We start from the raw sequence: 93,151 nt of genomic DNA, 5'->3' as shown, positions 1-93,151 counted from the left end.
GCTCAGCCGAAGGCCGCCTGCACGTACGGCAGTTACCAGTCCGAGTGATCAAGTACGACGAGTCGTTCGACCTCCGAGGTTAAAGATCAAGCTAGCTAAGCTAGTGCCGCATCAGGCAACGTTCGCCCTGTCGACCGCGGCACGTAGGCGTTCGTCGTCCCTGGCAATGACTGCCCTCACCGCAGTCGGGCGAAGGCGGCCACGCAACCGGGCGCAGGAAGGGGAAGACAGAGAAAGCAGCAGCGGCAGCGCAGTGGAGAGGTTCGGGGTTGACCAGACGGGGTGCCTTCCTGACTCGCGACGGAGAATCGTGCGGTTTTCCGGGAACTCCCACGGAGTAGCCAGCGTCTCCAGTGATCATGAGGGAACGTCTTGAAGCACTGAGTGGTACCGGGGTGGCCCTGGCCGGTGGATTCATAGGGCTGCTGGGATGGGCCGCGGATGCCGAACTCCGGGCGCGCGCCGGATTCGAAGCAGGGCCGGACTGGAGCGTGCTGTACGCGGAGCTTCCGCTGACCGTTCTCGTCGGAGTGGTAGCCGCTTTGTCAGCGTGGTTGCTGCCCCGGCGATGGATGATCGGGCCGTCCGTTGCCGGGTACGCAGGCCGCGCCGCGCTCGTCGCCATAGTGCTGGCCGGATTCTGGCTGGCTGTCCAGGGCTGGTACGCAGCACTGCCCGAGTCAGTGCCGGACCACAAGCCCTAGTTCCCTCGGGGGCGCTTGGCCGCGATCACGGCACCTCGTCCGCCTTCCTAATGCCGTATCAGGCAATGTTTGCCCTGTTGTGATGTGACGTGCCGTCTCGGTGCTTTGCCAGGCGGTGCGTGACCGTCACCCTGTCCGGGTGGCAGAACGAGTACGCGTACGCGAGATCGACGATGACGAAGGCAGACGGCTGCTGCGGATCATCCGCCGGGGCACCGGGTCGGTGGTGACCTGGCGGCGGGCCCAGATGGTCCTGCTGTCCGCCCAGGGCATGCCGGTGGCGAAGATCGCCGAAGTGACGTTCACCAGCGATGACCGGGTCCGGGACGTGATCCACAACTTCAACATCGACGGCTTCGGCTCCCTGTATCCCAAGTACAAGGGCGGCCGGCCGAGAACCTTCACCCTCCCGGGACGCCGGGAGATCAAGAAGATCGCGAAGTCCAAGCCGGCCGAGCACGGCCTGCCGTTCTCCACCTGGAGTCTGACCAAGCTGGCCGACTTCCTGGTCGCCGAGGGGGTGGTCTACGACATCAGCCACGAGGGCCTGCGCATCCTGCTCCGCGAGGAAGGCGTCTCGTTTCAACGCCTGAAGACATGGAAGACCTCCCGCGACCCGGACTACGCGGCCAAGAAGGCCCGCGTCGAGCACCTCTACGCGATCGCCGACGGCGAGGTCATACCCGAGGACGGCGAGCCCGAAGTCGTCTTCTGTATGGACGAGTTCGGGCCGCTCAACCTGATGCCCCACCCGGGCCGGCAGTGGGCCGAACGCGGCGGAAGGCACAAGGACCCCGACCGCGAACCACGCCGCAGGCGGCGGGCGACCTACACCCGCCCGCACGGAGTCCGGCATCTGTTCGCCGCCCTGGACACGGCAAAGGACAAGCTCTACGGCCACATCAAGCTGGTCAAGAAGCGCACCCAGTTCCTGGCGTTCTGCCGTTACCTGCGCAGCCTCTACCCGCCCGAGGTCCGTATCGCGATCGTCTGTGACAACTTCTCCCCGCACCTGACTACGAAGAAGTGCCAGCGGGTCGGCACCTGGGTGGCGGCGAACAACGTCGAGATCGCCTACACCCCCACCAATAGCTCCTGGCTCAACCGCATCGAAGCCCAGTTCACCGCCCTGCGCTACTTCACCCTCGACGGCACCGACCACGCCAGCCACAAGGAGCAGGGCAGCATGATCCGCCGCTACATCATTTGGCGAAACCGCCATGCCAACGACGAACGCCTACGTGCCGTGGTCGACAGGGCGAACGTTGCCTGATGCGGCACTAGTAACCGGCTCGTCCGCGAGTCGCCGAACGGGGTTGCAAGCACGTGTGGTCTCCCCATCGTGTCCGGACCGGCCCGAGCCGGCGAGGACGACCACCAGCCCGCATGACCCAATGGCAGAGGTGCGCGGTACCCAATCGGCAGAGATCCCCGGTTCGAGTCCGGGGGCGGGCACGCAACGACGAGCGACCACATTCCCTTCGACACCGTTCCTATGAGCCGAAGCATGTTGCCTTTCAGGTCGCTCGCGCAGACAGACCAGGACGACCAGGGGGTGACCATGCGCTGTATCGACTGCTCGGAGACCGCAACGCACCGCGGACGCTGCGAGACGCACCACGGGGTGTACGAGGGACGGGCCAGTGTCCGCACCCGACGTGCACGGAGCCGGCGACGGGCGAACCGTCGTGATGCTGCGGCACGGCTTCGCAGACGGGTGCAGGAACGGGGCTCGGCGTGGTGTGACTGGTGCTTGGACGACTTCCCCGCGTCCGGGGTGGACGTGGACCATGTGCGCCCGTTGTCGCTTGGTGGTGAGGACGTGGACAGCAACGTTCAGGTGTTGTGCCGCGAGTGCCACGGGATCAAGACGACCACCGAGTTCGGTTCGTCTAGCGAGTCGTGAGCCATGCGGCGAACGCGCTGCCTGCACCCGTGGCCAGTGCCGCGATGAGCCACCTAGGGACACGGCATCGAGGGATGCGTTCAACCGTCAAGTGCAGTACGCCGCAGCGGAGTTCGAACCATGGACGATGTCGGCCTTTAGCCGTGCTTGCTGTCATGCCGGTAGTGCACCACAGGAAACGGCTAATAGGGTTCACCACAGTGAACCTTGTTTTTAGGCCACCCCTAACAGGCCACGAAATGGGTAGAACCCACTGCCGTTGGAGGTGATCTCCCATGCCCCGCAGACCCCGCCCCCTTGCAGTACCCCCGGGTGCCCCGAGCTGACGGCTCATGGTGGGCGCTGTGAGCGGCATGAGCGTGAGGCGAACAAGGATCGTGCCTCGCGTGGTGGCGCTGTCTATACGACACGGTGGCAGCGCATTCGACGTGCCTATCTGTACCGCAATCCGTGGTGTCTGCTGTGCGGTGGTGCCGCGAACGTTGCGGACCACTTCCCTTTGTCTCGCCGTGAGTTGATCGCGCGGGGCGAGGCGAATCCGGATGCTGCGAAGCATCTGCGTCCGCTGTGCGTGACGTGTCACAACGGCGAGACGGCGCGCAATCAGCCGGGCGGCTTCGCTGCTGAGGCTCGTTCTCGGCGTGAAGCGTCCGAGCGTCCGCCGTTCTGACCAGGGGGTGACCCCCTTCCCCTCTCGCTGCTGAGCGGCAGGGAGGCAAAAGAGTCTCGCCGCAGCTAAAGCCATTTACGCGAGCCGCATTCCGCGTCCGCATCACCGAAAGGGAGCAACCTTGGCCGACCCACGGCGCATGAAACCCGCTCTGCAAGTGATCCGAGAGGGTAACCCGGGAAAGCGCCCTATACCGCAAAGCGCTGCCGTACCACCCTCGGAGCTGGCCGAGCCTGATTGGCGGGCGACCTTCCGAATCGTGGACGATCCAAAACAGGAAGCCGTCAACTCCCGCTGTCGTGCGGTCGCCTCGCGCGAATGGCAACGTGTCGATCCCGTCCCGAAAATCGCGGTCGGGCTCGGCGAGGTAGATGCCACGGCCCTTAAGGACTACTGCATATCTGCCGCGCGTATCGACCAATGCGAGCGGGAGCTATCCGAAAACGGCTTGCTCGTTCGGGGTGAGCGAGGATGGCAGAAGAACGGCGCAACCACCATCGCAGGTCAATACTGCGCCCAACTCGCCCGCTACATCAGAGCGTTGGGTCTCTCGCCGAGCGCCCGAACCGCCATTACGGCCCCCAAGCCCGACTTTGACGACTCGGACGTGTGGGACTAAGCCGCGCCGCTGCGGAACCCCCGTGCCTGTCACCCACTACCAGGGTGGCGGGTGCGGGGGTCCCTTCATTTGTTAATTTCCTTTCGGGATCGCCTTCAATCCTTGATAAGCCTCTCGCAAGTCGGTGGCTTCCGGGAGTTGCCGATGCTCTACGGCCTTTACGACTTCTAATGCTCGCCAGTGGTTCGATGGAACGATGCGGCCTGAGAGTATGGCTCGCTGCGCGGCATCGCACGCCTCGTCCAGCCGGTCACCACCGAGCAATGCCAGCGCCAAATCAATGTTCGCGGACGCCACCCGGCGCGGCCACTTTTCCACATCGTCAGCGGGAGCAAGCCGCGCGATTACCTGTCGCGCGTAGTCCTCCGCTGCAGGGTCTCCCACCCATGCAAGTGTCGTTGCTGTGTAAGCCAGCGCTTTACCGGGGTCGTATTGGTAGTGGTGCTCCGTGCCCTTGCGCGGGACCATTGCGCCGGACATTTGCTGAACGCGGTCTATCGCAGCGTATGTAGCGGGCCCCTCCCCTAGGCGCGCCCTTGCCCGCCCTTCTTGTGCTGTTGCCTGAATGGCAGCCGACGTTCCGGCAGGTGCCAAGTGCTGTGCGATCTGTGACAGTTCCAGCGCGTGGGTGTAGTCGCCATCCGTAAGCACTCGCCACGCGTCGGTCTCGTAACACCACGCTTCGATTTCCCGGTGGTCTGCGTGCTGCGCAAGGGTGGCGGCTGTCTGCAAACGGGCTGTCGCCGCGTGTTCCTGGTTCAGGTCGATATGCAGCGTAGCCCCCAATAGTTGGAACACCCCCCGACCACGTAAAGGCGGCGCTCTTCCGCAAGGGTCATTCGCGCATCCATGAGATGAGCGACATAAGCGGAATGCTTTCTTACTCTTTCGAGCAAGTCCTGCGGCGGGGATACCGGATATTTCATTGCCAATTCATCGAATGCATGCTCCAGACGACTGAGTGTCTCTTTGCCCACGTCACTAGCGGATACGCGCCGGGCCAATTCGAGCGCATCGAACTCGTCATCACTATCCGGAGGTGCGACAGCGAGCCAACCGGTACGAGACTGCGGCGGTGCGTAGACGTCCGGCACTAGCAGTGCATCGAGTTCGCTCGCCGTGATCGATAGAACCTTTGCGATCTTCAGACGCTGCCAAGGTTGAGGGTCAGTCTTTCCGCTCTCCCAGCGCTGGACTGTCGACCGATCAGCGCCGACCGCTTCCGCAAATCCCTCTTGACTGAATCCGCGTGCTTTCCGGAGATCCGCGAACCTCCGCCGCCTGCTGGTCATCGTGGCCGGTCCCCTCTCGTGAATGCGTCCGCCCTGGTCAGCGTATCCAGTGCGGCCAGGGTGCGGCAGGACTGCGGCCCTTCTGCTGTGGCCGCCGCCTCCCCTGGGCGCTTCTCTAGGCCAACACCTAGCAACAGCAGCGGACATGACGGGATGGCGACCATGGTGAGCGCGACCACGGCAGACACCGACGCACGACAGTGGGAGTACACGACGTTCGCCCCCTCGGGTGAGACGTGCCCGGCTTGCATGAAGCCGATCAAGACCCTTGAGCGCTGCCGGCGTGGGGAGATCGAGCGGCAGTCCGGAACCCCCGTCACGATCTACCGGCACATCGACTGCGCCGACCCCCAGGGGATCAAACGGCGGGCGAGGCGGTGACGGCCCCGGCGAGGCGACAGGACCGCCTTATGCAGCCTCTTCCCGAGCCTGAGCTAGTCAGCCTCATAGATGACCCCACAGGCCCGTACACAGCATCACCGGCCGGTTGGTGGGCCGAGGACGGCGGAGCGCTGCACGTGCGTTCTGGCGTCATCTACTTCCCGCCCGGTTCCAACCCTCCCCCGAACCCGTTCACGTGGCGCAACTGCGGTGACGGGCGGTGAAGTTCGTTCGCCGCTTCGGCTGGTCCGCTTTCGTGTTCGTGGTCGCAGCGCTTAGTACCGCGCTGCCCATCCTGGCCGTAACCGGCCGCTTATGAACTCCCGCCCCTGCCGGACGTAACCGAACTCGTTTTCCCACGCAGTTCGGAATCTCGGCAGGGGCGGGGCATCAAACACCAACGGTCGCAAGGAGATGCAATGAGCGCTGCCGGAAACCGTCTCTTATTCGCATGGCTTGAGGTCACGGGACTTTGCAACGAGTTCTGTGATCACTGCTACGCAGACAGCGGGCCCAAGGGAACGCACGGCTCCATGACCTTGCAGGACTGGTTGAACGTGATTGACCAGCTTGCCGACATGGGCACCCTGGACGTTCAGTTCATCGGGGGAGAGCCGACGCTCTACCCGAGCCTGCCCGCCCTGATCAAGCACGCCCACGGGCGGGGCCTCGGTATCGAAGTGTTCTCGAACATGACCCACATCCGCCCGGAGTTGTGGGATGCGTTCAGGGAATACGGCGTCAAGCTCGCCACCTCGTACTACTCGGACACTGCCGAGGAACACGACCAGGTGACGCAACTCCGAGGGTCGCACAAGAAGACGCGCGCCAACGTCCAAAGGGCGCTGGCACTCGGTATCCCGCTGCGGGGTGGAGTCGTTGCCGTGCGGGACGGGCAGCGTGTGCAGGAAGCGGCGCAGGACCTTACGGGGCTCGGTGTCGGAACGGTCGGCGGTGACCGGACCCGCACATTTGGGCGGGCGAGTCAGGGAGCCACGCCGACCATCGCTGATCTGTGCGGGCACTGCGCCCATGAGAAATGCGCCATCGGCCCGACCGGCGATGTGTGGCCGTGCGTCCTCGGTCGGTTCCTGACCATCGGCAACGTGCTGGAAAAGCCGATCTCCGATATCTGGGGCGGCGCGCAGATGACCGACGTTGCGGCCGATATCGAGGCGGTACACGGGGAAGGCGTCCAGTCGTGCACTCCTCCGCAGTTCCTCCCGATGTGCGGCCCCTGTGGTCCGTGCGTTCCCTCGGTCGGGCACTGCGACCCCAGGGAAGCCGACAGCGCCGCTACCATCGCCGCACCGGCCTAATCCGCTGATCATGAAGGAGCGCACAGATGGACGATCACGGGGACGACTTCGGCCCTTGGGGGTGGGAGGAGCAAGGCAACACCATTCGGCGGACCGAGGACGAATGGCTCACCATCGCTCGGTACGTCCGGCACGCAGCCAACAAGCTCGGGCCGGAACTCCCGCTGTGCCTCCCTGGTGAACCGCAGGAATGCGGGCGGACGGCGCAACAGCACGTGATCGCTTGGGCCGCTCACCTCAAGGCCGTGTCCCATCACCTGATCGAACAGGCCACCCCGAGCGAGGCCAGGGGCGCGCACGCCATCGGGCCGATGTATCAGCGGCGTCTCTCTGATCTGCGCGCGTCCACCGCCGCGCCGCACTGATCGACAGCGCCCCCGTTCGGCCCCGTCCGCGCGCTGCCCCCGTGGCGCATGGGCGGGGCTACTCCGCGTCCTGGCGCTCGTCCTCGCTGCGGTCGCGCACGTACGTACCCCGCTGCGGCACGGTGTAGACGTACCCGAGTTCTCGAAGGTGCCGCACCGCACGGCGGGCAGTGTCCCGAGCCACGCCCCATCGCTGGATCAACGAGGACTCCGAGGGAATCGGACGGTCCACGGCCAGAGTGCCCGATTCAATATCCCGGATGATCTCCGCCGCGATCTGCTGATAGGGCGGCGTCGGGGCTTCGTAGTCAATGCTCGGGCTCATAGGGGGAGCGTAGACAACCGGACACGGCGGGGCCCGTTTCCATACGTGGGTAGAGGAGTTGGTTGGCGTCGGACACGAAAGCGCCCCGAGGGACCGATTAGGCCCGGTCCATCGGGGCTTGCCGAAACAGCTAACAGGAGCTGAAACGACATGCGCGACTCTATCGCCCGTGCATTGCTTTGGGTGCTGGGGCTACTGCTGCCCGCCCGTGGAAAGCGCCGAGCCGTTCCCGTGCTCGCCCCTGAGCCGACGACCCCGCCCCGCGTCATCTGCGCCCCGACCACGCCAATTCCCGCCCACGTCCTCGCCCGCTCGATCCCGTCCCCGTGGCATCACCGCATCGGCCCGTGGCTGCTCGTGCGCGAGGCCGAGCAAACGCTAGAGCTGCACGTGATCCGGGAACGTCGGCGCGCTGCGGTACTCGCTACGCAAGGGGTGGACTACCCCTACACGTACGAGGGTGCCCCGTTCCCCGCCTCCGCGTTCGCCGCTGCGGGGGTGTCGGCATGACCCCGGACGAGCTGTTCCCGGTCGTCCTCGCGGGACGCGTCGCGCTCTGCGTCGAGTGCCACGAGGTGACGCGCGCCCCGATCCCCGTCCGCTGGATGCAGAGCAACAGCGGCCCCGGAACGACCATCTACGCGTGCCCCGAGCACGCTGTGAAGCTCGGAGCGGGACCGACCCCGGAGGACGAGCTAAGCGCCCCGTAGGCGAGCACTCAGACAGCAAAACGCCCCGTTCGGCCAAGTGCCGGGCGGGGCTCTGTCGTTGGCGCTGACGTGCGCGTATGCTCAGAACTGGTTGTTGGATGTGTTGGGGTCCTGCATGATCCACCAGTGCCCGGCAGGTCCCTTGTCGACCTCGCGTACGCGGGCTGCCCCCAGGTCTTCCAGCCTGGCCGCCAGGTCGTCGAGGCCGCCGGGCTCGCTGTGGACGTCGAGGTGCAAGCGGTTCTTGCCGGACTTGCCCTCGGGTACGTCCCGGAAGAGCAGTCGTCGGCCGCGGCCGACGCCGCTGGACGGCTGCGCGGACGCCCACCCGGAACGCCGCCGCGAACTCACTCGCCCTCCTCACCTGTTGAGGAACTCCGCACACCGGTAGGGGCCCAGCGCGGCGCCTTCGGACGGCCGCAGGGTGACTTCGACGTCGTCGGTCCTGACCTTCGGGTCGAGTACGGACTGGGCGCGGGCCAGTGTGCACACCAGCTGCCCCGTGCCTTGGTCGCGTCCCGACTCCGCATAGGGGCCGTCGAGGTGCACCGTGACGCGGGTGCCCGTTCCGGTCACCGAGTAGGCGAGGAGCCGCTCAACGAGAGAGGTGAGCCCGTCGCGCTGCTCGGCGGGCGAAGGCCCCGTGGTGAGCAGCTTCACCACCGCGTCGAGGCTCTTGACCTCCTTGTCGGGCAGGGGCACTCCGCGCAGTCCGTTGGCGGACGCGTAGTACAGCCGCATGCCGCGCGTCAGCCCGGACGCGGGCTCGCCTGCGCCTATCACTCCGGTCGGCTGGACGCCGCAGCCCACGAGAGCGATCGCCAGAGCGGCGATCACGACCCCTTGTCCGACCTTCATTCCGTGCCCTCTCCTGTGCGTCGCAGGGGCAGCCGCAGCGTGAACACCGCGCCGCGGTGCGGTCCATCGGCCACGTCCGCCACGTCGATCGTGCCGCCGTGCAGCCGTGCGTTCTCCTGGGACCGATTATGAGCACGCCGGGACCGTTCCCGCCTACCCCGCTCGGATGGTAGACGCGCAGGTCGGGGGCATTGTTACGTTCCCATCATGTGACCATGGACGGGCCATCATCTGCGGCGGCAAACGTGAAGCGCATGAGCTTCCTCAAAACGAACCCCCGAACCCCCGCCCGGCTGCGCATGGCCACCCTCGTGGCCGTGCCCGTACTCGCCTTCTCCGTCGCCTGCGGCGGCGGTGACGACAGCACCGGCGGAGCGAAGAAGGACGACGCGATCGCCGATGTACCGGACGCTCCGGCCGCGAGCACCGCGAAGGGCGGGAACAAGGCGAGCACCCAGCCTGCGGGCAAGAGCGCCTTCTACGACGCCCAGATGAAGTACGTCCAGTGCATGCGTACCAAGGCCGGCTACAAGGACTTCCCCGACCCCAAGCTCAGCGGGTATCTCGACACGACGAAGATCGACGAGCTCGCCTCCCGGCTCGGCCGCAACATAGGCACCAAGGACGGCAAGGACAGTCTCTGCATTCCCGCGCAACAGGCCGCCATGATGGCCGAGCCCAAGCGCGACCAGCAGAAGGACTACGAGTCGATGCTCGCGCACGCCAAGTGCATGCGGGACAACGGCGTCTCCAAGTTCACCAACCCGACCATGAGCAGCGGCAACGCCCAGCCGGGCGGCGACCCGAACCCGGCGTCCCCGTCCATCGACCCGAAGTCGCCGGCGTACAAGCAGGCCCGCGAGGCGTGCAAGTCGAAGCTGCTCGACGGTCTGGAAGGCAGGCAGTGAAGCGCCGCACCTCCGCAAGGGTTCCGTCCTCGAACGCCGGACAGGCCGGAGAACGGCTGTGGCCCCCGCCCCCGAACTCTCGGGGGCGGGGGCCACGGGCGGGCCGGCAGACCGTCAGGACGTTGCGAGCGGGCGGATCGCGGTCGGTGCGTGGGACGGATCCGTCGCGATGTCCTCGAACTCGTTGACGGACGCGATATCCGTACCGCTCATCGCGATGTTCGTCACGCGCTCCAGGATCGCCTCGACCACCACCGGGACCCGGAGCTCCGCAGCCAGCTTCTTCGCCTCCTCGAAGGCCGGCAGCAGCTGTTCCGGCTCGGTGACGCGGATCGCCTTGCAGCCCAGGCCCTCGACGACCTTGACGTGATCGACGCCGTAGACGCCGATCTCCGGCGAGTTGAGGTTCTCGAACTCCAGGTTGACCTGGAAGTCGATGTCGAAGTTGCGCTGCGCCTGACGGATCAGCCCCAGGTAGGAGTTGTTCACCAGGACATGAACGTACGGGATGCGGTGCTGCGCACCGACGGCCAGCTCCTCCAGCATGAACTGGAAGTCGTAGTCGCCGGAGAGCGCGACGACGGAGCCGTCCGGGTCGGCCGTGGCGACGCCCAGCGCGGCCGGGATGGTCCAGCCGAGCGGGCCCGCCTGACCGCAGTTGATCCAGTGGCGCGGCCGGTAGACGTGCAGCATCTGCGCACCGGCGATCTGGGAGAGGCCGATCGTGGTGACGTACCGGGTCTCGGGGCCGAATGCCCGGTTCATCTCCTCGTACACCCGCTGCGGCTTCAGCGGCACGTTGTCGAAGTGCGTACGACGCTGCAGCTCGGCCCGGCGTTCCTGGGTGGACGCGGCCCACTCCGAGCGGTCCTTGAGCCTTCCGGCCGCCTTCAGTTCGCGCGCCACCTCGACGAACAGTTCCAGCGCGGCCTTGGCGTCGGAGGCGATGCCGAGGTCGGGGGCGAAGATCTTGCCGAGCTGGGTGGGCTCGATGTCCACGTGGACGAAGGTGCGGCCCCGGGTGTAGACGTCCAGCTTGCCGGTGTGGCGGTTGGCCCAGCGGTTGCCGATGCCGAGGACGAAGTCGGACTCCAGGAAGTTCGCGTTGCCGTAGCGGTGGGAGGTCTGCAGGCCGACCATGCCCGCGTTCAGCGCGTGGTCGTCGGCGACGATGCCCCAGCCCATCAGGGTCGGAACGACCGGGACGCCCGTCAACTCGGCGAATTCCACCAGGAGTTCGCATGCGTCGGCGTTGATGACGCCGCCGCCGGCGACGAGCAGCGGGCGCTCGGAGGCGTTCAGCATCTCCAGGGCTCGCTCGATCTGCTTGCGGGTCGCGGCGGGCTTGTGCACCGGCAGCGGCTCGTACAGATCCGGGTCGAACTCGATCTCGGTGAGCTGGACATCGATGGGCAGGTCGATGAGGACCGGGCCGGGGCGGCCGGTGCGCATCAGGTGGAAGGCCTGCTGGAAGACACCCGGGACCTGGGCGGCTTCCAGGACGGTCGTCGCGGCCTTGGTGACGGGCACCGCGATCGAGGCGATGTCGACCGCCTGGAAGTCCTCCTTGTGGAGCACGGCGGTCGGGGCCTGCCCGGTGATGCAGAGGATCGGGATGGAGTCGGCGATGGCGGAGTAGAGGCCGGTGATCATGTCGGTGCCGGCCGGTCCCGACGTACCGATGCAGACGCCGATGTTGCCCGGGCGCGCCCGGGTGTAGCCCTCTGCCATGTGGGAGGCGCCCTCGACATGGCGGGCGAGCGTGTGATGAACCCCGCCGGAGGCCTTGAGGGCCGCATAGAAGGGGTTGATCGCCGCGCCCGGCACACCGAACGCGTTGCTGACGCCTTCGCGCTTGAGGATCTCAACTGCCGCTCGGGCAGCGGTCATTCGAGGCATTGAGTGCTCCTGCTCGGACCTGGTGGAGTCGGGCTCTGTCGCGCCACCTGAGAGCACCAATTCCGCATTAATTCCGCACTAATTCCACATTGCGGAAACTTGATTCTGTTATACGGAAGTCAATCTAAAGTGCGGCCGGACGGCCGTCAAGAGAGCCGGCGTGGGGCGGCCGATGCGCGCACCGGTCCACGAAATACGCCAAGTCACTCCCCAGGACCTCGCTCTTGGTGGACCATGGGGATACGGAGCGGAGTCGGCCCGCATCCGTCGGCGCCGGCGCGCTTCGGTGCGCCGAAGTGGCCCCGTCGCCGGGGCACGCAACCGGGGCCGGAGGGAGTTCATGGTGGAGTCGGTGCCGGTACGCTGCCCGGCCTGCCGCCGCGACCACATGTACAGCACGCCGGTCTATCCCTGCCCGTGCGGTGCGCCGAGCGCCCCGCCCGTGCTGCGCGGCGCCCCGGTCGTACCGATCACGCACCGCACCTGGAACGACGACTGGGTGACGGTGCGCTGTCGCGCCTGCGGGCGCCACGACCAGTGGCCGCAGCCGGAGCTGTGCTGCCCGTGCGGGACGGTGCTGCGGATACCGGTCCGGCCGATGACGGAAACCGACAGCATCCCCGGACCCGCCGACGGGGCCCGGCCCGACCGGCCGTCCCACATTCCGCCGCCGCGTACGGCGCCGCCGCCCCGGCCGGCGTTCCAGCCCCTGCCGATCCGTACCGCACACGATGCGGTCGCGAGCGCCGCCCTGTATCTGAAGTGGCTGGGCTACCAGGATGTCGTACAGTCGGCGGAGCGCTCCCGCGCGCGGATCGATCTGCGGGCCACCGGGCTGATCGCCCAGGTCGACGCGGTCTCCCGGCCGACCGTCCTGCGCGACGTCGAGTGCCTCTGGCTGAACGCGCTGAGCGCATCGGTCACGAGCGTGTTCTTCTCGCTCACGGGGTACGCGCAGGACGCCGAAGCGCGCGCGGACGGCCTCGGCATCCCGCTGTTCGTCATGGACCGCACGGGAACGCCGCAGCCGGTCAACAGCCCCGCGGACGAGCTGGTCAGCACCGGCGTCTGAGCCCGGCCGGCACATGGGGAGCGCCCCCATGTGCCGGTCGGTCCGCACGTGCCCGGGGCGCCATACTGGCCGTATGCGTATCCGTACCGCCCGCCGCTCCGATCTTCCGCTGCTTCAGGACATCGAGCGCGCCGCCGGCGAACCGTTCCGCGCGCTCGGTATGTCCGCCATCGCGGACGACGATCCCCCGCCGCTCGGACTGCTGGACGACTACCGCCGGGCAGGCCGCGCCTGGGTGGCCGCCGACCCCGACGACCACCCGGTCGGCTACTTGATCGCCGACCCGGTCGACGGCGCGGCCCACATCGAACAGGTCTCCGTCCATCCGTCCGCCGCACGACGCGGTCTGGGCAGCACGCTCATCGACCACCTCACCGGGTGGGCGCACGAGCGGCAGCTGGGCGCGCTGACGCTGACGACCTTCTCCCACGTCCCGTGGAACGCGCCGTACTACGCCCGCCTCGGCTTCCGCACGCTGAGCGAGGCCGAACTCACCGACGGGCTGCGGAAGATCAGGGCGGAGGAGGCGGAACACGGCCTGGACCGCTGGCCGAGGGTCTGCATGCGGCGCGAGATCCCGCGCGCCGGGCACGACCCGCGCCTCAGCGGAACCGACCGACAACAGTGAGTGCAATCGGTCACGTTCGGGCCGAGGGCCACAAATGTTCGGCCGGTTGTCAGTGTCGGGCCTTAAGGTAGGGAACATGGCTTTAACTCCACGGCACACACCACTTGTCGACCCGTTGCGCACGACCCGACCGACGTCCCCGTCCGCCGCCGAGGCGAACGAGGCGATACGGGCCCTGGTCGACGCGCGCGCCGGACAGGACTGGTCCTCCGTGGAGTCCGCCGCCTACGAAGTGCTGCTGATCGAATGGGCGGCCGCGACCCGGGGCGTTGCCGGCGACATCATCGAGGCCGCCTGACAACGCCCGGGGCGATCCGGTCCTACTGCCCGTAGCCCTCCCGCAGTTCGATCTTCCGGACCTTCCCGCTGACCGTCATCGGGAAGGTCTCCAGGATCTGCAGCCGCCGCGGGATCTTGTAGTGCGCCAGCTGTCCACGGCAGTAGCCCGTCACCTCCTCCAGGGTCGGCGGGCTCGCCGGGTCCCTCGGGATGACGCAGGCGAGGACCTCTTCGCCGTAGGTGTCGTCCGGTATGCCCACCACCTGCACATCCGCGATCTTCGGGTGGCCGTAGAGGAACTCCTCGATCTCCCGCGGATATACGTTCTCCCCACCGCGGATGATCATGTCCTTGATCCGGCCGACGATCTGTACGTAGCCGTCCTCCCGCATCACCGCGAGGTCCCCGGTGTGCATCCAGCGGCCCGCGTCGATCGCCTCCGCGGTGCGCTCGGGCTGTTCCCAGTAACCGAGCATCACGCTGTAGCCGCGGGTGCGGAGTTCGCCCGCCGCACCGCGCTCCAGGGTCACGCCGGTCACCGGGTCGACGACCTTGACCTCGATGTGCGGCATGACGCGGCCGACGGTGCCGGTGCGGCGCTCCAGGTCGTCGTCGCGGCGGGTCTGGGTGGAGACCGGAGAGGTCTCCGTCATGCCGTAGCAGATGGACACCTCGTCCATGTGCATCTCGGCGACGACCCGCTTCATCACCTCGACCGGGCAGGGCGATCCGGCCATGATGCCGGTACGCAGCGAGGAGAGGTCGTACGAGGCGAAGTCGGGGAGGTTCAGCTCCGCGATGAACATGGTGGGGACGCCGTAGAGCGAGGTGCAGCGCTCCTGTTGAACGGCGGCGAGCACGGCGGCCGCCTCGAAGGCGGGGGCCGGGATCACGATGCAGGCACCGTGCGAGGTGATGCCGAGGTTGCCCATGACCATGCCGAAGCAGTGGTAGAAGGGGACGGGCAGACAGACCCGGTCCTCTTCGGTGTAGGCAACCAGCTCCCCCACGAAGTAGCCGTTGTTGAGGATGTTGTGGTGGGAGAGGGTGGCGCCCTTGGGGAAGCCGGTGGTGCCGGAGGTGTACTGGATGTTGATCGGGTCGTCGCAGGACAACCCGGCTTCCCGGGCCGCGAGTTGCCCGGCAGTCACGGATCCGGACGCAGCCAGCAGCCTGTCCCAGGACGGGTCACCGATGTAGTGCACGGCGCGCAGGTCGGGGCAGCCCGCGCGGACCTGGTCGACCAGGGCGCGGAAGTCGCTGGTGCGGTGCGAGAGCGAGGAGACCAGCAGCGAGATCCCGGCCTGCTTCAGCACGTACTCCAGCTCGTGCGCCCGGTAGGCCGGGTTGATGTTGACCATGACGGCGCCGATGCGGGCGGTGGCGTACTGCACGAGCACCCACTCGGGGCAGTTGATCGCCCAGATCCCGACCCGGTCCCCCTTGGCCACCCCCGACGCCATCAGCGCACGCGCCAGCTCGTCGACCGCCGCGCCGAATTCGGCGTACGTCCAGCGTCGCCCCGATACGACGTCGACGAGCGCCTCGCGCTCACCGAACGCCTCGATGGCGCGGTCGAGATTGCGCCCGACGGTGTCGCCGAGCAGCGCCGTGGTGCCGGTGCCGTGCGCGTAGGACAGCTCGCTCATCGCAGATCCCCCTCGTCGTACTCGGTGCCGGTGCCCTGGGCCGTGCGCTCGCGCAGCTCGATGCGACGGATCTTGCCGGAGACGGTCTTGGGCAGCTCGGCGAACTCCAGCCGCCGGACCCGCTTGTACGGGGCGAGGACCGCCCGGGAGTGCTCGAACAGCACCTTTGCCGTGTCCGGACCGGGCTCCCAGCCCTCCGCGAGGACGATGTACGCCTTCGGCACCGCGAGCCGTACCGGATCGGGGGCCGGGACGACGGCGGCCTCGGCGACCGCCTCGTGCTCCAGCAGGGCGCTCTCCAGCTCGAACGGCGAGATCTTGTAGTCGGATGCCTTGAAGACGTCGTCGGCGCGGCCGACATAGGTGATGTAGCCGTCCTCGTCGCGGGAGCCGATGTCACCGGTGCGGTAGTAACCGCCCGCCATGGCCTCGGCGGTCCGGTCCGGGTCGCCGTGATAGCCGGTCATCAGACCCACCGGACGGTCCGACAGATCGAGGGAGATCTCGCCCTCGGCCGCGCCGGGCTCACCGGTGACCGGGTCGAGGAGCTCGACCTTGAAGCCGGGGCTCGGCCGGCCCATCGACCCGGCCTTCAGCAGCTGGCCCGGGGTGTTGGCGACCTGGACGGCGGTCTCTGTCTGGCCGAAGCCGTCCCGGATGGTGACGCCCCAGGTGCGCCGCACCGTCTCGATGACCTCCGGGTTCAGCGGCTCACCGGCCGCGACGACCTCGCGCGGCGGGGTCTTCAGCTGGGAGAGGTCGGCCTGGATCAGCATCCGCCAGACGGTCGGCGGGGCGCAGAAGCTGGTGACGCCCGAGCGGTCCATCTCGGCCATCAGCCGGCCCGCGTCGAAGCGGGTGTAGTTGAAGATGAAGACGGTCGCCTCGGCGCTCCAGGGCGCGAAGAGATTCGACCAGGCGTGCTTGGCCCAGCCGGGCGAGGAGATGTTGAGGTGGACATCTCCGGGCTTGAGGCCGATCCAGTACATCGTCGACAAGTGGCCCACGGGGTAGGAGACATGGGTGTGCTCGACGAGCTTGGGGCTGGCGGTCGTACCGGAGGTGAAGTAGAGCATCAGCGGCTCGTCGGCGTCGGTCTCCCGGTCCGCCCCGAAGGTCTCCGGCCGGTCGTCGGCGCCGGTGTACGACAGCCAGCCGGGCACGTCGGCGCCGACCGAGATCCGGGTGTAGTCGCCGGGCACCTCGTCGAACTTGGCGGTGTCGGTGTCCCGTACCAGGACGTGCCGGACCCGGCCGCGCTCCACCCGGTCGCGCAGATCGACCGGGCCCAGGAGCGGGGTGGCGGGGATGACGACGGCGCGCAGCTTCATCGCGGCCAGCGCCGTCTCCCACAGCTCGACCTGGTTGCCGAGCATCACGAGGATGCGGTCCCCGGCCCGTACCCCCTGGGCGCGAAGCCAGTTCGCGGCCTGGTTGGAGCGGGCGGACATCCGGGCGAAGGACACCTCGGTGCGGCCGCCGTCCTCCTCCACGATGTACAGGGCGGTGCGGTCGTTGTTCTCGGCGATGGCGTCGAACCAGTCGAGCGCCCAGTTGAAATGGTCGGTCCGGGGCCAGCGGAAGCCCTCGTAGGCCGCGTGGTAGTCCTCGCGGTGCTGCAGCAGAAAGTCCCGGGCGGCCCGGAACGTCTCCGTCGCGCTGATTGCCGACATGTGCCCTCCTCATTGCGGACCGGACCGGTCACTTAGACCGACCGGCAAATGGGGGGCGTCGCGGGGCTGGGCACGCACATCTGCGGCGTTGTCGTCAATCACCAACGCTCCGCGTTGGCTCAATCCTCCGCCTTGCAGCTGCATGCACCCAGCCCCGCTCCTTCTCCCACCCCCCATTTGCCGGTCGGTCTTAACATCATGTAAACAGTGACCCAGGTCTCACCACCCCCGAACGGGGGTGCAGCAGGCGGAGGCCGCCGAGCCTCCGGAGCCGGGCAGAGAGGCGTCAACGTGCCGGAATCCGTCGATGCGGTCGAGATGCAGGCAGCGCTGCTGCGGCTGCGCCGGACCAGTGGGCTGCCCGTAGCCTTCGGCGGGCTGCTCTCGGATGCCCGGCACGCCCGGATCGCCGAGCTGAACGGGGCGCAGACCGCCGCCCTGCGCGGTCTTGTCATCTCGGCGGGCAGCGGGCTCGGCGGCAAGTCGATCGCCCTGTCCCGGCCGTGCGCGGTGACCGACTACCGCTCCTCGCGCCACATCAGCCACGAGTACGACATGGCGGTGGCGGCGGAGGGCCTGCGCTCGGTGGTCGCGGTGCCCGTCGTCGTACGGCGCAAGGTACGCGGTGTGCTGTACGGGGCGCTGCGCGAGCCGGTCTCGCTCGGGGACCGTACGTTCGACGCGGCGGTCGCCGCTGCCCGCGATGTGGAACAGGCCCTGGTCGTACGGGACGAGGTGCAGCAGCTTCTGGCCGTGACCCGGGAACAGGTCACGGACCCGAGGGCCGCGCCGGAGGCGTGGGAGGACGTCCGCGAGGCCCATCGTGAACTGCGTGCCCTGGTGCCGAAGGTCGTGGACCCGGCGCTGCGCGACGAGTTGCTCTCGGTGTGCGGACGGCTCGCCTCGGCGGCCGGTGCCCGCCTGCCGAAGCCCTGCGGAGTGCACCTGGCGCCGCGCGAGGTGGATGTGCTGGCCTGTGTGGCGGCGGGGACGACGAATGCCGGGGCGGCAGAACGGCTGGGGCTGCGGCCGGAGACGGTGAAGGGGTATCTGCGTTCGGCGATGCGCAAGCTGGGTGCGCACACACGTCTGGAGGCGGTGGTGGCGGCGCGGCGGGCGGGGCTGCTGCCGTAGCGTGACGGCGGGAGCTCACCGTTCGAAGTCGACGAACGTCGTGAACCGGATGTCGTATCCGTTCGCGTCGGTACCCGCCGTCGCCATGGTGCGGAGCATCCGTACGGCCTCTTCCGTGACGGCGTCGCGCTCGGCCCGGCTCAGCCTGCCGAGCGGCTGCACGGTGAGGATCCTCGTACCGGAGGCGGCGGTACCGGTACCGCCGCCGTGCCGCCAGATCGCCGCGAGGAATCCGTCGACCAGCACCGTGCCGTACGCCTGGTTGCCGTTCCCGTTGCGCCCCCTGTACCGAGGCGGGATGACGCGCGTACGGTCCGCATGGCCGAGCAGCACATTGTCGAACTCGGGCAGGAAGCGCGGCGGGGCGGGGGTGTCCGCGTCGGGGCGTGGGGCGTCCGGCAGGTCGAAGAGCTCGACGCCGTTCTCGTCCCGGAAGGTGATGAGCTGTGGCCGCAGCCGTTCGAAGACCTCTCGCAGCCGGGTCAGTCCGGCCCACGTCTGCATGTCCTGCACGGAGGCGGGCCCGAAGGCTCCGAGATAGCGCAGCACGGTGGCGTCCGGTGCGGGGACCGGCTCCGACCGGCGGCCGAGCCAGTGTTCGGCGGTGGTCAGCGTGACCCCGCCGCTTTTTCCCCACACCCCGCGCGGGGTGACCTGGACCAGCGGGAGCAGGCAGCGGGCGGCCACACCCAGTGCCTGCGGGTCGGCGTGGGGCCACTCGGTGAGCAGCGCCTCGCGGATCTCCTTGGGGGTGCGGGGCCGCTCCTCGACGAGTTGCCTGCCGACCGCCCCGAGCCGGTCCAGGTCCACCCCGGCGAGCCCCTTGCGGAACGTCCTGAGCTCCCGGTCGCGCGCCGCCTGGACGAGCGGGCGCAGGGTGAGCGCGTCGGCGGCCGTGTGCAGGTGGATGGTGGAGCGCATGGTGACGATACGGACCACCTCGCGGGACTCCATCAGCCCGGCGAGCTCGGCCGGGTCGAACCCGTCGAGGCGCGCGAGGAGCTGGTAGTACGGCGGCTTGGTGTTCTGCGCCTGGAGGCCGACCAGATGCCCGACGGCCTCCTTCGCGGACATCGCGGTCCGGCGCAGCAACAACTGACGCTCCAGCGTGGCGCGGCCCAGCGTGCGCGGGGAGAGCACGGCGGGTGCTGTGGGGTTCTTCGTCGCGGCCATGGACGGCACGCTACGCGGACTTGCGGACATCTTCGGTCCTCATCCGGTGATGTGCTCCGATCCGCACGTCCGCCATGCCGCCGCCCCGCAGGACCCCGGATCGTGGGCCCGACACCCGCATCATGGGTTGGTGATCAGTGTTCTGTTCGCCATCCTGACCGCGATCAGCAACGGCGCGGCCTCCGTTCTCCAGCGTCGCGCCGCCCGCACCGTGCCCGACAGCGAGGCGATGCGTCTGGCGCTGATCGGGCATCTGCTGCGCCGGAGGGTGTGGCTCGCCGGGATCGGCCTGGTGATCGTCGCGGCCGTCTGTCAGGCCGTGGCGCTGGCCACCGGGCCGATCGCCCTGGTCCAGCCGATCTTTGTGATCGAGCTGCCGGCCACACTGCTGATGGCCGGGTTCGTTCTGCGGGTCCGTATCCCCCGGCGGATCTGGTACGCGGTGGCGGCCGTGACGCTGGGGCTGGCCCTCGGCATGGCCTCCGCGGCCCCGGGGGGCGGCAGCACGTCCGTACGGGGAGCTACCTGGATCACGGCGCTGATCGTGACCGGAATCTTCGAGGCCGCACTGATCGGCGCGGCCCTGAGCACGCGAGGCAACCCCCGGGGCGCACTGCTCGGCCTCGCCGCCGCATGCGGGTATGCCCTCACGGCCGCACTCATGAAGGACGCCATGGCACGGCTCGAAGGGGGCGGCGGAGCGGTGGCGCTCTTCACGTCCTGGCAGCTGTACGCCACCGCCGCGGCCGGAGTGGGCGCGCTGTTCCTCCTCCAGAACGCCCTCCAGGCGGGCATGCTGGTCGCCGTCCAGCCGCCGCTGACCCTCGGTGACGCGCTGATCAGCGTCCTGTACGGGGTGACGTTGTTCGGCGAGCGACTGCGCACCGGGTGGTGGGTGCTGCCCGAACTGGTCGCGCTCACCCTGATCACGGTGGGCTGCATCGAGCTGGCCCGCTCCCCGCTGGCGTCCGGAACCGCGCCCCCGCCCGCACGCAAGCTCAGGTGAGCCCGCCGCCGCCCCGCCAACGACCCTCGCCCCGGTCCGGGCAATTCCCCGCCACAGGGTCGCGCCGCCCGGCCGCACAGGGCTATTCTCCGGACGAGCCATGTGTGGCAAACGGGCAAGGGGCCCGGTTCTTTCTTGGGGGTTGGTGTGGTTTCTGGTCGCGTGGTGCGGTTCGACGGCGCACGGGGATATGGCTTCATCTCACCCGATCACGGCGGTGAGGATGTGTTTCTCCATGTGAATGACATGTTGATCCCCGAGTCCTATGTGCACACGGGCACGGCGGTCGAGTTCGAGATCGAGGACGGTGACCGCGGGCTGAAGGCCTCGTCCGTCCAGCTCGCCAAGAGTCCCGACGGAAAGCCGCTGACCCCTCCGAGGCTCGCCCCGGTCAGTGTTTCCGGGTCGGCGGACGACGACACCTTGTGCGATGTGCTCAGTGCGGTCGAGTTCACCAAGGAGGTGACCGACGTGCTGCTGGAGTCGGCACCGTCGCTGACGGGGGCTCAGATCCTGCAGGTCCGGAGCGGGTTGCTGCAGTTCGCCAAGAACCACGGCTGGACCGAGGGCTGACGTGGCGGCGCAGCACCGGCCCGCCTTCCTGTAGTGCCGGGGCCTGTCCGGTCATGATCCGCCGGACGGGCCCCGGCTCATTCAGGCGCTCGGCTCCCGCACGACCAGCGGGGTGCCGAGCACCTGGTGTCCACCGCTGGCCAGCATGCGCACCTCTCCCCGGTCGCTGATCTCCGCGCGCACGATTCCGGTCTCGTCCTCGTAGATCGGGTATCCACCCGCCCCCGACTGCGCCGTACGTCGGACGATCACCGTGTCGTCCTCCACGGCGGACGACTGAAATACCAACTGGTAGCTCTCCGGGTAATCCATGACGGATGTCCCCAATCACGCCCTGAGCCGGGAAACAGACGGCCCAGCTCGCCGGGATTTTGGAATCCTTCCGCTCGCCGCAGAGGATTCCGCCTCACCCCCAGTTTCCTCCGGCACTCCCCACGCCGCATCCAGTACATCCCGCGTCCGCTCTTCCGCCTCAGCAAAGAGATGCGCGTACGTCCGCAGCGTGGTCATGACGTCCTTGTGCCCCAGACGCTTCTGCACCGCTTTCGGGTTCTCCCCGCCCGCAATCAGCACCGACGCGTAGTGGTGGCGCAGCTCGTGCCAACGCCGCGGCTCGACGCCGGCCTTCTTGCAGATGGTCTTGATCGCACTGTCGATCAGCGACTTACGGACCGGCTCCTGGAACATCCATGACGGTTCTCCCGGTACGGCTGGGCCGGGACATGCTCCGCCTGCACCTTCCGCCGCCCCTCGGACCGGCCTGCCGCGCCCGGGCAGCGGCCCACGGCTGCGGGCTCATACCCGGGCCACTTATCCTGAACCCATACGGGCGGTTCGACGGCACTCGGGCGCTTACCGAATACACGCCCCCCTTTCTCCCGAGTCGCGTGCGCGGCAGGTACGACCGGGACCCCGAAACCGGGAAGGGACACACCATGAAGGATGCCGACATGGGAGACGATGTCTACCAGCCCCAACAGCCTGAGGCCTCCGACCCCGCCGAGCAGCTCGACATCGAGGACACCCTGGACAACCGGGGGCTGACCGACCTTCTCGATGAGGGCTACTCCCCGCCCGAGCGACCGTGGGCGGTGGAGGATCTGGGCACCACGGCCGCCGAACAGCACAGTGGCGAGCCGTTGGAGGGCCGCCTGGCACGGGAACTGCCCGATGTCACCGAAACCGACGGCGACGACCTGGGAGATCTGTCCGACGGTGACGGCGAACTCTGGGACGCGGAGGTCGGTACGGTACGCGCCGGCCGACTGACCCGGCAGCTGGACATCAACGAGCCGGACAGCCTGGCGGCCGAGGACGTCGGGATCGACGGAGCGGCAGCATCGGCCGAGGAAGCCGCCATGCATGTCATCCCGGACAGCGTGGGGTGAGGAGGCGCTTCTTCCCCTTGCACCGACGCCAGGAACGCATCAGCGGGAATACATTGACGCCAGGAATTCTTTACTTCCGCTTTACTGCGATGTGACATCTCACCGGCGGCGCTCGGACCATGACCTCGGAGGTAATCGACGCCTTCCGCGCCATCGGACATCGTGTTCCTCACGAGCACACGGGAGCCCGGCCCCAGGGGCCGGGACGCGAGAGAGGACAGCACGATGACCGCATACGAGGACGCCGTTCAGCGCTACTTCGTCGCCTGGAACGCGGCCACCCCCGAGGACCTGGAGAAGGCCGTGGCGGCCGCCTTCGCCGAGAGCGCCACCTACACCGACCCGCTGGTCGACGTGCGTGGCCACGAAGAGTTCGCGGCCACGATCAACGGGGCCCATCAGCAGTTCCCCGGTTTCGAGTTCCGGCTGACCGGCACCCCGGACGGGCACCACGACATCGTGCGCTTCAGCTGGGAACTGGTCTCCACCGCCGACGGCTCCGCGCCTGTCGCCGGGTCGGACGTACTCACACTCGCCGACGACGGACGCATCACTTCGGTCAGCGGCTTCCTCGACCGGGTACCCGGAGCCTGAGCCGAGGGCAGGAGACAGCCGTCACGTGAGCTCCGCCAGTCCGGCGCCGAGATGACCGTCGTCGCGGTCGACGGTCTCGAACAGCCGGCTGGCGGGGCGCGGGTGCCGCGGAGTGTTCCGCCGTACCGGCGAAAGGTGCGGTGACCGCGGCCGCCGACGAGCCGGCCGATCGATTGACGCACAGTATCGATTGACGCACGGTCAGGTACTCGCGCCTGCGCCTGCCGTGTGCTGCCCGCGCATTGCGCTGCCGCGGCAGGCGTCCGGCGCTGCCCCGAAGCCGACGCCGGACCGCCTGGTCGTCATGCCGGCTCGTCGAGGAACTTCCCGCCCTCCAGAAGGGTCTTGAGCGACGAGAGGATCACGACCCAGCCGCCGCTGACGCCCTCCAGCATCTTGCTGTCCGGGCTGTCGAACCCGTCGTGGGTGATGGTGAGTTTGATGCCCATCTCGGGCTCCTCGGCCGGTTCGATGCCGAAGGCGACCTTGGACCGCTCCTGGACGGCCCGGTCCCACTCCTCGTCCGAGGCGAAGTCGAACATCTGGCGGTGCATGGGCTGCAGGGTGTGCCAGGTGTACGAGAGCCGCTTGCCGGGCTCCGCCTCCAGGACCCGCTGGCCGACCTCCTCGAACTCGCCGTCCGGGTCCATCTTCCAGCGGACCGGCGCGCCGACCTCCCAGGTCGACTCGGGACCGTAACCGCCCATGTAGATCTTGATGAACTCGGGGTCGGTCAGCGCCTGGTAGAGCTTCTCGGCGGTGGTCTGGATGTAGATGACGTAGACGAACTCGGGCTTGTCCATGGCCGTTCCTTCCAGGGGCTGTTCGAGTGGGGACAGCGTGGCCGGACGGTGGCGTTCGTACCGGCCGATCCAGCGGTCGGCGAGCTCCTGGATCGGCACCGGGTCGAGGTAGTGGAGCTTCTCCCGGCCCTGGCGCACGGCGGTGACCAGCAGCGCCGATTCGAGCACCGCCAGGTGTTTGCCCACCGCCTGCCGGCTCATGTCCAGGCCCTCGCCCAGCTCGCGCAGGGTCTGGCCGCCCCGCGCGTTGAGCCGGTCCAGGAGCTCCCGGCGGCTCGGATCGGCGAGTGCCTTGAATATCGGGTCCATCGCCGCCATCACGGTCACCATCGTCTATTCGTTTTCTCAGCCCGTTTGCAGCATAGGCAACCTATTGGTTGCATGCCGAGCCGGGGCCGGCTCGACGACACCCCCACACCTCCACACTGCTCGCCCCATCGCTTCCGGGCCGCCGGAACGATTTCTGGAATTAACTTCTGATGTCTTGTCACGGCTGGTTCTACGCGCATAGCTTTTGCCCTCCACACACTTCGGGAGAAGCCCACCGTGCACATATCCAGACCCCGTTCCGTCCTGCTGGCCGGCGCCGTCGCCGTGACGCTGTCGGCCACCGCGCTGCCCGCCGCCTTCGCGGCCCCGTCCTCGACCGCCGTGATCTCCGAGGTGTACGGCGGCGGGGGCAACTCGGGTGCGACACTGGCCCGCGACTTCATCGAACTGGCCAATGCCGGTTCCGCATCGTACGACCTGTCCGGTTTCAGCGTGCAGTATCTGCCGGCCTCTCCTTCCGCCGGTTCGCTGTGGCAGGTCTCCGCACTGAACGGGTCCGTCGCCCCCGGCGGCCGCTACCTCGTCGCCGAGGCCGCGGGCACCGGCGGCACCGTTGCCCTGCCGACGCCGGACGCCACCGGCACGGTCGCGATGGCGGCCGGCGGCGGAACCGTCGCGCTGGTCTCCGGTACGACTCCGCTGACCTGCAAGACGGCGGCCGACTGCGCGGCCGACACGCGGATCGTGGATCTCGTCGGCTACGGCTCCGCGGTCGTACGGGAGGGCAGCGGCCCGGCGACGGGGGCATCGAACACCTTCTCGGTGGCGCGCGGCACGTCCCTCGCCGACACCGACGACAACGCCGCCGACTTCACCGCGGGCGCCCCTACGCCGGTCAACTCGGCGGGTCAGACCCCCGGCGGCTCCGACCCGGGTGACCCCGGCGGCCCGACCGAGCCCGGCACCGTCCGGATCCACGACATCCAGGGCACCACCCGTGTGTCGCCGCTGAAGGGTCGGCAGGTGACCGGGGTCCCCGGCATCGTCACCGGCGTACGGACCACCGGTTCGCGCGGCTTCTGGATCCAGGACACCGCGCCGGACGCGGACGCCCGGACCAGCGAGGGCGTGTTCGTCTTCACCGGCTCCACCGCCCCGGCGGTCGCCGTGGGCGACTCGGTGCTGGTCAGCGGCAAGGTGGACGAGTACTACCCGTCGACGACCACCCAGTCGATCACCGAGATCACCGCCCCGAAGACGACGGTCCTGTCCTCGGGCAACGCGCTGCCGGCCCCGGTCGTACTCGACGCGGCCTCGGTGCCGGACGCGTACGCTCCGTCGGCGGACGGCGGTTCGATCGACGCGCTGACCCTCGACCCGTCCGCGTACGCCCTCGACCTCTACGAATCGCTCGAAGGCGCCCGGGTCCGGATCTCCGACACCCGGGTGACGGGTGCGACGACCGCGTACGACGAAGTCTGGGTGACCGTCAAGCCGGACGAGAACCGGACCGGGCGGGGCGGCACGCTGTACTCCTCGTACAACGACCAGAACACCGGCCGCATCAAGGTGATGTCGCTCGACCCGGCCAAGCCGGTCCCCGTCGCCGACGTCGGCGACGTGCTGTCCGGCGCGACCACCGGTGTCGTGGACTACGCGTCGTTCGGCGGCTACAACCTCCAGGCCACCGAGCTCGGCACGCTCACCGACAACCGCCTGCAGCGCGAGGTCACCCGGAAGCAGAAGGGCAAGGAGCTCGCCGTCGCCACGTACAACGTGGAGAACCTGGACGCGCTGGACGAGCAGGCCAAGTTCGACACCCTCGCCGAGGGTGTTGCGGCCAACCTCTCCTCCCCGGACATCGTGTCGCTGGAGGAGATCCAGGACGACAACGGTGCGGTGAACGACGGCACGGTCGGCTCCGAGGCGACGCTGAAGCGGTTCACCGACGCGATCGTCGCCGCGGGCGGTCCGCAGTACGCATGGCGGTACGTCGCCCCCGAGAACGGCAAGGACGGCGGCGAACCCGGCGGCAACATCCGCAACGTCTTCCTCTTCAATCCCGAGAGGGTCGACTTCGTGGACCGTGCGGGCGGCGACGCGACCACCGCCGTGACCGCGGTGAAGACGAAGAAGGGGGTGACGCTCTCGGCGTCGCCCGGCCGGATCGCCCCGACCAGTGACGCGTGGGCCGACAGCCGCAAGCCGCTCGTCGGCGAATTCCGCTTCCATGGGAAGCCGGTCTTCGTCATCGGCAACCACTTCACGTCCAAGGGCGGCGACCAGCCCCTGCACGGCCGCTACCAGGAGCCGAAGCGCAGCTCGGAGACCAAGCGGGTGAAGCAGGCGGCGGAGGTGAACACCTTCGTCAAGTCGCTGCTGGCCGCGGACGATTCGGCCCGGATCATCACGCTCGGCGACCTCAACGACTTCGCCTTCTCCCCGACGATGGACGCGCTGACCAGCGGCGGGGTACTCAAGCCGCTGATCACCACGCTGCCTGCGAGCGAGCAGTACAGCTATGTGTACGAGGGCAACTCGCAGACGCTGGACCACATCCTGACCAGCCCCGGCGTCCGCCGTTTCGACTACGACGTGGTGCACATCAACGCGGAGTTCGCCGACCAGGCGAGCGACCACGACCCGCAGATCGTGCGGGTGGACGTCAACGCCCCGGGTCACGGCGGGCACTGACCTCCGGAGTCTGCGCGAACGCGCGAGTCGCGGGTGGGGACGACCGGTCGCCGGGCGCCCCCACCCGCGTCGAGAAGTGGATCAGGGCCGGCCCGCTGCGACTGTTCGGGCCCGCCTCTCACGCCCTGCACACCGCGTACAGGTGTACGGATCCGCCGGTCCGAGCCGATCGGCGCGACTGCGGGGGCGGATCGTGCGGGCCGCCGCCCGGAGGCCGGTCAACATGCCCCCCGCTGCCGGGGCTTCGCCCGTAATCTCCGCGATCACGCACACCTTCGCCGCCATTCCGGTCGGGTGGCCGCAAGGCAGCTTCGGTCCGGTCCGGCGCCGTCCGGTGGCGGACGTCATCCACCGCGACCGCTGGTAGGACGGCGCCCCGGCCGACACACAGCTGCACCGGATGCCGGCTCACCGGGCAGGCCCGGAGAATACTCATGCACACTGGTCAGGAACGGTACGTCGGCGGTCAGGAGGACATGATCACCGATGTGGCGCTGCAACTCGTCGCCGAACGGGAGCGGGGTGCGGTGCGCGTCCGACGTTCGCCTCTCGGCCCTGCCCGTGACCGCCGAACAGGTCACCTGGCAGGGCTTCGACCTGCGCCTCGACTGCGTTGGAGTGAAAGGGAGTTCGACACACAGTCAAATGATTGTCATGCCCTGGACACGCCGATACTCTGAGCGGGCTTCGGCCCCTCGGCCCACCCCACTCGGGCCCGGGGGCCGTTCTTCTCCCCCACAGAGCAGGAGCAGGTATGCCCAGACGAGCCGCCGCCCACACAAAGCGCCGCGCATCCGTCCTAGCGACCCTCATCGCCACGGCCCTGGCCGCGACCGGAAGCCCGGCCTTCGCCGCTCCGGCCGACGGTCACTCCATGAACCAGGCATTCGCACGGGCGGCCGCGAAGTTCGACGTACCACGTGATCTGCTCGCCGCCGTCGGGTACGGCGAGACCCATCTCGACGGCCACTCGGGGCGCCCCAGCCAGGCGAACGGCTACGGCGTGATGCACCTGGTGAGCAACCCCACGAACCCGACACTGGAGCGGGCGGCCGCCCTCACCGGCGAACCCCTCGTCGACCTCCGCACCGACACCGAGGCCAACATCCTGGGCGGCGCGGCGGTGCTGCGCAGTTACGCGGACAAGCTCGGCCTCGACGACCGGGAGCGCGACGACGTCAACGCCTGGTACCCGGCCGTCGCCCGGTACAGCGGCTCGACGGGACCCGCCGCCACCCTCTACGCCGACGCCGTGTACACCTTCCTGGCCCATGGGCTCTACGCCACCGCCCCCGGCGGTGAGCACATCTCGGTGACGGCCCGTCCGGTCTCACCGCACAAGGGCTCGCTCGATGCCACCGACGTACCGACGCAGAGCACCGACTACCCGTCCGCACTGTGGGTTCCTGCCAATGCGAACAACTTCACCGCGGGCCGGACGGCCAAGATCGACAAGGTGATCATCCATGTCACGCAGGGCTCGTACGCGGGCTCGATCAGCTGGTTCCAGAACCCGACGGCGGAGGTGAGCGCCCACTATGTGGTGCGTTCCTCCGACGGCCAGATCACCCAGATGGTGCGCGACGGCGACACCGCGTACCACGCACGGGGCCAGAACGCCTCGGCGCTCGGCATCGAGCACGAGGGGTTCATCGACGACCCCTCCTGGTTCACGGACACGATGTACCGCTCCTCGGCGGCCCTGACCCGCCACCTGTGCGACCGGTACGGCATCCCGAAGGACCGGGCGCACATCATCGGGCACAGCGAGGCACCGGGCAACGACCACACGGACCCGGGGCCGTACTGGGACTGGAATCGCTATATGCAGTTGGTGGGCGGGGACACCGGCGGCGGCAACAGCGGTGACGCGCTGAGTTTCACCGCGTACGCGACCCAGCGGAGCGGCTCGACGGGCCCCCAGGTCACAGCGGTTCAGCAGCTGCTGAGCGAGCAGGGCTACGTGGTGGGCGCGGTGGACGGCAGCTTCGGCCCGGCCACGAAGAACGCGGTGATGGCGTATCAGGCGAACCACGGACTGACGGCCGACGGCGTCGTGGGAGACAGGACCTGGACCGTGCTGCTGTCGGCCGGCCCGACGACGCCCCTCAAGCAGGGCGACTCGGGCGACGGAGTGAAGCGGCTCCAGCGCTCGCTGACCGCGGCGCTCGGCTCGACGGTCGGCATCGACGGGAGCTTCGGCCAGGCGACGGCGACGGCGGTGCGCAGCTACCAGGCGAGCCGGAGCCTGACGACCGACGGCGTCGTGGGGGCGAACACCTGGGCGGCGCTGCAGGCGGGGCACTGACGAAAACCTCACGGGCGCGGGGCGGGGTGGTGCGGATCGCGCACCACCCCGCCTTTCGCATGCCGCTCGCGCTCCCCCGTCTCGTGCCGTGCGTCGCCCACCCGCCCTCACGACCCCTGACAGGCCACCATGACGCTCCGACTGTGTTCGTTGGAGTCGCGTTGCCGAGCTTTGTCGGCAGCACCATCGAGTTCTATGACTCCCTGCTCCACGGAGCGGCAGCCTCGCAGGTCTTCAACGAACTGTTCTTCTCCGGCCTCGACCCGATGACCGGCACCGTCTCCCTGTTCCTGGCAGGCGTCTGCGTGGTCAGCGCCGTCAAGGCCCGCGTCACATTTGAATAACCTGCCGGAAACCCTTGACGTTTCTCCTGACTCGTTCTTAACCTCACTGCGTAGTTCGTACTTCTTGCAGTTCACGTGCTGCGGCGCTTTCCGCAGTGTTTTGACAGGCACAGACATAGACCACCTGTCGGTGGTTTCGTCATGCCTGTTTTTTTGTGCTCCCCGTGCCGCCGATGGGTCTTCCTCGAAGGCGGATTCATGGCACAACGTCCGAGCGTCAAAGGCGTCGCCGACGTCGTTGCGCTCATCGATGGGCTGGGAAAGATCACCGGCCGGGCGCAAGTCATCTGGTTTCTCGTGTTCGGCGGGCTGTTTCTCGACGCCTATTCGAATGCCGCACTGAGCGCCGGTCTGGGACCGATGACGTCCCAGATGGAGCTGACCAGCACCCAGGTCTCGATCCTCACGGCCACCGCTCCGGCCCTGGCGATCATCTTCAACCCGGTCGGCGGCTGGCTCGCCACCCGGATCGGCCGCGTCCCCCCGCTGCTCATCGCCAAGGTGTTCGCCATCGCGGGCGCCCTGCTCGCCGCCTTCGCCGGTGACTTCACCGTCGTCTGGCTCGGCCGGGTCCTGGTGGGTGTCGCGTACGGCATCGACTTCGCGGTCGCCATGGCGCTGCTCGCCGAGTACACCCCCGCGAAGCTGGGCGGCCGACTGAACCTGTGGCAGGCGGTCTGGTACGTCGCCACCACCAGCAATCTCGCGCTCGCCCTGCTCTTCTTCAACCTGGACGTCGGCTCGGACATCTGGCGCTGGTCGGTCGGCTCGGCCGCGGTCGTCGCCGCCGCGCTGCTCGTGGGCCAGTGGCTGATGCTCAAGGAGAGCCCCACCTGGCTGGCGAGCAAGGGCCGTCTGGACGAGGCGGTCGTCAATCTGGACAGGATCTACGAGATCAAGGCCGTCGCCGGCAATCCCGACGAGGCGACCCGCGCCGCCACGCAGGCTCCCGCCATCGGGTTCCGCCAGGCCGGACTGCTCTTCAAGGGCGAGTACCTGCCGCGCACGGTCCTCTCCTCGGTGATCTCGCTCGGGCAGTCGATGCAGTACTTCGCGGTCGGGTGGTACCTCCCGCTGATCAGCCTGACGATCTTCGGTGAGAGCTTCGAGAAGGCCACCATCGGCTCGATGGTCTTCAACGCCTTCGGTATCGCGGGCGGGCTCCTGTCCGCGTACTTCGGCCGCCGGCTCGGACTGCGGCTCAGCTCCGCCGCCGGATTCGCCGGAGTCTTCGTCGCCCTGCTCGCGATGGGGCTGACCTTCGAGAAGGTGCCCACCGCCGTGGCGTTCCTGCTGCCGGTCCTGTTCATCCTCTGCCACTCCTCGGGCCCCGGCGCCAACGGCAAGTCCATCGCCGCGCTCTCGTACAGCAGTGATGTCCGTGCGCTCGGCACGGGTGTCACCGGGATGGTCGGCAGCTTCGGCAGTGTCGTCGGGCTGTATGTCTTCCCGCAGATCAAGGACTCGCTCGGGCTGGCCGACACGTTCCTGGTGCTCTCCGTCGTACCGCTGCTCGGCCTGATCACCTGTCTGGCGATCAAGTGGGATCCGACGAAGGCCGCTTCGCCCGACGAGGCAGCCGGACAGGACCGTGCCGCGGCCGGGGCCCGGGCCGCCTCGACAGAATCCGCGGAGTCCGTGACCGCGCGCTGACCGGCCGCCGGACCTGTCGCATCACACGATGGTCCCCTCTCCCGTACCGCCTCCGTATCCCCCCGCACAGCTCGCGATGCTCGCAATGAAAGGGCTGCAATGACGCAGACGTTCCCCGGCGCCGCCCCACGGCGCGGTGTGCTGTCCATCGACGAGGGCACCACGGGCACCAGGGCCGGAGTCGTCCTCGACTCGGGCGCCGCCCACGAGGTGTTCTACCGGTCGATCAAGGTCAGCCATCCGGACGACCTCTCGGTCGAGCAGGACCCGATGGAGATCTGGAGCGCCACCGTCGAGGTGGCGCGCCGGGCCGTCGGACGGGCCCGCGAGGAGGGCATCGAGATCACCGCGGTGGCGCTCTCCACCCAGCGGGCCACCGCGATGCTGTGGGACCGGGTCAGCGGGCGGCCGTTGCTCCCCGCGGTGGTGTGGCAGGACCGGCGGTACGCGACCGAGCTCACCACGTACGAGGCGGAATGGGACGCCGCCCTGCTGGCCCGCCAGGGCCGGCCGGTCGGCGCCCGCGCCCCGTTCCTCTGGGCCGCCCGGCAGATCGCCGCGCACCCGGAGGTGGCCGCCGCCCACCGCGAGAGCCGGCTGCTCTTCGGCACCGTCGACACGTGGCTGATCTGGCGCCTCACCGGCGGCGCCGTGCACGCCACCACCCCGACCAACGCCGCATCCACCGGCGGCTATCTGCTGGAGCGGCACGCCTGGGACGAGGAGTGGATCAGCCACCTCGGCTTCCCCCTCGACCTGCTGCCGGAACTCCGCTCCGACGACGCCGGATTCGGTACGACCGACCCGGCCGCCCTCGGGATCGCCGTCCCGCTGGCCGCCTCCATGGGCGACCAGCACGCCGCACTCGTCGCGCTCGGCGGCCTCGCCGCCGGGCAGGGCATGTGCGTGTACGGGACCGGCGCCTTCGTCGACGCGGCGACCGGCACCGCGCCCGCCCTGCCCCGGCCGGACATCTCCGGGGTGCTCGCCCAGCCCGGCCGGCGGCAGGGCGACATCAGCCACTACAGCCTGGAGGCCTACACCTCCACGGCGGGTTCGGCGCTGCGCTGGCTCTGCGACGACCTGGGCCTGTTCGCATCGCCGAAGGAGCTCGGTGAGGAGGCGGGCCGGGTCCCCACCCGGCCGGGCCGCACCCCGCGTTTCGTCCCGGCACTCGCCGGGGTCCGTACGCCGGTCTGGCACCCGGAGGCCACCGCATCCCTCACCGGGCTCACCCTCGCCACCACCCGCGCCGATCTCGCGCGCGCCGTGCTGGACGGGATCGCGCACTCGGTGTGCGACCTGATCGACGGGGTCGCCGACACCATGGGCACGCCGTTCACCCGGCTCCGGGTCGGCGGCGGCGTCTCCGGCAGCGACCCGCTCATGCAGATCCAGGCCGACCTGACCGGCCTGCCGCTGGAGCGGGTCTCCGACTCCGCGACCGCCAGCCTGCGCGGCACCGCCTATCTGGCCGGTGTGGCCCAGGGCCTGTGGTCCTCGCTGGAAGAGGTCGTCGAGGCGCAGCCGCACGGCCGGACCTTCGAGCCCGCGGTCACCGGGGCCGAGCGCACCGCACAGCGGTCCGCCTGGCGCGACGTGCTGATCGCCCACCTCGACGACCCCGCGCTGCTCCCTCTGCAGGATCCCGCACCCACACCTCACACCCCCCGTTGACGGCCCCTCACCGTCGCACTGGCGCCCCGTACCCGACCACGCGGCCGCCGCACCGAAACACCAGGAGTTGATGTTGTGATCACCATGCCCGCCCGGAAACCGCGGCGCAGCGCCGCGGCGACCCGCCGAACGCCACTGCTGCTCGACCGGGCAGCCCTCAAGCGCCGGCTGGCCGACGACACGTACGACGTGCTCGTCATCGGCGGCGGCATCACCGGGGCGTACGCCGTGCTCGACGCGGCCTCGCGCGGGCTGCGCGCGGCGCTGATCGAGAAGGACGACTTCGCATCCGGCACGTCGTCGAAGTCCTCGAAGATGGTGCACGGCGGCCTGCGCTACATCGAGCAGGGCAACGTCAACCTGGTCCGGCACTCGCTCCTGGAGCGTCACCGCTTCCGCAAGAACGCCCCGCATCTGGTGCACCGGCTGCCGTTCCTCTTCCCGATCCTGGAGAAGGAGGGCATCTTCGACGCCCGCCTCGCCAAGGGCTTCGAGGGTCTGCTGTGGACGTACGACCTGGTCGGCGGCTGGCGGATCGGCAAGCTCCACCAGCGGCTCACCGTCCCCGAGGTCCTCGCGCAGGCGCCGACGCTGCGCGCGGAGAACCTCAAGGGCGGGCTGATGTACTTCGATGCCCGTACCGATGACGCCCGGCTCGTCCTCACCATCGTCCGCACCGCCGCCGCGCTCGGCGCGACGGTCCTCAACGGTGCCAGGGCCGAGGGTCTGCTGATGCAGATGGGCAGGGTGGCCGGTGCCCGGGTCTCGGCGGACGGCGACACCATCGACATCCGTGCGCGGGCCGTCGTCAACGCCACCGGGGTGTGGACCGACGAGCTCGACGCGAAGGCGGACGACGGTCACGAGCCGCAGGTGCGGCCCGCCAAGGGCGTCCACATCGTGGTGCCGTGGGACAAGGTGCGGATCAACTGCACGGTCACCGTGCCGATCCCCGGCCGGGCCCGCCGCGCGACCTGCACCCGCTGGGGCAACAGTGTCGTGCTCGGCACCACGGACGAGGACTACCGGGGCTCCCCGGACGATGTGCACTGCACCCGTGAGGAGATGGACTTCCTGCTGGAGGGCGCCAACACCGCCTTCGAGGGGAAGCTCACCCCGGACGACGTGGTCGGTTCCATCGGCGGTCTTCGTCCGCTGGTCGGCGGCAAGGAGGGCGCGACGCTCGACATGCGTCGCGACCACCACATCACCGTCGGCCGCACCGGCATGGTGACGGTGACCGGTGGCAAGCTCACCACCAGTCGGCACATGGGCGAACTCGTCATCGACAAGGTGATGACGGTCCTCGGCCGCAAGGGGAAGAGCCGCACCACCGATCTTCCGCTGCTCGGCGGCGCCGGTTACGACGCGGAGGCCGTCGCCGCATCCGGTGGCATCGCCGCCCATCTCGGCGAACGCTTCGGCACCGAGGCCCGGTTCGTCGGCGACCTGATCCAGGACGACCCCGCACTGGCCGAGCCGATCGTCGCGGGGCTTCCGTACACCAAGGCGGAGGTCGTGTACGCGGCCCGTGCCGAACTGGCCCGCTCGGTCGACGACGTGCTCTCCCGGCGGATGCGCGCCCGTCTGTTCGCCCGGGACGCCTCCGTCGACGCAGCCGAGGCCGTCGGCGCGATCCTCGGCCAGGAACTGAACCTCTCCCAGGCCGAGGTGGAGCGTTCGGTCGCCGAGTACCTCGCAGCCGTCCGTCACGAAAAGTCCGTACTCCTCGAAGGGGCAGCAGCATGATCAGCCGTCAGACCATCACCCACCCGTTCAACCGGGGCAACTACACGATCGGCGCACCCAGCTTCGCCAAGTGGGCGCAGAACACCCCGGTCGGGGAAGGCGAGGCCGCCCTCCAGACCGACCCGGTCGAAGTCCCCGAGGCCGTGGTCGAGGCGCTGCGCGGGGCCGCGCACGCGGTGCACACCTCCCGCGACGAAGTCGTCACCCGGACCCGTGACTGGTGGGCCGGCTCGATGATCGGCGAGACCGAGGGCCGTCCGGCGACGCCGAACGCCGTGATCGTCGAGGCGGCCGACGCCGACCAGGTCGCGGCCGTGCTGCGGATCTGCCACGAGGCCGGCATCCCGGTCACCCCGTCCGCGGGCCGCTCCAACGTCACGGGCGCGGCGCTCCCCGTCTTCGGCGGCGTCGTCCTGGATGTCTGCGGGCTGAACCGGATCACCGGCTTCGACGCCGAGTCGAACATCGTGGACGTCCAGGCCGGCATGTTCGGCGACCTCTTCGAGAAGCAGCTCCAGGAGGAGTACGGCGTCACCACCGGCCACTGGCCGTCCGCGTTCGCCGTCTCCACGGTCGGCGGCTGGATCGCCTGCCGCGGCGCCGGCCAGCTCTCCACCCGTTACGGCAAGATCGAGGACATGGTCGTCGGCGTCGACGTCGTGCACGCGGACGGTACGCGTGCCACGTACGGCGACTATGCCCGTGCCGCGGTGGGCCCGGACCTGCGCCAGCTGTTCGTCGGCTCGGAGGGCACGCTCGGGGTCATCGTCTCGGCGCGGCTGCGGGTCCACCCGCTGCCCGAGTACGCGAACGCCGTCGCGTTCGGCTTCAAGACCTTCGCCGAGGGCCTGGACGCCTGCCGCAGGATCATGCAGCGCGGTGCGACCCCGGCCGTCCTGCGGCTGTACGACACCCTTGAGTCGGGCACCCACTTCGGCCACCCGGAGACCAACCTCCTGCTGATCGCCGACGAGGGCGACCCGGCCATCGTCGACGCCTCGATCGAGGTGGCGCGGGAGGTCTGCGGGGCATACGGCCCCGAGCTGGACAGCCAGGCGGTCTTCGAGCGCTGGCTGGACGAGCGGATGCTGGTCGGCAAGTCCGCCGACGGCTTCGAGCCGGGTCCGGGCTTCGTCGCCGACACCCTGGAGATGGCCGCGTCCTGGACCGGCCTCCCGGTCATCTACGACGAGGTGGTCGCCGCGATCCAGTCGGTGCCCGGCACCCTGGCCGCCTCGGCCCACCAGTCCCACGCGTACACCGACGGCGCCTGCGTCTACTTCTCACTGCGCGGCGATGTGGCGCCCGAGTCGCGGCGCGACTGGTACCGCTCGGTGTGGGACGCGGCCAACGCCGTACTCATCAAGCACGCGGCGGCGCTCAGCCACCATCACGGCTGCGGTCTGCTGCGCGGCCCCTACCTGGAGGAATCCCTCGGGGCGGGCTTCGCGACGTTCGTCGCGGTGAAGAAGGCCCTGGACCCCGCCGGCATTCTCAACCCTGGCAAACTGGGCCTTCCCAGCCGATTCGGTACGTCCCCGCTGAACTGATCTCAGCAGCCACGAACCCTCCTTCTCCAGGCAGGCCCTTGCCATGACGCCTTCCCCCTCCCGGTCCGGTGCCGCACTCGACCCCCGGCTCACCGCGGCGTTCGCCGAGGTGCCCGTCGTCGCGTCGGTCGTCGGCACCCAGCCGCTGCGGCAGTTCCTGACCGCACCGGCCAAGGTGTGCATCCTCGCCTCGTTCGCGGTGGGGCAGCTGCCCCAGGTCGTGCCGGCGCTGGGCCGGGCGGGGAAGACCGTGTTCGTGAACGTGGACAGCAGCCCCGGTCTGGCTCAGGACCGGGGCGCGCTGGAGTTCATCAAGAACATGGGCGCGCACGGCGTGGTCAGCACCCGGCTCTCCCTCATAGAGAAGGGCCGCCCGCTCGGCCTGCTGACGATGATGAAGGTGTTCGTCACCGACCGGTCCAATCTTCGCCGCTCCACGGACGCCATCTCGCGCGGGGCACCGGACCTGGTCGAGATCATGCCCGCCCCGATCGTCGCCCGGATGAGCGCGCAGGCACAGCGCGCGATGTCCCCGTCGATCGCCGCCGGCTTCGTGGAAACCGCTGCGGACGTGGCGCTCGCGCTGGCCCTCGGGTCGGCCGCGGCCGCCACGTCCGACCCCCGCCTCTGGCACCTGCGCCGGGACCAGTTGCCACCGGTCCCTCCCGCCGCCCTGAAGAGGCCCGCCGCACCCCAGGAGTAATCCCCCCATGACATATGTGGTCGTAGCCCGCTACCGCACCAAGGCCGGTGAGGAAGACACCGTTCTTCCCCTGCTCGACACGATGGCCGCCGCCTCCCGCGAGGAGCCGGGCAATCTCGCCTACCGGGTCCACCAGGGCATCGAGGCCCCGCAGGAGATCGTGCTGTACGAGGAGTACTCCTCCGAGGCCGACTTCACCGCGCACTGCGCAACCCCGCACTTCCAGGAGATCGTGCTCGGCAAGGTCGTCCCGCTGCTGGAGAGCCGCGACGTGCTGCGCTGCGCTCCGCGTGCACAGGTGCAGTCGTGAAAACCCGTGCCGTGGTCCTGCGCGGGATATCGACGGCCCGCCCCTATTCCGGGACCCGCCCGGTCGAGGTGGAGGAGCTGGAGCTGGGCGCCCCGCGCGAGGGCGAGGTGCTGGTCCGTATCGCGGCCGCCTCGCTCTGCCACTCGGACCTCTCGGTGGTCAACGGCGACCGGGTCCGCCCGCTGCCGATGGCCCTGGGCCACGAGGCGGTGGGCATCGTCCAGGAGACCGGACCGGGCGTCGGCCGTGTCTCCCCCGGTGACCATGTGGCCCTCGTCTTCGTGCCCAGTTGCGGTTTCTGCGGCGACTGCGCGGCGGGCCGCCCGGCCCTGTGCGCGCAGGCGGCGGCGGCGAACGGTTCGGGCGCGCTGCTGCACGGCCCGTCGCTGCTGACCGACGCCTCCGGCGCGACGGTCCACCACCAGCTGGGTGTCTCCGCGTTCTCCGAACACGCGGTGCTGGCCCAGGAGTCGGTGGTGCCGATCCCCCAGGACATCCCGTTCACCGTCGCGTCGATGTTCGGCTGCGCGGTCCTCACGGGCGCGGGCGCGGTCATCAACACGGCGGCGCTGCGCCCCGGCCAGTCGACGGTGGTCTACGGCCTGGGCGGCGTGGGGCTCTCGGCGGTCCTGGGCGCCCGCGCGGCGGGGGCGTACCCGATCATCGCGGTCGACCCGGTCCAGGAGAAGCGCGAGCTGGCCGTCCGGCTGGGTGCGACGCATGCGTACGCCCCCGGCGACGCGATCGAGGCGATCCGCGAACTCACTTCGGGTGGCGCCGAATTGGCAGTGGAGGCGGTGGGCAGCCCCAAAGTCATGGCCGAGTGCCTGACGGTCGTGGCCCGGGGCGGCAGGGTCGTCTCGGTGGGCCTCCCCGCACCCGACCGGGTGCTGGAGGTCCCGGCGCTGGCGTTCGCGGGCGAGGGCAAGTCCTTGCTGGGCTCGTACATGGGCGACGCGGTCCCGCGCCGTGACATTCCGAGGTTCCTGGACCTGTGGCGGGCGGGCCTGATGCCGGTGGAGCAGATGCACACGGGCACGCTGCCGCTGGCCGACATCAACGCGGCGATGGAGGAGCTGGCTTCGGGCCGGGCAATCCGCCAGATCATCGACACGTCGGGGATGCTGAACGCCTGACGCATCGCCCGGAATCCGTTGACGGCGCCCCTGCCGGCTGCAGGGGCGCCGTCAGTATGCGCCTGCGGTATCCGGGGACATGCGACATGTCATTCGGGCCGCTTGTTCGCGTCATTCGCACCGGTGGGCGCATGCCGTACGGCGACCTTGCGGCGGTTGATGCGCCACCCCCTCTCGCCACGCACGATCACGTCCTCGTACGTCACACTTCCGCTCGTACCGTCCGCCTTGATTCCGATCCCTTTGGACCGGGCGTGCACCTGATCGTCACCGGCCGCGGTGAGGACGACGTTGGTGACGTGATGACTGACGAGGCCGCGTTGCCCCATCGCCCTGGCCGCGTCCCGGAAGGCTTCCAGCCCGTGCATCGATCCGTGGCCCAGGTCGGAGGCGTCGTAGACGACGTCGGCGGTGAACAGCTCGTCCAGTCGGTCGAGTTCACCGTCATCGACCAGGTGCCATTGCAGGGCGATCAGTTCATTGATGGCCAGGCGGTCCTCGGCTCCGAGTGTCATTATCCGGTCCTTTCGTGAGATCTCGCGACGGTTCGGCAGTTATACGGGGAGAGCTCCCGTATAGCCCGACAATGCAGCGGTCCTGCCACCGTGGGCTCGGGGAGTTCATCCCGGTGGAGCAGCCGCCGGGCGTTCGTAGCGCAGGAGCACGACCCCGTTGCCGAAGGTGCGGGTCTCGGCCAGTTGAAGCTGCGTCCGGGCATCCGAGGCCGGGGACAGGGGCTTGCCTCGTCCGATGAGGACCGGATGCACGTAGATGCGGTACTCGTCGATCAGGTCGTGCCGCATGAAGGACGCGGCGAGATCGGCACCGCCGAGCGACAGATCTCCGCCGGGCCGCGCTTTGAGAGCCGTGATCTCGTCGACGTCGACCTCCCTCATGATGGTGGTGTTCCAGTCGGCCCGCTCCAGGGTCCGGGAGAACACGATCTTTGGCATGTCCCGCCAGATGGCGGCAAACTCCGCCATGGGTCCGGTACTTGAGGGGTCGGAATCGGCGGTCGGCCAGAAATCAGCCATGAGTTGATAGGTCACACGGCCGTCCAGGAAGCCGCCCATGGTCCTGAGCTGCTCGTTGAAGTGAGTGTGCAGTTCGTCGTCGACCAGGTGCCAGTCGATCTCACGGTCCGGTCCCTCGACGAAGCCGTCGAGGGACATCGACATCATCAGGATGATCTTTCTCATCGCAGTCCTCTCTCATTTCTCATCGCAGTCCCCTCTCGCCGGAGCCGTCGCGCCATACGAGTGTGTAGCGCCAGAACAGTCGACGCCTGAGCCGCACGCCCGGCAACACCTGACGCGCCTCGCGAACAATGTCGGAGAAGGACATCTCCGCCGCCCGGGTCCTGGCGGTCATCGAGTCGGGGCGGGGCGCCCTGAGCCCCTTGTTCTTGATCCAGCCCATGGCGGCATTCAGTGGAATCGAGGTGCAGCTCAGCAGGTGATCACCGAGGGTCGTCTCCCGGGAGAGGCCGACCACCACCAGTGTTCCCCCTGGTGCCAGATGCTCACGGAAATGGGTGAGAGCATCGGTGAACGGCAGATGGTGGACGGTGGCGACGCAGGTGATGATGTCGTACGGGCCGGGCGGTATCCCAGCGGGCGCGTCCGCGACGGTGAAGGTCACCGGAGCGGCCTGGGCGGTCAGTTCACGGGCCCGGGACACGATATCGGGGTCGGAGTCGATTCCGTGCACCGCCTTGGCCCGTGTCGCCAGGAGCCGGGCCAGTTCTCCGCTGCCGGAGCCGACGTCCAGGGCCCTGTCGCATCTGCCGGGGAGCCGGCGCAGGATCCACGGGTGGTAGTGGGTGTTGTGGTCCCAGGGGTGGGCGGCGTTGAAGCGATCGAGGACCTGGAAGACTCGGTGCAGCAGGTTCTTCATGCCCTGATTCCAGCAGACCGGTATGCCGATCGGTTGGTGTCCGGGCCCGCCGAGAGGGACTTCGTGTGAGAGTCGGTACAGCCCGAGCAGCCGCGGTGCAGTGGGTCAAAGAGCACGCCCGGCCCGGTTCCGGCTTCCGCGGCGCCTACTTCAGCGGCTCGACGGTCGGTCTGCCGGACGACGCCGAACTGTCCCCCTTCTCCGACGTGGACATCGTCGTCGTCACCGCCGAGCCCGACCCGCCCGCCAAGCCGGGCAAGCTCCGCTTCCGCGGTGCGCTGCTGGAAGTCTCGTATCTGCCGTGGGACGACCTCTCCTCGGCCGAAGCGGTGCTCGCCTCGTACCACCTGGCAGGGAGCTTCCGCTGCGACACGGTCATCGACGACCCGACGGGCCGTCTGCGCGGGCTGCGGGCCGACGTGTCGCGCCGGTTCGCCGAGCGGTCCTGGGTGCGGCGCAGATGCCTGGACGCGGAGCGCCGGATCGAGACCCGCCTCGCCGCGTTCGACGCCTCGGCGCCGTTCCACGAACAGGTGACGGCGTGGCTGTTCCCGACCGGGGTGACCACCCACGTCCTGCTGGTCGCCGCCCTGCGCAACCCCACCGTCCGACTGCGCTACCCGGCGGCGCGCCAAGTCCTCACCGACTACGGACAGGCACACCTGTACCCGGAGCTGCTGGAACTCCTGGGGTGCGCGCGGTTGTCCGCCCGCAGGATCGGACATCATCTGGACGAGCTGGCCCGCACCTTCGGCGTCGCCGCGCAGGTCGCCCGCACCCCGTTCTTCTTCAGCAGCGACATCACCGCCGAGGCACGGCCGATCGCCATCGGCGGAAGCCGGCACCTCATCGAGCGCGGCGACCACCGCGAAGCCGTCTTCTGGATCACCGCGACGTTCGCCCGATGTCACACCGTCCTGGCCGCGGACGCCCCCGACCAGCACCTCGCCCGCCTCCCGGCGTTCCGGGAGGCCGTCGCCGACCTCGGCGTCACCTCCACCGGTGACCTTCTCCACCGTGCCGAGGAAGTCATCGGCTTCCTCCCGCGGCTGAGGCAGACCGCCGAGGAGATCCTGGCGGCCAATGCCGACATCATCGGATGAGGCGGACGAGGCGACGGGAGCCGGGTCAGTAATAGCCCGTCTCGCCGTCCAGGATCTCCCTGATGGCGTCCAGATGGCCCGCGTGCCGGGCGGTCTCCTCGATCATGTGGAACATGATCCAGCGCACGCTCGCGGCCGAGGCGTCGAAGTCCGGGTGCCGGCCCACGTCGTCGAGCGACTTCGATGCAACGATCTCGTTCGAGACCGCGATCTGCCGGTCGTAGTTGTCGAGGAGCTCTGCGAGCGGGACGCCTTCGACCATCATGTCGGCATCCTCGGGCCCGTCGAACATGGGCCCCACGGCCGGCCGGCCCAGCAGAACGACCTCGTACCAGAGGTGCTCGGCCCATCGAAGGTGTGACATGACACCCGCCACCGTCATATGGGGCGAGGACGGCAGGACGGACCGATGGGCGTCCGCCTCGGAAAGTCCTTCACACTTCCAGCGGGCAACCGCCCGCTGCATGTCGAGCCAGCCGACGAGCTGAGTCCGCTCGTCCGCGTCGTAGGGAGGGCGATTACGCGAAGGGGAAAGTGACATGGGCGCCGAGGCTACTCGATGCACGGTCACACCTCACAGCAATTTTCGGCCGCTGCGCCCCTGAAGCGACCCTCCACAACACGCCTCTCGTCCTGCTAAGTTGGCCGGCATGTTCCTCTCCCGTGCGTAGGACCCCGTACTGACCGCGCCCCGTCCCACCGGGTGCGGCACTTCGGTGTCCCCGCATGCCCGCAGCGCCGCATGCCGCGCTGCCCTCACGAGGAACGTCCTCATGCTCTCGCCTTCACCCGCGCCCTCGCGCGCCCCTTCGTATGCCACCGTCCTGCGCACTCCTCACGCCTCCCGCACCTTCGGTGCCGCCCTGCTGGGGCGGCTCTCGTACGGGATGGTCTCCCTCTCCCTGATGCTGGCGGTGAAGGACGCCACCGGCTCGTACTCCGTCGCGGGCGCCGTCATGGCTCTGTTCGGGGCGACCAGTGTCCTCCTCTCCCCCGCCCGTGCCGCACTGATCGACCGGTACGGGCCGCGACGGGCACTGCCGCCGATGGCCGGCCTCTACGCGGCACTGCTCGCCGCCCTGGCGTATGCCACCTGGCGGCCGGGCGCCTGGGCGTTCCTGCTGGGGGCCCTGGCCTCCGCGGCGGGGGCCTGCTCACCGCCGCTGGGGCCGGTGATGCGGACCCTGTGGAGCAGCCTCGTCACCGACCGGGAACTGCTGCGGCGCGCCTACGGCCTGGACGGTGTCGCCGAGGAACTCCTCTACGTCAGTGGTCCGTTGCTGGTGGGTGTGGTGGTGAAGTTCGCCTCGCCCGCGGCCGGTGTAGCGATCAGCGCCGCGCTGGTGTTCGTCGGCACGCTGGCGCTGGTGTCCTCGCCGGCGGTGCGCGGTACGGGCGCGGCAGCGTCCGACGGCACGGCGGCCGGGCCGGACCACCCACCGGCCGGGCGGCGGCTGCTGGGCATCGTCGCACTGCGGCACGCGGTGCTGGTGACGGCGGCCGTGGGGTTGTGTCTGGGGGGTCTGGATCTGCTGGTGGTGGCGTTCACCGAGCAGCGTCACCAGGGCGCGGCGGTGTCGTGGGTGCTGGCCGCGCTGTCGGCCGGGAGCGCGGTCGGCGGGATCGCCTACGGCGCCGTCTCCTGGCGGGCGTCGAACCGGGTGCGGCTGCCGCTGCTGGCCGCCGGACTGGGCGCCGCCATGGTCGGTGCGGGGCTGTCGCCCGATGTGTATGTCCTGGCCGCGGTCGCGGCGGTGGCCGGGCTGTTCGTCGCGCCCGCCCTGACCACCGCCTACCTCATCGCGGACGAGTCCGTGGGCGCGGGCAGCCGTACGCAGGCGGGTGCGTGGGTGAACACCGCGGTCAACGCCGGGTCGTCGGTGGGCACCGCGGCAGTGGGTCTGCTGGTGGACCGTCTGCCGCCGGCCGTCTGCTTCGCGGTCGCGGCGGTACCTGCGCTGCTGTGTGCGGCTGCGGTGGCGCGCGGCGCGATCAGCCGTTCCTGACCGTGATGGAGCCGTTGGTGGTGGCCAGATCGATCTTGTGGTCGCCCGCCGGGTCATTGGCGATGCCGATGTCCTTGTGACCGTGGTGGGTGCTGACGGCGACCACGTACCGGCCCGTCGGCGCAGTGACGACGATGGCCCCGTTGGATGTCCTGGCCCGGACATCCTGCGGGTTCACCGGGGTCAGTTCGATCCTGCCGTTGGAGGTCTTGGCCCGGACGGGACCAGCCAGTCCACGCCCCTCGATCCGGCCGTTGGAGGTGTGCACATCGGCCGGTCCGGTCACTCCGTCCAGCTCGATCCGTCCGGAGTGTGTGGTCACGTTCACCGGCCCCACTCGGGCCAGGACCACGGATCCGGACGAGGTCCGGCCGGAGACCGGGAGGCCCTCGGGCACCTCGACGGTGTAGGACACCGAGCACTGACTGCCGCAGCCGCTCAGCACCAGGACGCCGTTCTCGACCCGGTGCGATGCGCCTTCGGGCTTGTCCCCCCGATAGCGGACCGAGCGGTGCAGGGACACGTCGGCGGTTTTCGCCACGCCCCGCACATTCACCCGGCCGGAGCCGAGATCCAGTCGGACGGAGGTGATCTTCTGCGACACGTGGGCGTCGTCCTCGAAGGTGTTCCAGTCGATGAGACCGCATGCGCCGAGCCCGATCAGACCGCTTCCCGCCATCGTTGCCGCCATGAACGCCCTGAGCCGGTGACGCATAAATCTCCCCCTGGATCCCGATCAGCCTGGTCTCCGGCCCGCTCGGGGCCGGTGCTCAGCGCAGGCTATCCAGGCGTGTCCGGGGGCGACCATGGGGCAGACCCCCGGCTCAGGCGGGGGAAACCCCGCCGTTCCACGACATGGTGATGGACCGTCACTTTCGTTTCCGGGAGCCGCGCCAGTCGGCAGAAGGGGCGACCGCACACCCCAATCAAGGGTGTACGGCCGCCTCAAGTACGCACCTCAGAAGGTCACTTCAGGCCGAACGCCCGGATGATCTCCTGATCGATGCCGAGCCCGTCCCCGGCCTCGGAGTGCGCCTTGATCGAGACGAAGCCACCGGCCTTCTTGGGCGTCTTGAACCGGGCGGTCCAGTTGCCCTCGGAGGTCTTGCGCAGCTCCACCGCGTCCCAGGTCTCGCCGTCGTCGTAGCTGACCGACAGCGACGCCTTCTTCGCCTTCACCGCACCGTCCAGCCACTCCTGCGTACCGGAGGTGAGACCGATCTCGGTCCACTGGCCGGCCTTGACGTCACCGGCGAGGTCGGTGTGGACCTTGTAGTCCAGCTGCAGCAGCGGAAGGTCGGCCCGGTACGGGCCGTTCTCGTCCATGGCACCCGAGACGAAGTCCCACTCGGTGTGCGTGCGGGTGGAGGTCTTCCACACGTCACCGTCCCGGGTGGAGTCGAGCACGAAGCGGTACGGCAGCTTCTCCGGCGACAGGCCTCCGAAGTAGCCGGCCCGGCCCGCGACCTTCTTGATCAGGGTGTCGCCCTGGTAGACGGCGGTGGTGGTCGTGTCGTACTCGTCCTCCGGCATGGAGCCCGAGTGGCCCGCGCCCGAGTCCGTCCACGCGGTCAGGTTGAACTGCATGTCGTTGTTGACGGTACGGAACGGACCCCAGTAGCCGGTGCCCAGACGTGGACGGGTGATCGGCGCGAACCACTCGGCGGGGTAGGTGCGCCCCGCTGTGTAGTCCAGGTCGCCGCTGCGCATCTCCTGCGCGAAGTCCGTCTCGGTGGCGTTGAAGACCGAGTGGTTCTCGTACCAGAAGGAGGCGCCCGGAAGCGGGTTGACCCACTCCTCGCGGGTGCCGGGGAACTTCTCGTACTCCTCGAAGCCGAGACCCGGGCCGTAGTCCGGGATGTCGTAGCGGAAGCCCGCGCCGAGCACGTTCTTGTGACCGTAGAAGGTGTTCTCCACCTTTGCCAGCTGGCTGGTCGACGGAGCGAACGCCAGCGAACGGTCCGGGACGACGCCGTCGTGGCGGTCGACCAGGTCGTACATGTAACGGGCGTACTTGTGCTGATCGATCGTCAGTTTCGCTCCGCGCTGGACGGACTTGATCAGGTCCTCGCCCGCCAGGCGCTGGACCGAGGCGACCGGGATGGTGCCCTTGGTCCCGTAGGGGGTGTAGCTCTCCATCAAAACGCCGTCGCCGTCGTTGACGACGAACAGTGCCCCGGCGCCCGCGGCCACCGCGTTGGCGAGCCGGTCGGCGGGAGCGACCGCATCACTGCTGCGGATGACGACGGCCTTGCCCTTGACGTTCAGACCCTCGTAGTCGGCCACGGCGCCGTTGCCCGCGAAGACGCCGGCCAGCTTCTTCTCGCCGTCCTCGGCGATGGCCGCACCGCCCTGCGGGTAGACCGGCACATCGCGGCCCTCGGCCGACACGTCCAGCTGCTTCTCGCCCTGCCGCCAGCGCGTCAGGAAGGAGAAGCTGCCCCGTGTGACCTTCTTGGTGGGGCTGGCCCACAGCTGGTCGTAGGTCAACGGGATCTGGTACGCGTCGCGCTGGACCGTGCCGTCCGGTGCGGTACGTGCCATGTCATAGCGCAGCTGTCGGGTCTCGGTCTCCTTCGGCGTGCGCACACTGACCTTGCGGGCCTTGGACGCGTCGAGGGTGACCGTGGTCGCCTTGTCGAGGATCGTCTCGGGGGCGGCGAGGAAGGCCACGGCCTTCGAGTCGGGGCGGTCACCGGCGATGTCGACGGAACTCCAGGCGGTGTAGTTGCCCGGCGGCAGCCGCAGCGTGGACTCGCCCGACACCTGGACGACGCTCAGGTTCGGGTCGCCGAGCTCGCCGATGACGACCAGGCCGTCCATCGGCTTGCCGTCGCGGTCGCGGAGCCTGAGCGTCAGGTCGTACAGCTCCCGTTCCTTGTTCAGGGCGAAGCCGGTGTGCGCGACGACGGTGCCCGCCGCGTCCTTGGCGATGACCTGACCGGAGAACTGGGTGCCGCTGGCGACCTTCGACGGGTCCAGCGAGAGCACGGCCTCGGCGGTGGAACCGGCCGGGACGGTCAGCTGCTTCGTCGACAGGGTGTAGGCGTCGGCGTCCGTGTCGGTGGCCAGGTCGAGGGTGACATCCTTCGTACCGGTGTTGCGGTACGTGATGGTCCGCTGGGCGACCGGGTCGGACGCGGAGTGCGGCCAGTCGTAGGAGGCGACGGCGACGGAGCCGGTGGCCTCGATGGTGGTGTCGACGGCCGCCTTCACATCGAGCCGGCCGGTGCCCTGCTCGTACGGGGTGTACGCGTCGAGCTTCTTCGACGAGCTCATCAGCGCGTCCTTGATCCGCTGGCCGGACCAGTCGGGGTGACGCTGCTTCAGGATGGCTGCGGCGCCCGCGACATGCGGGGTCGCCATCGACGTACCGGACATCGACCGGTACATCCCGCTGACGCCCGGCACCGCCTGCGAGGCGGCCGCGTTGATGTCCACACCCGGTGCGGACAGGTCGGGCTTCAGGCCGTAGGACCTGACGAGCGGGCCCATCGAGGAGAAGTCCGCGCGGTTGTCCTTCTTGTCGACGGCGGCGACGGTGAGTGCCTTCTCCGCCGAGCCGGGCGAGCCGATGGTGCCCGCGCCGTACGCGTTGCCCGCGGCGATCACGAACAGCGGCCCGCCGTCGGCGGAGAGCGCGTCGACGGCCTGGGACATCGGGTCGGAGCCGTCGTCCGGGATGCTGGAACCGAGGCTCATGGAGACGACGTCGGCGCCTTCGGCCTTCGCCCACTCCATGGCTTCGATGATCCCGGAGTCCGCGCCGGAACCCTCGTTGCTGAGCACCTTGCCGACGATCAGGTCGGCGCCCGGGGCGACGCCCTTGTTGAGGCCCTCCGAGGCGGCGCCGGAGCCCGCGATCGTGGAGGCGACGTGCGTGCCGTGGCCGTGCTTGTCGAGGACCTCCTCGCCCGGCACGAAGCTCTTGGTTTCGAGAATGCGGTCCTTGACGTCCGGGTGGGTCGCGTCGATTCCGGTGTCCAGGACTGCGACCTTGGAGCCCTTGCCGTCGTAGCCCTCGGCCCACGCCTGCGGGGCGTTGACCTGCGGCACGGAGTCCTTGAGGGCGGCCTCCACCCGGCCGTCGAGCCAGAGCTTGGCGATGCCGTTGTCCAGCGAACGGGCCGTGGCGGTACGGGCGATGTCGTTCCAGAAGGCCCGGGTGGTGTCCTTCCCGGCCTTCAGCGCGGCGCCGTGGATGCTCTCCAGAGTGCGGGTCTTCTTCGCGCCACGAGGGGCGGCGGGCAGTGAACGGCCGTGGCTCGCCGAGTAGGTGGCGATCAGCGGAATGCCGCCCGACTTCTTGTCGTCGTACCCCATCTTGGCCAGAGCCGAGACATTGAACAGCCGGCGGTCCAACTTGCCTGCTGCGAGAAGGGAGTTGGCCTCGTCGGGCAGGACGTACAGATCGTCACCGGCCTGCTGGACATGCACGCCGCCGACCGCTCCGTCGGGGCGGTCCACGGTGACGGTGTCCTGCTTGCCGACGCCGTCAGAGTAGTGCACGACATCACCCGTGAGCAGGGTGATGTCGTACTCCTTGACGGGGGCGGCGGCCTGGCGGTCGGCGGGCCCGGACTTACCTGCGGCGGCGGAAGCGGAGCCCGCTGCGGGCAACAGTGCGCCACTCACCAGGGCGACCGAAGTCGCTATGAGCAGAGCCCTGCGTCCTGCACGAGCGGATCTCGCCCGGCCGGAAGCGGAGGAGGGTGTGAATGTCATGCAGCAGATCTAAAGGCAAAAACGAAGCTACGGTTGAGTTCACACCTGGCGTGAAGCCGCCGTGGCGGCAACCCGCCCACGGTCAATCATGGTTGACGGGACGGTTCAGGCCACGGATGTGATCAATCCCGTCGACGGCCGGCCGCCCTCGTGGTGGATCGGGGTGTGTGCGCCCTTGAGCGGTACGCCGCTGCCGCCGCGCCGGTCTGCGACGATTTCGGCGGCGATCGACAGCGCGGTCTCCTCAGGGGTACGGGCACCGAGGTCGAGGCCGATCGGCGAGTGCAGCCTGGCCAGTTCCAGCTCCGTGACGCCGACGTCACGCAGCCTGTCGTTGCGCTCCAGATGGGTACGGCGCGAGCCCATCGCTCCGACGTACGCCACCGGCAGCCTCAACGCCAGTTCCAGCAGCGGAACATCGAACTTGGCGTCGTGGGTGAGCACGCACAGGACGGTGCGCGCGTCGACGTCGGTCGTCGCGAGATAGCGGTGCGGCCAGTCGACGATCAGCTCGTCGGCCTGCGGGAAGCGGGCCTTCGTGGCGAAGACGGGGCGAGCGTCGCACAATGTGACGTGGTACCCGAGGAACTTTCCCGCCCGGACCAGTGCCGAGGCGAAGTCGATGGCCCCGAAGACGATCATCCGGGGCGGCGGGACGCTCGATTCGACGAGCAGGGTGAGCGGTTGTCCGCAGCGCGAGCCCTCGGCACCGATGGTGACGGAGCCGGTGCGGCCCGCGTCCAGCATCGCGCGGGCGTCGGCCGCAGCGGTGCGGTCCAGCTCCGGATGTCCGCCGAGCCCGCCCTCGTACGAGCCGTCGGGGTGGACGAGCAGGGGGCGGCCGAGGAGTTCCGCGGGCCCGTCGGTGATCCTGGCGACCGCCGCCGCCCGACCCCGTGCGGCGGCGGCGAGCGCGGCGGCGAACACCGACCGTGCGGGGTCGTCCGCACGGACCGGTGTCACCAGGATGTCGATGACGCCGCCGCAGGTCAGTCCGACCGCGAAAGCGTCCTCGTCGCTGTAGCCGAACTGTTCGCGCACGGTGATGCCGTCGTCCAGCGCCTGACCGCACAGTTCGTACACGGCGCCCTCCACACACCCGCCGGAGACCGATCCGATCGCCGTGCCGTCGCGGTCGACGGCGAGGGCGGCTCCCGGCTGCCGGGGCGCGCTGCCGCCGACCGCCACAACAGTGGCCACGGCGAAGTCGCGCCCCTGCTCGACCCACCGGTTGAGCTCTTCGGCGATGTCCAGCATGGCGTTTCTCCTTCTACGGGTGTGCGGAGGGGCAAAGGAGCCTTGCGGGCCGGTCCTACTTGGCGCCGACCCAGCTCTCGATCGGGCTGAGCGCGAAGTAGACGACGAACACGCCGGTCAGCACCCACATGAAGGCACCGACTTCCCGGAACTTGCCCTGTGCCGCCTTGATCGCGGCGAAGGAGATCACTCCGGCGCCGACTCCGGCGGTGATGGAGTACGTGAACGGCATCAGGGCCACGGTCAGGAAGACCGGCACCGCGACGGAGCGGTCGCTCCAGTCGACGTGGCGGGCGTTCTGCATCATCATCGCGCCGATGACGACCAGCGCGGCGGCGGCGATCGGCCCCGGCACGATCTGGGCGAGCGGGGTGAAGAACAGTCCGGCGGCGAAGAGCACACCGGTGACGACCGAGGACAGACCCGTGCGGGCCCCCTCGCCGACGCCGGTCGCCGACTCGATGAAGACGGTCTGGCCGGAGGCTCCGGAGACACCGCCGATCGCGCCGCCCGCGCCGTCGATGAACAGCGCCTTGGACAGGCCCGGCATCCGGCCCTTGCTGTCGGCGAGCCCGGCCTCCGTACCGACGCCGATGATGGTCGCCATCGCGTCGAAGAAGCCGGCCAGTACCAGGGTGAAGACGATCATGCCGACGGTCATGACGCCGATGTCGCCCCAGCCGCCGAACTCGACATGGCCGAAGAGCCCGAAGTCGGGCATCGAGACGGCGCTGCCCTGAAGTTCGGGTGCGCTGCCGCCCCACGCCTTGGGGCTGATGTCACCGACCGCGTTGACGATGACGGCGAGGATCGTGCCGACGACGATGCCGATCAGGATCGCGCCGGGCACATTGCGGGCCTGGAGCATGAAGATGAGCAGCAGGGTGACGCAGAAGAGCAGTACGGGCCAGCCGGAGAGCTGCCCGCCCACGCCGAGCGTGACCGGGGCGCCCTTGCCGACGAAGCCGGCGTTGACCAGGCCGATCAACGCGATGAACAGGCCGATGCCCATGGTGATGCCGTGCTTCAGGGCCAGCGGTATCGCGTTCATGATGATCTCGCGCAGCCCGGTGACGACCAGCAGCACGATCACCGCGCCGTACATCACGCACATGCCCATGGCCTGCGGCCAGGTCATATGGGGTGCCACCTGGGTGGCGAGCACGCCGGAGACGGAGAGCCCCGCGGCGAGAGCGAGCGGCACCTTGCCGATGAAACCCATCAGCAGAGTGGAGACGGCTGCGGCGAGCGCGGTCGCCGTGATCAGCCCGGCGTGGCTGAGCCGGTGGCCCGCCACATCCGGGCCGGACAGCAGGAGCGGGTTGAGCAGAAGGATGTAACACATCGCCATGAAGGTGGTGATGCCGCCGCGCACTTCGCGTGCGACGGTGGAGCCACGGTCGGAGATGTGGAAGTACCGGTCGAGCCAGGATCTTCCGGCGGGGACGCGCGAGCCCGGGCCCGCATCCTCCGCACTGGTCCTGGGCTCCACTGACTGCTGGGTCATGATGCCTGACTCCCAAGGTTCACAGGGGCACCCGCGATGAAGAATCGGTATGCGGGATTTGGGATGACTGCGCTGGCGGCACGACCCGGGGGACGGCCCGGGACGAACTGTTTGAGTGGAATGTGACGTGGGACGCGTTACATGCGGTGTCACCCGCACTTCGGTACTGCGGTACTGCGGTGCTGCGGATGCTGCGTAGTACTGCCCTTTCGGTGCGTGGTGGACTCAATGACCGTGAGCGGTACGGCATTTGGGTACTCCGGGCGGTGCGAGCGGCGAAAGTGCGACGTTCCTGGGAGGCACGCACCGCCCGGAGAGTTCAGGAGGAAACGGTGACTCAGGTGCCGGTGATGTGCTCGGGGCGTACCGGCGCCCTGTTGAGCTCCAGGCCCGTCGCGTTCCGGATCGCCGCGAGAACGGCCGGGGTCGACGAGAGGGTGGGGGCCTCACCGATGCCACGGAGCCCGTACGGAGCGTGGTCGTCGGCGAGTTCGAGGACATCGACCGGGATCGTCGGGGTGTCGAGGATGGTGGGGATCAGATAGTCCGTGAAGGACGGGTTGCACACCTTCGCGGTCTTCGGGTCGACGATGATCTCCTCCATGACGGCGACGCCCAGGCCCTGGGTGGTACCGCCCTGGATCTGTCCTTCGACGGACAGCGGATTGAGGGCCTTGCCGACGTCCTGGGCGCAGGCCAGTTCGATGACCTTGACCAGGCCGAGTTCGGTGTCGACCTCCACGACCGCGCGGTGGGCGGCGAAGGAGTACTGGACGTGGCCGTTGCCCTGACCGGTACGGAGGTCGAACGCCTCGGTGGGCCGGTGACGCCACTCCAGCTCGATGTCGACCGCCTCGTCCTCCAGTACGTCGACCAGATCGGCCAGCACCTCGCCGCCGTCGGTGACGACCTTGCCGCTCTCCAGGAGCAGTTCGGCGGTGGCCCAGGCGGGATGGTACGTACCGAACTTGCGGCGGCCCATCTCCAGGACCTTCTCGCGGACGGCCTCGCAGGAGTGCTTCACTGCGCCGCCGGTGACATACGTCTGCCGGGAGGCGGAGGTGGAGCCGGCCGAGCCGACCTGGGTGTCGGCCGGGTGGATGGTGACCTGGGCGACGCCGAGTTCGGTACGGGCGATCTGGGCGTGGACGGTCACGCCGCCCTGCCCGACCTCGGCCATCGCGGTGTGCACGGTCGCGACAGGTTCGCCGCCGATGACCTCCATGCGCACCCGGGCGGTGGAGTAGTCGTCGAAGCCCTCGGAGAAGCCGACGTTCTTGAGGCCGACCGCGTAGCCGATGCCGCGTACGACGCCTTCGCCGTGGGTGGTGTTGGACAGTCCGCCGGGCAGGGCCCGTACATCGGCCTGCTCGCCGGCCACCTCCCACTGGCGCTCGGGCGGCAGCGGCCTGGCCTTGACCCGGCGCAGCAGCTCGGCGACCGGGGCGGGCGAGTCGACGACCTGTCCGGTCGGCAGGAGAGTGCCCTGCTCCATGGCGTTGAGCTGCCTGAACTCGACCGGGTCCATGGAGAGTTCGGCGGCGAGCTTGTCCATCTGGGCCTCGTAGGCGAAGCATGCCTGGACCGCGCCGAAGCCGCGCATGGCGCCGCACGGCGGATTGTTGGTGTAGAGCGCGATGGCCTCGATGTCGACGTCGTCGATGACGTAAGGGCCGACGCTGAGCGAGGAGGCGTTGCCGACGACGGCCGGAGAAGCGGAGGCGTAAGCTCCGCCGTCCAGTACGATGCGGCATTTCATATGGGTCAGCTTGCCGTCGCGGGTGGCGCCGTGCTCGTACCAGAGCTTGGCGGGGTGACGGTGCACATGCCCGAAGAAGGACTCGAACCGGTTGTAGACGATCTTGACCGGCTTGCCGGTGCGCAGGGCGAGCAGGCAGGCGTGGATCTGCATCGACAGGTCCTCGCGGCCGCCGAAGGCGCCGCCGACACCGGAGAGTGTCATGCGGACCTTGTCCTCGGGCAGGCCGAGGACGGGGGCGATCTGGCGCAGGTCGGAGTGCAGCCACTGGGTGGCGACGTACAGGTCGACGCCGCCGTCCTCGGCGGGCACGGCCAGACCGGACTCGGGGCCGAGGAAGGCCTGGTCCTGCATGCCGAAGACGTACTCCCCGCTCACGATGACATCGGCGCGGGCCGCCGCCGCGTCCGCGTCGCCGCGGACGATGGGCTGGCGGTGGACGATGTTCGGGTGCGGGACGTGCCCGGCGTGGTGGTCGTCGCGACCCTCGTGGACGAGGATCGCGTCGGGGGCGGTGGCGGACGCCTCGTCGGTGATGACGGGCAACTCGCGGTAGTCGATCTTGATCTTCGCGGCGGCGCGGCGGGCCGTCTCCGGGTGATCGGCGGCGACGAGCGCCACCGGTTCGCCGTGGTGACGGACCTTGCCGTGGGCGAGGACCGGGGTGTCCTGGATCTCGAGCCCGTAGTTCTTCACCGAGGTCGGCAGGTCGTCGTAGGTGAGTACGGCGTAGACGCCGGACGTGGCGAGCGCTTCCGAAGTGTCGATGGAGACGATCTCGGCGTGCGCGACCGTGGAGCGCAGCGTGTGGCCCCAGAGCATGTCCTCGTGCCACATGTCGGAGGAGTACGCGAACTCGCCGGTGACCTTCAGGATGCCGTCGGGCCGCATCGTGGACTCACCGATGCCGCCCTTGGTGCGGGTGCCCTGGTTGATGCTGGTGGGGTTGCCGGTAACGCCCATCGTCAGACCGTTTCTTCCGCGCGGGCGGCCGCGAGGCGGACCGCGTCGAGGATCTTCTCGTAGCCGGTGCAGCGGCAGAGGTTGCCGGAGAGCGCCTCGCGGATGTCCGCGTCGGACGGCTGCGGGTTGCGCTCCAGCAGCTCGTCGGCGGCGACCAGCAGACCGGGGGTGCAGAAGCCGCACTGGACGGCGCCCGCGTCGATGAACGCCTGCTGGATCGGGGAGAGTTCACCGGTGTCCCGGGTATCCTCGCCGGCCGGCTCGGCCTCCCACTGCCGGGCCTTGTCGAGTGCGGTGCCACAGGCTCCGGAGGCGCAGCCGCTGCCGGGGTGTGCCTGGGAGCGGTGGGCGGCGAAGTCGGCGAGACCTTCTACGGTGACGACCTCGCGGCCCTCCACCTGGCCCGCGGCGACCAGACAGGAGCAGACCGGGACACCGTCCAGACGGACCGTGCAGGAACCGCACTCGCCCTGCTCGCAGGCGTTCTTCGAGCCGGGCAGGCCCATCCGCTCACGCAGCACATAGAGGAGGGACTCGCCCTCCCAGACGTCGTCCGCCTCGTGCCTGCGGCCGTTGACCGTGAAATTGACGCGCATGATCAGGCAGCTCCTTCGGTGCTGCGGCCGTTGCCGCGGTACGACTCCCAGGTCCAGCCGAGGGTGCGGCGGGCCATGATCCCGACCGCGTGCCTGCGATAGCTCGCGGTGCCGCGTACATCGTCGATCGGGTTGCAGGCACCGGCGGCGAGCGTGGCGAACTGCGCGGCGATGGACGGCGTGATGACCGTGCCGCTGTCCCAGAACCCGCCCTCCTCGAGCGCGGCGTTCAGGAATTCCTCGGCCTCCTTCGCCCGGACGGGTGTGGGGGCGGCCGAGCCGATGCCGGTGCGGACCGTGCGGGTCTCGGGGTGCAGGGCCAGGCCGAAGGCGCAGACGGCGATGACCATCGCGTTGCGGGTGCCGACCTTGGAGTACTGCTGGGGCCCGTCGGCCTTCTTGATGTGCACGGCCCGGATCAGCTCGTCCGGTTCGAGGGCGTTGCGCTTGACGCCGGTGTAGAAGGCGTCGATCGGGATCATCCTGGTCCCGCGTACGGATTCGGCCTCGACCTCGGCGCCCGCGGCGAGCAGCGCCGGGTGGGCGTCCCCGGCGGGCGACGCGGTGCCCAGGTTGCCGCCGACGCCGCCGCGGTTGCGGATCTGCGGCGAGGCGACGGTGTGCGAGGCGAGCGCCAGTCCGGGCAGCTCGGCGCGCAGATGCTCCATGATGTCGCTGTACGGGACACAGGCGCCGAGCCGTACGTTCTCCTGGCCCACCTCCCATTCGGACAGCTCCCCGATGCGGTTCAGGTCCAGGAGGTACTCGGGCCGCCGGTGGTCGAAGTTGATCTCGACCATCACATCGGTGCCACCCGCAATGGGCACGGCCGTCGGATGCTCGGCCTTGGCGGCGAGCGCCTCATCCCAGCTGGCGGGGCGAAGGAAGTCCATGAGTGGCTCTCTTCTTCTCAATCGGGTCGTTCGCTGGGGACGGCCGGCCCTCGACCGGTCGTTCATGTGTTGTTAACGCGGTGTGGGGCCAAGTACACAAGCCGTGCTCCACCCGGTGCAGTCACCGAAACCATGAAGGAGTTGGCTGGTCGATCTCCTCGTCTTGTAGATTCGAACGAATGGCGGAGGTCAGTGACCTCACCGCAATACCCAGTTTTCACCCGCACCAACGAAAGAGATCGGCGGCGACGAGATGCGGCTGCGCGCACTGCTGGAGACCGACGCGCTGGGCCTGCGGCTGCTCGGCGGCGAGGACGAGCTGGACCGGTCCGTCCGCGGCGTGATGACCACCGACCTGCGGGATCCCAGCCGCTATCTGTCGGGCGGCGAGCTGGTCCTGACGGGCCTGGCCTGGCGCCGGGACGTGACGGACTCGGAGCCGTTCGTACGGATCCTGGCGGGCGCCGGGGTCGCCGGACTCGCGGCGGGCGAGGCGGAGCTCGGCGACATCCCCGGCGATCTGGTGGAGGCATGCGCGCGGCACCGGCTGCCGCTCTTCGCCGTCCATGAGACCGTCGCGTTCGCAACGATCACCGAGCATGTGGTGCGCCAGGTGTCCGGCGAGCGGGCGGGCGATCTGGCCGCGGTCGTGGACCGGCACCGCAGGCTCATGACCTCGGGCCCGGCGGGCGGTGGGCCCGAGGTGGTCCTCGATCTGCTCGGCTCCGACCTCGACCTGCACGCCTGGGTGCTCTCCCCCACCGGTCGGCAGATCGCGGGCGCCGGTGACGCACCGCTGGCCGGAGCGGTCGGCGCGGCGCTCGCCGGCCACCATCTGGCCGCCACCCGCACCGGCCGCCGGGCCCCGCACCGGGCCACGGTCGGCGGCACCACGTATTCGCTCTTCCCGATCCGGAACGCCGGGCGGGGCACCGCCCCCGCCTCCCGTGATGTGCGCGAGTCGGTGCTCTCCGACTGGCTGCTCGCGGTCGAGGCGGACGCGAGTGACTGGCCGCCCGCCCGGCTTGATCTTCTCCAGGGCGTCACCCAGCTGATCGCGGTCGAACGGGACCGGCGCGACGCGGCCCGTACGGTACGCCGCAGGCTCGCCCAGGAAGTCCTTGAACTGGTCCAGACGGGCGCTCCACCGGCCGAGATCGCCGCCAGGCTGCGGGTCGCCGCCCCGGTGCTGCTCCCGGGTCTCGGGACCGCGCCGCACTGGCAGGTCGTGGTGGCGCGGGTCGAATGGGGTGTCGCGGAGGGCTCCGCCACGACGGGCGCCCCGGCCGGCAGTTCCGGCTCCGCCGTCGCGGGCGGCCCGGTCGCCCAGGCGCTGCTGGAGGAGATCCTGGTCGACCCCGCAGTCACCGGCCCCGACTCCGTGGACCGGATCGCGGTCGCCCACACGGGCGACGAGGCCGTCGCCCTCGTACCCCTGCCCGCCGTCACCGCGCCCGTACCGGCCCACGACTCCGGCCCGGACACGGCGCCCGCCGAGGCCTCCGCCGACGAGGATCCCGCGCTGCACGCCGATGTGCTGCTCGCCGCCGTCCGCGAACCGCTCTCCGCCGGCCTCGCCGACGACGGTCGGCTGACACTGGGTGTCAGCGCGGCCGTGCACTCCCCCGAGGGTCTGCGCGGCGCCCTGGAGGAGGCCCGGCACGCCCGCCGGGTGGCGGCGGCACGCCCCGGCAGGGTCTGCGCGGCCGGGCACCACGAGCTGGCCTCGCACGTGCTGCTGCTGCCATTCGTCCCCGACGACGTGCGCCGCGCGTTCACCGCACGGCTGCTCGACCCGCTGCGCGACTACGACCGGCGCCATCGCGCGGAGCTGATCCCGACACTGGAGGCGTTCCTGGACTGCGACGGTTCCTGGACCCGCTGCGCGTCCCGGCTCCATCTGCACGTCAACACGTTGCGCTACCGGGTCGGGCGAATCGAGCAGTTGACGGGGCGTGACCTTTCGCGCCTGGAGGACAAGCTCGATTTCTTCCTCGCCCTGCGTATGAGCTGACTTCCGGGCCCTGCCACGGCTCTCGGCGGATCCGGGCGTTTGTGAAATCTTTCACCTGACATTGCCCCGACCCCTTGGCCCGGCGTGCCATTCCGTGCTGAGATGCGGCCACACTCAACAGCTCAATGGCGCGCTCGGGGAGGGCAATGTGGCGTATACCGCCATGTCTGGTTCCGGAACGACAGCAGATGACGATCCGCCGCTCCAGACAGCGGTATGGCGGCTGCGGTCACGCGCCTGCTGGACGGACGCCGCCGCGCTGCTGGAACACGACGCCGCCACCGATCCGGCAGCGGCACTCCAGCGCACCGCTCTGCTGACCGAGCGGTGCCTTTACACCGGGCAGGGCTGGACCGACGCCGAGGACGCCCTGCGCACCGCCGAGGCGCTGGCTCACGACGACGCCGAACGCGGCGCAGCCGCCTGTGAGCGTGGCCATCTGGCCTACGCGTCGACGCTTCTCGGCGTACGGGACCGGGCCGACGAGGCCAGCGTCGCCCTGAGCCGGGCCGCCGCACTGCTCGCCCCGTCAGCGCCGGGACGTCCGCTGCTGGACTTCCGCCGGGGCCTGATCGCGCAGAACATCGCCGACTCGCCCCAGGCCGCGCGTGCCGCGTACCGCAGGGCCCACGCCGGCGCCACCGCCCAGGGCGATGCGCTGCTGCTCTCCTCGACCTGGCGCCATCTCGCCCTGCTCGCCCTGCGCGAGGGCGAACTGGCGGAGGCACGGCACGGTTTCGCCGAGTCCCTGCGGTTAAGGGAGGAGCTGGGCTATCTGATCGGTACGGCTCCGGCCCTCATCGCGCTGGCGGACTCCGAGCCGGAGCCGGAGGCGGCGACCCGGCTGCGCGCCGAGGCGGGCCGGCTCTTCCGGCTGCTCGGGGGCGTTCCGACATGGCTGGCTCCGCACCTGGACCCGCCGCCCCCGGAGACGGCCGAGGCGAACTGAGCGCCAAAGGGCCGGTGTGACGTCAGCTCTCGGCGCCGGTGAAGTGTTCCCGTACGAGCGACTGCACGACGGTCAGGTCCTGGGCGATGAGCGCGTCGAGCAGGGCGGTGTGCTCGGCAGCGTCGGCGAGCAGGTCGGCGCGGTGGGTGGCGGGGGTGTTTCCCAGGGGCCACTGGGAGCGGCGGTGCAGGTCGTCGGCGACCATCACCAACTGCTCGTTGCCGCAGAGCGCGAGGACGGCGCTGTGGAAGGCCCGGTCGGACTCGGCGTAACTCGCCCGGTCGCCCACCGCGGCCGCCGCAACCGCGGCTTCGGCCAGCGGGCGCAGGGCGCACCAGCGGGCCGGTGGGACGGTGCGGGCCAGCCGCAGCATGACGGGGACCTCGATCAGGGCCCGTACCTCGGCCAGCTCGGCCAGCTCGCGCGGGCCCCGCTGGGACACGCGGAAACCGCGGTTCGGAACGACCTCGACGGCGCCCTCGATGGCCAGCTGCTGCATCGCCTCGCGCACGGGAGTCGCGGAGACCCCGAAGCGGGCACCGAGAGCCGGGGCGGAGTAGACCTGCCCCGGAACCAGCTGACCGTCGACCAGCGCGGCGCGCAGGGCCTCGAGGATCTGGCCGCGCACGGAGTGCCGCTGCACCGCCGGCCGCGGGGCGGGCGGCTCGCTGTGGGTGTGCTCGCCGCGTACCTGCTCCCCACGTACCTGCTCGCCACGTGCCTGCTCGGGCACGCGTAGGGACGCCGGGGTCGTCGCGGACGCGACGGACGCGTACGGCGGCCGCGCCTGCTCACGCGCTCTGCCCTGCTCCACTCGGACCTCCTCGGCCTGCCGTGGGCGCGGCTCGCGTGCGCCATGCCCCTCTGCACGATAGGCGGCGCGGGCCGCAGTTCAAACATCGATCCATTCGGGTAAGGTAAGGCTTACCTGCAAAACGATCGCGATTCGGTGGGCCCTGCATGACACTCGCCACCCTGCTTCCCGGCACCACCGCGTCCGCCGTGACGGGCGCGTACGCACGTCTGGCCGAGGTCTTCCCCGGGCTCCGCGCAGAGGTGCTGGAGGACGGCAAGGCCGCCCCTCGAGGTGCCGGCTGGGTGGGTGCGGACGAGCTCGCGGCGGGTGGTGCCTCGCTCGACGACTTCCTCGCCTGGGACCACGCGCAGGTGCTGCGGGACTACGGGCAGCAGCCCCGGCCCGATGTGGTCGCCAGCTTCGGGCTGCACCGCTACGCCTGGCCCGCCTGCCTGCTGGTGACGGTGCCGTGGTTCCTGCACCGGCGGGTGCCCCGGATCCCCGTCCGGGATGTGGCGTTCCAGCGGGCGCTGGGCCATCTGACCGTCCGCATAAGGGAATTCGCCTGCCTTCCGGGCGACCCGGCGGCCGGACTGCCGGGCGCCCGGGTGGTCCCGGACGAGGCGGCGCTGCGGGCCGAGGTACTCGCCGCCGTGGCCGACCACATCGGTCCGGTGCTGGACGGCTTCGGACCGCGGATGCGGCGCGGCAGGCGGGCGTTGTGGGGCATGGCGACGGACGAGGTCGTCGAGGGCCTCTGGTACATCGCCCACCTGCTCGGCGAGGAGCGGCGCGCGATGACCGAGCTGGAGGCGCTCCTGCCGGGCACCACGAAGCCGTACGTCGGCTCGGCGGGCTTCCGTGAACTGACCGGGCCGAACGGCGAGTCGCTGCCCACCCGCGACCGGGCGAGCTGCTGTCTCTTCTACACGTTGCGCCCCGAAGAGACCTGCGTCACCTGCCCGCGCACCTGTGACGCCGAGCGGGTACGGAAACTGACGCCCACTCATTGATCCACACCGCTCGTACGAGTAGTACTATTCGAACGCAGATCACTGGCCGCGTACAGATATTCGATCAGATCTCGGCTATCCGTATGCCCTGCCAACCCAATGGCGTTCTCTTGCCCCGAAACCCCCTGAGCGTGACGGGGTTTCGGCAATCATGGCGCCCGAAATGCCCTACGCGATGCAAGGGACCGCGCATGAGACTGACCGACATATCGCTGAATTGGCTGCTTCCGGGCGCCGTACTGCTCGTGGGGGTCCTGGCGGCGGTGGCGGTGGTCGCGCGCGGCAAGCGCGCCGCTGACAATTCCGCGGCCGACGACAGCTGGGAGCGCAGCGAGGAGCGTCGCAGGCGTAAGGAGACGCTGTATGCCTCCGCCTCGTACGTCCTGCTGTTCTGCTGCGCGGCGGTCGCTGCCGCCCTGTCCTTCCATGGGCTCGTCGGCTTCGGCGAGCAGAACCTCGGCCTCTCCGGGGGCTGGGAGTATCTCGTTCCGTTCGGCCTCGACGGGGCCGCGATGTTCTGTTCCGTACTCGCGGTGCGCGAGGCCAGCCACGGTGACGCGGCGCTCGGATCGCGACTGCTCGTCTGGCTGTTCGCCGGTGCCGCGGCCTGGTTCAACTGGGTGCACGCGCCGCGCGGTATCGACCACGCGGGCGCCCCGCACTTCTTCGCGGGGATGTCGCTCTCGGCAGCCGTGCTCTTCGACCGGGCACTGAAGCAGACCCGCCGGGCCGCGCTGCGCGAACAGGGCCTGGTGCCCCGTCCGCTGCCGCAGATCCGGATCGTACGGTGGCTGCGCGCCCCCCGGGAGACCTTCGGCGCCTGGTCGCTGATGCTGCTGGAGGGCGTACGCACCCTGGACGAAGCTGTCGAGGAAGTGCGTGAGGACCGCAGGGAGCAGGAGCAGAACCGCCTTCGCAGGAAGGACCAGGTAAAGCTGGACCGGGCCCACATCAAGGCGCTGAACCGGCAGAACCGGGCCTGGCGCAGGGTCGGCCGGGGTGGCACCCAGGTGGACGTTCAGGCCATCGCCCCCGCGCCGGGCTCCGCGCAGTCCGCCATGGAGCCCGCCATATCCGAGCCGGGACAACTGCCCTTGCGCGCCCGGCCGTCCCTGCAGGCCGTGACCGGTCCGAGCTCCAGCGCCTCGGACCGGAGCTCCCATGATCCGGTCACCGTCGACCTCACCGCCGAGGACGACACCCAGGCACTGCCCCGGCTCGATTCGCTGGAGCGGAAACTGAAGGACCTGGAGCAGCAGTTCGGCTGATCCATCACAAAAAGCCCTGATGGCCCGGTCCCTTCCGGGCTCTCAGGGCTTTTCGCCGTCCAGCTCGAACCAGACGACCTTGCCCAGCGCATGTGCGCCAACCCCCCAGGCGTCCGCGAGGCTCTGCACCAGGATCAGCCCTCGGCCATGCGTACCGTCGTCGGCGTTCGGTACGTACGACAGGGGCATTCCGGATACGAAGTCCCGAACCTCCACCCGCAGTTTCGCGGGTGCCACGCTCACCGTGACGACCGCGCCGTGCCTCGTATGGATCAGCGCATTGGTCACCAGCTCGCTGAGCAGGAGCTCCGCCACCTCGGCCGGCTCGGCCCGCCACCGGTATCGCAGGAACTCCCGCAACGCACACCGCACTTCGCTCACGGCCGCCAGATCCGTGTGGGCCAGTCTGCGACGCAGCCGGACCGGCTGCTGTCCCTGTGCACCTGGCTCGTGCGCCGCCCCGTCCGCCATGGATTCGGCATCTCCCTGACGCTCCATCGTTTCCCCCGCCCGCACAGTGAATCGCCCCCTTCTCGACTTCTCGATTTCTCGTCGCCTGGGGATGCATGCCCCACAGGCGGGCCGCCACGCTTGTCGACTCATCAATAAGTGAACAGAGAACGGGCGGCACGGCCCGGAGCGGCGGACACATGGATGTCACATTTCTGCCCCTCCGGTTAACTTCCAAAAAATTCACACCGGTTGACGTTGACGGGACCATGTCTACGCGCGTCATCATGGTGGCCATGCGAATCCCCCCACGGATCACCACGCTCGGTGGCGCTGCCGCCCTCATGTCCGTCCTCTTCATCGGCGGCCCGGTCCCCACGACCGCAACGGCCGCCACCACCTCGGTCGGCAGCATCTGTTACTCGGCGCTGCCTGCCCAGGCGCACGACACCCTCGACCTGATCGACGCGGGCGGCCCGTTCCCCTACTCGCAGGACGGTGCCGTGTTCCAGAACCGTGAAGGCGTCCTGCCGAGCCAAAGCACCGGCTACTACCACGAGTACACGGTCATCACCCCCGGCTCCCCCACCCGGGGCGCGCGTCGGGTCGTCACGGGTGAAGAGGTGCAGGAGGACTACTACACCAGCGACCACTACGCCACGTTCGACCTGATCGACCAGGGCTGCTGAAGCCCGCCCCTCCGAGCCGGTCCGCGCCGTAGCCCCCCACCTGCGGCGCGGATCACGGACAGCCGGAAGCGGCCGGACTTGTACCCTCCCCACATGACCGTGACCTATGTGATCGACGGCTCCCGGGTCACCGGCCTGGAGCAGTTCTGGAAAGTGATCGGCGAGGCCGTGAACGGTCCGGGCGGGTACTTCGGCCGCAACTTCGACGCCCTCGCGGACTGTCTCAGCGGCGGAATGGGCACTCCGGACGACGGTGACTTCGTCTTCGAGTGGCGTCACCACGCTCTCTCGGCACGGGCCCTGGGCCATGAGGAGAAGGCCCGGCAACTGCGGCGGAGCCTGGACCGGGCCCACCCCAGCAACCGGGCGGCGCTCCGCCACCGGCTCGACGAGGCCCTCGCGGGGCGCGGACCGACGCTCTTCGAGCAGCTCGTGGAGATCCTGCGGAACGACGGGCCGGGCACCTTGCGGCTTTCGTGAGCCCCGGGCCGTGTCCGGCGGACGCGGCCCGGAGGACGGCACCGGCCGGCCGAGCGGGTCACCACTCGGCCGGCCGATACCGTGGGGGTTGTAGGGATCAGAACTCGGTGGTGACCTTGGCGCCGTCGAACTGCTCGGTGCCGTAGAGGCTGATGAAGTGGTAGCCCGGCGCCGGGTTGTTGACGGTCAGGGTGTGCTCGTTGCCCGCGCCGACGGACTTGTCGGTGTAGACCTTGGTGGTCGCCCACTCCTGCGAGCTGTAGTAGAGGTCGGCGTCACCCGTGCCACCGGAGGCGGTGATCTTCAGCTGGGTGGTGCCGGCCGGGATGAGGACGGCCAGGTAGGCGTAGTCGCCCTTGACGGCCTTCAGCTCGCTGCGCATGCAGTTCCGGCCCAGCATCCTGGTGTCGGCGTCCTTGCACTCGGTGATCTCACCGGGCGGGTTGGTGGACCCGCTGCCGCAGGCGCCGGCCGCGCAGGCGGCCAGCCAGGTGTTCCAGTCGGCGTCGTAACGGCTGCCGATGGTCGACGTGAGCAGGGTGCGGGCGCCGTCCCAATCGCCCTTGCGGTAGAGGCCGAGCAGGGTGTCGACGTCGGAACGATGGGATTCGAGCATGTAACGGACGGCCAGGTAGCCCCAGTTGTACACGCGGGTCTGGTCGGCGTTGTCGTAGGTGGTGTCGAACAGGGTGCGCAGGGTGTAGGTGCGGTTGGCGGCCTGGGCGACGGCGTCGTCGTAGGTGACCTTGCGGTACGAGTACGAGACGAACTCCGCGAAGCCCTCCACCCACCAGACGGTCGGGGTGGTCATTCCGGCGGCGAAGTCGCCGTACATGTTGAAGCGGCCGTCGAGGTAGTGGGTGTACTCGTGGTTGAGGTTCCAGATCTGGAAGTCGGGGCGGGCCCACTCGGCCTCGTAGGCGATGAACCGGGGCTGGTTGCCCTCGGCCTTGGGGTCGCCCTCCAGGTACATGCCACCGTTGTTGGTGTCGATGCCGAAGATCACTCCGGCGTAGGTCTGGTAGTCGGTGCTGGAGTTGAAGGCCACGACCTCGATGGTCTTGTTGTTGTCGTCGGCGACCGCGCCGTTGTCCCGGGCCACCTCGTGGAAGTAGGCGTCCTGGTCGCGCAGGCTGGTGCAGCTGGCTTCGAGCTCCTCCGCGGTCATGTCCTGCGCCCGGATGGTGATGCTGTCGCTACAGGTGTGCTTCACCGGCAGGACGGCCTTCTCCAGACGCTCCGCGAGGTCACAGGCGCCGTAGGCCGCGCAGTTGTCCTTGTCGTAGGCGTCGACCATCTTGGCCAGATTGACCCAGAGCGGGGCGGTGGGGCCGTCGATGGAGCTCTTGCCCATCAGGTCGATCGCCAGCGGGCTCGCCTTGGCACGCAGCGAGTCCTCCTTGAGGAAGCGGCCGAGCTCGAGCCCCGCGTTGGCGGCCAGGAACGAATTCTTGGTGCCCAGCAGGTCGAGGTGGTTCGCGGCGAAGTCGCGCAGCGAGGTCAGCACACTGGAATCGGCCTCGATGGCGCTGATGAACTCCGGCACCTGGTGACCGCGAAACATGACCGTGTACACGCTATTCACGGCGTTGACCATGTACCAGGAGCTGTTGTACGACTCGTCGTAGTCGGCCAGCATCCGCTTGACGATGTTCAGGTAACGGGCGTTCTCCCCGGCGCTGTCGACCAGGATGATCGCCTCGGACAGGCTCTCGCCGTTGGCGTCGGTGACGTCGAAGGCGTGCGAGGAGCCGAAGAAGCCGTCGAGCGCGCCCTGGATGGCCGTGCGCAGGCGCGGCCCGTACTGTCCGACGGTGTCGGGGTCGTAGTACTGCACGTAGTAACCGGCCCGGAGGAAGAGGACCAGCTGGGGCATGCCGGTGCTGCTGTCACCGGGGTAGGAGGCCGACGCGTCGCGCATGGCATCGGCGATGGTGACCATCTGGTCCTCGCGGAAGGCGTTGTAGCCGTCCTGGCCCTTGAGACGGAACAGCGTGTTGACGCAGTCGGTGGTCGCCGCCTTGACCTTCTCGACCAGGGCGCTTCCGGTGTTGTTGGTGAAATCGGTGGTGTTGCACTCGGCCGCAGTCTTGCCGGACTTCTTGGCGAGGGCCCGCTTCTCGGCCTTCATCGAAGGTGCCATGTGGCTCGGAAGCGAGGTGGCCGGGTCGTCGTAGTCCCGCTTGAGCGCGTCCTTGGACGCTGACAGCGGCGGCTGGTCGGCGGCCTTGAGCGACTTGCGTTCGACGTGAGCGGCATCGTCGGCGGGTGCCGTCAGCGCCTCGGCAGTGGGACCGCCGGGGTCCTCGGTCCGGGGTTCCGCCCGCTTCTGGGCGGCGTCCGAGAAGTGGGGGGTCACGGTCGACACGGCGGGGCGTTGCTCGACGGCCTGGCTCGGTGCCGTGAACAGGCCCACGCCCAGGCATGCTGCCAGGACCGCAGTGGACAATCCGGTTATCTTTTGCCGAACCCTCAGGTTCTTCACGTGCCGCCTCCAGCGGAGTGGTGACCGCGCGACAGGGCGCGGTTGTGGGGGAATGCAAGAGGTCGGTGCCGGACCGGGTCTGAAGTGCACTCACGTCGTGACATGAGCACGGCTCCTTTCCCCTTGCGCGCTGTACAATGGCACATGTCACATGTCCTTTGGAACCCCTCTCACGCACATTCATCTGCGCGACAACTTCTCGTCGCAGCACGGGATATGACACGCGGCCTCGAACACACCGGCCGCCACCACCGGTTTCCCGACCACCGCACCACCGTGTCCCCGGAGAGCCGGAATTCCGGCCCCGACCCCGGTCCCACAGAGCCCCCGAGGAGCAATGCCCGTGTCCCATTCCCTCGCCGCGCCCCGCACCAGCAGCCATGACCTGCCGGTGTCGCCCGCGCTGGACGCCTTCATGAGCACGGCGTGGGCGGATACCCCGCTGCCTGCGGACATCCGCGTCCCCTCTTATGACGTCACCCCGGCCCGCCGCGCCCGGTTCGCCGCCCGCTTCCCGGGCGAGCGCCTGGTCATCCCGGCGGGCGCGCTCGCGGTCCGCTCCAACGACACGGACTATCGATTCCGTCCGCACACCGGCTACGCCTGGCTCACCGGCCTCACAGGCGAGGACCAGGCCGGACACGTCCTCGTCCTGGAACCCGACGGCGACGAGCGGCACGAGGCGGTGCTGTATCTGCGGCCTCGGTCACCTCGCACCGGCCGCGAGTTCTACCGCGACCGCAGATACGGGGAGTTCTGGGTCGGGCGCAGACCCGACCTGGAGGAAGCCGCCCGGATGACCGGCATCCGCTGTGCACACCTGGACGCCTGGGAGAAGCTGCTGACCGGGCCACAGCCACCGGTACGGACGCTGGGAGGGGTGGACCCTGCCGTCGACGAACTACTGCGTTCCTGCCGCTCGTTCCAGCGCCGGCGGTCGGCGCCGGCAGGCCTGGAAGCAGTGCTCAGCGAGCTCCGACTGGTCAAGGACCCTTGGGAGACCGGCCAGTTGCAGCAAGCCGTCGATGCGACGGTGACAGGATTCGAGGATGTGGTGCGGAGCCTTCCGCAGGCGCTGCGGCACCCGCGCGGTGAGCGTTGGATCGAGGGCGTCTTCGATCTGCGGGCCCGGCTGGAGGGGAATGGTCCGGGGTACTCCACGATAGCCGCAGCCGGGGCGCACGCCTGTGTCCTGCACTGGATCCGCAATGACGGCCCCCTGGAACGCGACCAGTTGCTGCTACTGGACGCCGGGGTGGAGACCGATTCGCTCTACACGGCCGACATCACCCGCACCCTGCCGTTGTCCGGCCGCTTCTCCTCCGCACAACGCAGCGTCTACGAGCTGGTGCTCGCCGCGCAGGAAGCGGGCATCGCGGCCCTGCGCCCTGGGGCACGATTCCGTGACTTCCACCTGGCGGCCATGCGGGTCATCGCCGAAGGGCTTTACGAATGGGGCGTGTTGCAGATATCCGCCGATGAGGCGCTCGACGCCGACAACGGCTTCTACCGCCGGTACACGCTCTGCAGCAGTGGTCACATGCTCGGCATGGACCTTCACGACTGCGCTCAGGCGCGCGCCGACCGCTATCTGGACGGTCGCCTGGAAGTCGGCCAGGTACTGACCGTGGAACCGGGGCTCTATCTCCAGCCCGACGACGAGACGCTGCCCCGGTCGCTGCGCGGGATCGGGGTGCGGATAGAGGACGACCTCGTGATCACGGCCGACGGCGCACGCCTCATGTCGTCCGCACTGCCGCGCACTGCCGACGGAATCGAGGAGTGGATGGCCGCCCTGCTGGACGGTTGAACCGGGCGGCCCATTCCACCGGCCGCCCCCCGCGCGGAGGGCGGGAGGCGGCCGGTGGAGGACGGAGTGCCGGCTTGGGGCTCCGGAACGAAACCGGTGGCTCAGAGCCTGTCGGATGACCTCTGACCGGGCAGCCACGCCCTGGCACGCACGCTTCCCGCGTTGCCGAAATGCCCTAGTAGCTCCTTCCCCAAGCTCTCAACTTCGTTCGAGCAGGGGAGGCCCCATCCGAGGACATCCCGGCGCCTTGGAATCGCACGCACCAGACCGCGTCCGCTATCCGATCGAAGGTCACCCGACAGGCTCTCAGGCCTCTGCGACCGGCAGCGACGCCCTTGTGCCCCGGGTGCCTCCGGCGCCCACGTCGTCGCCGTCCTCCTCGGCCCATATCGACCTGACATGTGACATGTGGGCCAGCATGCAGGCCTCGGCGCGCTGGGCGTCACCGGCGATCACGAGGTCGAGCAGTTGGACATGTTCCTCGGCCGATACGGTCAGCTGCCCCGTTGCGTCAAGCCGGTTCAGCCCGAAGAGGCGCGATCGCTTGCGCAGGTTGCCGACTTCCTCCACCAGCCTGCGGTTGCCCGCCAGACCGAGCAGTTCGAGATGGAAGCGGCGGTCGGCCTCCAGATAGCCGATGATGTCGTGCTCGGCGGCAGCAGCGACGATCGCCAGGGCAAGCGGCCGAAGTGCCTGCAGCTCCCTGACCTTGCCCATCCGGGCAATGCGGCCGACGGTGGGTACCTCGATCATGGCGCGGAGTTCGGTGAAGTCGTCGAGGTCCTGGTCGGTCAACTCGGTTATCCGGAAGCCCTTGTTGCGAACCGCTTCGACCAGGCCCTCACGCGCCAGGTCGAGCATGGCCTCGCGGACCGGGGTTGCGGACACCCCGAATTCGGCAGCGAGCGCGGGCGCGGAGTAGATCATGCCCGGACGGAGGTCCCCGGCGATCAGGGCCGCCCTGAGGGCGTTCGCCACCTGGTCGCGCAAGTGCTCTTGCGCCGAGATGACATTGAGCGTCGACAGGCGGGCCATGTTTGTTCCTCCAACGCCGTGCGGGCCCTCAGAATACAATGTCACGTTTCCACTCGGACCCGTCGCTCCTGACCTGTGGACAGCTCGGTCAGGGCGCCGACTTCCGGTGCACCGCCGCGGCGACCGCGAGGTCTTCCCAGCCCATTCCGACGCTTTTGAAGAACCGGGGGCGCTCGAAGGCAGCCGGCTTCTCACCGAGGATCCGACCGGTCACCAGGTCGGCGAGGTTGCCGGCGATGTCCTCGGCGCTGAAGGCTCCTTCCGCCATTGGGATCAGCAGATCGCCCGCCTCCGACAGGGCCGCCGCCCTCGATTCGACGATCACGGTGGAGCGTGACACCAGAGCCGTGTCGACCTCCCGGGCGTCCGGGGTGTGCGAGCCGACCGCGACGACTGTCGCGCTGTCCGGCACGAGGGTGCCGTCGAACAAGGGAGTGGCGGACGTGGTGCAGCAGAGCACCAGATCGGCGGTGGCGACCTGGTCGGTCACGTGCGCCTCACCCGCACGGGCGTCCACGCCGAGTTGACGGGCGTGCGCGACCAGTGCGGCGACCCGGCGCGGGGTACGGCCGATCACGGTGACCCGTTCGACGTGCCGTTCCGCGAGCACCGCGGCAAGGTGTCCGTACGCCTGGGGGCCCGTTCCGAAGAGCACCAGATGGCGCAGGACGGGCGGGGTGAGGTGGCGGATCGCGAGTGCCGACACGGCCGGTGTGCGCAGTGTGGTGAGCGCGGCCCCGTCGAGCAGGGCGAGCGGCAGCAGGGTGGGGCCGTCGAGCAGCAGATAGCTTCCAGTGATCCGTGGCAGGCCGCGTGCCGGGTTGTCGGGGGCGACTCCGGCGATCTTCACTCCGGTCACCTGATGGGTGGTGGCGGGCATGATCAGCAATTCTCCGCCGGGCACTGTGACATGGTGCCGGGCCGGGGACGTCTCCGGATCGAGTCCCCCGCTCAGCGCCGCCTCCAGGGCGTCCAAGGCTCCGGTCGGTCCCAGGGCCTCGATGTCGTCGGCGCCGAGCAGGGGCAGGTTCACAGCAGGAATCCTTCGGGGAAGGGGTCGGACGGGTTCAGGAAGAATTGTGCGGTACCGGTGATCCAGGCACGGCCCGTGATGGTCGGGACGACGCCGGGCAGCCCGCCCACGGTGGTCTTCTCGATGAGACGCCCGGTGAACGACGTTCCGATGAAGGACTCGTTCACGAAATCGGTGTCCAGAGGAAGTTCACCGCGTGCGTGCAGTTGGGCCATGCGTGCCGAGGTGCCGGTTCCACAGGGCGACCGGTCGAACCAGCCGGGGTGGATGGCCATCGCATGTCGGGAGTGGCGGGCGTCGGAACCGGGTGCGATGAACTGCACGTGTTTGAGGCCGTGGATGTCGGGATCTTCTGGGTGAACGGGCCGGTCAGTGGCGTTGACCGCGTCCATCAGGGCGAGTCCGGCCGCCAGGATGTCGTCCTTGCGCGCCCGGTCGAAGGGCAGCCCGAGGTCGGCCAGCTGCACCATCGCGTAGAAGTTGCCGCCGTAGGCGAGGTCGTAGCGGACCGGTCCGTAGCCGGGTACGTCCACCGTCCGGTCGAGTGCGACGCTGAACGCGGGAACGTTGGTCAGGGTGACAGCGGTGGCCGCGCCGTCCTTCACCCGGACGTCGACGCTGACGAGTCCGGCCGGGGTGTCCAGCCGTACGGTGGTGACGGGTTCGGTGACCTCGACCATGCCGGTCTCCACCAGAACGGTCGCGACCCCGATGGTGCCGTGCCCACACATCGGCAGATACCCGGAAACCTCTATGAAGAGGACGCCGAAGTCCGCGTCGGGCCGGGTGGGCGGCTGGAGGATCGCGCCGCTCATGGAGGCATGGCCGCGCGGTTCGTACATGAGCAGCGTTCGCACGGCGTCCCGGTGTTTCCGGAAGTACGTGCGCCGTTCAGCCATCGTGGCACCGGGAATGGTGCCGATGCCGCCGGTGATGACGCGGGTGGGCATGCCCTCGGTGTGTGAGTCGACTGCGTGGAAGATGTGACGTGTCTGCAAGGCTCCTCCTGGTTCGTCAGTTCGTCATGAACAACACGAAGAACGGGCCGGGTCGGGCGCTGTCCGGACGTACAACGACCGAACCGCGCTCAGCCGAGGCCCCCGGCCAGTACCTTCTCCGTCGCGGCACGTACGGCTGCCTCGTCGTCGGCGGGCAGGGGAAGGCGTGGCGGACGGGTACGGCCGCCATGGCGTCCGACAACGTCCATGGATGCCTTGATGGCCTGGACGAACTCCGGCTTCGAGTCCCACCGCAGCAGGGGATGCAGCTCGCGGTACAGCGGCAGGGCAGTTGCCATGTCGCCGGTCACAGCGGCCCGGTACAGCTCGACACAGCAGGACGGCAGCATGTTCGGACAGCCGGCGATCCAGCCGACGGCCCCGGCGAGTGCCAGTTCCAGCAGTACGTCGTCGGCGCCCACGAGCAGGTCGAGGCCGGGCGCCTGTTCGGCGATCTCGTAGGCCCTTCGGACATCGCCGCTGAACTCCTTGACCGCCACGATGCTGCCCTCCTGGTGGAGAGCGGCGAGCAGGCTCGGTGTCAGATCCACCTTGGTGTCGTACGGATTGTTGTACGCGACGACCGGAACCCCGACTTCGGCCACAGCGGCGTAGTGGGCTCGGACCGCCGCGTCCTCGCAGCGGTATCCGTTGGGCGGCAGGAGCAGCACGGAACCGGCGCCCGCCTCAGCGGCCTGTTCCGCCCAGCGCCGCGACTCCGCGCTGCCGTAGGCGGAGACGCCCGGCATGACGCGGCTGCCGTCGCCTGCCGCCTCGACGGCGACCCGGACCACCTGCTCGCGTTCGCTGTCGGTCAGGGTCTGGTACTCCCCAAGTGACCCGTTGGGCACCACACCGTCGCAGCCCTCCGCGATGAGTTGTTGGACATGCGTGGCATAGGCGTCGTAGTCGATCGTGCAGTCATCGCGCAATGTGATCGGGGTGGCGACCATGACCCCGTGCCAGGGGCGGGTGCGCGGGTGGGCGTTCGTCTGCATCGTGACTCCTTGAGTGGTGTGACATTCACGGCGTGGGGGGAAGCATGGGCAACAGCCGGCGGCGCGAAGTACCGAGCCGCGGCCGAGGCGTGTCGGGGAGTGGCTGCGGGTCTATCCGGGGTCGGCCAGGTCGGCGAGCGTGGACAGCATTACCGGGCAGGCGAGCGGGCGCCGGTCGGGGCCGTCCGGCTCTTCACCGGCGCCGCGTCCGCTGCCGTGCGCGTCGGCCAGTTCGCGGACGGCGACTCCACAGGTCCGGCCCTGGCACCACCCCATTCCGGCCCGGGTGAGCAGTTTGACGGTCCTGGTGTCACCGGCTCCGAGCTCCTCGCACGCGGTACGGATCCGGCCCGCGGTGACTTCTTCACAACGGCAGACCTCCGTGTCGTCGGTCAGCCATTCGCTCCACCCCGCCCCCGGCCGGTGCACGGCACCCATCAACGCGGAAAAGGCCCGCAGACGGCGTCGGGAACGACGCAGGACGACTGCTCTGCGCGCCGCTGCCCGCTGCACACCGCCCCGCATCTCACGAATGACCGAAAGCGCCGCCAACTCTCCTTCACAGAGAGCAAGTTCGACGCCGCCGATGCCTCCGGCCTCTCCCGCCGCCCAGACCCCCGGCACGGTGGTCCTGAGCTGCTCGTCGAGGGTGACCACATGCGTGCCGTCCGCGCAAGCGCGCGTACCGCAGCCCGCCGCCACGGCAAGTTCCAGCTGGGGAACGAGTCCGTGACCGACGGCGAGCGCATCGCAGGCGATCTTGCGGCCGGTCCCCGGCACGGGGCGCCACCGGCGGTCCACCCGGCTGACGGTCACCGCCTCCACCCGGTCGTCGCCGTGCACCTCGGTCACCGCCCGGTGAGTCAGCATTCGAACTCCGGCGCCGGTCAGTGCCGCCCCGTACCGGACACCTTCCGCCATCTTGCCGGGGTTGGCGGCCAGCACCCGGGGAGCGCGCGCGTACGCCCCGTAACCGGACGCTTCGATGAGTGCGGGAACGCTCGCACCGGCGCGCGTCAGCGAGAGGGCGACGGCCTGAAGAAGCGGGCCGCTCCCCGCGACCACGATCCGCCGGCCGGGCAGCACCAGGCCGGACTTGAGCATGGCCTGGGCGCCGGCCGCGCTCACCACGCCCGGAAGCGTCCAGCCGGGGAAGGGTAGTTGACGTTCATGGGCACCCGTCGCCAGCAGCAGACGGCGGGCCCGGACAGCGGAACGCTGTTCCCCTTCGGCTCCGGTGACGGCGTGCAGGATCCAGTGGCCGTCACCGGCTCGTTCGACCGTCCACACCTGATGGTTGGGGAGGTGGCGGATCGCTCCGGAGTTACGGTGCGCGGCCAGTCGTGCGGAGAGTTCGGCGAAGACGGGCCAGCCGTGGTGGAGGGCACCGGGCCGGGTCGCGCCGAGCCCGTCGGGCGGGCTTCGGTAGTACTGCCCACCGGGTGTGACGGCCGAGTCCAGCAGAACCACGTCGAGCCCGTGATCGGCCGCGGTGACGGCGGCGGCCAAGCCGGCCGGTCCCGCGCCCACCACGGCGAGTCCGGCGCAGTCCGCGTCCCGTGGGCGGCGTTCATCTGTCGAGTGCGGCATACCCGTCGCCCTCCTGTGTGGTGATGGCGTCGCCGGGGCGGGCGGGAAGCAGGCATGCGCGTTGGTTCGGCCGGCCGTTGACCGTGGCCAGGCATTCGTAGCAGGCACCGATGCCGCAGAAGGCTCCCCGCGGCCGGCCGTGGACCCTGGTGGTGCGCCAGGTCAGGATGCCCGCCGACCAGAGGGCCGCGGCGATGCTCTGGCCCGGCAGTCCACGGATCGGGCGCCCGTCGAAAGTCAGCTGGAATTCCGGTTCGGGCTGCGCCGCGACGAGTTCGGCCGGGGTACGTGCACGGGTACGTCTCACAGGGTCCTCTCCTGGGGCACGCGAGCCCCCTTCGCAGTCATGTGGCATGGCACGTGGTGTCGAACCGGTCCGGGGCGAACGGTCCGAGATCCAGTACCGGCTGCCGCCCGGCGATCGCGTCGGCGATCAGCAGTCCGGTCGCGGGGGCCAGCCCGATCCCGGCTCCTTCATGGCCGCAGGCGTGGAAGAGGCCTGGCACCCGGGGGTCCGGGCCGATCGCCGGCAGATGATCGGGCAGGTAGGGACGGAACCCGTGGTAGGCGCGCATCACCCGCACATCCGCCAGTACGGGGAAGAGAGCGGCGGCCTGGGCGGCCAGTCGGGCGATCGCCGGAACCGACAACGTCCGGTCGAAGCCGACCCGTTCGCGGCTGGCCCCGATCAGCACCGGCCCCGACGGGGTTCCCTCCACCACGGGCGAGGTCTGCAGCGCCGCGGACCCGCTCGACACATCGGACACGTACTCCGCCGCGTAGACCTTGTGCCGGATCAGCCGCGGCAACGGCTCAGTGACGAGCACGAACCCCCGGCGCGGCAGGACCGGCAGGTCCACTCCGGCCATCGCGGCCAGGTCACCGCCCCAGGTGCCCGCCGCGTTGACGACCACCGGGGCGCGCAGTTCACTCCGTGCGGTGCGCACCCCGCGTACCGCGCCATCCCGATCCCTGAGTATCCCGACGACTTCCTCCCCCGGGCACAGGCGTGCTCCGGAGCGGCCGGCTGCCCGTAACAACTCGGCTGCCGCCAGCGCCGGTTGAACCTGAGCGTCTTGCGGGTAGTGGAAGCCTCCGGCAAGGTGCGGTGCGAGGTGAGGCTCGGCATCGCGGAGCCGGTCGGATGTGACGTGGTACGCCTCGACTCCGGCTCCTCGCTGGTCGGCGGCCGTCGTGGACAGGGTGGTCAGGGATTCCTCGGACGCCGCCACGACCAGGCCGCCCTTGATCTCGTACTCGATGTCCGAAGAAAGTTCTTCCGACAGTTCGCGCCACAAGGAGGCGGAGAGCAGGGCCAGTTCCAGTTCGGGTCCTGGCAATTTGTCGGAGACCAGGAGGTTGCCCTCCCCGGCTCCGGTGGTGCCTCCGGCGACCGGCCCTCGGTCGACGACGGCTACGGACAGTCCGGACCGGGAGGCGTAGTAGGCGCAGGCGGCACCGACCACTCCGGCCCCGACGATGACGACATCCAGGGGCTGTCTCATGAACACGACAGTAATATGTCACATTGCTTTGGAGTCGCCAAGGGTGCCGGCCTTGGGGATCAACGCAACAGCCACGGTCGCCAAGGCGGCCCGGAGGGCGGACCCGGCGCTGCCGGGTGACCTGGTGGCGCTGTTGAAGACGCCGGAGGGCAAGCGGTACTCGTACCTGGAGCAGTTGCTCCGGCCGCCGACGCGGACCACGGGCACCGCGATGAAGAACGCGTTGCAGCGGGTGGATGACATCGCGGCGTTCCAGCTGGGGCGGGTGAAGCTGAGCAAGGTCCCGCCGAACCGCCCCGCTCGGGGCGGCGACCGGCGGCAAGCGGGTGCTGGCCGGGGTGAAGCGGCTGGCGGCCCCGGCGAGGCGCCGGGTGACGGAGAAGCCGCTGCTGCCGCGCGAGATCGACGACAAGCTGGTGCCGCCGGTGTGGCGCAAGGCGGTGTACGCCAACGCCGAGCTGCCGGAGGGGGCGGTAGACCGCGACGCGTACGTGGTGTGCGTGCTGGAACAGCTCTTCCGCGCCCTCGCGCGCCGCGACATCTACGCCTCCCCCTCGCACCGCTGGTCCGACCCGCGTGCCCGACTGCTGGACGGCAGGACATGCTGCGGGTGGCCGGCTCCCTGGTCACCAACCAGGTCCGCGCCTACGACCTGCTCCGGATGTTCGGCCGCGAGGGTCACCCCACGCCGCTGTGGCAGGCGTTCGCCGCGTATGGCGGATCGCAAAGACGCTGCACCTACTCGCCGTCGTCGACCCGGTCGACGACACCTACCGGCGGCAGATGCACAAGCAGCTCACCGTCCAGGAATTCCGCCACAAGCTCGCCCGCGAGATCTGCCACGGCAAGAAGGGGACCATCCACCAGGCGTACCGGGACGGGATGGAAGATCAGTTGGGCTCACTGGGGCTCGTTTTGAATGCGGTGGTGCTCTGGACGACGCGGTACATCGACGCCGCGGCGCCCAGCTCCGCGCCGCGGGCCACGAGATCCGCGACGAAGACGTCGCGCGGCTCTCCCCACTCAAGCACAAGAACCCGAACAGTCCTGGACCGCTACAGCTTCACCCCCTCCCAGCCGTTCGACGGCTTGCGGCCACTGCGCGACCCGGACGCCGCCGATCTCGACGACGATGACGACGATGACGACGAGTGAGCCCGGCTCAGCGCTCCAGTTCGCCGGGGGCGACGCTCAGCCCGGCACGAGCCGACGGAAATGGCGCAGTGGCAGTCATCCGACGGGCCAAGTCAACGAGGTACTGACGCAGGTCAGTATGCTCGTCGGCCGTAGAGCCAAGGATCAGTCGGGTGATCTGGGGGAAAGCGGAGGGCAGTACAGCAATCCCGATGAGAGCCAAAAGGGTGCCTGCAGCGCGATCGTCCGGCTTCGTACCCAGCGCCGCGGCCAGTGTCTCCACCATTCCCTGGTAACGGATCGACCGCTGCCGCTCGGCTGGAAGGCAGTCTCCGTCGTATTGCAGGGCTTCCCACATCATCAGGCGAAGCAGTTGAGGATTGCGCTGGTGGAGGTCGTAGATCCGGCCGACAAAGTCGGCCGGATCCCCGGAAGGTGGTCCCAGCAGAACGGCGTGCTCGTTGAGGGCCTCGGAGACGACAGCGACGAAGAGGTTCTCCTTGCTGCCGAAGTAGCCGTAGATACGTTCCTTGCTGACGTCCGCCCGCTCCGCGATTCGGCTGACGCGCGCGCCTGCCATGCCGTGAGCGGCGAATTCCTCACGGCCTGCGGCCAGCAGACGGTCACGGGTTCCTACTAGTTGATCACTGCTTGACATGGCGCAACTCTACATACCCAACCAGACGGTTGGTTGGGTATGTTGTGGATCACAGCGGCACCCGATTGTCCGCCTCAGCCGCTGACCACTGCGCGCGGCCGGTTGGAGGACAGTCAGCGGCGGCCATCTGAGGCGCTAGGAGACGAGGAAGTCATGGCAGACGCAGGTGTGTGGGTGACCGGCCTTGGGGCGACCACACCTCTGGCCGGCGACGTTGCAACGACGTGGTCCGCAATGTTGGCCGGAAAAAACGGAGTCGCCGTACTTGATGACCCGTGGGCTTCTGCATTACCGGTCCGCCTGGCGGCTCGCATGCGAGTGGACCCTGCAGCAGCCATGCGGCGAACAGAGGCCCGCCGGATGGACCGGTGCGAGCAGGCAGCGGTCGTGAGTGCCCGTGAAGCTTGGGCCGATGCGGGACGTCCCGACGTCGATCCGGAGCGGCTGGCTGTCGTCATCGGCACCGGTGTCGGAGGTGTGCTGTCCTTGCTTGAGCAGGACGATATTTTGGAGGTATCCGGGCCGCGCAAGGTCTCTCCGCACACCGTGCCGATGTTGATGGCCAACGGCCCGGCTGCCTGGGTAAGCATTGATCTGGGAGCTCGGGGCGGAGCACACACCCCTGTCAGCGCGTGTGCGTCCGGGGCAGAGGCCATCGCCCTGGGCCTGGATCTGATCCGTCTCGGCCGTGCCGACGTGGTCGTAGCCGGAGGAACCGAGGCATGTGTGCACGGACTGCCCTTGGCCGGCTTCGCGCAGATGATGGCCCTCGCCACGACGAACGACGAACCGGATACTGCGTCCCGTCCCTTCGACTCGGAACGCAGTGGCTTTGTGCTCGGCGAGGGTGCTGCCGTCCTGGTGCTGGAGCGCAGGGATTTCGCCCGCGACCGTGGCGCGCGTGCCCACGGCGCACTCGTTGGCGCCGGAGTCACGTCCAGCGCCCAGCACATCACGGCTTCCGACACCGCCGGGCAAGCGCGGACCATCCGCATGGCGTTGGCAGCGGGCGGCTTGGCACCCGAGGACATCGGTCTGGTCCACGCACACGCCACCTCCACTCCGCAGGGAGACCTTGCGGAGGCAAACGCCGTGGAAGAGGCCGTCGGAACGCACCCAGTCGTCACCGCTACCAAGTCAATGACCGGGCACCTCCTGGGAGCGTCCGGAGCCTTGGGCGCGATCGCCACCCTCCTCGCTCTGCGGGACGGGATCGCACCGGCCACCAGAAACCTTGACAAGATCGACCCCGCGATTAACCTCGACGTTGTCTCCGATCGCCCCCGTCAAGGAGCTTGGACCGCGGGAATGGCTAATTCCTTCGGCTTCGGTGGCCATAACGTCTCCTTGGCCTTCACCACGGTCCGCTGATCAAAATCTCCTTTGCCTGCAAAGGCCACTGATTCAGCAATCATCGTCGCCCGCCTGTCGGCAAACGATCGCTTGCCGACAGGCGGGGAGCGCATCCAATGAACCCGGACGTTCCGGGGCGCCGGGGCACCGCCGATCCAATAAGATCCGATGGCGATTGCTGACAGGGTTTGACGACAGACAGGGTCCGATCCTCCGCATGGAAGGGGCCCCCGGCGGCGAAGCCTGGTCTGCAAGCGGGGCTCGACCGACCAGCAGTCGACCGCCCGGGTGTGTGCAGGGCCAGTTGATCAGCCATCACCCCGTCGCGCCGCTCGCAGGGGTGCCGGTTCCGCCGCCGGGGAAGTGGAGCCATGAACACCCCAAGGCGCCGACCCGAGGAGCCGTGATGCACGACGACCGCACATTGGTTGAGGACCGCCTCGAAAGGGCCCTGCACCAGTTCATCCGCCCGGCCCAGTACCCGGCCCGGACCCCGCTCGCCCTCTCCGTCCGGCACATCCCCGGCGAACCCGTACCGGTGGCCCAGGCACTGGAGGGAACCTACGAGCCGTTCAGTGCGGGTACAAAGTGGGGGAAGCCGTGGTCCACCAGCTGGTTCCGGCTGGAGGGGACGGTGCCCGAGGACTGGGCGGGGCGGCGCGTCGAGGTGGTCGTCGACCCCGGCTTCTCCGGCCAGGGGCCCGGATTCCAGGCCGAGGGGATGCTGTACGACGCGGCGGGCGTTCCGCTCAAGGGCATCCATCCACGAAATCGGCATCTGACGGTCGCGTCCCGGGCCGCCGGTGGCGAACCTGTCTCGTTGCTCCTGGAGGCGGCGGCCAACCCGGCGGTTCTGGAGCACGGCTTCGCGCCGACGCCGCTCGGGGACGTACTTACAGCGGGTGACCGGCCCCTCTACCGGTTCGCCTCCGCGGACCTCGCCGTGCTGGACGAAGAGGTCTGGCATCTCGTTCTGGACATCGAGGTGCTTTCCGAGCTGATGCGGGAACTGCCCGTCGACCGGTCACGGCGGCACGAGATCCTGCGGGCGCTGGAGCGCATGCTCGATACGCTGGATCTGCACGATGTGGCGGGCACGGCGCGAGCCGGCCGGGACCGGCTCACCGAGGTGCTGTCCCGGCCGGCGTCGGCGAGCGCACACCGGATCTCGGCCGCCGGGCATGCGCACATCGACTCGGCGTGGCTGTGGCCGCTGCGCGAGACGGTGCGCAAGGCCTCGCGCACCTTCGCCAATGTCACCGCGCTGGGCCAGGACTATCCGGAGCTGGTTTTCGCCGCGTCGCAGGCCCAGCAGTACGCCTGGGTGAAGGAGCATCAGCCGCACATCTGGGAGCGGATCAAGCAGGCCGTGGCGCACGGACAGTGGGCGCCCGCGGGGTCGATGTGGGTGGAGTCCGATGCAAATATGCCGGGCGGTGAGGCGCTTGCCCGGCAGATCGTGCACGGCAAGCGGTTCTTCGAGCAGGAGCTGGGGGTGGAGACGGAAGAGATCTGGCTGCCGGACTCCTTCGGCTACACGGCCGCTTTCCCACAGCTGGCGCGACTGGCAGGGGTGAAATGGTTCCTGACGCAGAAGCTGTCCTGGAACCAGAGCAATAAAATGCCACATCACACCTTCTGGTGGGAGGGCATCGACGGGACCAGGGTCTTCACTCACTTCCCGCCAGTGGACACCTACAACGCACAGTTCCATGGCCGCGAACTGGCCCATGCGGAAAGAAACTTCACGGAGAAGGGGCTGGCGACCCGCTCCCTCGTCCCGTTCGGCTGGGGTGACGGCGGGGGCGGTCCGACCCGCGAGATGCTGGAGAAGGCACGCAGGCTCAGGGATCTGGAGGGTTCGCCCAGGGTCGAGATCGAGAGGCCGTCGGCATTCTTCGCGGCGGCCGAGGAGGAGTACGGGCCGCAGGCACCGGTCTGGTCCGGTGAGCTGTATCTGGAGCTGCACCGGGCCACGTACACCACCCAGGCCAGGACCAAGCAGGGTAACCGGCGCAGCGAACACCTCCTCCGTGAGGCCGAGTTGTGGGCCACCACGGCGGCGCTGCGGACTCCCGGCCACCCTTATCCGTACGAGGCGCTGGACCGGCTGTGGAAGACGGTGCTGTTGCATCAGTTCCATGACATCCTGCCGGGCTCGTCGATCGCCTGGGTGCACCGGGAGGCCCACGAGACATACGAACGGGTACGGGAGGAGCTGGCCGAGCTGGTGGCGGACGCGGTGGCGGCGCTGGGCGGAGCCGAGGGTCTCGTGGCGCTCAACTCATCGCCGTACCGCCGAAGTCAGGTGGTCGAGCTGGACGCCGAGGCGAGCGAGGTGCTGCCCTCGGGCGCGCATGTGCAGCCGCTGGGCGACGGGCGTACGGCGGTGCTCGCCGAGACACCCGGGCTGGGCGCGGGTCTGCTGGACGGTTCGGCGGTACCGGAGCACGCGGTCACGGTGACCGGTTCGGCGGACGAGGGATTCGTATGCGACAACGGGCTGCTGCGGGTCGTGATCGACGGCGACGGGTTGATCGCCGACGTCCGCGATCTCGGCGCGGGGCGGGACGTCCTCGCCCCCGGTCACCGGGCCAACCTCCTCCAGTTGCATCCGGATCACCCCAATCACTGGGACGCCTGGGACATCGACCGCCACTACCGCCGCAGCCGCACCGATCTCACCGACGCCGACTCCGTCGAACTGGTCGAGGAGGGACCGTTGCGGGCCGCCGTCCGTGTGATGCGGTCGTTCGGAGCGTCGCACATCGTGCAGGAGATCCGGCTGACCGCGGGCAGTCGGCGGATCGACGTCGACACCGAGGTGGACTGGCGGGAGTCGGAGAAGGTCCTCAAGGTGTCGTTCCCGCTCGATGTGCACGCCGAACGGTCCACGGCCGAAATCCAGTTCGGACACATTCACCGCCCCACGCACGACAACACCAGCTGGGACGCGGCCCGTTTCGAGATCTGCGCCCATCGCTGGCTGCGGGTCGCCGAGCCGGGGTACGGCATCACAGTGCTCAACGACTCGACGTACGGGCACGAGGTGACCCGGACCCCGCACGGTTCGGGCCTGGGCACGACCGTACGGCTGACGCTGCTGCGCGCCCCGCACAGCCCGGACCCGGAGACCGACCTCGGCAGGCATCGGTTCAGGTACGCGCTGGCGCCGGGCGGTGAGGTCACGGATGCGGTACGGGAGGGGCTGGCGCTCAATCTCCCGTTGCGGGCGGCCCTTGCGCCGGCCCTGCCGTCACTGATCAGCACCGGGCATCCGGCGGTCACGGTGGAGTCGGTCAAGCTCGCCGAGGACCGCAGCGGCGATGTGATCGTGCGGCTGTACGAATCGGCGGGCGGGCGCGCCGACACGACACTGCGGGTGGGATTCCCCGTCGTACAGGCCCGGATCACCGACCTGCTGGAACGACCGCTGCACGAGGCAAACACCGATGAGCACGGTCTCGTACTGTCGCTGCGGCCGTTCCAGATCCTGACGGTCCGTCTGACCCCTGCATGAGGTCCCGGCCGGCCCCGGCGTGAAGGCCCGGCCCGTCCCGCCCCTCTGCTCGGGTTCGTTCAGGGGCGGGGCACGTTCCGCAGGTTGGAGCGGGCCATCTGGACCATCCGGCCGACTCCGCCGTCCAGCACGATCTTGCTGGCGGAGAGCGCGAAGCCGGTCACCATCTCCGCGCTGATCTTCGGCGGGATGGAGAGCGCGTTGGGGTCGGTGACGACATCGACGAGCGCCGGGCCCTTGTGCTTGAAGGCGTCCTTGAGGGCGCTTTCGAGCTGCTTGGGCTTTTCCACCCGTACGCCGTACGCCCCGGCGGCCCTGGCGATCGCCGCGAAGTCCGGGTTCTTGTTGGTCGTACCGAACGACGGCAGTCCGGCGACCAGCATCTCCAACTCGACCATGCTGAGCGAGGAGTTGTTGAACAGCACGACCTTCACCGGCAGGTCGTACTGCACCAGGGTGAGGAAGTCGCCCATCAGCATGGTGAATCCGCCGTCGCCGGACATCGACACGACCTGCCGGTTCCGGTCGATGAACTGGGCGCCGATGGCCTGCGGCAGCGCATTGGCCATCGAGCCGTGGCTGAACGAACCGATGACGCGGCGTTTGCCGTTGGGCGAGAGATAGCGGGCGGCCCAGACGTTGCACATACCGGTGTCGACGGTGAACACGGCGTCGTCGTCCGCCAGATCGTCCAGCACCGAGGCGACGTACTCCGGGTGGATCGGGATGTGCTTCTCGACCTTGCGGGTGTACGCCTTGACCACGCCCTCCAGCGCGTCGGCGTGCTTCTTCAGCATCCGGTCGAGGAACTTGCGGTCGGTCTTGACCTTCACCCGGGGAGTCAGACAGCGAAGCGTCTCGCGGACATCGCCCCAGACCGCCAGATCCAGCTTGGAGCGGCGGCCGAGGTGCTCGGGCCGCACATCGACCTGGACGATCTTCACATCGTTGGGGAGGAAGGCGTTGTACGGGAAGTCGGTGCCGAGCAGGATGAGGAGATCGCACTCGTTGGTCGCCTCGTAGGCAGCGCCGTAGCCGAGCAGTCCACTCATGCCGACGTCGTACGGGTTGTCGTACTGGATCCATTCCTTGCCGCGCAGCGCGTGCCCGACCGGGGACTTCACCCGTTCGGCGAACTCCATCACCTCGGCGTGGGCACCCGCCGTGCCGCTGCCGCAGAACAATGTCACACGTTTCGCCTCGTCGACCATCCGGCAGAGCTTCTCGATCTCCTCGTCACCGGGCCGTACCGTCGGCCGCGAGGTGACGAGGGCGTGCTCGATCGACTTGTCCGGGGCCGGCTGCGATGCGATGTCACCCGGCATCGAGACGACGCTGACGCCGCCTCGGCCGATCGCGTGCTGAATGGCCGTCTGGAGCAGCCGCGGCATCTGCTGCGGGTTGGAGATCATCTCGTTGTAGTGGCTGCACTCCTGGAAGAGCAGCTCCGGATGGGTCTCCTGGAAGTAGCCGAGACCGATCTCGCTCGAAGGGATGTGCGAGGCGAGGGCGAGAACGGGTGCCATGGAGCGGTGGGCGTCGTAGAGGCCGTTGATGAGATGCAGATTGCCGGGGCCGCAGGATCCGGCGCAGGCCGCCAGCGAGCCGGTGATCTGGGCCTCGGCTCCGGCGGCGAACGCGGCGGTCTCCTCGTGCCTGACCTGGATCCAGTCGATGGCCGAGTTACGGCGGATGGCGTCGACGACCGGGTTGAGGCTGTCGCCGACGACGCCGTACATACGCTTGACGCCCGCCCGGGCGAGGATGTCGACGAACTGCTCCGACACGTTCTGCTTGGCCATGGGTGCATACCCTTTCCGCGCTTCGGCTTCCGGACTCCGCATCCATCAACCCATGGCGCGCGCGGTTACGCCTCCCAGACGCCGACACTCGTACGGTCGTCGGAGTACCCCTTCACCCTGAGCTGGGTGTCCGCGAGGAAAGTCGCGAGCCCGGGTGCCTGGTCGGGGGTCCAGCGTTCGGCGAGCTCCTGGGCGAGCGCGGGCTCGCCGCGCAGGGGTTCGGCGAGGCCGCTGCTGCACAGCAGCAGGGTGTCCCCCGGCCGGGCCACCGACGCCCGGAACCGGAACGGCTCGGCGGGCGGGGCGAGCGGGCCCTCGGCATACGGGGACGGGGGCGTGGCGATGCCCGGATCCATGGTGAGGCGGTCTCCGTCGGGGCCGCTCCTGGCAGAGGGGGAGCCGAATCCGACCGCGGCTTCGCCGCTGATGTCACCGGCTTCCGGAACCTCCGGTTCGAGGTCCTGCCAGACGCCGTCGCGCAGCCGGAGGAGCCCACCGGCGCCGGCGCCGAAGAAGACCCTGGTACGGCAGTCCGGGTCCGCCGACAGCAGGAGACAGCGCAGGCCCGCCGTGTACTGCTGCGGTTCGAGTCCCAGCTCGGCGGCGCGGGCGCGCAGCTTGCCGTAGCCGCGGTCGGTGAGGCGATGCAGGCCGGATCTGAGGTCGTCACGGCGGCCGGCCCTTATGTCCTCGGAGAGCCGGACATGGCTGCGGCCGACGGCACCGCCGATCCAGCGGCAGGCGTCGGCCGCCGCCAGATGCGCCCGTTCGGTGGCGCGGGCCCCGGTGGCGACGGCGACCAGGACGAGCGCGCTCCTGTCGGTGCCGAAGCGGACGGTGAGCAGCGCATCGCGGCGGGGCTCGCCCCTGAACCGTGCGGAGTCCCCGCGCACGGAGGCGGCGCGCAGGGTGTACGTGCCGTATTCGGCGCCGTCGAGCACGGTGTCGGCGACGAGACTGTCGAGCTCTTGGGGGACGGTGGCGGGCAGCGTGGTGGGCTCGGCGTCGTAGGTGGGCGGCCGGTCACCCACATGGCCGATCACAGGGCGGAGTGGGGCGGGTGTGGGTGTGGGTGCGGGTACGCGTTCAGACTCGGGTGCAGGTGCCTGTGCGGTGACCGTGGTGACGGGGGCCTGCGGGGCGGCGGGTCCCTCGCCGCCCGCCCACCTGGGCAGCGGCGGCGCCGGCGCGGACGCCCCATCGGCGAGGGACGGCTCGGGCACAAGCCCGGTCCCCGACGGCGAGTCCGGCCCGGACGGTGGGTCAGCGGCGGCCGGAGGACCGGCCGGAACCGGCGGTGCGGCGAAGGTGTGCGGCTGCGAAGAGCCGGCCGGGGACGCACCGGGGCCGCGTACGGGCGCAGTCGGCGGCTCCCACGGAGCACGCACCCGCACCGGCTCAGGCACCACGGGCGCTGACGGCGCAGGCGCGGACGGCGCGACTGGCGCAGGCGCGGACGGCGCGACTGGCGGAGGAGGCGGCGGAGGCGGCGGCGGAGGCGGAGGCGGAGGCGGTGGCGGCCCAGCCGACGTGCCCGGCACCACCGCCGAAGGCGGAAGCAGAAGCCCAGCCCCCGCCGCCGCCCCGTCAAACCCCCCGTGCCCGCCCGGACTCACCGCGTCCGACGCCGAGTCGAAGCGGTCGTCGAGGCTGTCGGCCGCATTGCTCGCCCCGGTGTCCCTGGCGGTCTCGTCGTACAGCCTGCGCCACCAGTCGTCCTCGTGGGCGGCGGGCCTCTCCCCCTGCTGGCTCATGCCCTTATTGTCCACCGCCCGGGCCTTACGAAAACGGGTCATCCGGAAAAAGTGGCCATGAAAAAGGTCCGCCGGGCGGCCCCACCCCCCACGGGAAGGACGCCCGGCGGACCGGTCAGGACGTGATCAGCGCACGGCGTAGGCGTCGTTCACGGTCTGGATGACGGAGTTGCCGTTGGCGTCCGTCAGTTCGGTCTTCAGGGTGACCGGCTTGCCGGCCGCGCCCGCGTGGTTCACGGTCGCGGTCCAGTGGCCGCCCTGCTGTGCGGTGGTGGCCAGGGTCCAGGTCTCGCCACCGTCGTACGAGTAGGAGACCTCGGCGGCGACCAGCTTGCCGGGCGTGTAGCCCGCGTGGCCGGTGACGCTCAGGCCGATCGTCTGACCGTCCTTCGCCGCAAGGGACTTGAGCCCGTCGGTCTCCAGCTCGTAACCCGGGAAGAGCAGCGGAATCCCCTGCGAGTACACGTTCTCGTCCCGCTTCGAGCGGAACTTCCAGGTGGTCTCGGTCTGGGTGGACCGCTTCCACACGGCGGCGGGCTGGCCGAACTTGGCCGTGGTCATGGTGAGTTCGTAAGCGGCGTCCCCGGCCGGAACGGTGAACACCCCGGACGGCCAGCCGGTCTCGCCGAGCACCTCGCCACCGCTGCTCAGCCGCATGTTGCCGATGTCTCCGAAGGAGCCCTGGAGACCGGCGTGCTCGGTGTCGCTCCAGAATCCCGGGGCGACGCCGATCAGGTTGTCCTGCCGTTCCGCGGCGAGCTGGACCTTGCCCGCGGCGTCACGCGGAGCGGCCGGGGCCGGGATGCCCCGGTACCAGTTCTCCGTACGCTTCGAGCCCGCCGTGTAGGTACGGGGCTGGTCGACCATGTACTCGCCCCAGGGGAAGCTGGAGGAGAGGTAGCGCTCCCAGCCGGTGTCGCCCGCCGAGTAGTACTCGGTGCGCTCGCCGGGGACGGCGACGGTGTCGAAGCCTCCGGAGTAACTCCCGCCGTACGGGCGGTTGATGATCATCGTGTCGACGTAGTCGGCCGCGACGCCCATCGCCTCGTACGTGGCGGTGGACTTGCCGAGCTTGCTGTCACGGACCTTGTAGGTACGGTCCGAGGTGACAGGGCCGGTCTCGGGGAACGCGAGGTTGTAGACGAACGGGCTGGCGGCGGTGGCCTTCCAGCTCAGCTTCACGGGGCCGTCGGCCAGAGCGGCCTTCAGTGCGTCGGCCTCGCTCGACTCGATGCCGAGAGAGGGCAGCGGCGCCGCACCGTATCCGACGGACGGCTGCCAGGGGCCCGTGGACGGCCGGTACGCGATGACCGCCTTTGCGCCCGCGGACTTGGCGTTCCGCGCCTGAGTGGCCATCGCTCCGTCATCGGCGATCTGGACCAGGGCTATCTTGCCCGGGACACCGGCGGCCTTCAGCTCGTCGGGGGTACCGGTGCCCGCGTCGACGAGTGCGGCCTCCCCGGTACCGTCGAGGTTGACGGAGCCGGTGCTCGCCACCGTCGGGTGCAGTGCGGCACCGCCGACGACCGACAGCTTCTCGATCTGCGGCGCGTACGCTCGCCAGAAGCTGGCGAACTCGAAGTCGCCGTCACTTGCCTTGCCCTGCACATCGGCCAGGTAGTTCTTGACGATGCCGGTGCCGCTGATGGAGCCCGAGTGCAGCCATGTGCCGTCCCAGCTGCGGCCGAAGGAGAGCGTGGTGGAGCGGTTCTCGGACGCGCGGTCCTCCGTCTCCACCTGGATCCGGTGGGCCTTGCGGGCGTCCAGGACCAGGGTGGTGTCCTTGGTGACGTTCAGCTGCGGCCGCGCGAGGTAGCCCACGGACTCGACCAGCTTGCCGGTGGCGTCCTTTGCATCGGGCGTCGTGATGAAGCTGGACACGAAGTACGCACCGGGGCGGACCTGGTAGACCTGATCGGTGGCGCCGTCGTTGAAGCGGCGCTCACCGCTGGCGGTGTCGGTGCCGATGAGGTCCAGCGAGGACGAGCCCGCGGCAGGCTTGCCGGTGCGGTCGACGAGCTTGACGCGCAGGGTGACGGTCTCCGGTCCGACGTACATCGAGAACGGGGTGGAGACCTTGACGCCGTCGGGCCCGGTGGCGAGCACGCGTCCGGTGACATCGCCGTACTGGGCGGCTGTCAGCTTCGCGGTCGGGTCGATGTGCAGCGGAACCTTGACGGTGGCTCCGGCCGGAACGGTGACGGTGCTCGCGTCGAGCTTCGCGACCGAGGAGCGGACGTCCGACCCGTCGTTGCCGGTGACGCCCTGGACCTTCAGCGACAGCTTCACCGGCTTGGTGCCGGAGTTGGTGTACGGGACGTCGACCGTGGTGCGGTCGCTCTTGTCCTGCGGCCAGTTGAAGGTGCCGCCCTGGACGGCGGGGGCGCCGACGACGGTGGTGTCGATGGCGGCCTTCACGTCGAGGCGGCCACCGCCTGTCTCGCGTACGTCGCCGGGGATGTCGCTCTTCGCGGACGACACGAGGGCCGCCTTGATCTGCTGAGCGGTCCAGTCAGGGTGACGCTGCTTCACGATGGCTGCGGCGCCCGCGACATGCGGAGTGGCCATCGACGTACCGGACATGGTGCGGTACGCGTAGATTCCCCGCCCGCCGGCCGCGGCGGCCGAGATGTTGACGCCGGGCGCCGAGATCTCGGGCTTGAGGGTGTGCGATCCGATCACGGGTCCACGGCTGGAGAACTGGGCCGTGGAGTCGTCACGGTCGACAGCGCCGACAGTCAGCACGCTCGGGGCGCACCCGGGCGAGGAGACGGTGTTCAGCGTCGGTCCCGAGTTACCGGCCGCGATCACGAACAGGGTGTTCTTGCTCCGGGCGAGTTCCTCGGCGGCGACGCTCATCGGGTCGGTGCAGTCGGTCGGCGTCGGGCTGCCGAGGCTCATGGAGACGACGTCGGCCTTCTGGTCGACGGCCCACTGCATACCGGCGATGATCCAGGACTCGGCGCCGGAGCCGCTGTCGTTGAGGACCTTGCCCGCGAGCAGGTCGGCGCCGGGGGCGACGCCCTTCTTCTTGCCGTCGCTGGCCGCGCCGGAGCCGCCCACGGTGGAGATGGTGTGGGTGCCGTGGCCCTGCCGGTCGTCGGTGGTGTCGGAGTCGGTGAAGTTCTCCGAGGCGGCGATCCGGCCCTTGAGGTCGGGGTGTTCGGCGTCGACACCGGTGTCGAGCACGGCGACCTTGGTGCCCTTGCCGTCGTATCCGGCGGCCCAGGCGAGGTCGGCGCCGATCTGCTTGGTCGACTTGTCGAGGGTGGCCTGAACCTTGCGGTCGAGCCAGAGCTTCTTCAGACCGGAGGCCGAGCGGGAACGGGTGTCGGTGACGTCCGACCAGAAGTCGGCAGCCTTCTCCTTGTCCGCCTTGAGCGCAACGCCGTCGATCGCGTCGAGTGCGAGTCCGCGCTTGGCGCCGCGCGGGGTGGCGGGCGCGGAGCGGGCCGTGTCCTTGCCGTAGACGGCGATCAGCGGCAGCGACTTGGTGCTCGCGTCGTCGTAGCCCTGGCGGATGAGTCCGGTGACGTTGAAGAGTTCTTCGTCGACCGTGCCCGCAGCCAGCGCGTCGGTGGCGGTGTCGGGGTAGACGTAGAGGTCCTTGCCGGACTGCCTGGTCTGCACGAGGGGGACGGTGCCGTCCTCGCGCGGCAGTGCGGTGACCGATGCGGCCCCCGAACTGTCCGTGCTCACCAGGACCTTGTCGCCGGTGACCAGGGTGACGGTGACCGGCTTTCCCTCCTTGGTGTCGGCGGCCGCACTGCCGGTCAGTGGTCTCTTCGCGGTCGTGTCGTCCTGCGGCGCTGCCGCGGACGGTGCGATCGCGGTGACGGCCAGGACGGCGGCGGTGGCCGCTCCCAGTGCCGTACGCGATATCGGACGCATCGCTCTCCCCAATTGAAACCGGAATATCTCTGAACAAACCGCGGCATTCCGGAGGTTGTTGGTACTGCGGTGGCGCCACATTGGCAGAGCGACGGGCGATAAAGGGATGATGTACACGGCGGGTTTACGCCGTGGCCGCTTTCCGCCACGACCGGGCACCCGAAGACAGCGACATCGTGCGGAATCAATGCGTCCGGGAGGGGTCCGGGGATGCTGGGAGCCATAGGTCTCGACGAGATACAGGAGTCGGCGTACCGCGCGCTCGTGGCGGTGGGAGCCGCGGAGGTCTCCGATCTCGCGCACCGGCTGGCACTTCCCGAGTCGGACACCGAACGGGCGTTGCGCCGACTGGAACAGCACGGGCTGGCCGCCCAGTCGTCGGCCCGTACGGGCCGTTGGGTGGCCGCGCCGCCGGGGGTGGCGCTGGGTGCGCTGCTGACCCAGCAGCGCCATGAGCTGGAGCAGGCGGAACTGGCGGCGGCACTGCTCGCCGAGGAGTACCGGGCGGAGGCCACCGATTCGGCCGTGCACGATCTGGTCGAGGTGGTCACGGGCGCGAGCGCGGTGGCGCACCGTTTCCACCAGCTGCAGCTGGGGGCGACGAGCGAGGTGTGCGCCCTGGTCACCGGGAAGCCGATCGCGGTCAGCGGAATGGAGAACGAGTCCGAGGAGCAGGCCGCCACGCGCGGTGTGTCGTTCCGGGTGGTGGTCGAGCGCGAGGTGCTCGCGCTGCCGTCCGGGATCACGGAGCTGTCGGCCGCGCTGAGTCGTGACGAGCAGTGCCGGGTCGTCGACCGGGTGCCCACGAAGCTGGTCATCGCCGACACGGCCCTGGCGATGGTGCCGCTGACCGGACGGGGCGCCGAGCCCGCGGCGCTGGTGGTTCATGCCTCCGGGCTGCTGGAGTCACTGATGGGGCTCTTCGAGGCGGTGTGGCGCGATGCCATGCCGCTGAGGCTCGGCGAGAGCAGCCGCCTGGAGGAGGAGCCCACCGGGCCCGATGCGACGGACCTGGAGATTGTGTCGCTGCTGCTGGCCGGGCTGACGGATGCGAGCGTGGCGAAGCAGCTGGAGCTGGGGCTGCGGACCGTACAGCGACGGGTGAAGGGTCTGATGGAGCTGACCGGGGTGTCGACCCGGCTTCAGCTGGGCTGGCACGCGTACGAGCGGGGCTGGGTGGCCCGGACGCCACGGACCTGAACGAGGCCCCCGCCGGATACCCCGGCCCGGTGTCCCCGCCACTTCGTTACGACCCTGAACTGCACCGACGGCCCGCCCCGAGCCGCGCTGACGGGCGGGACCGGCCGGACTCCGGCAGGCTGGTCAGATGGGAGTGTGGCAGCTCGTCGCCGTCGGCCTGGTGATGCTTCTCGGCCTGGTCGGCGTGCTGGTGCCGGGGGTGCCGGGGCAGGCGATCGTCTGGGCCGCCGTGCTGTGGTGGGCGTTGGCCGACACGACTCCGGCCGCCTGGGGGGTACTCATAGGTGCCACCGCACTGCTTCTGCTGAACCAGGCGCTGAAGCCGTTGCTGCCGCCGCGCCGCCCCCGTGAGTCCGGTGCACCGCGCAAGACTCTGATGCTGGGCGGGGCCGGCGCGATCGTGGGCTTCTTCGTGGTGCCGGTGGTGGGCGGGATCGTCGGTTATGTGGGGGCGGTCTACGGGGCGGAGCGGCTGCGGCTCGGCAGCCACGGGGCGGGGTGGGCATCGGTCCGCTCGGCGATGCGGGCGACGGGCTATTCCGTGCTCGTCGAGCTCTACGCATGTCTGCTGGTGACGGGGGCCTGGCTGAGCGCGGTGATCTGGGCCTGACCCTCCGCGCCCCCTCGCCCCTGACCATTTGGATGGATGCTGTCCAGATAGAGGGAGACACATCCGATCTCTCCAGCTCTATTGACGCATGGACACCCCATGCCTACCTTCCCTGGAGGAATAGCTCGGATGAATTGATGTGCCTGCGTACGAGTCGTCAGGAGACGCCTTGCCCACAGCACCGGACCCCTCCCGCCCGTCCCGGAACGAAGCCCCGTCCCCCTCCCGAAGAAGTGTTCTCGCCACCGGCACCGCGATCGGCGGCGCACTCGTGGTGGGCGGTGCGTCCGTCCCCGCCCAGGCAGCCGCCCCTGGACCCGCCGCCCCGGCCCCTGTCACCGTGCACTCCCCCGACGACAGCTGGCGCACGGTCCTGGACGACGCCGACCTGCTCTGGCAGAAGCTGCCGAAGACCTGGTACGAGGGCCCGTATCTGGGCAACGGCCGCCTCGGCTCCGGCATCTACGCCGAGCCCGGCGCCACCACCACGGCCGTCCGATTCAACGTCCAGCACTCCGAGGTCCAGGACCACCGCCCCGAGTTCGGCTCCCTCTTCGGCCTCGCCCGCCTCCCGATCGGCCACTTCACCCTGGAACCGGCCGGCACCATCACGGGCATCGAGTGGTGGATGCGGTTGCGCACCGCCGAACTCGAAGGCACCGTCACCACGACCGCGGGCACCCTGAAGCTCCGCGCCTTCGTCCACTCCTCCAGCGATCTGCTCGCCGTGGAGGTCACCCCGAGCGCGGGCGAGCAGGACTTCCGCTGGGTCTTCCACCCGGCCGACGCAATCAGCCCGCGTGCCGCTTTCAAGCCCGTCCCGGACGGCTACACCGGCAACCCGCCCGCGGTGACCGAAGAGCACGGCGAGATCACCGCCGCCGTCCAGCCGCTGCTCGCGGGCGGTCAGCACGTCACCGCCTGGCAGGAGCGCAGCAGGGGCACGAGCCGCACCCTGTACGTCACCGTCACGCACTCCCACCCGGGGACGACGGCCCGTGACCGTGCGCTGCGTGCCGTCAAGACCGCTTCCGCGCTGCCGTACGGTCTGCTCGCCGCGCCTCATCGCACCTGGTGGGACCGGTTCTACCGGAAGAGCTTCCTGTCCCTGCCCGACGCCCGGCTGCAGCGTTTCTACTGGATCCAGCTGTACAAGACGGCTTCGGCGGCCCGCAGGGACGCTCCCGTGATGGCCACCTCCGGCCCCTGGCTGGAGCCCACCCCGTGGCCGAACACCTGGTGGAATCTCAACGTCCAGCTGGAGTACTGGCTGATCCACGGCTCCAACCACCTGGAACTGGACGCCGTCACCCGCGCCCTGAGCGAATTCCGGGACCAGCTCTCCCGCGAGGTCGCGGCCCCCTACCGGGCGGACTCCGCCGGCATGCCCCGTACCACCGACCCCCAACTGGTCAACGGCGCATCGGTCACCGACGGCGGCTACGGTGTCGGCATCCCCGGCCAGGACCCGCCCACCCCCGAGGTCGGCAATCTGACCTGGGCGCTGCACAACGTATGGCTCTCCTACCGCCACACCATGGACGAGTCGATCCTGCGCGACACGCTCTTCCCGCTGCTGCGCAAGGCCGTCAACTACTATCTGCACTTCCTGACGCCCGGCGCGGACGGAAAGCTGCATCTCCCGGCGACGTTCTCCCCCGAGTACGGCGTCAACGCCCCCGACTGCAACTACGACCTGATGCTGCTGCGCTGGGGCTGCCGCACCCTGCTGGAATCGGCGGAGCAGCTCGGTATCCACGACCCGCTGACCGCCCGCTGGCAGGAAGTTCTGGCCAGGCTCGCGCCGTACCCGGTCGACGCCAACGGCTTCATGATCGGCGCCGGTGTGCCGTTCGCGAAGTCGCACCGCCACTACTCGCACATGCTCGCGGTCTACCCGCTGTACGAGCTGACAGGGGCTACGCCCGATGAGCGCGCCCTGATCGAGAAGTCCCTCGCCCACTGGGTGGGGTTCGAAGGCGCTCTGCAGGGCTACACCTTCACCGGCGCCGCGTCGATGTCCGCGCTGCTCGGCAAGGGCGAGGACGCGCTGAAGTACCTCGGCCAGCTGATGAGCCGCTTCATCCAGGCGAACACCATGTACAAGGAGTCGGGCCCGGTCATCGAGACCCCGCTGTCGGCGGCCCAGTCGCTGCACGACATGGTGTGCCAGTCGTGGGGCGGCACGATGAGGGTCTTCCCTGCGCTGCCCGCCGCTTGGCGGGAGATGACCGTCCATGACTTCCGTACGCAGGGCGCTTTCCTGCTCAGTGCGGTACGCGAAGAGGGGCGGACCCGCTGGGTGCGGGTGACCAGCGAGGCGGGCGCACCCTGCGTCGTACGCCATGGCATAGAGGGTGCCATCGAGATTCGCGACCGGCACGGACGACCGCTGGGTTACGAGGAGTTGGCCGACGGTGCGGTACGCATCCGCCTGCGCAAGGGCGACTCGGCGCTGATCACGGCAAAGGGCGACCGCCCGGACCTGACCGTCCGCCCGGTCACGGCGAACGAGCCCGCGCCACGCTGGGGCCTGCCGGCCTGAGCCCCGGCCCGAAGTCCTGGGACCGGTGTCCGATACGTCGGACGGTGCAAGTGACGGGTACGCGTGTGAGGCTGACTCCATCACCGAATTCAGCGAGGCCTGGCGCGCTTACCTCAGCACCCGACGGCTGGGGCGGCCGGCCACCGTCGACCCGGACGTGCCGGCCGCAGGCCGATCCCGTCGGCTTCTTCCCGCAGGAGGACGGGACGGTCCTGGTCGGCGGCTACGCACTCGGGACGACGAAGAAGTGGCGCAGCCTCCAGGCCGGCCCGAAGGTGCCCCTGGTCGTCGACGGCATCATGAGCCTGCGGCCGTGGGCGGTCCGCGGCGTCGACTTCCGCGGCGAGGCCGAACTCCTCACCGGACCGCCGGCCTCGGCGCACACTTCAGCGAAGAGCTCATCCGCATCCACCCGAAGAAGATCCACAGCCGGGGCCTCGACGAAGGGACCTAGACCCGGACTTCGCGGGTCACCGTTTCAGGTCTGTGGCCAGCGGGTTTGTCCGATGTCGGTGTCGAGGAGATCGAGGAGGTGAAGTTGAAC

At 69.3% G+C, this 93,151-nt stretch carries 80 protein-coding genes, 1 tRNA gene and 4 pseudogenes; 47 read left to right on the top strand and 38 right to left on the bottom strand.

Annotation, left to right across the window (positions count from 1 at the left end):
* The first annotated feature begins 359 nt into the window (after positions 1-359).
* The 5 genes from ACIPEK_RS32535 (at position 360) to ACIPEK_RS32515 (ending at position 3,899) form a co-directional block, all read left to right on the top strand.
* On the top strand, positions 360-704 hold the full coding sequence (locus ACIPEK_RS32535; RefSeq protein WP_393699806.1) for a hypothetical protein: 345 nt from the start codon (positions 360-362) through the stop codon (positions 702-704).
* Between the two features lie 139 nt (positions 705-843).
* Complete coding sequence (locus ACIPEK_RS32530; RefSeq protein ID WP_402003514.1) at positions 844-1,977, top strand: IS630 family transposase; 1,134 nt, start codon at positions 844-846, stop codon at positions 1,975-1,977.
* A 107-nt stretch (positions 1,978-2,084) separates the two neighbouring features.
* Positions 2,085-2,159, top strand: a tRNA-Gly gene (locus ACIPEK_RS32525).
* Positions 2,160-2,199: 40 nt separating this feature from the next.
* Positions 2,200-2,610, top strand: coding sequence for an HNH endonuclease (locus tag ACIPEK_RS32520; protein ID WP_402003511.1), 411 nt, complete (start codon positions 2,200-2,202; stop codon positions 2,608-2,610).
* 929 nt (positions 2,611-3,539) lie between these two features.
* Positions 3,540-3,899 carry a P27 family phage terminase small subunit gene (locus ACIPEK_RS32515; RefSeq protein WP_402003508.1) on the top strand — a complete coding sequence of 120 codons (360 nt, stop codon included), beginning with the start codon at positions 3,540-3,542 and terminating at the stop codon, positions 3,897-3,899.
* Between the two features lie 72 nt (positions 3,900-3,971).
* Here ACIPEK_RS32515 and ACIPEK_RS32510 read toward each other — a convergent pair whose 3' ends face one another.
* Both ACIPEK_RS32510 and ACIPEK_RS32505 read right to left on the bottom strand, forming a co-directional pair.
* Positions 3,972-4,697: a hypothetical protein gene (locus ACIPEK_RS32510; protein WP_402003505.1), complete on the bottom strand. Its 726-nt coding sequence runs from the start codon at positions 4,695-4,697 to the stop codon at positions 3,972-3,974.
* Complete coding sequence (locus ACIPEK_RS32505) at positions 4,658-5,191, bottom strand: helix-turn-helix transcriptional regulator (protein WP_402003502.1); 534 nt, start codon at positions 5,189-5,191, stop codon at positions 4,658-4,660. Before ACIPEK_RS32505 ends, ACIPEK_RS32510 begins: the two co-directional genes overlap by 40 nt.
* Positions 5,192-5,353: 162 nt before the next feature.
* Between ACIPEK_RS32505 and ACIPEK_RS32500 the strand changes: the two genes are divergently transcribed.
* The 3 genes from ACIPEK_RS32500 (at position 5,354) to ACIPEK_RS32490 (ending at position 7,256) form a co-directional block, all read left to right on the top strand.
* Entirely contained in the window at positions 5,354-5,572 is a 219-nt protein-coding gene (locus ACIPEK_RS32500; RefSeq protein ID WP_402003499.1) for a hypothetical protein, read from the top strand.
* A 419-nt stretch (positions 5,573-5,991) separates the two neighbouring features.
* Positions 5,992-6,891, top strand: a complete 900-nt coding sequence (locus ACIPEK_RS32495; protein ID WP_402003496.1) for a radical SAM protein — start codon at positions 5,992-5,994, stop codon at positions 6,889-6,891.
* 26 nt (positions 6,892-6,917) lie between these two features.
* On the top strand, positions 6,918-7,256 hold the full coding sequence (locus tag ACIPEK_RS32490) for a hypothetical protein (protein ID WP_402003493.1): 339 nt from the start codon (positions 6,918-6,920) through the stop codon (positions 7,254-7,256).
* Between the two features lie 58 nt (positions 7,257-7,314).
* Here the strand turns inward: ACIPEK_RS32490 and ACIPEK_RS32485 are convergent, their stop codons facing one another.
* Positions 7,315-7,581 carry a GntR family transcriptional regulator gene (locus ACIPEK_RS32485; RefSeq protein ID WP_402003490.1) on the bottom strand — a complete coding sequence of 89 codons (267 nt, stop codon included), beginning with the start codon at positions 7,579-7,581 and terminating at the stop codon, positions 7,315-7,317.
* Between the two features lie 150 nt (positions 7,582-7,731).
* Between ACIPEK_RS32485 and ACIPEK_RS32480 the strand changes: the two genes are divergently transcribed.
* Together ACIPEK_RS32480 and ACIPEK_RS32475 are read left to right on the top strand one after the other, a co-directional pair.
* A complete protein-coding gene (locus ACIPEK_RS32480) occupies positions 7,732-8,091 on the top strand; it encodes a hypothetical protein (protein ID WP_402003487.1) in 360 nt (119 codons plus the stop codon).
* Complete coding sequence (locus ACIPEK_RS32475; protein ID WP_402003484.1) at positions 8,088-8,291, top strand: hypothetical protein; 204 nt, start codon at positions 8,088-8,090, stop codon at positions 8,289-8,291. Before ACIPEK_RS32480 ends, ACIPEK_RS32475 begins: the two co-directional genes overlap by 4 nt.
* A gap of 81 nt (positions 8,292-8,372) precedes the next feature.
* Here ACIPEK_RS32475 and ACIPEK_RS32470 read toward each other — a convergent pair.
* Both ACIPEK_RS32470 and ACIPEK_RS32465 read right to left on the bottom strand, forming a co-directional pair.
* Positions 8,373-8,600, bottom strand: a pseudogene (locus tag ACIPEK_RS32470) (VOC family protein); the annotation flags it as partial.
* 51 nt (positions 8,601-8,651) lie between these two features.
* Positions 8,652-9,149 carry a hypothetical protein gene (locus ACIPEK_RS32465; protein ID WP_402003481.1) on the bottom strand — a complete coding sequence of 166 codons (498 nt, stop codon included), beginning with the start codon at positions 9,147-9,149 and terminating at the stop codon, positions 8,652-8,654.
* 254 nt (positions 9,150-9,403) lie between these two features.
* Here ACIPEK_RS32465 and ACIPEK_RS32460 point away from each other — a divergent pair, with 254 nt between their 5' ends.
* Entirely contained in the window at positions 9,404-10,057 is a 654-nt protein-coding gene (locus ACIPEK_RS32460) for a hypothetical protein (RefSeq protein WP_402003478.1), read from the top strand.
* Between the two features lie 114 nt (positions 10,058-10,171).
* On the opposite strand, the gene gcl is transcribed toward ACIPEK_RS32460, so the two are convergent.
* Positions 10,172-11,947 carry a glyoxylate carboligase gene (gene gcl / locus ACIPEK_RS32455; RefSeq protein ID WP_402003475.1) on the bottom strand — a complete coding sequence of 592 codons (1,776 nt, stop codon included), beginning with the start codon at positions 11,945-11,947 and terminating at the stop codon, positions 10,172-10,174.
* Positions 11,948-12,299: 352 nt separating this feature from the next.
* On the opposite strand from gcl, the gene ACIPEK_RS32450 reads away from it, so the two are divergent.
* From ACIPEK_RS32450 to ACIPEK_RS32440, 3 genes are all read left to right on the top strand, one after another.
* Entirely contained in the window at positions 12,300-13,028 is a 729-nt protein-coding gene (locus tag ACIPEK_RS32450; RefSeq protein WP_402003520.1) for a hypothetical protein, read from the top strand.
* 73 nt (positions 13,029-13,101) lie between these two features.
* Complete coding sequence (locus tag ACIPEK_RS32445; RefSeq protein ID WP_402003472.1) at positions 13,102-13,656, top strand: GNAT family N-acetyltransferase; 555 nt, start codon at positions 13,102-13,104, stop codon at positions 13,654-13,656.
* 76 nt (positions 13,657-13,732) lie between these two features.
* Positions 13,733-13,954, top strand: coding sequence for a hypothetical protein (locus tag ACIPEK_RS32440; protein ID WP_266356623.1), 222 nt, complete (start codon positions 13,733-13,735; stop codon positions 13,952-13,954).
* Between the two features lie 22 nt (positions 13,955-13,976).
* Here the strand turns inward: ACIPEK_RS32440 and ACIPEK_RS32435 are convergent, their stop codons facing one another.
* On the bottom strand, positions 13,977-15,584 hold the full coding sequence (locus ACIPEK_RS32435) for an AMP-binding protein (RefSeq protein WP_402003469.1): 1,608 nt from the start codon (positions 15,582-15,584) through the stop codon (positions 13,977-13,979).
* Positions 15,581-17,257: an AMP-binding protein gene (locus ACIPEK_RS32430; RefSeq protein WP_402003466.1), complete on the bottom strand. Its 1,677-nt coding sequence runs from the start codon at positions 17,255-17,257 to the stop codon at positions 15,581-15,583. Before ACIPEK_RS32430 ends, ACIPEK_RS32435 begins: the two co-directional genes overlap by 4 nt.
* Positions 17,258-17,548: 291 nt before the next feature.
* Between ACIPEK_RS32430 and ACIPEK_RS32425 the strand changes: the two genes are divergently transcribed.
* Positions 17,549-18,391 (top strand): response regulator transcription factor, encoded by an 843-nt coding sequence (locus tag ACIPEK_RS32425; protein ID WP_402003463.1) that lies wholly within the window; start codon positions 17,549-17,551, stop codon positions 18,389-18,391.
* A gap of 15 nt (positions 18,392-18,406) precedes the next feature.
* Here the strand turns inward: ACIPEK_RS32425 and ACIPEK_RS32420 are convergent, their stop codons facing one another.
* On the bottom strand, positions 18,407-19,564 hold the full coding sequence (locus ACIPEK_RS32420; RefSeq protein WP_402003460.1) for a winged helix DNA-binding domain-containing protein: 1,158 nt from the start codon (positions 19,562-19,564) through the stop codon (positions 18,407-18,409).
* Positions 19,565-19,694: 130 nt separating this feature from the next.
* On the opposite strand from ACIPEK_RS32420, the gene ACIPEK_RS32415 reads away from it, so the two are divergent.
* Together ACIPEK_RS32415 and ACIPEK_RS32410 are read left to right on the top strand one after the other, a co-directional pair.
* A complete protein-coding gene (locus ACIPEK_RS32415; RefSeq protein ID WP_402003457.1) occupies positions 19,695-20,570 on the top strand; it encodes a DMT family transporter in 876 nt (291 codons plus the stop codon).
* Between the two features lie 147 nt (positions 20,571-20,717).
* On the top strand, positions 20,718-21,143 hold the full coding sequence (locus tag ACIPEK_RS32410) for a cold-shock protein (protein WP_402003454.1): 426 nt from the start codon (positions 20,718-20,720) through the stop codon (positions 21,141-21,143).
* Between the two features lie 81 nt (positions 21,144-21,224).
* Here the strand turns inward: ACIPEK_RS32410 and ACIPEK_RS32405 are convergent, their stop codons facing one another.
* Together ACIPEK_RS32405 and ACIPEK_RS32400 are read right to left on the bottom strand one after the other, a co-directional pair.
* Complete coding sequence (locus tag ACIPEK_RS32405) at positions 21,225-21,455, bottom strand: DUF6296 family protein (protein WP_383080002.1); 231 nt, start codon at positions 21,453-21,455, stop codon at positions 21,225-21,227.
* Positions 21,456-21,470: 15 nt separating this feature from the next.
* A complete protein-coding gene (locus tag ACIPEK_RS32400; RefSeq protein WP_402003450.1) occupies positions 21,471-21,830 on the bottom strand; it encodes a tyrosine-type recombinase/integrase in 360 nt (119 codons plus the stop codon).
* Between the two features lie 248 nt (positions 21,831-22,078).
* On the opposite strand from ACIPEK_RS32400, the gene ACIPEK_RS32395 reads away from it, so the two are divergent.
* The gene (locus ACIPEK_RS32395; protein WP_402003447.1) at positions 22,079-22,531 is read left to right on the top strand and encodes a DUF5709 domain-containing protein; all 453 of its coding nucleotides are present in this window, start codon (positions 22,079-22,081) and stop codon (positions 22,529-22,531) included.
* Between the two features lie 225 nt (positions 22,532-22,756).
* Positions 22,757-23,125, top strand: a complete 369-nt coding sequence (locus ACIPEK_RS32390) for a nuclear transport factor 2 family protein (RefSeq protein WP_402003444.1) — start codon at positions 22,757-22,759, stop codon at positions 23,123-23,125.
* A gap of 302 nt (positions 23,126-23,427) precedes the next feature.
* On the opposite strand, the gene ACIPEK_RS32385 is transcribed toward ACIPEK_RS32390, so the two are convergent.
* Positions 23,428-24,237 carry an ArsR/SmtB family transcription factor gene (locus ACIPEK_RS32385; protein WP_402003441.1) on the bottom strand — a complete coding sequence of 270 codons (810 nt, stop codon included), beginning with the start codon at positions 24,235-24,237 and terminating at the stop codon, positions 23,428-23,430.
* Between the two features lie 237 nt (positions 24,238-24,474).
* On the opposite strand from ACIPEK_RS32385, the gene ACIPEK_RS32380 reads away from it, so the two are divergent.
* From ACIPEK_RS32380 to ACIPEK_RS32325, 12 genes and pseudogenes are all read left to right on the top strand, one after another.
* On the top strand, positions 24,475-26,892 hold the full coding sequence (locus ACIPEK_RS32380; RefSeq protein ID WP_402003438.1) for an endonuclease/exonuclease/phosphatase family protein: 2,418 nt from the start codon (positions 24,475-24,477) through the stop codon (positions 26,890-26,892).
* A gap of 271 nt (positions 26,893-27,163) precedes the next feature.
* Positions 27,164-27,259 (top strand): annotated as a pseudogene (locus ACIPEK_RS32375) (nitroreductase); the annotation flags it as partial.
* Between the two features lie 61 nt (positions 27,260-27,320).
* Positions 27,321-27,572, top strand: coding sequence for a hypothetical protein (locus tag ACIPEK_RS32370; protein ID WP_402003517.1), 252 nt, complete (start codon positions 27,321-27,323; stop codon positions 27,570-27,572).
* A gap of 74 nt (positions 27,573-27,646) precedes the next feature.
* Complete coding sequence (locus ACIPEK_RS32365; protein ID WP_402003435.1) at positions 27,647-29,200, top strand: peptidoglycan-binding protein; 1,554 nt, start codon at positions 27,647-27,649, stop codon at positions 29,198-29,200.
* A gap of 143 nt (positions 29,201-29,343) precedes the next feature.
* The gene (locus tag ACIPEK_RS32360; RefSeq protein ID WP_402003432.1) at positions 29,344-29,544 is read left to right on the top strand and encodes a hypothetical protein; all 201 of its coding nucleotides are present in this window, start codon (positions 29,344-29,346) and stop codon (positions 29,542-29,544) included.
* Positions 29,545-29,742: 198 nt separating this feature from the next.
* Complete coding sequence (locus ACIPEK_RS32355; protein ID WP_402003429.1) at positions 29,743-31,197, top strand: MFS transporter; 1,455 nt, start codon at positions 29,743-29,745, stop codon at positions 31,195-31,197.
* Positions 31,198-31,296: 99 nt separating this feature from the next.
* Entirely contained in the window at positions 31,297-32,874 is a 1,578-nt protein-coding gene (locus ACIPEK_RS32350; protein ID WP_402003426.1) for an FGGY family carbohydrate kinase, read from the top strand.
* Positions 32,875-32,949: 75 nt separating this feature from the next.
* Complete coding sequence (locus ACIPEK_RS32345; RefSeq protein ID WP_402003423.1) at positions 32,950-34,623, top strand: FAD-dependent oxidoreductase; 1,674 nt, start codon at positions 32,950-32,952, stop codon at positions 34,621-34,623.
* Complete coding sequence (locus ACIPEK_RS32340; RefSeq protein ID WP_402003420.1) at positions 34,620-36,173, top strand: FAD-binding oxidoreductase; 1,554 nt, start codon at positions 34,620-34,622, stop codon at positions 36,171-36,173. Before ACIPEK_RS32345 ends, ACIPEK_RS32340 begins: the two co-directional genes overlap by 4 nt.
* A 43-nt stretch (positions 36,174-36,216) precedes the next feature.
* Positions 36,217-36,876 (top strand): glycerol-3-phosphate responsive antiterminator, encoded by a 660-nt coding sequence (locus ACIPEK_RS32335; RefSeq protein WP_383077844.1) that lies wholly within the window; start codon positions 36,217-36,219, stop codon positions 36,874-36,876.
* A 7-nt stretch (positions 36,877-36,883) separates the two neighbouring features.
* Complete coding sequence (locus tag ACIPEK_RS32330; RefSeq protein WP_402003416.1) at positions 36,884-37,186, top strand: putative quinol monooxygenase; 303 nt, start codon at positions 36,884-36,886, stop codon at positions 37,184-37,186.
* Positions 37,183-38,322, top strand: coding sequence for a zinc-binding dehydrogenase (locus ACIPEK_RS32325; protein WP_402003413.1), 1,140 nt, complete (start codon positions 37,183-37,185; stop codon positions 38,320-38,322). The genes ACIPEK_RS32330 and ACIPEK_RS32325 overlap by 4 nt, the downstream gene beginning before the upstream one ends.
* Before the next feature lie 89 nt (positions 38,323-38,411).
* Here ACIPEK_RS32325 and ACIPEK_RS32320 read toward each other — a convergent pair whose 3' ends face one another.
* The 3 genes from ACIPEK_RS32320 to ACIPEK_RS32310 form a co-directional block, all read right to left on the bottom strand.
* Complete coding sequence (locus tag ACIPEK_RS32320; protein ID WP_402003410.1) at positions 38,412-38,837, bottom strand: nuclear transport factor 2 family protein; 426 nt, start codon at positions 38,835-38,837, stop codon at positions 38,412-38,414.
* A gap of 105 nt (positions 38,838-38,942) precedes the next feature.
* Complete coding sequence (locus tag ACIPEK_RS32315; RefSeq protein ID WP_402003407.1) at positions 38,943-39,521, bottom strand: dihydrofolate reductase family protein; 579 nt, start codon at positions 39,519-39,521, stop codon at positions 38,943-38,945.
* A gap of 19 nt (positions 39,522-39,540) precedes the next feature.
* The gene (locus ACIPEK_RS32310) at positions 39,541-40,218 is read right to left on the bottom strand and encodes a class I SAM-dependent methyltransferase (protein WP_402003404.1); all 678 of its coding nucleotides are present in this window, start codon (positions 40,216-40,218) and stop codon (positions 39,541-39,543) included.
* Between the two features lie 65 nt (positions 40,219-40,283).
* Between ACIPEK_RS32310 and ACIPEK_RS32305 the strand changes: the two genes are divergently transcribed.
* Positions 40,284-41,321 carry a hypothetical protein gene (locus ACIPEK_RS32305; protein WP_402003401.1) on the top strand — a complete coding sequence of 346 codons (1,038 nt, stop codon included), beginning with the start codon at positions 40,284-40,286 and terminating at the stop codon, positions 41,319-41,321.
* Between the two features lie 25 nt (positions 41,322-41,346).
* Here ACIPEK_RS32305 and ACIPEK_RS32300 read toward each other — a convergent pair whose 3' ends face one another.
* Positions 41,347-41,862, bottom strand: coding sequence for a DinB family protein (locus tag ACIPEK_RS32300; RefSeq protein ID WP_402003398.1), 516 nt, complete (start codon positions 41,860-41,862; stop codon positions 41,347-41,349).
* A 232-nt stretch (positions 41,863-42,094) separates the two neighbouring features.
* On the opposite strand from ACIPEK_RS32300, the gene ACIPEK_RS32295 reads away from it, so the two are divergent.
* Positions 42,095-43,327, top strand: coding sequence for an MFS transporter (locus ACIPEK_RS32295; RefSeq protein ID WP_402003395.1), 1,233 nt, complete (start codon positions 42,095-42,097; stop codon positions 43,325-43,327).
* Here ACIPEK_RS32295 and ACIPEK_RS32290 read toward each other — a convergent pair.
* The 7 genes from ACIPEK_RS32290 to ACIPEK_RS32260 all read right to left on the bottom strand — a co-directional run bounded on the left by ACIPEK_RS32290 (position 43,314) and on the right by ACIPEK_RS32260 (position 55,027).
* On the bottom strand, positions 43,314-44,042 hold the full coding sequence (locus ACIPEK_RS32290) for a DUF4097 family beta strand repeat-containing protein (RefSeq protein ID WP_402003392.1): 729 nt from the start codon (positions 44,040-44,042) through the stop codon (positions 43,314-43,316). The genes ACIPEK_RS32295 and ACIPEK_RS32290 overlap by 14 nt on opposite strands.
* Positions 44,043-44,293: 251 nt before the next feature.
* Positions 44,294-48,052, bottom strand: coding sequence for a S8 family serine peptidase (locus tag ACIPEK_RS32285; RefSeq protein ID WP_402003389.1), 3,759 nt, complete (start codon positions 48,050-48,052; stop codon positions 44,294-44,296).
* A 105-nt stretch (positions 48,053-48,157) separates the two neighbouring features.
* Positions 48,158-49,309, bottom strand: a complete 1,152-nt coding sequence (locus ACIPEK_RS32280; RefSeq protein WP_402003386.1) for an XdhC family protein — start codon at positions 49,307-49,309, stop codon at positions 48,158-48,160.
* A gap of 55 nt (positions 49,310-49,364) precedes the next feature.
* Positions 49,365-50,816, bottom strand: coding sequence for an NCS2 family permease (locus ACIPEK_RS32275; RefSeq protein ID WP_402003383.1), 1,452 nt, complete (start codon positions 50,814-50,816; stop codon positions 49,365-49,367).
* A gap of 337 nt (positions 50,817-51,153) precedes the next feature.
* Positions 51,154-53,538 (bottom strand): xanthine dehydrogenase family protein molybdopterin-binding subunit, encoded by a 2,385-nt coding sequence (locus ACIPEK_RS32270; protein WP_402003380.1) that lies wholly within the window; start codon positions 53,536-53,538, stop codon positions 51,154-51,156.
* Between the two features lie 2 nt (positions 53,539-53,540).
* Positions 53,541-54,134 (bottom strand): (2Fe-2S)-binding protein, encoded by a 594-nt coding sequence (locus tag ACIPEK_RS32265; RefSeq protein WP_402003378.1) that lies wholly within the window; start codon positions 54,132-54,134, stop codon positions 53,541-53,543.
* A 2-nt stretch (positions 54,135-54,136) separates the two neighbouring features.
* A complete protein-coding gene (locus ACIPEK_RS32260; RefSeq protein WP_402003375.1) occupies positions 54,137-55,027 on the bottom strand; it encodes an FAD binding domain-containing protein in 891 nt (296 codons plus the stop codon).
* A gap of 253 nt (positions 55,028-55,280) precedes the next feature.
* On the opposite strand from ACIPEK_RS32260, the gene ACIPEK_RS32255 reads away from it, so the two are divergent.
* Both ACIPEK_RS32255 and ACIPEK_RS32250 read left to right on the top strand, forming a co-directional pair.
* Entirely contained in the window at positions 55,281-57,041 is a 1,761-nt protein-coding gene (locus ACIPEK_RS32255; RefSeq protein ID WP_402003372.1) for a PucR family transcriptional regulator, read from the top strand.
* Between the two features lie 163 nt (positions 57,042-57,204).
* Entirely contained in the window at positions 57,205-57,990 is a 786-nt protein-coding gene (locus ACIPEK_RS32250) for a hypothetical protein (protein WP_383077813.1), read from the top strand.
* Between the two features lie 22 nt (positions 57,991-58,012).
* Here ACIPEK_RS32250 and ACIPEK_RS32245 read toward each other — a convergent pair whose 3' ends face one another.
* A complete protein-coding gene (locus tag ACIPEK_RS32245) occupies positions 58,013-58,804 on the bottom strand; it encodes a GntR family transcriptional regulator (protein ID WP_402003369.1) in 792 nt (263 codons plus the stop codon).
* Between the two features lie 146 nt (positions 58,805-58,950).
* Between ACIPEK_RS32245 and ACIPEK_RS32240 the strand changes: the two genes are divergently transcribed.
* Together ACIPEK_RS32240 and ACIPEK_RS32235 are read left to right on the top strand one after the other, a co-directional pair.
* On the top strand, positions 58,951-59,799 hold the full coding sequence (locus ACIPEK_RS32240) for a (2Fe-2S)-binding protein (RefSeq protein ID WP_402003367.1): 849 nt from the start codon (positions 58,951-58,953) through the stop codon (positions 59,797-59,799).
* Positions 59,800-59,990: 191 nt separating this feature from the next.
* Positions 59,991-61,067 carry a DUF2637 domain-containing protein gene (locus ACIPEK_RS32235; protein WP_402003364.1) on the top strand — a complete coding sequence of 359 codons (1,077 nt, stop codon included), beginning with the start codon at positions 59,991-59,993 and terminating at the stop codon, positions 61,065-61,067.
* A 42-nt stretch (positions 61,068-61,109) separates the two neighbouring features.
* On the opposite strand, the gene ACIPEK_RS32230 is transcribed toward ACIPEK_RS32235, so the two are convergent.
* Positions 61,110-61,472, bottom strand: coding sequence for an ATP-binding protein (locus ACIPEK_RS32230; protein ID WP_383077862.1), 363 nt, complete (start codon positions 61,470-61,472; stop codon positions 61,110-61,112).
* A gap of 341 nt (positions 61,473-61,813) precedes the next feature.
* Here ACIPEK_RS32230 and ACIPEK_RS32225 point away from each other — a divergent pair, with 341 nt between their 5' ends.
* Both ACIPEK_RS32225 and ACIPEK_RS32220 read left to right on the top strand, forming a co-directional pair.
* The gene (locus ACIPEK_RS32225) at positions 61,814-62,206 is read left to right on the top strand and encodes a ribonuclease domain-containing protein (RefSeq protein ID WP_402003361.1); all 393 of its coding nucleotides are present in this window, start codon (positions 61,814-61,816) and stop codon (positions 62,204-62,206) included.
* A gap of 93 nt (positions 62,207-62,299) precedes the next feature.
* Positions 62,300-62,686, top strand: coding sequence for a barstar family protein (locus ACIPEK_RS32220; RefSeq protein WP_383077803.1), 387 nt, complete (start codon positions 62,300-62,302; stop codon positions 62,684-62,686).
* A 97-nt stretch (positions 62,687-62,783) separates the two neighbouring features.
* Here the strand turns inward: ACIPEK_RS32220 and ACIPEK_RS32215 are convergent, their stop codons facing one another.
* Entirely contained in the window at positions 62,784-65,171 is a 2,388-nt protein-coding gene (locus ACIPEK_RS32215; protein ID WP_402003358.1) for a M9 family metallopeptidase, read from the bottom strand.
* 337 nt (positions 65,172-65,508) lie between these two features.
* Between ACIPEK_RS32215 and ACIPEK_RS32210 the strand changes: the two genes are divergently transcribed.
* Positions 65,509-66,981, top strand: a complete 1,473-nt coding sequence (locus tag ACIPEK_RS32210) for an aminopeptidase P family protein (RefSeq protein ID WP_402003355.1) — start codon at positions 65,509-65,511, stop codon at positions 66,979-66,981.
* Positions 66,982-67,287: 306 nt separating this feature from the next.
* On the opposite strand, the gene ACIPEK_RS32205 is transcribed toward ACIPEK_RS32210, so the two are convergent.
* The 8 genes from ACIPEK_RS32205 to ACIPEK_RS32170 all read right to left on the bottom strand — a co-directional run bounded on the left by ACIPEK_RS32205 (position 67,288) and on the right by ACIPEK_RS32170 (position 74,383).
* Entirely contained in the window at positions 67,288-68,016 is a 729-nt protein-coding gene (locus ACIPEK_RS32205; RefSeq protein WP_402003352.1) for a GntR family transcriptional regulator, read from the bottom strand.
* A gap of 88 nt (positions 68,017-68,104) precedes the next feature.
* Positions 68,105-69,049: an ornithine cyclodeaminase family protein gene (locus ACIPEK_RS32200; protein ID WP_402003349.1), complete on the bottom strand. Its 945-nt coding sequence runs from the start codon at positions 69,047-69,049 to the stop codon at positions 68,105-68,107.
* On the bottom strand, positions 69,046-70,047 hold the full coding sequence (locus tag ACIPEK_RS32195) for a proline racemase family protein (protein ID WP_402003346.1): 1,002 nt from the start codon (positions 70,045-70,047) through the stop codon (positions 69,046-69,048). The genes ACIPEK_RS32200 and ACIPEK_RS32195 overlap by 4 nt, the downstream gene beginning before the upstream one ends.
* A gap of 89 nt (positions 70,048-70,136) precedes the next feature.
* Positions 70,137-71,045, bottom strand: coding sequence for a dihydrodipicolinate synthase family protein (locus ACIPEK_RS32190; RefSeq protein ID WP_393697583.1), 909 nt, complete (start codon positions 71,043-71,045; stop codon positions 70,137-70,139).
* A gap of 111 nt (positions 71,046-71,156) precedes the next feature.
* On the bottom strand, positions 71,157-72,635 hold the full coding sequence (locus ACIPEK_RS32185) for an NAD(P)/FAD-dependent oxidoreductase (RefSeq protein WP_402003343.1): 1,479 nt from the start codon (positions 72,633-72,635) through the stop codon (positions 71,157-71,159).
* Complete coding sequence (locus tag ACIPEK_RS32180; RefSeq protein WP_402003340.1) at positions 72,616-72,942, bottom strand: (2Fe-2S)-binding protein; 327 nt, start codon at positions 72,940-72,942, stop codon at positions 72,616-72,618. The genes ACIPEK_RS32185 and ACIPEK_RS32180 overlap by 20 nt, the downstream gene beginning before the upstream one ends.
* A 37-nt stretch (positions 72,943-72,979) precedes the next feature.
* Positions 72,980-74,140 carry an NAD(P)/FAD-dependent oxidoreductase gene (locus tag ACIPEK_RS32175; RefSeq protein ID WP_402003337.1) on the bottom strand — a complete coding sequence of 387 codons (1,161 nt, stop codon included), beginning with the start codon at positions 74,138-74,140 and terminating at the stop codon, positions 72,980-72,982.
* An 18-nt stretch (positions 74,141-74,158) separates the two neighbouring features.
* A complete protein-coding gene (locus tag ACIPEK_RS32170) occupies positions 74,159-74,383 on the bottom strand; it encodes a hypothetical protein (protein ID WP_402003523.1) in 225 nt (74 codons plus the stop codon).
* Positions 74,384-74,723: 340 nt separating this feature from the next.
* Between ACIPEK_RS32170 and ACIPEK_RS32165 the strand changes: the two are divergent.
* Positions 74,724-75,295, top strand: a pseudogene (locus tag ACIPEK_RS32165) (Tn3 family transposase); the annotation flags it as partial.
* Between the two features lie 7 nt (positions 75,296-75,302).
* Here the strand turns inward: ACIPEK_RS32165 and ACIPEK_RS32160 are convergent.
* On the bottom strand, positions 75,303-75,932 hold the full coding sequence (locus tag ACIPEK_RS32160; protein WP_402003334.1) for a TetR/AcrR family transcriptional regulator: 630 nt from the start codon (positions 75,930-75,932) through the stop codon (positions 75,303-75,305).
* Between the two features lie 153 nt (positions 75,933-76,085).
* Here ACIPEK_RS32160 and ACIPEK_RS32155 point away from each other — a divergent pair, with 153 nt between their 5' ends.
* Positions 76,086-77,303 carry a beta-ketoacyl-[acyl-carrier-protein] synthase family protein gene (locus ACIPEK_RS32155; RefSeq protein WP_402003331.1) on the top strand — a complete coding sequence of 406 codons (1,218 nt, stop codon included), beginning with the start codon at positions 76,086-76,088 and terminating at the stop codon, positions 77,301-77,303.
* 388 nt (positions 77,304-77,691) lie between these two features.
* Complete coding sequence (locus ACIPEK_RS32150; RefSeq protein WP_402003328.1) at positions 77,692-80,805, top strand: alpha-mannosidase; 3,114 nt, start codon at positions 77,692-77,694, stop codon at positions 80,803-80,805.
* Between the two features lie 59 nt (positions 80,806-80,864).
* Here ACIPEK_RS32150 and ACIPEK_RS32145 read toward each other — a convergent pair whose 3' ends face one another.
* The 3 genes from ACIPEK_RS32145 to ACIPEK_RS32135 form a co-directional block, all read right to left on the bottom strand.
* Entirely contained in the window at positions 80,865-82,607 is a 1,743-nt protein-coding gene (locus ACIPEK_RS32145; RefSeq protein ID WP_402003325.1) for a pyruvate dehydrogenase, read from the bottom strand.
* A 65-nt stretch (positions 82,608-82,672) separates the two neighbouring features.
* Entirely contained in the window at positions 82,673-84,361 is a 1,689-nt protein-coding gene (locus tag ACIPEK_RS32140) for a protein phosphatase 2C domain-containing protein (RefSeq protein WP_402003322.1), read from the bottom strand.
* 126 nt (positions 84,362-84,487) lie between these two features.
* Positions 84,488-88,252 carry a S8 family peptidase gene (locus tag ACIPEK_RS32135; protein ID WP_402003320.1) on the bottom strand — a complete coding sequence of 1,255 codons (3,765 nt, stop codon included), beginning with the start codon at positions 88,250-88,252 and terminating at the stop codon, positions 84,488-84,490.
* Between the two features lie 210 nt (positions 88,253-88,462).
* Here ACIPEK_RS32135 and ACIPEK_RS32130 point away from each other — a divergent pair, with 210 nt between their 5' ends.
* The 4 genes and pseudogenes from ACIPEK_RS32130 (at position 88,463) to ACIPEK_RS32115 (ending at position 93,061) form a co-directional block, all read left to right on the top strand.
* Positions 88,463-89,452 carry a helix-turn-helix domain-containing protein gene (locus ACIPEK_RS32130; RefSeq protein WP_383078302.1) on the top strand — a complete coding sequence of 330 codons (990 nt, stop codon included), beginning with the start codon at positions 88,463-88,465 and terminating at the stop codon, positions 89,450-89,452.
* A gap of 127 nt (positions 89,453-89,579) precedes the next feature.
* Positions 89,580-90,062 carry a DUF456 domain-containing protein gene (locus tag ACIPEK_RS32125; protein WP_402003316.1) on the top strand — a complete coding sequence of 161 codons (483 nt, stop codon included), beginning with the start codon at positions 89,580-89,582 and terminating at the stop codon, positions 90,060-90,062.
* Positions 90,063-90,231: 169 nt separating this feature from the next.
* A complete protein-coding gene (locus ACIPEK_RS32120) occupies positions 90,232-92,607 on the top strand; it encodes a glycosyl hydrolase family 95 catalytic domain-containing protein (RefSeq protein WP_402003313.1) in 2,376 nt (791 codons plus the stop codon).
* A 79-nt stretch (positions 92,608-92,686) separates the two neighbouring features.
* Positions 92,687-93,061 (top strand): annotated as a pseudogene (locus tag ACIPEK_RS32115) (PPOX class F420-dependent oxidoreductase).
* Positions 93,062-93,151 lie beyond the last annotated feature (90 nt).

This window comes from Streptomyces sp. NPDC088246 (genome assembly GCF_044741025.1).
Lineage (GTDB): Bacteria > Actinomycetota > Actinomycetes > Streptomycetales > Streptomycetaceae > Streptomyces.
Note: the sequence above shows the minus strand (reverse complement) of the source record. Positions and strands in the feature narration are given on the sequence as shown.

Bases quoted from the DNA above. Each gene is read 5' to 3' on its own strand.
- ACIPEK_RS32535 (WP_393699806.1), top strand. From the start codon at position 360: ATGAGGGAACGTCTTGAAGCACTGAGTGGTACCGGGGTGGCCCTGGCC.
- ACIPEK_RS32520 (WP_402003511.1), top strand. From the start codon at position 2,200: ATGAGCCGAAGCATGTTGCCTTTCAGGTCGCTCGCGCAGACAGACCAG.
- ACIPEK_RS32505 (WP_402003502.1), bottom strand. From the start codon at position 5,191: ATGACCAGCAGGCGGCGGAGGTTCGCGGATCTCCGGAAAGCACGCGGA.
- ACIPEK_RS32500 (WP_402003499.1), top strand. From the start codon at position 5,354: ATGGTGAGCGCGACCACGGCAGACACCGACGCACGACAGTGGGAGTAC.
- ACIPEK_RS32495 (WP_402003496.1), top strand. From the start codon at position 5,992: ATGAGCGCTGCCGGAAACCGTCTCTTATTCGCATGGCTTGAGGTCACG.
- ACIPEK_RS32490 (WP_402003493.1), top strand. From the start codon at position 6,918: ATGGACGATCACGGGGACGACTTCGGCCCTTGGGGGTGGGAGGAGCAA.
- ACIPEK_RS32485 (WP_402003490.1), bottom strand. From the start codon at position 7,581: ATGAGCCCGAGCATTGACTACGAAGCCCCGACGCCGCCCTATCAGCAG.
- ACIPEK_RS32480 (WP_402003487.1), top strand. From the start codon at position 7,732: ATGCGCGACTCTATCGCCCGTGCATTGCTTTGGGTGCTGGGGCTACTG.
- ACIPEK_RS32475 (WP_402003484.1), top strand. From the start codon at position 8,088: ATGACCCCGGACGAGCTGTTCCCGGTCGTCCTCGCGGGACGCGTCGCG.
- ACIPEK_RS32465 (WP_402003481.1), bottom strand. From the start codon at position 9,149: ATGAAGGTCGGACAAGGGGTCGTGATCGCCGCTCTGGCGATCGCTCTC.
- ACIPEK_RS32460 (WP_402003478.1), top strand. From the start codon at position 9,404: ATGAGCTTCCTCAAAACGAACCCCCGAACCCCCGCCCGGCTGCGCATG.
- gcl (WP_402003475.1), bottom strand. From the start codon at position 11,947: ATGACCGCTGCCCGAGCGGCAGTTGAGATCCTCAAGCGCGAAGGCGTC.
- ACIPEK_RS32445 (WP_402003472.1), top strand. From the start codon at position 13,102: ATGCGTATCCGTACCGCCCGCCGCTCCGATCTTCCGCTGCTTCAGGAC.
- ACIPEK_RS32440 (WP_266356623.1), top strand. From the start codon at position 13,733: ATGGCTTTAACTCCACGGCACACACCACTTGTCGACCCGTTGCGCACG.
- ACIPEK_RS32435 (WP_402003469.1), bottom strand. From the start codon at position 15,584: ATGAGCGAGCTGTCCTACGCGCACGGCACCGGCACCACGGCGCTGCTC.
- ACIPEK_RS32430 (WP_402003466.1), bottom strand. From the start codon at position 17,257: ATGTCGGCAATCAGCGCGACGGAGACGTTCCGGGCCGCCCGGGACTTT.
- ACIPEK_RS32420 (WP_402003460.1), bottom strand. From the start codon at position 19,564: ATGGCCGCGACGAAGAACCCCACAGCACCCGCCGTGCTCTCCCCGCGC.
- ACIPEK_RS32405 (WP_383080002.1), bottom strand. From the start codon at position 21,455: ATGGATTACCCGGAGAGCTACCAGTTGGTATTTCAGTCGTCCGCCGTG.
- ACIPEK_RS32400 (WP_402003450.1), bottom strand. From the start codon at position 21,830: ATGTTCCAGGAGCCGGTCCGTAAGTCGCTGATCGACAGTGCGATCAAG.
- ACIPEK_RS32395 (WP_402003447.1), top strand. From the start codon at position 22,079: ATGAAGGATGCCGACATGGGAGACGATGTCTACCAGCCCCAACAGCCT.
- ACIPEK_RS32390 (WP_402003444.1), top strand. From the start codon at position 22,757: ATGACCGCATACGAGGACGCCGTTCAGCGCTACTTCGTCGCCTGGAAC.
- ACIPEK_RS32385 (WP_402003441.1), bottom strand. From the start codon at position 24,237: ATGGACCCGATATTCAAGGCACTCGCCGATCCGAGCCGCCGGGAGCTC.
- ACIPEK_RS32365 (WP_402003435.1), top strand. From the start codon at position 27,647: ATGCCCAGACGAGCCGCCGCCCACACAAAGCGCCGCGCATCCGTCCTA.
- ACIPEK_RS32355 (WP_402003429.1), top strand. From the start codon at position 29,743: ATGGCACAACGTCCGAGCGTCAAAGGCGTCGCCGACGTCGTTGCGCTC.
- ACIPEK_RS32350 (WP_402003426.1), top strand. From the start codon at position 31,297: ATGACGCAGACGTTCCCCGGCGCCGCCCCACGGCGCGGTGTGCTGTCC.
- ACIPEK_RS32340 (WP_402003420.1), top strand. From the start codon at position 34,620: ATGATCAGCCGTCAGACCATCACCCACCCGTTCAACCGGGGCAACTAC.
- ACIPEK_RS32335 (WP_383077844.1), top strand. From the start codon at position 36,217: ATGACGCCTTCCCCCTCCCGGTCCGGTGCCGCACTCGACCCCCGGCTC.
- ACIPEK_RS32330 (WP_402003416.1), top strand. From the start codon at position 36,884: ATGACATATGTGGTCGTAGCCCGCTACCGCACCAAGGCCGGTGAGGAA.
- ACIPEK_RS32320 (WP_402003410.1), bottom strand. From the start codon at position 38,837: ATGACACTCGGAGCCGAGGACCGCCTGGCCATCAATGAACTGATCGCC.
- ACIPEK_RS32315 (WP_402003407.1), bottom strand. From the start codon at position 39,521: ATGAGAAAGATCATCCTGATGATGTCGATGTCCCTCGACGGCTTCGTC.
- ACIPEK_RS32310 (WP_402003404.1), bottom strand. From the start codon at position 40,218: ATGAAGAACCTGCTGCACCGAGTCTTCCAGGTCCTCGATCGCTTCAAC.
- ACIPEK_RS32300 (WP_402003398.1), bottom strand. From the start codon at position 41,862: ATGTCACTTTCCCCTTCGCGTAATCGCCCTCCCTACGACGCGGACGAG.
- ACIPEK_RS32295 (WP_402003395.1), top strand. From the start codon at position 42,095: ATGCTCTCGCCTTCACCCGCGCCCTCGCGCGCCCCTTCGTATGCCACC.
- ACIPEK_RS32290 (WP_402003392.1), bottom strand. From the start codon at position 44,042: ATGCGTCACCGGCTCAGGGCGTTCATGGCGGCAACGATGGCGGGAAGC.
- ACIPEK_RS32285 (WP_402003389.1), bottom strand. From the start codon at position 48,052: ATGACATTCACACCCTCCTCCGCTTCCGGCCGGGCGAGATCCGCTCGT.
- ACIPEK_RS32280 (WP_402003386.1), bottom strand. From the start codon at position 49,309: ATGCTGGACATCGCCGAAGAGCTCAACCGGTGGGTCGAGCAGGGGCGC.
- ACIPEK_RS32275 (WP_402003383.1), bottom strand. From the start codon at position 50,816: ATGACCCAGCAGTCAGTGGAGCCCAGGACCAGTGCGGAGGATGCGGGC.
- ACIPEK_RS32270 (WP_402003380.1), bottom strand. From the start codon at position 53,538: ATGGGCGTTACCGGCAACCCCACCAGCATCAACCAGGGCACCCGCACC.
- ACIPEK_RS32265 (WP_402003378.1), bottom strand. From the start codon at position 54,134: ATGCGCGTCAATTTCACGGTCAACGGCCGCAGGCACGAGGCGGACGAC.
- ACIPEK_RS32260 (WP_402003375.1), bottom strand. From the start codon at position 55,027: ATGGACTTCCTTCGCCCCGCCAGCTGGGATGAGGCGCTCGCCGCCAAG.
- ACIPEK_RS32255 (WP_402003372.1), top strand. From the start codon at position 55,281: ATGCGGCTGCGCGCACTGCTGGAGACCGACGCGCTGGGCCTGCGGCTG.
- ACIPEK_RS32250 (WP_383077813.1), top strand. From the start codon at position 57,205: ATGTCTGGTTCCGGAACGACAGCAGATGACGATCCGCCGCTCCAGACA.
- ACIPEK_RS32240 (WP_402003367.1), top strand. From the start codon at position 58,951: ATGACACTCGCCACCCTGCTTCCCGGCACCACCGCGTCCGCCGTGACG.
- ACIPEK_RS32235 (WP_402003364.1), top strand. From the start codon at position 59,991: ATGAGACTGACCGACATATCGCTGAATTGGCTGCTTCCGGGCGCCGTA.
- ACIPEK_RS32225 (WP_402003361.1), top strand. From the start codon at position 61,814: ATGCGAATCCCCCCACGGATCACCACGCTCGGTGGCGCTGCCGCCCTC.
- ACIPEK_RS32220 (WP_383077803.1), top strand. From the start codon at position 62,300: ATGACCGTGACCTATGTGATCGACGGCTCCCGGGTCACCGGCCTGGAG.
- ACIPEK_RS32210 (WP_402003355.1), top strand. From the start codon at position 65,509: ATGCCCGTGTCCCATTCCCTCGCCGCGCCCCGCACCAGCAGCCATGAC.
- ACIPEK_RS32205 (WP_402003352.1), bottom strand. From the start codon at position 68,016: ATGGCCCGCCTGTCGACGCTCAATGTCATCTCGGCGCAAGAGCACTTG.
- ACIPEK_RS32190 (WP_393697583.1), bottom strand. From the start codon at position 71,045: ATGCAGACGAACGCCCACCCGCGCACCCGCCCCTGGCACGGGGTCATG.
- ACIPEK_RS32185 (WP_402003343.1), bottom strand. From the start codon at position 72,635: ATGCCGCACTCGACAGATGAACGCCGCCCACGGGACGCGGACTGCGCC.
- ACIPEK_RS32175 (WP_402003337.1), bottom strand. From the start codon at position 74,140: ATGAGACAGCCCCTGGATGTCGTCATCGTCGGGGCCGGAGTGGTCGGT.
- ACIPEK_RS32170 (WP_402003523.1), bottom strand. From the start codon at position 74,383: ATGTCATCCACCCGCTGCAACGCGTTCTTCATCGCGGTGCCCGTGGTC.
- ACIPEK_RS32160 (WP_402003334.1), bottom strand. From the start codon at position 75,932: ATGTCAAGCAGTGATCAACTAGTAGGAACCCGTGACCGTCTGCTGGCC.
- ACIPEK_RS32155 (WP_402003331.1), top strand. From the start codon at position 76,086: ATGGCAGACGCAGGTGTGTGGGTGACCGGCCTTGGGGCGACCACACCT.
- ACIPEK_RS32150 (WP_402003328.1), top strand. From the start codon at position 77,692: ATGCACGACGACCGCACATTGGTTGAGGACCGCCTCGAAAGGGCCCTG.
- ACIPEK_RS32145 (WP_402003325.1), bottom strand. From the start codon at position 82,607: ATGGCCAAGCAGAACGTGTCGGAGCAGTTCGTCGACATCCTCGCCCGG.
- ACIPEK_RS32140 (WP_402003322.1), bottom strand. From the start codon at position 84,361: ATGAGCCAGCAGGGGGAGAGGCCCGCCGCCCACGAGGACGACTGGTGG.
- ACIPEK_RS32135 (WP_402003320.1), bottom strand. From the start codon at position 88,252: ATGCGTCCGATATCGCGTACGGCACTGGGAGCGGCCACCGCCGCCGTC.
- ACIPEK_RS32130 (WP_383078302.1), top strand. From the start codon at position 88,463: ATGCTGGGAGCCATAGGTCTCGACGAGATACAGGAGTCGGCGTACCGC.
- ACIPEK_RS32125 (WP_402003316.1), top strand. From the start codon at position 89,580: ATGGGAGTGTGGCAGCTCGTCGCCGTCGGCCTGGTGATGCTTCTCGGC.